The 114,328-nt window shown below is 66.4% G+C and carries 97 protein-coding genes, 1 tRNA gene and 2 pseudogenes (2 of these 100 only partly in view); 41 read left to right on the forward strand and 59 right to left on the reverse strand.

Features of this window, described 5'->3' with window-relative positions; all coding sequences use genetic code 11:
* Both ACS0OT_RS18585 and ACS0OT_RS18590 read right to left on the reverse strand, forming a co-directional pair.
* Positions 1-103: the 5' portion of a hypothetical protein gene (locus tag ACS0OT_RS18585; protein ID WP_329953579.1), read on the reverse strand. It extends 416 nt beyond the left edge of the window; only the first 103 of its 519 coding nucleotides appear in the window; it begins with the start codon at positions 101-103; its stop codon lies off the left edge, out of view.
* Between the two features lie 178 nt (positions 104-281).
* Positions 282-1,316 carry an RHS repeat domain-containing protein gene (locus tag ACS0OT_RS18590; RefSeq protein WP_065186543.1) on the reverse strand — a complete coding sequence of 345 codons (1,035 nt, stop codon included), beginning with the start codon at positions 1,314-1,316 and terminating at the stop codon, positions 282-284.
* A 406-nt stretch (positions 1,317-1,722) separates the two neighbouring features.
* Between ACS0OT_RS18590 and ACS0OT_RS18595 the strand changes: the two genes are divergently transcribed.
* Positions 1,723-3,222, forward strand: a complete 1,500-nt coding sequence (locus ACS0OT_RS18595; protein WP_235646040.1) for a YifB family Mg chelatase-like AAA ATPase — start codon at positions 1,723-1,725, stop codon at positions 3,220-3,222.
* Positions 3,223-3,346: 124 nt separating this feature from the next.
* Here the strand turns inward: ACS0OT_RS18595 and ACS0OT_RS18600 are convergent, their stop codons facing one another.
* Positions 3,347-3,733, reverse strand: a complete 387-nt coding sequence (locus ACS0OT_RS18600) for a hypothetical protein (protein WP_315973902.1) — start codon at positions 3,731-3,733, stop codon at positions 3,347-3,349.
* A 166-nt stretch (positions 3,734-3,899) separates the two neighbouring features.
* Positions 3,900-6,218, reverse strand: a complete 2,319-nt coding sequence (locus ACS0OT_RS18605; protein ID WP_139727885.1) for a TonB-dependent receptor — start codon at positions 6,216-6,218, stop codon at positions 3,900-3,902.
* Positions 6,219-6,518: 300 nt separating this feature from the next.
* Here ACS0OT_RS18605 and ACS0OT_RS18610 point away from each other — a divergent pair, with 300 nt between their 5' ends.
* The gene (locus tag ACS0OT_RS18610) at positions 6,519-7,052 is read left to right on the forward strand and encodes a hypothetical protein (protein WP_235646039.1); all 534 of its coding nucleotides are present in this window, start codon (positions 6,519-6,521) and stop codon (positions 7,050-7,052) included.
* A 15-nt stretch (positions 7,053-7,067) separates the two neighbouring features.
* Here ACS0OT_RS18610 and yidA read toward each other — a convergent pair whose 3' ends face one another.
* Positions 7,068-7,901, reverse strand: a complete 834-nt coding sequence (gene yidA, locus ACS0OT_RS18615) for a sugar-phosphatase (RefSeq protein WP_262220865.1) — start codon at positions 7,899-7,901, stop codon at positions 7,068-7,070.
* Between the two features lie 149 nt (positions 7,902-8,050).
* Here yidA and ACS0OT_RS18620 point away from each other — a divergent pair, with 149 nt between their 5' ends.
* On the forward strand, positions 8,051-8,713 hold the full coding sequence (locus ACS0OT_RS18620) for an exopolysaccharide biosynthesis protein (protein WP_005420011.1): 663 nt from the start codon (positions 8,051-8,053) through the stop codon (positions 8,711-8,713).
* 87 nt (positions 8,714-8,800) lie between these two features.
* Here the strand turns inward: ACS0OT_RS18620 and ACS0OT_RS18625 are convergent, their stop codons facing one another.
* The 3 genes from ACS0OT_RS18625 to ACS0OT_RS18635 form a co-directional block, all read right to left on the reverse strand.
* Positions 8,801-10,111: a PQQ-dependent sugar dehydrogenase gene (locus ACS0OT_RS18625; protein ID WP_442255927.1), complete on the reverse strand. Its 1,311-nt coding sequence runs from the start codon at positions 10,109-10,111 to the stop codon at positions 8,801-8,803.
* Positions 10,104-10,544 (reverse strand): DUF2231 domain-containing protein, encoded by a 441-nt coding sequence (locus ACS0OT_RS18630; protein WP_041863928.1) that lies wholly within the window; start codon positions 10,542-10,544, stop codon positions 10,104-10,106. The genes ACS0OT_RS18625 and ACS0OT_RS18630 overlap by 8 nt, the downstream gene beginning before the upstream one ends.
* A 108-nt stretch (positions 10,545-10,652) precedes the next feature.
* A complete protein-coding gene (locus tag ACS0OT_RS18635) occupies positions 10,653-11,063 on the reverse strand; it encodes a hypothetical protein (protein WP_231112026.1) in 411 nt (136 codons plus the stop codon).
* Positions 11,064-11,314: 251 nt separating this feature from the next.
* Between ACS0OT_RS18635 and ACS0OT_RS18640 the strand changes: the two genes are divergently transcribed.
* Both ACS0OT_RS18640 and ACS0OT_RS18645 read left to right on the forward strand, forming a co-directional pair.
* Positions 11,315-13,090 (forward strand): S8 family serine peptidase, encoded by a 1,776-nt coding sequence (locus tag ACS0OT_RS18640; RefSeq protein WP_442255928.1) that lies wholly within the window; start codon positions 11,315-11,317, stop codon positions 13,088-13,090.
* A complete protein-coding gene (locus tag ACS0OT_RS18645; RefSeq protein WP_329953574.1) occupies positions 13,090-13,674 on the forward strand; it encodes a DNA breaking-rejoining protein in 585 nt (194 codons plus the stop codon). Before ACS0OT_RS18640 ends, ACS0OT_RS18645 begins: the two co-directional genes overlap by 1 nt.
* Before the next feature lie 102 nt (positions 13,675-13,776).
* Here the strand turns inward: ACS0OT_RS18645 and ACS0OT_RS18650 are convergent, their stop codons facing one another.
* Complete coding sequence (locus ACS0OT_RS18650) at positions 13,777-15,078, reverse strand: aminotransferase class V-fold PLP-dependent enzyme (RefSeq protein WP_329953573.1); 1,302 nt, start codon at positions 15,076-15,078, stop codon at positions 13,777-13,779.
* On the reverse strand, positions 15,078-17,480 hold the full coding sequence (locus ACS0OT_RS18655) for a TonB-dependent receptor plug domain-containing protein (RefSeq protein ID WP_188248079.1): 2,403 nt from the start codon (positions 17,478-17,480) through the stop codon (positions 15,078-15,080). Before ACS0OT_RS18655 ends, ACS0OT_RS18650 begins: the two co-directional genes overlap by 1 nt.
* 200 nt (positions 17,481-17,680) lie before the next feature.
* Between ACS0OT_RS18655 and ACS0OT_RS18660 the strand changes: the two genes are divergently transcribed.
* The 3 genes from ACS0OT_RS18660 to ACS0OT_RS18670 are packed head-to-tail and all read left to right on the forward strand — an operon-like array spanning position 17,681 to position 20,327.
* Positions 17,681-18,508: an AraC family transcriptional regulator gene (locus ACS0OT_RS18660; RefSeq protein ID WP_262220861.1), complete on the forward strand. Its 828-nt coding sequence runs from the start codon at positions 17,681-17,683 to the stop codon at positions 18,506-18,508.
* 13 nt (positions 18,509-18,521) lie between these two features.
* Positions 18,522-19,601: an alpha/beta hydrolase family protein gene (locus tag ACS0OT_RS18665; protein ID WP_442255929.1), complete on the forward strand. Its 1,080-nt coding sequence runs from the start codon at positions 18,522-18,524 to the stop codon at positions 19,599-19,601.
* A gap of 54 nt (positions 19,602-19,655) precedes the next feature.
* Entirely contained in the window at positions 19,656-20,327 is a 672-nt protein-coding gene (locus tag ACS0OT_RS18670) for a VOC family protein (RefSeq protein ID WP_139727902.1), read from the forward strand.
* A 1-nt stretch (position 20,328) separates the two neighbouring features.
* Here ACS0OT_RS18670 and ACS0OT_RS18675 read toward each other — a convergent pair whose 3' ends face one another.
* From ACS0OT_RS18675 to ACS0OT_RS18690, 4 genes are all read right to left on the reverse strand, one after another.
* Positions 20,329-21,741: a TPM domain-containing protein gene (locus ACS0OT_RS18675; RefSeq protein ID WP_139728167.1), complete on the reverse strand. Its 1,413-nt coding sequence runs from the start codon at positions 21,739-21,741 to the stop codon at positions 20,329-20,331.
* Between the two features lie 139 nt (positions 21,742-21,880).
* Positions 21,881-23,605, reverse strand: coding sequence for a peptidoglycan-binding protein (locus ACS0OT_RS18680; RefSeq protein ID WP_442255930.1), 1,725 nt, complete (start codon positions 23,603-23,605; stop codon positions 21,881-21,883).
* Positions 23,606-23,727: 122 nt separating this feature from the next.
* Entirely contained in the window at positions 23,728-24,300 is a 573-nt protein-coding gene (locus tag ACS0OT_RS18685) for a hypothetical protein (protein ID WP_227836791.1), read from the reverse strand.
* A 52-nt stretch (positions 24,301-24,352) separates the two neighbouring features.
* Positions 24,353-24,877 carry a hypothetical protein gene (locus tag ACS0OT_RS18690; protein WP_139727904.1) on the reverse strand — a complete coding sequence of 175 codons (525 nt, stop codon included), beginning with the start codon at positions 24,875-24,877 and terminating at the stop codon, positions 24,353-24,355.
* 205 nt (positions 24,878-25,082) lie between these two features.
* On the opposite strand from ACS0OT_RS18690, the gene ACS0OT_RS18695 reads away from it, so the two are divergent.
* Positions 25,083-25,709 carry a YiiX/YebB-like N1pC/P60 family cysteine hydrolase gene (locus ACS0OT_RS18695; protein WP_053497353.1) on the forward strand — a complete coding sequence of 209 codons (627 nt, stop codon included), beginning with the start codon at positions 25,083-25,085 and terminating at the stop codon, positions 25,707-25,709.
* Between the two features lie 54 nt (positions 25,710-25,763).
* Here ACS0OT_RS18695 and ACS0OT_RS18700 read toward each other — a convergent pair whose 3' ends face one another.
* The 3 genes from ACS0OT_RS18700 to ubiA form a co-directional block, all read right to left on the reverse strand.
* Positions 25,764-25,928 carry a hypothetical protein gene (locus ACS0OT_RS18700; protein WP_005414774.1) on the reverse strand — a complete coding sequence of 55 codons (165 nt, stop codon included), beginning with the start codon at positions 25,926-25,928 and terminating at the stop codon, positions 25,764-25,766.
* Between the two features lie 272 nt (positions 25,929-26,200).
* Positions 26,201-27,625 (reverse strand): short-chain fatty acid transporter, encoded by a 1,425-nt coding sequence (locus ACS0OT_RS18705; protein ID WP_442255931.1) that lies wholly within the window; start codon positions 27,623-27,625, stop codon positions 26,201-26,203.
* A gap of 161 nt (positions 27,626-27,786) precedes the next feature.
* Positions 27,787-28,680, reverse strand: a complete 894-nt coding sequence (ubiA, locus tag ACS0OT_RS18710) for a 4-hydroxybenzoate octaprenyltransferase (protein ID WP_005411493.1) — start codon at positions 28,678-28,680, stop codon at positions 27,787-27,789.
* Between the two features lie 149 nt (positions 28,681-28,829).
* On the opposite strand from ubiA, the gene ACS0OT_RS18715 reads away from it, so the two are divergent.
* Positions 28,830-28,906 (forward strand) — tRNA-Arg (locus tag ACS0OT_RS18715).
* Between the two features lie 39 nt (positions 28,907-28,945).
* Here the strand turns inward: ACS0OT_RS18715 and ACS0OT_RS18720 are convergent.
* From ACS0OT_RS18720 to ACS0OT_RS18785, 14 genes and pseudogenes are all read right to left on the reverse strand, one after another.
* Positions 28,946-29,395 (reverse strand): adhesin, encoded by a 450-nt coding sequence (locus ACS0OT_RS18720; protein ID WP_235649006.1) that lies wholly within the window; start codon positions 29,393-29,395, stop codon positions 28,946-28,948.
* Positions 29,392-29,826, reverse strand: a complete 435-nt coding sequence (locus tag ACS0OT_RS18725; RefSeq protein ID WP_139727911.1) for a hypothetical protein — start codon at positions 29,824-29,826, stop codon at positions 29,392-29,394. Before ACS0OT_RS18725 ends, ACS0OT_RS18720 begins: the two co-directional genes overlap by 4 nt.
* An 88-nt stretch (positions 29,827-29,914) precedes the next feature.
* Positions 29,915-30,181: a hypothetical protein gene (locus tag ACS0OT_RS18730; RefSeq protein WP_139727913.1), complete on the reverse strand. Its 267-nt coding sequence runs from the start codon at positions 30,179-30,181 to the stop codon at positions 29,915-29,917.
* A 205-nt stretch (positions 30,182-30,386) separates the two neighbouring features.
* Positions 30,387-30,680, reverse strand: a complete 294-nt coding sequence (locus ACS0OT_RS18735) for a hypothetical protein (protein WP_262220246.1) — start codon at positions 30,678-30,680, stop codon at positions 30,387-30,389.
* A gap of 802 nt (positions 30,681-31,482) precedes the next feature.
* Positions 31,483-31,860 carry a hypothetical protein gene (locus ACS0OT_RS18740; RefSeq protein WP_139727915.1) on the reverse strand — a complete coding sequence of 126 codons (378 nt, stop codon included), beginning with the start codon at positions 31,858-31,860 and terminating at the stop codon, positions 31,483-31,485.
* Positions 31,861-32,407: 547 nt separating this feature from the next.
* Positions 32,408-32,686 carry a hypothetical protein gene (locus tag ACS0OT_RS18745; protein ID WP_139727919.1) on the reverse strand — a complete coding sequence of 93 codons (279 nt, stop codon included), beginning with the start codon at positions 32,684-32,686 and terminating at the stop codon, positions 32,408-32,410.
* A gap of 148 nt (positions 32,687-32,834) precedes the next feature.
* Positions 32,835-33,200 (reverse strand): hypothetical protein, encoded by a 366-nt coding sequence (locus ACS0OT_RS18750; protein WP_164092999.1) that lies wholly within the window; start codon positions 33,198-33,200, stop codon positions 32,835-32,837.
* A gap of 1,242 nt (positions 33,201-34,442) precedes the next feature.
* The gene (locus ACS0OT_RS18755) at positions 34,443-34,901 is read right to left on the reverse strand and encodes a hypothetical protein (protein ID WP_139727925.1); all 459 of its coding nucleotides are present in this window, start codon (positions 34,899-34,901) and stop codon (positions 34,443-34,445) included.
* 1,000 nt (positions 34,902-35,901) lie between these two features.
* Positions 35,902-36,261, reverse strand: a complete 360-nt coding sequence (locus ACS0OT_RS18760) for a DUF6869 domain-containing protein (protein ID WP_139727927.1) — start codon at positions 36,259-36,261, stop codon at positions 35,902-35,904.
* Positions 36,262-36,790: 529 nt separating this feature from the next.
* Positions 36,791-37,906 (reverse strand): annotated as a pseudogene (locus tag ACS0OT_RS18765) (RHS repeat-associated core domain-containing protein); the annotation flags it as partial.
* Between the two features lie 348 nt (positions 37,907-38,254).
* A complete protein-coding gene (locus tag ACS0OT_RS18770) occupies positions 38,255-42,892 on the reverse strand; it encodes an RHS repeat-associated core domain-containing protein (RefSeq protein WP_164092997.1) in 4,638 nt (1,545 codons plus the stop codon).
* Between the two features lie 315 nt (positions 42,893-43,207).
* Positions 43,208-44,563: a Gfo/Idh/MocA family protein gene (locus tag ACS0OT_RS18775; RefSeq protein WP_139727931.1), complete on the reverse strand. Its 1,356-nt coding sequence runs from the start codon at positions 44,561-44,563 to the stop codon at positions 43,208-43,210.
* Between the two features lie 65 nt (positions 44,564-44,628).
* Entirely contained in the window at positions 44,629-47,604 is a 2,976-nt protein-coding gene (locus ACS0OT_RS18780) for a TonB-dependent receptor domain-containing protein (RefSeq protein ID WP_262090172.1), read from the reverse strand.
* Positions 47,605-47,738: 134 nt separating this feature from the next.
* Positions 47,739-51,098, reverse strand: a complete 3,360-nt coding sequence (locus tag ACS0OT_RS18785) for a TIM-barrel domain-containing protein (protein ID WP_005420098.1) — start codon at positions 51,096-51,098, stop codon at positions 47,739-47,741.
* A gap of 322 nt (positions 51,099-51,420) precedes the next feature.
* Here ACS0OT_RS18785 and ACS0OT_RS18790 point away from each other — a divergent pair, with 322 nt between their 5' ends.
* From ACS0OT_RS18790 to ACS0OT_RS18815, 6 genes are all read left to right on the forward strand, one after another.
* The gene (locus tag ACS0OT_RS18790; protein WP_005420100.1) at positions 51,421-52,575 is read left to right on the forward strand and encodes an SIS domain-containing protein; all 1,155 of its coding nucleotides are present in this window, start codon (positions 51,421-51,423) and stop codon (positions 52,573-52,575) included.
* Positions 52,568-53,506 (forward strand): ROK family protein, encoded by a 939-nt coding sequence (locus ACS0OT_RS18795; RefSeq protein WP_065185864.1) that lies wholly within the window; start codon positions 52,568-52,570, stop codon positions 53,504-53,506. The genes ACS0OT_RS18790 and ACS0OT_RS18795 overlap by 8 nt, the downstream gene beginning before the upstream one ends.
* Positions 53,507-53,522: 16 nt before the next feature.
* Positions 53,523-54,857 (forward strand): D-tagatose-bisphosphate aldolase, class II, non-catalytic subunit, encoded by a 1,335-nt coding sequence (locus ACS0OT_RS18800; RefSeq protein WP_065185865.1) that lies wholly within the window; start codon positions 53,523-53,525, stop codon positions 54,855-54,857.
* 33 nt (positions 54,858-54,890) lie between these two features.
* On the forward strand, positions 54,891-55,667 hold the full coding sequence (locus tag ACS0OT_RS18805; protein WP_164092995.1) for a DeoR family transcriptional regulator: 777 nt from the start codon (positions 54,891-54,893) through the stop codon (positions 55,665-55,667).
* Positions 55,664-56,779 (forward strand): N-acetylglucosamine-6-phosphate deacetylase, encoded by a 1,116-nt coding sequence (gene nagA, locus ACS0OT_RS18810; RefSeq protein ID WP_442255932.1) that lies wholly within the window; start codon positions 55,664-55,666, stop codon positions 56,777-56,779. Before ACS0OT_RS18805 ends, nagA begins: the two co-directional genes overlap by 4 nt.
* 192 nt (positions 56,780-56,971) lie before the next feature.
* A complete protein-coding gene (locus tag ACS0OT_RS18815) occupies positions 56,972-58,750 on the forward strand; it encodes an MFS transporter (RefSeq protein ID WP_065185867.1) in 1,779 nt (592 codons plus the stop codon).
* 52 nt (positions 58,751-58,802) lie between these two features.
* Here the strand turns inward: ACS0OT_RS18815 and ACS0OT_RS18820 are convergent, their stop codons facing one another.
* The 6 genes and pseudogenes from ACS0OT_RS18820 to ACS0OT_RS18845 form a co-directional block, all read right to left on the reverse strand.
* Positions 58,803-59,273, reverse strand: coding sequence for a SecDF P1 head subdomain-containing protein (locus tag ACS0OT_RS18820; RefSeq protein WP_065185868.1), 471 nt, complete (start codon positions 59,271-59,273; stop codon positions 58,803-58,805).
* Positions 59,270-59,786: pseudogene (locus ACS0OT_RS18825) on the reverse strand (HdeD family acid-resistance protein). The gene ACS0OT_RS18820 and the pseudogene ACS0OT_RS18825 overlap by 4 nt, the downstream one beginning before the upstream one ends.
* A 58-nt stretch (positions 59,787-59,844) precedes the next feature.
* Positions 59,845-60,534, reverse strand: a complete 690-nt coding sequence (locus ACS0OT_RS18830) for a ComF family protein (protein WP_065185869.1) — start codon at positions 60,532-60,534, stop codon at positions 59,845-59,847.
* A gap of 89 nt (positions 60,535-60,623) precedes the next feature.
* On the reverse strand, positions 60,624-61,793 hold the full coding sequence (locus tag ACS0OT_RS18835; protein WP_065185937.1) for an L-dopachrome tautomerase-related protein: 1,170 nt from the start codon (positions 61,791-61,793) through the stop codon (positions 60,624-60,626).
* Between the two features lie 145 nt (positions 61,794-61,938).
* Complete coding sequence (locus ACS0OT_RS18840; RefSeq protein WP_442255933.1) at positions 61,939-63,264, reverse strand: chloride channel protein; 1,326 nt, start codon at positions 63,262-63,264, stop codon at positions 61,939-61,941.
* 368 nt (positions 63,265-63,632) lie between these two features.
* On the reverse strand, positions 63,633-63,941 hold the full coding sequence (locus ACS0OT_RS18845) for a hypothetical protein (protein ID WP_065197293.1): 309 nt from the start codon (positions 63,939-63,941) through the stop codon (positions 63,633-63,635).
* Positions 63,942-64,100: 159 nt separating this feature from the next.
* On the opposite strand from ACS0OT_RS18845, the gene bioB reads away from it, so the two are divergent.
* The 5 genes from bioB (at position 64,101) to bioC (ending at position 68,939) form a co-directional block, all read left to right on the forward strand.
* Positions 64,101-65,144 (forward strand): biotin synthase BioB, encoded by a 1,044-nt coding sequence (bioB, locus tag ACS0OT_RS18850; protein WP_065197294.1) that lies wholly within the window; start codon positions 64,101-64,103, stop codon positions 65,142-65,144.
* Between the two features lie 67 nt (positions 65,145-65,211).
* The gene (gene bioF / locus ACS0OT_RS18855) at positions 65,212-66,435 is read left to right on the forward strand and encodes an 8-amino-7-oxononanoate synthase (RefSeq protein ID WP_065185871.1); all 1,224 of its coding nucleotides are present in this window, start codon (positions 65,212-65,214) and stop codon (positions 66,433-66,435) included.
* An 18-nt stretch (positions 66,436-66,453) separates the two neighbouring features.
* Entirely contained in the window at positions 66,454-67,233 is a 780-nt protein-coding gene (gene bioH, locus ACS0OT_RS18860; RefSeq protein WP_262220239.1) for a pimeloyl-ACP methyl ester esterase BioH, read from the forward strand.
* A 29-nt stretch (positions 67,234-67,262) separates the two neighbouring features.
* Positions 67,263-68,042, forward strand: coding sequence for an SDR family oxidoreductase (locus ACS0OT_RS18865; protein WP_164092990.1), 780 nt, complete (start codon positions 67,263-67,265; stop codon positions 68,040-68,042).
* Positions 68,043-68,054: 12 nt separating this feature from the next.
* Complete coding sequence (gene bioC / locus ACS0OT_RS18870) at positions 68,055-68,939, forward strand: malonyl-ACP O-methyltransferase BioC (protein WP_005420131.1); 885 nt, start codon at positions 68,055-68,057, stop codon at positions 68,937-68,939.
* Between the two features lie 222 nt (positions 68,940-69,161).
* Here the strand turns inward: bioC and ACS0OT_RS18875 are convergent, their stop codons facing one another.
* The gene (locus ACS0OT_RS18875) at positions 69,162-69,806 is read right to left on the reverse strand and encodes a YdcF family protein (protein WP_425604235.1); all 645 of its coding nucleotides are present in this window, start codon (positions 69,804-69,806) and stop codon (positions 69,162-69,164) included.
* Entirely contained in the window at positions 69,791-70,753 is a 963-nt protein-coding gene (locus ACS0OT_RS18880) for a pyridoxal-phosphate dependent enzyme (RefSeq protein ID WP_262090177.1), read from the reverse strand. Before ACS0OT_RS18880 ends, ACS0OT_RS18875 begins: the two co-directional genes overlap by 16 nt.
* A 160-nt stretch (positions 70,754-70,913) precedes the next feature.
* Here ACS0OT_RS18880 and ACS0OT_RS18885 point away from each other — a divergent pair, with 160 nt between their 5' ends.
* Together ACS0OT_RS18885 and mnmG are read left to right on the forward strand one after the other, a co-directional pair.
* Entirely contained in the window at positions 70,914-71,405 is a 492-nt protein-coding gene (locus ACS0OT_RS18885; RefSeq protein ID WP_053496813.1) for a hypothetical protein, read from the forward strand.
* A 542-nt stretch (positions 71,406-71,947) separates the two neighbouring features.
* Entirely contained in the window at positions 71,948-73,837 is a 1,890-nt protein-coding gene (gene mnmG / locus ACS0OT_RS18890) for a tRNA uridine-5-carboxymethylaminomethyl(34) synthesis enzyme MnmG (protein WP_005420137.1), read from the forward strand.
* 207 nt (positions 73,838-74,044) lie between these two features.
* On the opposite strand, the gene smeC is transcribed toward mnmG, so the two are convergent.
* From smeC to smeA, 3 genes are read right to left on the reverse strand one after another with little or no spacing between them, the layout of a single operon-like run.
* A complete protein-coding gene (gene smeC / locus ACS0OT_RS18895) occupies positions 74,045-75,460 on the reverse strand; it encodes a multidrug efflux transporter outer membrane subunit SmeC (protein ID WP_188248106.1) in 1,416 nt (471 codons plus the stop codon).
* Entirely contained in the window at positions 75,457-78,606 is a 3,150-nt protein-coding gene (gene smeB, locus ACS0OT_RS18900) for a multidrug efflux RND transporter permease subunit SmeB (protein ID WP_164092986.1), read from the reverse strand. The genes smeC and smeB overlap by 4 nt, the downstream gene beginning before the upstream one ends.
* Positions 78,607-78,618: 12 nt before the next feature.
* Positions 78,619-79,815 (reverse strand): multidrug efflux RND transporter periplasmic adaptor subunit SmeA, encoded by a 1,197-nt coding sequence (gene smeA / locus ACS0OT_RS18905; RefSeq protein WP_065177884.1) that lies wholly within the window; start codon positions 79,813-79,815, stop codon positions 78,619-78,621.
* A gap of 128 nt (positions 79,816-79,943) precedes the next feature.
* On the opposite strand from smeA, the gene baeS reads away from it, so the two are divergent.
* From baeS to ACS0OT_RS18955, 10 genes are all read left to right on the forward strand, one after another.
* Positions 79,944-81,335 (forward strand): sensor histidine kinase efflux regulator BaeS, encoded by a 1,392-nt coding sequence (gene baeS, locus ACS0OT_RS18910; RefSeq protein ID WP_065185875.1) that lies wholly within the window; start codon positions 79,944-79,946, stop codon positions 81,333-81,335.
* The gene (locus tag ACS0OT_RS18915) at positions 81,332-82,021 is read left to right on the forward strand and encodes a response regulator (protein ID WP_065177883.1); all 690 of its coding nucleotides are present in this window, start codon (positions 81,332-81,334) and stop codon (positions 82,019-82,021) included. The genes baeS and ACS0OT_RS18915 overlap by 4 nt, the downstream gene beginning before the upstream one ends.
* A gap of 147 nt (positions 82,022-82,168) precedes the next feature.
* Positions 82,169-82,990, forward strand: a complete 822-nt coding sequence (locus ACS0OT_RS18920; protein ID WP_005420149.1) for a nucleotidyltransferase domain-containing protein — start codon at positions 82,169-82,171, stop codon at positions 82,988-82,990.
* Between the two features lie 164 nt (positions 82,991-83,154).
* Positions 83,155-83,685, forward strand: a complete 531-nt coding sequence (locus ACS0OT_RS18925; RefSeq protein WP_065185876.1) for a gamma carbonic anhydrase family protein — start codon at positions 83,155-83,157, stop codon at positions 83,683-83,685.
* 123 nt (positions 83,686-83,808) lie between these two features.
* Positions 83,809-84,498, forward strand: coding sequence for an RDD family protein (locus ACS0OT_RS18930; protein WP_005420157.1), 690 nt, complete (start codon positions 83,809-83,811; stop codon positions 84,496-84,498).
* Positions 84,495-85,487, forward strand: coding sequence for a stage II sporulation protein M (locus ACS0OT_RS18935; protein WP_065177881.1), 993 nt, complete (start codon positions 84,495-84,497; stop codon positions 85,485-85,487). Before ACS0OT_RS18930 ends, ACS0OT_RS18935 begins: the two co-directional genes overlap by 4 nt.
* Positions 85,477-87,093: a DUF4129 domain-containing protein gene (locus ACS0OT_RS18940; protein WP_164229303.1), complete on the forward strand. Its 1,617-nt coding sequence runs from the start codon at positions 85,477-85,479 to the stop codon at positions 87,091-87,093. The genes ACS0OT_RS18935 and ACS0OT_RS18940 overlap by 11 nt, the downstream gene beginning before the upstream one ends.
* On the forward strand, positions 87,090-88,274 hold the full coding sequence (locus ACS0OT_RS18945; protein ID WP_065177879.1) for a DUF4350 domain-containing protein: 1,185 nt from the start codon (positions 87,090-87,092) through the stop codon (positions 88,272-88,274). The genes ACS0OT_RS18940 and ACS0OT_RS18945 overlap by 4 nt, the downstream gene beginning before the upstream one ends.
* Positions 88,271-89,257 (forward strand): AAA family ATPase, encoded by a 987-nt coding sequence (locus tag ACS0OT_RS18950; protein WP_005411535.1) that lies wholly within the window; start codon positions 88,271-88,273, stop codon positions 89,255-89,257. Before ACS0OT_RS18945 ends, ACS0OT_RS18950 begins: the two co-directional genes overlap by 4 nt.
* The gene (locus ACS0OT_RS18955; protein WP_442255934.1) at positions 89,254-90,552 is read left to right on the forward strand and encodes a DUF58 domain-containing protein; all 1,299 of its coding nucleotides are present in this window, start codon (positions 89,254-89,256) and stop codon (positions 90,550-90,552) included. The genes ACS0OT_RS18950 and ACS0OT_RS18955 overlap by 4 nt, the downstream gene beginning before the upstream one ends.
* A 98-nt stretch (positions 90,553-90,650) precedes the next feature.
* Here ACS0OT_RS18955 and ACS0OT_RS18960 read toward each other — a convergent pair whose 3' ends face one another.
* Genes ACS0OT_RS18960 through ACS0OT_RS18970 form a run of 3 tightly spaced genes read right to left on the reverse strand, consistent with a single transcriptional unit; the run spans position 90,651 to position 93,056 of the window.
* Positions 90,651-91,298 carry a hypothetical protein gene (locus ACS0OT_RS18960; protein ID WP_005420170.1) on the reverse strand — a complete coding sequence of 216 codons (648 nt, stop codon included), beginning with the start codon at positions 91,296-91,298 and terminating at the stop codon, positions 90,651-90,653.
* Positions 91,298-92,476, reverse strand: coding sequence for a glutathionylspermidine synthase family protein (locus tag ACS0OT_RS18965; protein WP_065177878.1), 1,179 nt, complete (start codon positions 92,474-92,476; stop codon positions 91,298-91,300). Before ACS0OT_RS18965 ends, ACS0OT_RS18960 begins: the two co-directional genes overlap by 1 nt.
* 7 nt (positions 92,477-92,483) lie before the next feature.
* Positions 92,484-93,056: a DUF1190 domain-containing protein gene (locus tag ACS0OT_RS18970; protein WP_005420172.1), complete on the reverse strand. Its 573-nt coding sequence runs from the start codon at positions 93,054-93,056 to the stop codon at positions 92,484-92,486.
* 407 nt (positions 93,057-93,463) lie between these two features.
* On the opposite strand from ACS0OT_RS18970, the gene ilvD reads away from it, so the two are divergent.
* Positions 93,464-95,302 carry a dihydroxy-acid dehydratase gene (gene ilvD, locus ACS0OT_RS18975; RefSeq protein WP_065185880.1) on the forward strand — a complete coding sequence of 613 codons (1,839 nt, stop codon included), beginning with the start codon at positions 93,464-93,466 and terminating at the stop codon, positions 95,300-95,302.
* 139 nt (positions 95,303-95,441) lie between these two features.
* Positions 95,442-96,050, forward strand: coding sequence for a hypothetical protein (locus ACS0OT_RS18980; protein WP_058979311.1), 609 nt, complete (start codon positions 95,442-95,444; stop codon positions 96,048-96,050).
* A 57-nt stretch (positions 96,051-96,107) separates the two neighbouring features.
* Here ACS0OT_RS18980 and dinG read toward each other — a convergent pair whose 3' ends face one another.
* The 3 genes from dinG to aroE form a co-directional block, all read right to left on the reverse strand.
* On the reverse strand, positions 96,108-98,210 hold the full coding sequence (dinG, locus tag ACS0OT_RS18985; RefSeq protein ID WP_005420175.1) for an ATP-dependent DNA helicase DinG: 2,103 nt from the start codon (positions 98,208-98,210) through the stop codon (positions 96,108-96,110).
* Positions 98,211-98,365: 155 nt separating this feature from the next.
* Positions 98,366-98,719: a hypothetical protein gene (locus ACS0OT_RS18990; protein ID WP_005420176.1), complete on the reverse strand. Its 354-nt coding sequence runs from the start codon at positions 98,717-98,719 to the stop codon at positions 98,366-98,368.
* Between the two features lie 3 nt (positions 98,720-98,722).
* Positions 98,723-99,568, reverse strand: coding sequence for a shikimate dehydrogenase (aroE, locus tag ACS0OT_RS18995; protein WP_005420177.1), 846 nt, complete (start codon positions 99,566-99,568; stop codon positions 98,723-98,725).
* Between the two features lie 49 nt (positions 99,569-99,617).
* On the opposite strand from aroE, the gene ACS0OT_RS19000 reads away from it, so the two are divergent.
* Entirely contained in the window at positions 99,618-100,481 is an 864-nt protein-coding gene (locus ACS0OT_RS19000) for a TolB family protein (RefSeq protein WP_065196818.1), read from the forward strand.
* 97 nt (positions 100,482-100,578) lie between these two features.
* Here ACS0OT_RS19000 and ACS0OT_RS19005 read toward each other — a convergent pair whose 3' ends face one another.
* The 4 genes from ACS0OT_RS19005 to ACS0OT_RS19020 form a co-directional block, all read right to left on the reverse strand.
* Positions 100,579-100,848 (reverse strand): hypothetical protein, encoded by a 270-nt coding sequence (locus ACS0OT_RS19005; RefSeq protein ID WP_005420179.1) that lies wholly within the window; start codon positions 100,846-100,848, stop codon positions 100,579-100,581.
* A gap of 32 nt (positions 100,849-100,880) precedes the next feature.
* Complete coding sequence (hemB, locus tag ACS0OT_RS19010) at positions 100,881-101,870, reverse strand: porphobilinogen synthase (protein WP_005420181.1); 990 nt, start codon at positions 101,868-101,870, stop codon at positions 100,881-100,883.
* A gap of 19 nt (positions 101,871-101,889) precedes the next feature.
* Positions 101,890-102,807, reverse strand: coding sequence for a bestrophin family protein (locus ACS0OT_RS19015; protein WP_065177874.1), 918 nt, complete (start codon positions 102,805-102,807; stop codon positions 101,890-101,892).
* A 123-nt stretch (positions 102,808-102,930) separates the two neighbouring features.
* Positions 102,931-103,179: a hypothetical protein gene (locus ACS0OT_RS19020; protein ID WP_005420185.1), complete on the reverse strand. Its 249-nt coding sequence runs from the start codon at positions 103,177-103,179 to the stop codon at positions 102,931-102,933.
* A 186-nt stretch (positions 103,180-103,365) separates the two neighbouring features.
* Here ACS0OT_RS19020 and ACS0OT_RS19025 point away from each other — a divergent pair, with 186 nt between their 5' ends.
* The gene (locus ACS0OT_RS19025) at positions 103,366-103,824 is read left to right on the forward strand and encodes a hypothetical protein (protein WP_005420187.1); all 459 of its coding nucleotides are present in this window, start codon (positions 103,366-103,368) and stop codon (positions 103,822-103,824) included.
* A gap of 90 nt (positions 103,825-103,914) precedes the next feature.
* On the opposite strand, the gene ACS0OT_RS19030 is transcribed toward ACS0OT_RS19025, so the two are convergent.
* The 4 genes from ACS0OT_RS19030 to ACS0OT_RS19045 form a co-directional block, all read right to left on the reverse strand.
* Positions 103,915-105,711, reverse strand: a complete 1,797-nt coding sequence (locus ACS0OT_RS19030) for a DUF885 domain-containing protein (RefSeq protein ID WP_065185882.1) — start codon at positions 105,709-105,711, stop codon at positions 103,915-103,917.
* 67 nt (positions 105,712-105,778) lie between these two features.
* Positions 105,779-106,294 carry a cytochrome c oxidase assembly factor Coa1 family protein gene (locus ACS0OT_RS19035; protein WP_065185883.1) on the reverse strand — a complete coding sequence of 172 codons (516 nt, stop codon included), beginning with the start codon at positions 106,292-106,294 and terminating at the stop codon, positions 105,779-105,781.
* Positions 106,295-106,319: 25 nt separating this feature from the next.
* Positions 106,320-108,545: a S9 family peptidase gene (locus tag ACS0OT_RS19040; RefSeq protein WP_442255935.1), complete on the reverse strand. Its 2,226-nt coding sequence runs from the start codon at positions 108,543-108,545 to the stop codon at positions 106,320-106,322.
* Between the two features lie 161 nt (positions 108,546-108,706).
* Positions 108,707-109,396, reverse strand: coding sequence for a glutathione binding-like protein (locus tag ACS0OT_RS19045; RefSeq protein ID WP_442255936.1), 690 nt, complete (start codon positions 109,394-109,396; stop codon positions 108,707-108,709).
* Positions 109,397-109,508: 112 nt separating this feature from the next.
* On the opposite strand from ACS0OT_RS19045, the gene ACS0OT_RS19050 reads away from it, so the two are divergent.
* Together ACS0OT_RS19050 and ACS0OT_RS19055 are read left to right on the forward strand one after the other, a co-directional pair.
* Positions 109,509-110,129 (forward strand): TIGR00645 family protein, encoded by a 621-nt coding sequence (locus ACS0OT_RS19050; RefSeq protein ID WP_065177871.1) that lies wholly within the window; start codon positions 109,509-109,511, stop codon positions 110,127-110,129.
* 200 nt (positions 110,130-110,329) lie between these two features.
* Entirely contained in the window at positions 110,330-111,343 is a 1,014-nt protein-coding gene (locus ACS0OT_RS19055; RefSeq protein ID WP_065177870.1) for an energy transducer TonB, read from the forward strand.
* An 82-nt stretch (positions 111,344-111,425) separates the two neighbouring features.
* On the opposite strand, the gene ACS0OT_RS19060 is transcribed toward ACS0OT_RS19055, so the two are convergent.
* Positions 111,426-111,680: a hypothetical protein gene (locus tag ACS0OT_RS19060; protein WP_095378230.1), complete on the reverse strand. Its 255-nt coding sequence runs from the start codon at positions 111,678-111,680 to the stop codon at positions 111,426-111,428.
* Between the two features lie 78 nt (positions 111,681-111,758).
* Between ACS0OT_RS19060 and ACS0OT_RS19065 the strand changes: the two genes are divergently transcribed.
* Together ACS0OT_RS19065 and ACS0OT_RS19070 are read left to right on the forward strand one after the other, a co-directional pair.
* The gene (locus ACS0OT_RS19065; protein WP_139727974.1) at positions 111,759-112,544 is read left to right on the forward strand and encodes an AraC family transcriptional regulator; all 786 of its coding nucleotides are present in this window, start codon (positions 111,759-111,761) and stop codon (positions 112,542-112,544) included.
* A 67-nt stretch (positions 112,545-112,611) separates the two neighbouring features.
* A complete protein-coding gene (locus ACS0OT_RS19070; RefSeq protein WP_005420206.1) occupies positions 112,612-113,040 on the forward strand; it encodes a DUF7832 domain-containing protein in 429 nt (142 codons plus the stop codon).
* Between the two features lie 72 nt (positions 113,041-113,112).
* Here ACS0OT_RS19070 and ACS0OT_RS19075 read toward each other — a convergent pair whose 3' ends face one another.
* A complete protein-coding gene (locus ACS0OT_RS19075; RefSeq protein WP_053496786.1) occupies positions 113,113-114,297 on the reverse strand; it encodes an ABC transporter permease in 1,185 nt (394 codons plus the stop codon).
* Positions 114,294-114,328, reverse strand: the 3' portion of a protein-coding gene (locus tag ACS0OT_RS19080) for an ABC transporter ATP-binding protein (protein WP_065177866.1). 712 nt of this gene lie beyond the right edge of the window; 35 of the gene's 747 nt are visible here — the last part of the coding sequence; its start codon lies beyond the right edge, outside the window — the gene reads right to left on this strand; it ends in the stop codon at positions 114,294-114,296. Before ACS0OT_RS19080 ends, ACS0OT_RS19075 begins: the two co-directional genes overlap by 4 nt.

Consider the following 114,328-nt stretch of genomic DNA (forward strand, 5'->3'; position numbering starts at 1 on the left):
TCCCCGCAAAGAGCACAAGCCGCCCATTGGCCGACTTGTTCTTTGGTGCAAACGAAATCCCGGAACGGTGCACGCCTATCGCCTTCGACGCGAATTTTCCCACCACTGCTTCAGCGCAAGAAACAGTTGAAGGAATAGAAAGATCACCGCGAAGTAGCCCCAAATACGCAATCCCGTGTGCATAGCGTCCGGGTAATTGCGGTACGTGAGAACTGCGAAGTACGAAACGCCAAAGACCGCAGCGAGAAGCTGAGTGCCTATGAAGCCTTTCAACAAGGGACTCATTTCTTCTTCTCCAAGTCCTTCTGTACGATAGTCGCCCCTGCTCCCGCCAGGCCCTGGCCCGCTTGGGACGCCGCACCCTGGAGCGCCGATTGCCTGGGAATGGCAGTTCCGGTTGACGCAGTGGCAGTTGCCATGTTCGGTCCACCTGGGCCGCGGGATTGACTCAGCCGTTGGAGTGATCCCCGTGCAGCTGGCCCTGCGAAATCACCCATGGCAACGCCAACCCCGGAGGCTGCCAATCCACCCGCTGCACTGCCAATCGCGTTTGAAGCGACGCCCTCCGCCGTGATGGGCTGCCCTTTGATTGCGCTCTCTGCGGCGGAGCCGGCACCGCCTGCCACCGCATTGACCACGGTCTGTATAGCAACTGCACGCCCTACCGAAATCGTGCCAGATCCGACTGCCGCAACGGCTACTCCACCGGCGCCTCCGGAGACAGAGCCAACCGCAGCCGCAATGCCAGCCTCCACTTTGTCGATAGGCTTATCCGGATTCATGGCTTTCTGGACCGCGATGTCTGCGAGGCCGCCCAGGACGGCACCGTAGATGAATGGCATTACCGGGACCCTTCCGTCCGGATCGGTGAAGGAGTAGGGATTGCCGTAAGCGTAGCTGTAGCGATTGAAGTGTTTCGGACTTGAATGCGTGGAGATCGGATCCACCGAGAGGAAGAGTCCCAAGTGGGGATCATAGTAGCGCTGCTGCATGTAGCTCAGCCCAGTGGCAGCGTCGCTCACGTGTCCCGTATATCCAGGTCCATCCGCAACCTGCCCACCAACAACGGCTCCATAGGGTTCGTAGTCATAGCGCTTGACCACGTTGCCATTGGCGTCGGTCTCGGCAACCACCGAACCAAGCGCATCAGTATGAATGTAGGTGACCGTCTCGGCGCTTGCCGATGGCGCCAACGCCAAGCTCATCAGTGGTATGCAACTGAGCCAGGTCCCCATGGGGGCCCGTTTAGGAAAGCGCTTCGCCAAGCCCCAAGGAAAGAGGAAAACACGGTGATCGATCTCCTCGAACTTTTCCATCCTTCCAATCCCATTGAAAGAGCCTACAGCAAGATCCCGTCTTCATATCACAGCCCCTGATGGCTGGGGAAGCCACACTGAGACCCGTGCGTGTTGACGTGAATCAAGCGCTGGTTGTTGCCACGCTGATCTTTCAGAAGCATCCGCAGGTAGGGCACCTGGATTCCCCAAGTGAAATTGGCGTGGCGCTAGGAAGTGCGCGGCATGTGAAACCGACGCCCCTCATTGGAGTAGCACAGCGTTAGCGTCGATCCTTCACTTGATGGCAGAGACCCGTGTCCGCAGAGGAAGAAGACACGTTCCAACCATCGGCCGGAATCCCCCTAGTATCTGCACCAGCAATTCCCGATAGTCCCACGCAGATTACCTGCAGCACCATCGAGCGTCCCTCTGCAGGAATCCACACATGAGCCTGGCGCTGGTCCACAGCCGTGCCCGCGCCGGGGTCGATGCCCCGCTGGTGCGGGTGGAAGTGCATCTCTCCGGTGGCCTGCCTGCCACCCAGATTGTCGGCCTGGCCGAGACCAGCGTGCGTGAATCCCGTGAGCGCGTGCGTGCCGCCCTTCTTTGCGCGCGCTTCGACTTTCCGCAGCGACGCATCACGCTCAACCTCGCGCCCGCTGACCTGCCCAAGGAAGGCGGGCGTTACGACCTGGCCATCGCGTTGGGCATTCTGGCAGCCAGTGGCCAGATCGATCCGCAGTCGCTGCTGCAATACGAGTTCCTGGGTGAGCTTGGCCTGACCGGCGAGCTGCGGCCGGTGGCGGGCGCGCTGCCCGCTGCGATTGCAGCGGCTGACGCTGGGCGCATCCTGGTGGTGCCGCCGGGCAATGCCGCAGAGGCCGCGTTGGCCGAGCACGCCGATGTACGTGTGGCGCGCACGCTGCTGGAGTGCTGCGCCGGGTTGGGCAATCCGCGCCTGTTGCCGTCCGTGGAGCGCGTGGACACGACACCGTTGCCACTGCCCGATCTGGCCGACGTGCGCGGGCAAGCGCATGCGCGGCGCGCGTTGGAAGTGGCGGCCGCCGGTGGGCACCATCTATTGCTGATCGGTAGCCCTGGCTGCGGCAAGACACTGTTGGCCTCACGCCTGCCCAGCCTGTTGCCGGACACCGAGGAAGCCGAGGCGTTGCAGCTGGCCGCGATTGCCTCAGTGAGCGGTGAGGGGCTGGATCCGCGGCGCTGGCGACAGCGTCCGTTCCGGGCGCCGCACCACAGCGCGAGTGCGGCGGCGCTGGTGGGTGGGGGCAATCCGCCCTGCCCCGGCGAGATCTCGCTGGCCCATCACGGCGTGCTGTTCCTGGATGAGCTACCAGAGTGGAACCGCAGTGCGTTGGAAACCCTGCGAGAGCCGCTGGAATCCGGCCACATCCGCATCGCCCGCGCGGCACGCAGCGTGCAGTATCCGGCGCGATTCCAGCTGGTGGCGGCGATGAATCCCTGCCCCTGTGGCTGGGCCGGCGACCGCAGTAACCGCTGCCTGTGCAGTGATGAGCGCATCAACCGCTACCGTGCGCGGGTTTCTGGCCCGCTGCTGGACCGCATCGACCTGCATATCAGTGTGACGCGCATGGATGCCGTGGAGCTGCGGGAGAGCACGCCACTGGGTGAGCCCAGTGCTGCGGTACGTGCACGGGTGGAAGCCGCCCATGCCCGGCAGCAGGCGCGTGGCGGGCTCAATGCGCATCTGCCGCCAGCGGCGCTGCGAGCCTGTACCCGACTCAGCGAGGCAGATCAGGACATGCTGGAGCAGGCCATCGAGCGTCTGCAGCTTTCCGCACGTGCGATGCACCGGATTCTGCGCGTGGCGCGCACGATTGCGGATCTGGCGGGTTGTGAAACGATCCACACGGCGCATCTGGCTGAGGCGATTGGCTATCGGCAGTTGGATCGGGGAAAGCCTTAGAAATGACGGTCGGGTTGGCTATTGGTAGAGTCGACCGTTGGTCGACTCTCGCGCGAAGCGCGGCCTTCTGAGAGGTAGATGCGAAGAGCGGTCGACTAACAGTCGACCCCACCAAGGGCAGGCATCAGGCTGCCGAATGCAACCGTCCCCGCTTCGCGAGCAACGCCACCCGACGGCTGACCAGCGCGTGCAGCTCCGCCAGCTCCGACGCCCGGCCAGCCGTCATGTTGTCGCCGAACAGCACCCGTGACAGTCCCGCCGCGTCGCTGTCCTCCGGGTGCTGCCAGCGGTCGCGATATACCTTCTGGCACACCAGCCACGCCTGCGGCAGCCCTCCGCCGGGCAGCGGGCGGACCACGCGTTCGTAGACGTGCCAGAAGTGGTACTCGGCCTGCAGGTCGATCACAGGCGCCACGGACGGCGCCTGCCGGGGCCGTCCTGGGCCTCGGATGCCGAACAGCGGGGTTCGCGGGTTGTACTGTGCCATGCCAACAGGATGACCCAGCAACATTGTGGGAACCTTGCGTCGCTGCCAGAAAATCCCTGTTGATTGCGCAAGGCGGGTTTTGGGGGTCAGAGCCCTTTGCCGTGCAAAGGGATCTGACCCCCGATCACGGGGTGGCTGCGGGGTCGGATCCCTTTGCGCAGCAAAGGGCTCTGACCCCGCCCTCGTCGCCTCAGAACGCCATCGAGGTACTGAACATCAGCTGCCGTGGCGCGCTGCGCTGCAGGGTCTGGTAATCCCCCGAGAACGACGAGCCGGCGATGGTGGCGGTGCCGATGTTGTGGCGGTTGAACAGGTTGCTCACGTCCAGCCGCAGCTCCAGGCCGGGCACGGCGCTGTCCGCACCGAAGCGGTAAGCGGCGTAGGTGTTGACCTGCCAGAACGTGGGCACGCGGATGTCGTTCTCGTAGGTGAAGGGCTGGCGCAGGTACGAGGTGCTGGTTGCACCAAAGCGCCAGTCACCGAAGTGGGCGGACAGGTCGCTGACCAGCGAGATCTGCGGGTAGCCCGGCTGGGCGTTGCCCTTGATCGGGTACACCGTGTCATCCACCACGAAATCGCTGTCATAGTACGAACGGGCCACGGCCACGCCCTGGTAGAACTGCAGGTGGTCGGTCAGGTCGGCGGTGATGCCGAGGTCGGCACCGATCACGTGCATCTTCGGCATCAACCGCACGGTGTTGATCTGTGCGAACTGGGTGCCGATGGCAGCCGACAGCAGGCGGTTGCGGATGTCGTTGTAGAACACGTCGCCGGTGATCGTCAGCCGGTCGAAGCGGTGCGATGCACCCACGGTGAGGTTCCAGTTCTTTTCCGGACGCAGGGTACCCGCTACGCGGTCGAACTCTTCCTGGTCGGTGATGGTCCACGCCGAGGCGGTGTAACCGATGTTGCCGCGCTGAGCGACGCGATAGCCGTTCATGGTATTGGCCAGGTCGATGAAGGCATCGGTGGATTCGGTCGGGCTCCAGAACAGCGAGACATGCGGCAGGAAGTTGCTCTTCGCGCGCAGCGTGCCGTTCACCGGCCGGTCCTTGGCATCGCCGAGGCCGCCGCCGCGGGTGCGGAAGTCCACGGCCTTGAAACCAACGCCCAGCTTCAGCGTGTCGTTCAACACGATGTCGTCCTGCAGGTAGAACTGGCGCGAGCGGGTCACCCAGCTCGATGCGTTGTCGGTCTTGAACGCGGGACCATACACATCGAACGGGCCGGTGGCCTTCAGCGGCGGGCCCTCGCCCAGCAGTGGCTGCGGGTACCACTCGGTCTTGGCGGCGGCCTTGCTCTTCTCCTGCCAGAAGCCGGCGGTGAAGGTGTGCGCGCCGGTCTCGAACTGCAGGTTGACCATGCCACCCAGCCGGTTGAGGCGCGGTGTCTGCACCTGTTCGGAGAACGGCGCACCGTTGGGCGATGGCACGGTCGGGTCGGTCAGCGTGGCCTGGGTGTGGCTGTTGGCGTTGTACAGCTGCACGTTGCCACTCAGCGCCGGGGTGATCTGGAAGCGATGGTTGATCGATGACACGCGGTCGCGGGTGATCTGGCCGGTGTCGTACGGAATCAGTTCGGAAAGCTCGCCGCAGGTGTAGGCGCCGCAGGACTTGTCTGCATTCTCCGGCGAGGCCACGTACCACGCCCACGCATAATCGGGATAGAAGATGTCGGCCTTCCAGCCCAGTTTGCGGATCATGTCGAAGGAGATGTTGTTGTAGCCCCAGACCTTGGCCTTGCTGTCGGACAGGAACACGGTGACATCGCCCCAGGCGACGTCCTGCTGCAGCTTCAGGTCGCCGCGCAGGAAGTTCTGCGTGCCCTCGCCCTGGTACTTGTCGGCAGACACGCGCTGCAGGTCGACCAGTACTTTCGGGCCCTGCTCGCCGAGCTGGCCGCTCTGCCCGGATACGGTGGTGACCAACGTGCTGTTGCTGCCCACGCCCTGCTTCACGCGCAGGCTGGGCGTGTCCTGCAGGTCGCGCAGGCGGTATTCCAGGCTGCCGCCGTTGACGCTGCTGGAGAACACGCTGACCGGTGCGCCACCGGGGCTGACCGTGATCGCGCCGATGCCATCGGGCACGCCCACGTTCACCACGCTGGTGCCGGTAAGCGAGAGGAAGCCGTTGTCGTTCAGCGGCACGCCCTCGAAGGTGATGCCCATTTCATTCATGCGGAAGCCGCGCACGAACAGGCTGGTGGCCGAGATATCCAGGCCCAGCCCGTCGGTGGCGGTGTAGCTGGCGCCCGGCACCTGCTTGAGCATGGCCAAGCCGTTGTTGCCGGTGACCATCGCGTCGAGGTCTTCGGCCTTGATGATGTAGCGGTTGGGACCAACCACCTGGGTCGGTGCCACGGCCGCGCCACGCGGCGCGGCGATGACCTGCAGGGCATTGAGCGTGGTGGGCGTGTCGTGCGCGGCATCGTGCGTTTCTGCGGCGTACGCAGGGGCGGTGATGGCCGCGATGATCGCCAAGGCAAGGCGTGTCGTGGGTGGGGTGTTCATGGCAGCAGATCCAGGGTGCAGGGAGAGAGCGGCGCAGGCGCACGCCCAGCGCGTTGCAGCGCCGGTGTCGGCGCCCTGGCTGGCAGTGCGATTGCGTTGAGAGGGTGACGGCGCGGTGCGCGCCGGTCAGCAGACGAAGACGATCATCTGCCGCAGGATTCGATGGCGTGATTTCGACGTGCGAAATTCTTGCATCGCACTGGCGCATCCGCCATTGCGCCGTGGTACAGCGCGGCTATACGCAGGTATCGTCCTGTCCGGTATCTTCAGATACCCGATTCCGGATTGGCAGGAGCCTTGATGATCCGCTGGACCACCTGGAAAGTAATAGCCATCGTTTGCGTGACGCTGCTTTCGTGCATGGAAACTGCGCAATCGCACGACAGAGTTGAAGTGCGTTCCCCACAGCGTCTGGATGCCCTGATCGACGCGCTGGTCACCACGCCGTCGCCGATCAGCCCGGCCCAGTTGCATGAGCTGGGCATCATCGCGCCGTTTTCCTTTGAGAAGGATGCAGGACCGCGCATCTACCGGTCACAGCCGATGCTGACCGCCGATGGCTATGCCATCGACAATGTGGAGTATCGCGTGATACGCGGCAAGGACGATGACATCCGCCTCCTGTTCGTCACGTTCGTGGATACGCCATGCTTCCCACTGGAGCGGTTGGCTAAGCGTTACACCCTGCAGCCATTCATCTATCCACCCAGCCATGGTGCGCCATTGATCGCGCGGAACCACGAGCAGCACCATTCGCTCACCGTAGGAGCGCAGGAGATCATCGTCCGCAGCCAGCGCGATGCTCCGCACTGCGTGCTGGGCCTGAGGCGCTGAGCGCCGCTTGGCGCCTCAACGCAATACGTAGGTCTCAATGGCGCGCGCCACGCCGTCATCAGCATTGCTGCTGGTCTCGAACCGCGCCACCGCCTTCACCGCGTCGATGGCGTTACCCATCGCCACGCTGGTGCCGGCGTACTGCAGCATGGTCAGGTCGTTCTCCTGGTCACCGATGGCCATCACGTTGGCGCGGTCGATGCCCAGGTGCTCGGCCAGCTTCTGCAGGCTCGGTCCCTTGCCGGCGCGGTGGTCGAACACTTCCAGGAAGAACGGCGCGCTCTTCAGTACCGCGAAACGTTCGGTCAGCTCGCTGGGCAGGCGCGCGATGGCGGCATCCAGCACATCCGGCGCGTCGATCATCATCAACTTGATGAAGGACATCGACGGGTCCATGTCTTCCACGCGGCGATACGACAGCGGCATCCGCGAGAGATGCGAGTCGGCTACGGTGTAGTAGCTGATGTCCTGGTTGGGCGTGTACATGCGCTGGCTGTCCAGCGCCTGGAAGTGCACGCCGAGGTCGCGGGCCACCTGCTCGCAGAACAGGAAGTCGTCGAAGCTGAGCGGATATTCGACCACGGTTTCGCGCGTGCCGATCCGCTGCACCAGGCCGCCATTGCAGGCGATGCAGTAGTCGTCGTTGCCGGTGATGCCCAGCTCGTGCAGGTACGGCGCCAGGCCCGGAACCGGGCGGCCACTGGTCAGCACGATGTGCACGCCCAGCGCCCGCGCCTGCGCGATGGCCTTCCTGGCGCGGGAGGTGAGCTGGTGCGACGGGTCCAGCAGCGTGCCATCCATGTCGATGGCGACCAGTTCGATGGTCGATTGCCGGCGGCCCATGTCCATTGCGTTCAACTCGTGCGGGGCACGCCAGTTTACCCCCTCATGCCCGGTTCACCTCTTTGCCCACGTTGGCCGGGATACTGCGGGAGCCTGTGCGTCCCCCACCGCAGGACGGCCCCTTGACCGCCCTTCCCTGGAGAACCTTGCGACGCATGACCTACCGTGCCCCTGAAACCAATGACAGCGCGCCCCTGGCCCAGCAGATCGAGCAGATGATCGACGAACTGCCCGGCGACCAGGTGAGCGTCGGCACCCTGCTCAGCGCGCTGGGCGATGAGGGCCTGCTGCTGATCGTGATCCTGCTCTCGGCCATCTTCATCATTCCGGTGTCGATTCCCGGGCTGAGTACGGTGTTTGGCGCCTCGATCCTGCTGATCGGCCTGAGCCGGGTGCGCAACCGCCCGCTGTGGGTGCCACAGAAGCTGGCCCGCCGCGAGATCGCCACCGACAAGCTGAAGACCAACCTCGGCCGTGCGCTGAAATGGGTGCACCGCATGGAGCGGCTGTCGCGGCCGATGCGGCTGGCGGTGATGGTGCGCTCGAAGAAGATGATGCGCCTGAACAACCTGATGCTGGTGTTCGCGACCCTGCTGTTGATGGCGCCGGCCGGGCCGATACCCTTCAGCAACACGCTGCCGGCGCTGGCGCTGATGTCCTTCGCCATCGGTTTCATCCAGCGCGATGGCGCGGCGGTGGCGGCCGGTTATGGCTTCGTGGTGGCCACAGTGGTGTATTTCGGCGTGCTGCTGGGCGGCGTTGGGTTTGCTGCCGAGTCGGTGTTCAGCGGGTTCCGCAGCGGTACTGCGGAACTGTAGAGCCGAGCCCACGCTCGGCTGCTCTTCGACCTGTACGCGAAACCCCGCGCTGCGCGCGTAAGCCGAGCATGGTTCGGCTCTACAGAACTACCTGGCCGACACCCGCCACACCACGTCGCCCACGTCGTCGGCCACCAGCAGCGCGCCCTCGGCGTCCATGGCCATGCCCACCGGTGCGCCCATCAGGGTCTTCTCGTCCTTTGAGGCGAAGCCGCTCACCACGGTCTGCAGGCGCCCGGTCGGCTTGCCGTCCTTGAACGGTACATACACCACTTCGTAGCCGCTCAGCGGCGAGCGGTCCCAGCTGCCGTGCTCGCCGATGAAGGCGCCGCCGTGGTACTGCGCCGGCAGTGCCTGTCCGGTGTAGAACAACAGGCCCAGGGGTGCCACGTGCGAGCCGATGGCGTAGTCCGGCACGATTGCCTTGGCCACCAGGTCCGGTCGCTGCGGCTGCACGCGTTCGTCCACGTGCTGCCCGTAGTAGCTGTAAGGCCAGCCGTAGAAGCCATCTTCCTTCACCGAGGTGAGGTAGTCAGGCACCAGGTCGGCACCGATCTCGTCGCGTTCGTTTGCTACCGCCCACAGCTTCCCGGTACTCGGCTCCCAGTCCAGCCCGGTCGGGTTGCGGATGCCCGAGGCGTAGATGCGGCTGCCGCGGGTGGCCACGTCCACTTCCAGCACCACCGCACGGCGGTATTCGACGGCCAGGCCGTTCTCGGTGATGTTGCTGTTGGAGCCCACGCCCACATACAGCTTGCGGCCATCACGGCTGGCCAGCAGTTCCTTGGTCCAGTGGTGGTTGATGGTGCTGGGCAGGTCGGTGAACTCGCGGCCCTTGTCCGACATGCGAGTTTCGCCGGGCACGTAGTGGTACTGCATGATGTTGCCGGTGTTGGCCACGTACAGCGTGTCGCCGATCAGCTGGATGCCGAACGGCGAATGCAGGCCCTCGATGTAGACATGCTGGGTCCACGTGCTCGTTCCCGGCGTGCGGCGCAGCAGGGTGACCCGGTTCCCGCCCTTGCCGGCCTTGCCCGAGCGCGCTTTGATCTTGCCGGCAATCCACTGCTTGGGCGTGGTGACCGGTTCTTCGCCGGGGCCGTTGCCTTCCACCACCAGTACATCGCCATTGGGCAGGGTCAGCAGGCGCCGCGGATGCTGCAGGTTGGCGGCGATGCGCTCGATCTTCAGGCCCTCGGCCACCGTGGGGGTCTGCCCATCAGTCCAGCCGACGCCCTTGGGCACCTGCATCGGCGGCATCAGGAAGTTGGCCGGCTTGGGCAGCGGCGGCTGCGGGCCCGACTGGTCGGCGGGATGGTATTCAGCCTTGCCGGCGCAGGCCGACAGCATCACGGCCAGCGCCAGAGAGCCCACGGTGGGCAGGATGTGCTTAGCCATGACGACCTCCCTGCAGCACCGGCGGCTGCAGTGACAGCAGGATCAGGCCCAGGGCGATCAGGGCCACGGTCAACGCCGACAGGATCGTGCCCGGCACCGCAACGGCGTACGCATCGCGGCTGTGCACGAAGGCGTTCCAGATGGCCAGCACCACCGCGACCAGGTTGAGGAAGAAGTCGATGCGGTCGATGCGGGTGGCGGTGCCGTTGCGGCGCCAGACCGCGAAGAGGTTGATCAGGCGCGGCACGATGGCGATCAGCAGGCCGAAGGTGATCAGCCAGGCAGCGGCCTTGCCCCACATCACCTCGGCGCTGTTGAGATAGATCGCGTCGAAGATCAGTGCGCCGACGAAGAAGCCGAAAGGTATCGGGTTCAACAGGCTGAACAGCGTGGTGCCGAGGCCGCGATGGGCCTGGGCGAGCGGATTGACCATCATCGTGCTCCGTGCGGAAGGGTGCACGGGCTGTAGTAGCACAGCGCGATGTGAGGACGCGCGATGATGCCCCGGCGGGGCTGCCACACCCTCCGCGCAGGCACCGCGCTAAGTGGATTCGTCCTCGCGCACCTCGTGGAAGGGCAGCATCGTCTCGAAGCCGAATTCGTGTTCCATGCTGGTGCGGACCAGGCCGCCGATGGCGTAGCGGCTGGTGTTGGCGTGCACGTCTATGCCACCAGGCCGCCACTCGGTGCGCAGATGCAGCGTCTCTGCGCGTCGCATGACGATCCGTTCCTCCTGCAGCAGCGCGCGACGATGCTTCTTCATCAACAGGCGCAGCGGTTTCACCGTGGTGATGCCGAAGGCTGCCAGCTCGGGCAGCAACTCGCTGATATCGGCATCGTCGCCATAGTCGTGGCTGCGCGTATGCACGGACAGCACCACCTTGCGGATGACGGCAACCGAGAGCGGGGTCTGGTCCACGCGCGCACGGGCACGCTGGCGTGCCTTCTTCATGTGTGACTTCACCTGCATGCGATTACCCACGTTCCCCGTACCTCGAAGCAAGCACGCGATGATGGCGTGAAGGCATTCGAGTGCCCCGTCATAACTTGACGTACTAAGTGTTTGTGACGCAATTGGCACATTCGCACATTGCGGGTGTGAAGAGGTAGGGGGTTGTTCGTTGTGTCGCGTTTGGCTCGTTGCGATGGGGCAGTTCCGCCCCGCCGTCCTGCCATGCCGATTCACAACAGAAGGATTCGTGTATGAAGCGACACACGCAACGCACCGCGCCACCGCGCTCCGCGCGCCTGGCCCTCGCCACTGCCTTGGTACTGGGCAGCCTGGCCGTCACTGCCCAGGCCCAACAGGCCGATCCACTGGCGGCAATACAGTGGCACCTGCTCAACACCGGGCAGACGGTCCCGGCTGACACGCTGCCGGTGGCCGGCAACGATCTGAACGTAGACGGCCTGTTCCGCAATGGCATCCGTGGCCAGGGCGTCACCATCGGCATCGTCGATGATGGCCTGCAGATCGCGCATCCAGACCTGGCGGCCAACGTGGCGGCGGTGGCCGGCAAGAACTTCGCCAATGGTTCCAACAACCCGACGCCTTCCAATCCGGACGCCGACAACCACGGCACCATGGTCGGCGGCATCGCCGGTGCAGTGGGTGCCAACAACCTGGGTGTGCGCGGTGTGGCTCCGGCGGCAACGCTGAAAGGTTTCAACGTCCTGGCCTCCGACGCCCAGGGCAGCCAGCTGACCAACATCGAATACGCCTGGTGGGACGGTGCCGAGTCGGCCGACGTGCAGGTCTTCAACAACAGCTGGGGCGCAGGCCCGGGTAACCCGAACCTGCCGCTGGCCTTCAGCCAGAATGACGTCAGCTCCTACGAACAGGCGCTGTCGGGTACCCGTGGTGGCCGAGGCGGCATCTACGTGAAGTCGGCGGGCAACAACTTCAACAATGCCTCGATCAGCCGCACCCAGGATGTCTGCACCGCCGACACCAAGAACCGCGGCACTGGCTGCGTGCCGGCCGGCCGCGACCCGCGCAACAACCTGTTCAACGTGATCACGGTGGGCGCGGTGCGTGCCGATGGCGTGCGCTCGTCGTACTCGTCCACCGGCTCGGCGCTGTGGGTGTCGGCGTTTGGCGGCGAGTATGGCCTGCAGGCGCAGTATGCACCGGGACTGGTGGCACGCGCCTACGATCCGGCGATCGTCACCACTGACGTGACCGGTTGCGCACAGGGCAGCAATACCAATGCCAGCCGCGAGAACTCCCTGGACAGCAACCTGTCGACGATCGACAGCACCTGCAACTACACCGCCAAGATGAACGGAACGTCGGCTTCGGCGCCGATGGTTTCCGGCGTGGCGGCACTGGTGCTGGAAGCCAATCCGAACCTGTCCTATCGCGATGTGAAGTACATCCTGGCCACTACCGCCACGCGCAACCACCCGAACCAGCCGGCGGTGACGCTGCCTGATGGCCGCACCCTGGTGCCGGGCTGGACCGTCAACGCCGCCAACCGTGCTTTCAGCAACTGGTACGGCTTCGGCGTGGTCAACGCTGCACGCGCAGTGCAGGTGGCCGAGACCTTCCAGCCGCTGGGTGCGCTGGTGGATACCGGCTGGCGCAACACCACGCGCCGCGTAGCCATCGGCAATACCTCGGCCGCCGCTGCACGCCTGACCGTGCAGGTGGCCAACGGTGCGCGCAATGTCGAGTCGGTACAGCTCGGCTTCCGCGTCAGCCACACCAATACCCGCCAGCTGCAGTTCGTGCTGGTGTCGCCCAGTGGCACCCGCAGCGTGGTGCAGCCAGCGTTCACCTCGATCGGCTCGGGCCTGCAGGGCACGGTGGCGATCCAGCGCAACTTCACCAACTGGGACCTGCTGTCCAGCAATGCCTTCCTGGATGAAACCGGCAATGGCACATGGACACTGGAAGTGACCGACATGGGGCAGGCCGCGAACGCTGCATCGCGTGGCAACCTCGAATTCTTCAAGATCCGCGTTCTGGGGCACTGATGATGAAGACGACCATTCTGTTGAGCACCCTCGCCTTCGCGGCGATGACATTCCCCGCCTGGGCACAGAGTTCTGGCCCGGCCCCCGCGGCCAGGACCTTGTCGACCGTGGACGCACAGGAACTGAAAGCCGCCGCCACTGGCCGCGCGTTCGATGTAGGCGGCACGCGCTTCCAGCTGGCCCCGACGGCCACCGTGCAGCAGGTCAAGGGCGGCCGGTTCCGGATCACCCAGAGCACCGACGCCACCGGCACCCGCAGCAAGCGCTCCACCGATGCCAGCAGCACCGGCACCGCGGCGCGCCTGGACGCCGGCGCCAGCAAGTTCGCCGCCGCCGTATCCAACGACGGTGCACCGGTGGTGGCGACCTCGCGGGTCAAGGTGTTCTTCACCGACGCGGCCTCGGCCCAGCGCGCGGCCACCGCCACCGGTGGCACCGTGGTGAAGGTATCCAGGGCTTCGGGCCGTGCGATTGTCGAGTACCCCTCGGTGAACGCGGCCCTGGATGCGACCACCCGACTGCTGTCGACCGCCGGGATCCGGGCGGCCGAGCCGGATGTGGTGCAGTGGGAAGAAACCAAGTAAGGCGTTGAGTGGTGCCCCCGGCCGGCTGGCTCTCCTGGCCGGCCGGGGAATTGGTGTCTATCGCGTGTCGACCGAGGTCGGCCCGTACCAGATCGACAGAGGTCAGGCCAACGCCGCCAGCGCCTGCACCAGCGCATCCATCTGCTGCGGCCGGGTGAACACCGACGGCGTCACCCGCACGCAGGCGCCGGAGTCCAACCCGTCGCGATGCGTGGTGAACACGCGATACTCATCCAGCAGGCGCTTCTGCAGCGCGATGTTGTCAGCCACGCTGGTGCGCCCGCGTAGACGGAAGCTGGCCAATGCGCTGGCCAACGCCGGATCAGGCGACGACAGCACTTCGATATGCGCCATCTGCCGCGCAGGCACGGTCCAGCGCTCGCGCAGGTAGCGCAGGCGCGCCTGCTTGTTGGCTGCGCCGATGCGCTGGTGCAGCGCGATCGCTTCCGGCAGCGCCAGGTAAGCGGCGAAGTTGACCGTACCGGTGTGCACACGGCTGCCCACGCGGCCATCGTCGGTCTCGCCCATGTACGGGTCCAGGTCCGCAACGCGGCCCTTGCGCACATACATCGCGCCGACGCCGACCGGCGCACCGATCCACTTATGCAGGTTGATGCCGACGAAATCAGACTTCAGCTGCGGCACCGCGTAGTCGATCTGGCCAAACCCGTGTGCTGCATCAACGATCACGTCGATGCCGCGTGCGCGCGCACGTTCAGCGATTTCGGCCACCGGCAGCACCAGCCCATGGCGATGGCTGACCTGGGTCAGCAGCACCAGTTTCAGGCGTGGCAGCCGCGCGAACGCGGCCTCGTAGGCCTGCAGGATCTGCGCATGGTCGGGCACGGCCGGCAGCGCGATGCGCTCGACCTGCACGCCGCGGCGCTGCTGCAGCCAGCGCATCGCGCCGATCATGCTGTCGTAGTCGATGTCGGCGTACAGCACCTGGTCGCCAGGCTGCAGGCGGTTGTAGCCGCCGATCAGCGCCAGCATCGCCTCGGTGGCACCGCGGGTGAGTGCGATCTCGTCGGCGCCCACGCCCAGCAGTTCGGCCACCTGCCGCTGCACCGCCATGTACTGCGCCGGGAACTCACGGCGGCCATACCAGGCATTGCCTCGGTTCACTTCCGCGGTGTGGCGCTGGTAGCTGGCCAGCGTCTGGCGGCCCATCGCGCCCCAGTAGCCGTTCTCCAGATGGTTCACTTCGTCGGTGACATCGAAGTGGCTGGCCACGGCGGCCCAGTAGTTTTCATCGCGGGCCAGCACGTCCGGCGCCACGGTCGTTGCGGGAATCTGCATGGACGCAGCGTAACGCGTGGCAGCCATGGCCGGCAGTGAAGAAAGTGCGGCTGCGGCCGGCAGCAAGGTGCCGGCACGCAACAGGGAACGGCGGGCCGGGTCCATCAGAAGCTCAGCCGGTACTGCGCGTACAGATTGGCACCGTCGGTGTCATAGGGCGCGTTGCGCGAGTAGACCAGGCCGCGGCTGGCCTGGAAGGTGGCTTCGTCCGGATAGCGGTCGAATACGTTGTCGGCCCCCACACGCAGGCTGTGATGTTCGTTGATGCGATAGCCGACGGCCAGGTCGAGGAAGCTCATCGCGCCGAAGCGCTGGTAGATATCGCCCACTGCATTGCCGCTGGAATCGGTCCAGGCGCCGTAGTAGCGCATGCGTGCCATCAGCGACCAGGCGCCGATGTCCCAGCTTCCGGTCAGGCTGCCCTTGTGCTCGGGCAGGCGATCCTCGAACAGCACGCGCTGGGTCTCGTTGGTGGCCACCGAGGTGCTGCCATTGTCCACGCGGGTGCGGTTGTAGTTGTAGGCCAGGGTCAGCGTCATGCGGCCGGCGCCGAGGTCGCGCAGGTAGTTGCCGACCACGTCCACCCCGGTGGTGGTGGTATCGAAGTCGTTGGTGAAATAGTTCACCGAGGTATAGCCCAGCGGATTGGGCGTACCGGCCGGAATGGCGAAACTGGCCGACTGGCTGAAGCGGTCGCTGAGCTTGATCTGGTAGACATCCACCGAGCCGGACAGGCCCAGGTCGGTGCGCCAGGTCAGGCCCAGCGACGCGGTCCGCGATTCTTCCGGCTTCAGCGGCCTGGCGCCGAGCAGCTGCGCCAGCGGATCGTTCGGCGACAGGCGGCCACTGGTGAAGATCTGCAGCGTGCGCGTATCCAACCCCTGGGTGGTGCTGGTGGTGTTGAGCTGCGCCGGCGTCGGTGCACGGAAGCCGCTGGACACGGTGCCGCGCAGGGCCACGTCCGGGGTGATCGCGAAGCGCGCCGAGAGCTTGCCGTCCAGCGTGCTGCCGAAGCTGGAGAAGTCCTCGTAGCGGCTGGCCGCACCGATGCTCCAGCGCTCGCCCAGCGGCACTTCCATGTCCACGTAGGCGGCCCTGCTGCGCTGGCTCCACTGCCCGGCCTGGCTGGCCGAGAAGCCGGGCGCGCCATTGGAATTTGCCTCCAGGCCTGCAGCCGCGCCAGGACCCACGGCGTACGAGGCGGGGTCACCGGCACGCACCTGATAGGTCTCCTGGCGGAACTCGCCACCGAAGGCGACGTTGACCGGCTGGGACAGCGCGGCCACGTCCCACTCGTAGTTGAAGTCTGCGTTGGCGTTCTTCTCGGTCTGGGTCAGGCGGCCAAGATCGAACGCGGTCGGGCTGGCCGGGCCGAGCGAGGCATTGATCGAGTTCTTCAAGCTGTAGTCGATGGCGTTGCGGCCATACGAGGCGCTGACATCCCAGCGCAGCTTGGGCGTGATCTCGCCGCGCAGGCCACCGACCAGCTGCAGGTCGTTCTGGACGTTGCCGTACTGCGGGCTGAAGCCGACCGGATACAGCGAGCGCAGGTTCCAGCCCGGGAAGATGGCGGTGGTGCGGTACGCACCGGTGGTAGTGTCCGGATTGCGCCAGTTGAAATCACTGACGCCATCGCTGTGGCTGTACAGGCCGAAGGCATAGAACTCCAGCGTCTCGCTGGCATTGGCCTTCACGTTGAAGCCGACGCGGCGGCTTTCCAGCTCCGGCTGGCCCCAGCGCTGCACCGGATTGGGCACGTCCAGCTCCGGATGTGCAGCCTGGAAGGTGATCGCGTCCGGGCGCTGGCGCGTGCGCGAGGTAGCGTCGGAGTTGGACGATTCGGCGAACAGCACCAGGCTGCCATAGTCGCCCAGCGACCAGCCGGTGCGCGCACTGAAATCGCGCGAGGCACCGTCGCCCTGCGCGTACTGCGAATAGCCGGCGGTGATCTCGCTACCCGGGCCATCCTCGAGGATGATGTTGATGACACCGGCGATGGCATCCGAGCCGTACTGCGCCGACGCACCATCGCGCAGCACTTCGATGCGCTTGATCGCACTGGTGGGAATCTGTGCCAGATCAGCGGCCTGCGCACCGCGGTTGCCGAGCAGCGCGCTGCGATGGAAGCGGCGACCGTTGACCAGCACCAGGGTCTGGTCCGGCGACAGGCCACGCAGCGTGGCCGGACGCACGAACACCTGGCCGTCCGCCATCGGCAGGCGCTGCACCACGAACGACGGCACCAGCTGGGCCAGCACGTCCTTCAGGTCGGTGGATTCGACAGACGTGATGTCTTCCTTGCTGAACACGTCCACCGGCGCCAGCGTTTCGAACTGGGTGCGGTTGGACGCGCGGGTACCGGTGACCAGCATCGCGTCGAGCTGGGTGGGCGCGGCGCGGCTGCCGCCGGCGGCATCGACCGCATCGGCTTCCGCTGCGATCGCGCCTCCTGCGCTGGCCATGGAAAGGGCAAGGAGGATGGAACGCGAAAGCTTCGAACGATGCACGGCAGGGCTCCGGGAGGACGCGACAGGGCCAGCACCTGTGCGCACACAACAGGCCTGGACAAGGCGCGCAGTCTCGGCGCGATGTGTGAAGGAGGCATGACGTCAGTACGACAGCTTGAATCCGCACAGGCGCAAGAACTGCTAAACGCCGCGCCTGCCGATCCGCTACTGTGCCGGCATTGGATCCGGGGAACGGCAGGATGAGCGCGACAGGCAAGGCATTGTGGTACATCGAAACCCACGCGGACCGGCCACTGGCGCTGGCCGACATTGCCGCTGCGGCGGGCCTGTCGCCATTCCATCTGTCGCGCCTGTTCCAGGCCCGCACCGGCACCTCGGTGGTGCGCTACCTGCGCGGGCGCCGCCTGACCGCTGCCGCGCAGCAGTTGGCCAGCGGCGCCGGCGACATCCTGCAGGTGGCGCTGGGTGCCGGCTATACCACCCATGCCGCCTTCACGCGTGCCTTCAGCGAACAGTTCGGACAGACGCCGGAGCGCGTACGCGAACAGGGCACCGATGGGCTGGCGCTGGTGCAGGCGATCCGCATGGACGAGGCCCCGTCCGCCTGCATTGAAGCCCCCCGCCTGCTCGAGACGCCCGCGTTCCAGGTGGCCGGCATCGGCGTGCGGCATACCCGCGACAGTGGCGGCGCGATTCCCGGCCAGTGGGCGCAACTCAACCGCGAATGGCCGATGCCGGCGCCGATCAGCTTCGGCGTGTGCTGCAACAGTGATGACAAGGGTGGCTTCGATTACATCGCGGCACTGCCGGTAAGCACGGTGCCGAGCGTGCCTGCGCACTGGCAACGCGTGGACATCCCGGCGCGCCGCTACCTGGTGGCCTGGCACAGCGGGCACATCTCGGCCATCCGCTCGACCTGGTTCTGGTTGCTGGATCATTATCTTCCTGCTTCCAACCTGAGCCTTGCCGATGCGCCGGATCTGGAGCGGTACGACGCCCGGTTCGACGAGCACACCGGCCAGGGCGGCGTGGAAATCTGGCTGCCCGTCGACGACCGTCCCCACTGACAAGGAGTTGAAGATGCGCATGACCGCTGCTGTGCTGGGAGCGATGCTGATGGCGTTCACAAGCACCGGCGCCGCTCGCGAAAGCGGGGTGTCCGGCGAGCGCCACGGCACAACGACGCTGGCCAGCGCCGCCGTGCGCGACGCAGAGCGCCGCGACGCCTTGCGCTACACGGTCTGGTATCCGGCACCTGCAGGCAGCCGGGAGACCGTGCTGACCATCGGTCCACCCGACGCGCCGCTGTTCGAGGTCGGCCGGTCGTCCAGGGATGCGCCGGTCGCCGGTGATCGCCTGCCGACCTTGCTGTTCTCCCATGGCAACGGCGGCAGCGCGCGCATGATGGGCTGGCTGGGCACCGCGTTGGCGCAGGCAGGCTATCTGGTGATCGCAGTCGATCATCCGGGCAACAACGGCGTTGACAGCATGACCCTGCCCGGCAGCGTACTGACCTGGCTGCGCGCCGATGACCTGCGTGCCGCACTGGCGGCTGTGCAGGCCGATCCGGTGCTGGGCCCGCATGTCGATCCTGAGCGCCTGGGGGTCGCCGGATTCTCGGCCGGCGGCTACACCGCACTGGTGGCGGCCGGTGCGCGACCGGACCTGCAGCGACTGCTGGCCTTCTGCACGGCGCATCCGGATGACGGCGTCTGCCGGCCCCAGCAGGAAGCGGCCACGCACACGATGGAGGCGCGTGTTGCCGCTGCGGCGTCGCCCGAGCTGTCGCCGTGGATGTCCCACGCCAACGACGCGCGCGCCATTCCCGGCGTGCGCGCGGTGTTCCTGCTGGCACCGGCAATCGTGCAGGCCTTTGCGCCCGAGCAGCTCTCCTCGCTGAAACAGCCGGTGGCGATCGTGCTGGGCGAGGCTGACACGGTTGCGCCACCGCAGAGCAATGGCGAAGCTGCGCGTGCGGTGATTGCGGGCGCTGCACTGCAGGTACTGCCCGGCGTCGGCCATTACGATTTCCTCGCCGCATGCACCCCGACCGGACAGCGGCGGCTGCAGGACCTGTGCAGGACGTCGGTGCCGAAGGCGCAGACCCACGCGCAGGCAGTGGACGCCGCAATACGATTCTTCAACCAGTCACTGCGCTAGTGGCCGCCGGGCAGTCCCCAGCGCTACAGTGAGCGCGTCCATGGAGAATCGGTCATGCGCCTGCTTCACCTCACCCTGCCGGTGTCCGACGTCGCCACCGTCGCCGCGTATTTCCACGATGTGCTGCAGCAGCGCGTGGTCGGCAACCATGTGCACATCGGCTGGAGCACGATCGAACTGCAGGCGGCGGGTGATCACCCCATCGGTGGCGTGCACCTGGCCTTCAACGTACCGGACAACCGCTTCAGCGAGGCGATGGCCTGGTTGCGCGAACGTACCCCGCTGCAACGTAATCCTGAGGGCCTGGATTACTTTGCGCTGGAGAGCAGCTGGCAGTCGCAGTCGGTGTACTTCACCGGTCCCGACGGCCTGATCCTCGAGTTGATCGGCCGGCGCCGTCTGCCAGTCAGCACGCGCGCAGGCGCTTTCCATGGCAGCGAGCTGACCTGCCTGAGCGAGGTTGGCCTGCCCAGCCACGATGTCGATGCGGTGCGCGAACAGTCCAGCCAGCGCTTCGGCCTGCAGCCGATCAGCCCGCCTTCGCCGCAGTTCGCACCGGTGGGCGACGACGAGGGCCTGCTGATCATCGTCGCCGCCGACCGTCGTTGGTTCCCCGAGCAGAAAGACCTGCCCAATGCGCAGGGCGTGCAGCTGCAGATGGGTGATGTGAGCGGCAGCGGCGAGCTGCGCGATGCGACGCTGGGCTGGCGGGTGTGGGCGGCCTGAGCTACCAGCTGCCCGAAGCGCCGCCACCGCCGCTGCGACCACCGCCACCGGACCAGCCGCCGGAACTGCTCGAGGACGAACTCGACGACGAGGTGCTGGACGAGGAACGGTAGCCTTGGGACGACCTTTGTCCGCTGCGTGCTTTTTCGCCGGGCAGCAGGGTGAACACCCAGATGAAGTACAGGAACAGCGTGCTTGCGCAGGACACGATCGTCGCCAAAACGCGTGCGTTCTCGTCGCCGGCCCGGTCGATGGCCAGCAGCGCGCCCAGCGCATAGCCGCCGGTCAACAGCACCAGCACCACCAGGCGCACGGCGAAGCTGTTGCGGTTCTTCCGCCAGCGCGCGCGGCCGGCCTGCACCAGGAAGAACACCAGCATGGCGGCAATGGCGACCGCCAGGTTCAGCAACGTGTGCAGGGCAAGGCTGGGCGGCAACTGACCACGGACCAGCATCACCATGAAGAAACCGATACTGACGGCCAACATGCCGGACAGCACGATGCGCACACCACGGCTGCGACGCCAGCACCACCCCAGCAGCGCCGCCACCGGTACGGCCGGTAACAGCACGAAGAACAGCGCAGGCAGCACATGCCGCGGCAGCAGCAGCGTCGCCGAAACCAACCCAGCGGCCATCACCGCCGTTACCAGCAACGGCCTGCCCCAGGCAGGCAAGGTCGGCCAATTCGGCCTGGGCACTGCCGCATTGGCTGCCAGTGCCTTGCGCCGCCGCTCACGGCGTTTACCGCTGGACTCGGCCTCGGTCCTGATGGCCAGCAGGCGCGGCGGTGATCGCCACAGACCGGCCAGGAACCCCACCAGCAACGTCAGGGCAACGACCGAATCCCCTGTACGCCAATCCGCTGGCAACAGGTTGCGTGCGGATGAATCCTGCTCGGGCGGCAGCGGCTCGCCATCGATCAGCGCCACCAGCACCTTGCTGCCGTCCAGCATGCCCCGGTCCAGGTCTCCTTCGCGCAGGCGCGGCACGATCGCTTTGTCGATGATGCGCGCGGCATAGGCATCGGGAATGGTGCCTTCCAGGCCATAGCCGGTCTGGATGCGTACGCGCCTGTCCTGCACCGCCACCAGCAGCAACACCCCGTCATCGACACCGGCGCGGCCCAGCTGCCACTGGTCGAAGACACGCTGTGCATAGGCTTCGATGCCGTCATCGCCAACACTGGGCACCACCAGCACCTGCAGTTGCGCGCCTTTGCGTGCCTGCAGCTGCAATGCCTGCTCGCGCAGCGTGGCGCGGGTGCTGGCGGACAGTGCGTTGGCGGTGTCCACCACCGGGTCGTCCAGTGCCGGAATCGGGGCCGCCGCCAGCACTGGCAGCGGCAGCAGGCAGAGCAGCAGTGCCAGCCCTACCCACTGCCATGCGTTGCGCCACGGCAGCACCCGGCTCATGTGGACGCCGTGCCTTGCAATGGCGGTGCTGTGCATCATGCGAAACGGCATCCGTGTATGTCCTTGCCCCATGAACGGAAAAGCCGGCCGGATTACCCCGGCCGGCCTCCTATACCACACACTTCTTCACACGCAGCGGTCAACGGCCCATGGCCACCCGCTGCTGCTCGTCCTGCACGTGTTGCTGCGAAGGCTCATGCTTGGCCAGCATTGCAGCGCTGGTCTCCTGCAGGCTCGGTGCCGCCTGGGTCATGTCCACCGCAGTACGGAAGCCGGGAACGGTGCCCACGACGAAGGCCTTGCCATCCTGCACGGTGACGCCCTGCAGCTTTTCCGGCGAATCGATGCCGGCGGCCTTGGCCTGGGCGGTCACATGCGCGCTCATCTCGTTGGAGATCATGCCCGGCATGTGGCCACGGATCGCATTGTGCAGCGGCGTATCCGGATGCGCCTTGTCGCCCAGCTGCGGCCCCTTCGGCGCCGCCTCGGCATGGCTGCGGCCTTCGGCCAGCTTGCCCAGCGTCGCCGGACCCGCCACGCCGTCGGCGGAGAGCCCGTGCTGCTTCTGGTAGGCGATCAGTGCGTCCCTGGTATTGGCACCGAACTTGCCGTCCTCGCTCAGCGGATTGCCTTGGCCGTCGCGCACGCCCAGGCGGTTGAGTTCCTTCTGCAGCGCAGTCACTTCCTCGCCCTTGGCCCCCTGGCGCAGCACACCGTTGTGGTCGGCGTCATGCGAATGGCCACCCTTGCCGGTTTCCTTCAGCTTGCCGTGGTCCCAGAAGTCCTGCGGGCTGATCAGCTTGCCGTGCGGATCCTTCAACTGGTAATGCACGTGCTGGGCATACTGACCCGCACCGCCCGGGCCACGCCCGCCCATGGTACCGATCGGCTCACCCGCCTTGATCGGCTGGCCTTCCTTCACCTGGGTCGACTGCAGGTGCAGGATCTCGTGCGAGTTGCCCTGTGCATCCCTGATCTTCACCGTACCGTAGTCGCCACCGACGAACGTCACCGTTCCGGAGATCGGCGCGTTGACGGTCGGGTGCTGCAGATTACGGCCGTGCTGGCCGCCGACATAGTTGAAGTCGGTGCCACCGTGCGGCTTGTGCGCGCGGTGTTCGCCGAACTCACCGGTAATGTGCGGCTTGACCCCGTTCTGCGGGGGCAGCATCACCTGCATCGTCTGCTCGAAGTTGCGGGTCTGGCCTTCGGCATGCGCCGCTGCCGGCTTGGCCTGCGCGTGCGTGGCCGCAGCTACGGCGGGGGCCGCGTGGCTGCCCTGGGACTGGCCGTGGGTCAGTCCCAGGCGCTCCTCCACGAACCGCTCGTACTTGTCCACGTACGGCATCACCTTCTTTTCAGACAGGGTGAGGCCGCCGTAATCGCGGGTCGGGCCGTCGTGATGGTATTTGTAGATGTACTCCTCACCCTGGCCGCGCTTGTGCGCCAGCGTGCGGTTATCGATGTAATGGTCAACCAGTGCATCGGACTGTGCGCCGACGTCGAAGCGGTTGCGGTTGTTGAGGTGGTAGTGGTTGCCGGTCTTGTCGATGAACTGGCCCAGGCCCGAGGCCGAGGTGGTGCCAGCGGCGGCATCGGGGTTGAAGCCCGATTCAACGCGGGCGATGGCCAGTACGTGCGCCGTTTCGCGCGGGGTCAGGCCCTTCTCGCGCGCCGACTCGATGATCGTGTCGATCACCCGTGACTGTACTTCCGGGGTCGCATCGCCCCACCGGCGGGAGTTGCCATGCAGGCGGCCGTCGCTCTGGTCGATCGGCTCGCGGTAGTGGCTCCACGGTTTGATGCGGTCACTGCTGTAGGCCGCCCCGCGGGGCTGGACCATGTCCTGGTAGATGTCTGCCATGTGTGTGCTATCCATTCTATGAAAAGGGGGATTTCCTTAAGGGGTACTGCTCCTGGTACCTCTGGTACTGCGGTACTGCAGTGCTGCGTTCACAGCGCGCGTGCGACGTCCTGCCGCTGCGCTCAGTCTTCGATGTAGTTCACCTCCGGGTGCTTGATGCCGAGCGAGTCGATCAACTTCTCGTACTCGTCGTTGTTGGGCTCCTGCTCCTCGCCTTCCGCGCCGCGCAGCGGCGGTGTGCTGTGGGTCAACTGGCGGCCACTGGCGTCGTACAGGTAGTACCACTCGCAGAAGCTGCAGCCGAACGGCAGTTCACCGTACTGCACGACGAAGTACGGCGTACCGCTGCGGTCCTGCACGCAGGCCAGGCCAACGGCGGTATAGCCGTCCATCTCCTTGGGCGCAGCAATGGCCTGGCGTGCGCCGTCCTTTTCAATTTCCAGCGTGGTCAGCCGGGAAGCGTCCGTGTCTTGGGTGGGCTGGGCCGCCAGGTGCAGGCGGGTGCCTTGGCAATCGATATGCATGCCGGTCTCGTCGCGCGTAAGAGAGGTGGAATGGTCCGCAACGGCAGCCGCAGGTGCGGCCGGCGTCGCTGCCGGGTCAGTGGAAGCAGGGGCCGCCGGTGCAGCCGCCTCAGGGCCGCTGCAGGCAGCAAGCATCAGGGCCAGTACGGGGGCAACGGGAGACAGACGCATGCGGGGCTCCTTGGGTGAATCACACGACCGCTCGCAGGCGGTCGCTCAGGGGTCAGATCGATTCGTCCTCACGCTTGACCAGTTGCCAGCACGGCTTCTGGGCAAAGGTGTAGATCTGCTGGTCACTGGTATCGGGAGTGCGCATCTGCACCTGTACCTGGCCATCGGGCAGGCGGGTGACCTGCATCTCGCGGCCCTGGCGCTGCAGCGTGGCCGGGTCCGGCATCACCGGCCATTCGACCTTGGCAAGCGGCACCTTCTCCTCCACCTTGCGTGGCTCCGGCTCGGCTTCGCTGTCGATGTGGCTGTCCAGCAGCGGATCGGCAGTGGACGTTTCCTGCAGCGCGATCTCGTTGCCGAAATGCTTGAGGAAGTCGTCGAAGACCGGATGGGGGCAGCTGGCAGAAGCCTCTGCCGGGGCCGCGGCAACCGGCGTGGCCGGCGTCGTGGCAGTGGCCGTGCTGGTCGGAGCCGGTGCGGCGGCGTCAGCGGGGGCTGCCTGGGGCGCAGGCTTGCAGCCGGACAGCGCAAGCCCCAGGGCAAGCGCAAGCAGGGCAACGGGGCGGAGCTGGTTCACGGGATCCTCCTGATTCCGGGCGGTCGCGCGCGGTTCCGGCGCGGTAGGGAGGCAAGGATAGCCATGCCTCGGTCAATTCAGTTTCAACATCCGCTGTCAGGAATATCCCGACATGCCGAATTGTGACTAATATCACACTAATTCTGAAATCAACGTCATCGCAGCAGCCGTTAGACTACGCCGCACACGCTTCGACCCTGGCCCCATGCGCGCATTCCTGCTTGCCCTCTCCCTGCTGCTGCCAACGCTGTGGCCTGGTGGTGCGGCCGCGCTGGAGGTCCGGGAAGGCGATCTGCTGTTCGTCACCGCCGGCCATGCCGGCCTGAGCGCGGCCATCGACGATGCCACCGGCAAGCAGGGCGCACCCAGCTTCGATCACGTGGCCCTGGTCGCTGCGGCGCCAGACGGCTGGGAGGTACTGCATGCGGATGAGAAAGGCTCGCGCCGGCAGACGCTGGATCAGTTCCGCGAGGACGCCCGAGGCAAGCAGCGGCAGGTCGTGGTCTATCGGCTGCGCGCATCGCAGCAGGCTGCCATCAAGGATGCGATCGCGACCGCACGCATGATGCTGGGCAAGCCCTACAACACGTCGTATGTGTTGAATGAGGACAGCTACTACTGTTCGGATTTCATCGAACGTGCGTTCCGTGCGCACCATGTGTTCGCACTGCAGCCGATGAACTTCCGCAACCCGAAGACCGGGCAGATCGCACAGCACTGGGTCGATCTCTACCGCGCCATGGGCATGGAGGTGCCGCAGGATCAGCCAGGCACCAACCCGAACGACATGTCAGCAGCGCCGGTGCTGCAACGCATTGGCGTGCTGGAATAAGCGAAGCCCCGCACGGGGCGGGGCATCGCGCATCACAGGAAGTGGTTACCGAAGTCACTCCTCCTCGTCCTGCCCACCCTGTTGCTGGTTGCGCTGGTTGCGCTGCTGCTGTTCCTGCTGCTGTTGCTGCTGCTGGTCGCGGCCACGCCCCTGCTGCTGATCCTGCTGGTTCTGCTGGCCCTGCTGCTTCTGGTTCGGGTTCTGGTTCTGCTGTGCCATGTCCGATCTCCAAAGCCACACGCGGAATGCGGTGGACGGGCCCATCGTCTGCAGCGAAGAGTTAATCGCGCGTTGGTGGGCGGCTACATTGGTGTGTACGCGCGTGAATGAACGGGCAAAGCCCCTTGCGGCACAAGCCGATGAAGGATTCATATGGGTTCGGCATGTGCTCATGCCGTCAGCGCGACTGCGCGCATTCATGGCGTGCTCTGCTGGAAACACGCGCTGAACGGAGCTGGCGTCCTGCTCGCGCACGGACGCCAGCCCTGCACTCACGGCATCACCGGCGGCACATACGCCAGGGTCATGCCCAGCAGCCACAACAGGCCCAGCACCAGCGGGATGTGCACCAGCAACTGGATGAAGGTGAAGCCCACGATGTCGCGTGCCTTCAGCCCCAGCACGCCCAGCAATGGCAGCATCCAGAACGGGTTGATCAGGTTCGGCAGCGCTTCGGCCGCGTTGTAGACCTGCACTGCCCAGCCCAGGTGCGCCTTCAGCTCGTTGGCGGCCTGCATCACGTACGGCGCCTCGATGATCCACTTGCCGCCACCGGACGGCACGAAGAAGCCCAGCACCGCCGAGTAGATGCCCATCACCAGCGCGAAGCTATCGGTGCTGGCCACGTGCACGAACAGGCTCGACAGCCGGTGCGCCAGGGTCTGCCCGTCACCACCGGCGGCGTGGGTGAGGATCATCGCGATACCGCCGTACAGCGGAAACTGGATCAGCACGCCGGTGGTGCTCGGCACCGCCTTGGCCACAGCGTTGAGGAAGCTGCGCGGGCGCCAGTGCAGCAGCAGGCCCAGCGAAATGAAAAGGAAGTTGTAGGTGTTGAGGTTGGCGATGGCAGTCACCACCGGCTTGTTGGCGAACTCGTTGAACAGCCAGCCGAACGCCAGCAGCGAGAGCAGCACGGTCAGCAGCGGGCTGTATTCCAGCCATTCGCCCGGGCGCGTGCGTCGCTGCAGCGGTTCCGGCTCGGCCTGCGCAGCGCCGGGAAATTCCTCGGCGGTACGCGCACTGCCGGCCGCAGGCGCGGTCAGCCAGGCGATCAGCAGCGAGACAAGGATCAGCACTGCGGTCAGGGCGATCGACTGCCACAGAAAGATGGTTTCGGTGAACGGCAATACGCCGGTGATCTCCACCAGCCCCGGCGGCATGCTGGCCGGGTTGGCCTGCAACTGTGCGGCCGACGAGCTCAGCCCCATCGCCCACACTGCGCCCAGGCCGAGATAGGCCGACGCACCGGCGGCGCGGTAGTCCATGCGCAGTTCGGTGCGACGGGCCAGCGCGCGGACCAGCAGGCCACCGAACACCAGCGAGAAGCCCCAGCTGAGCAGCGAGGCGAGCATGCTGACCAGGCCCACGTACACCACCGCACCGCGACCGGTGCGCGGCACCCGGGCCAGGAAGTCGATGAAGCGTGCGACCACCGGCGCGGTCGCCACGGCGTAGCCGCCGATGACCACAAAGGCCATCTGCATGGTGAAGGGGATCAGGCTCCAGAAGCCGTCACCAAAGGCGCTGGCGGTGGCCGGAGGGGTCGAACCGAAGCCCATCGCGGCCAGCGCGACAATGACCACGCCCAGCACCGCGAACACATACGCATCGGGGAACCACTTTTCCGCCCAGGCGGCCGAGCGCAGCGCTGCGCGCGCCATCCAGCCGTCCTGTACTGCTGCCGTCGAGGCCATCGCCTACCCTCCCAGGTTCGATGGACCGATTCTGGGCGGTGGGGTGTGGGCTGTCTGCCACCTATTGGTCGTAGGTGGCGGTAGTGCCGGCCGCTGGCCGGCAAACTCGGGATCGCGCACGGGTGCAGCCGGCCAGCGGCCGGCTCTACCAACCCCTGGGGTCAGCGCAGCGCCAGGTCCACGGCGATACCGGCAAACAGCGCGGCGCCGACCCAGTTGTTGTGCAGGAACGCCTTGAAACACGGGCCGCGCTCGCGGTTGCGGCAGATCCAGAATTCGTACACCACCAGCGCGGTGGCCACGGCCACGCCGGCCAGGTAGTAGCCACCCAGCCCGCCGCGCACGCCAACCAGCGCCATGGTGGCCAGGAACAGCGCGTACAGCACGCCCTGGATGACCAGATCGAGATCACCGAACAGGATCGCGGTGGAGTGCGAGCCCATCTTCAGGTCGTCCTCGCGGTCGACCATGGCATACCAGGTGTCGTAGGCGGTCGACCACAGGATGTTGCCGGCATACAGCAGCCAGCCCAGCATCGGCACCTCGCCCTGCACGGCGGCGAACGCCATCGGGATGCCCCAGCCGAACGACATGCCCAGGTAGACCTGCGGCAGATGGGTGTAGCGCTTCAGGTACGGATAGCTGGCGGCCAGGAACACGCCGATGAAGCTCAGGCCGATGGTCAGCCCGTTCAGGGTCAGCACCAGGCCGAAGGCCACCAGCATCAGTACGGCGAACAGCGCCAGCGCGGCGCGACCGCTGATCGCGCCGGTGGCCAGCGGCCGCGCCTTGGTGCGCTCCACATGCGGGTCGAGCCAGCGGTCAGCGTAGTCGTTGATGACGCAACCGGCCGAGCGGGTCAGCCACACGCCGGCGGTGAACACGAACAGCGTCCACAGCGGCGGCAGGCCGCCGGCAGCCAGCCATAACGCCCACCACGTGGGCCACAGCAGCAGCAACGTGCCGATCGGGCGATCAGCGCGCATCAGACTCCAGTAATGCCGCCAACGCGGCGTCGCCGGCGACTGCGGCGAAGTGAGGGGGGTATCAGCCATGGCGATAGGATACTCCTGCCCCTCTGGCAGGGCTTTGCCGGTGGGGGGAGATTTGTTCGACGAAACTGGATAGAATGCCGGTCCCGCACCGCCTCATGGCGCTGCGATGCCCGCCCCGGCACTGGCCGACGGCGCGGCGGTTCTACAACGCGCCCGTAGCTCAGCCGGATAGAGTAGTGGCTTCCGAAGCCATTGGTCGGGGGTTCGAATCCCTCCGGGCGCGCCATTTTTCCTTCGTTGCCTGGCCGGCGCGCCGCCAGAAAGGTCAGGGAATGAACGTTGCCGAGCGATGCTCGCAACCGGCAGCGTCCTGTACCACGATGGAGTAATTCGCGCCCGCGCTGGATGCGCCGGGCAGGAACAGGCCATCACCATCGAACAGAACGGTCTGCTGTTCATCCTGCCCGATCGACAGCCCGATCGCTCCCGGTGTGATTTCCTCAAGGATCACGTTGTAAGGCCGCCAGGCATCCTCGCCTGTGCGCCTCATCTCTGCGCGAGCGGTCCTTGGGTTCAACCTGCGTCTCTCATCCACCCACAGCTGAAGCGGCTGATCAGCATTGTGGGTGACCTGGAAGCGCCCGTAGGTCAGCCCGTCGACGCTCTCGGTGCCGATGTAAGTGAATTGGGCCGGCTGACACTCTGTGGTGCGGTTCGGATGCGCTGCACAGGATGTCAGTGCAACCACGAGGCAGAAGGCGTTCAGGTGCTTCATGGCTTCGAGGCCTGACGTGGGTGGTTGTCGCGGCGGTGTTCGGCAGTGAGGGCAACCAGCACTGCGCCCCAGAGCGGCGTGAGCAGCACGACGCTCATCACCGTCAGCGAAACCGGTACCTGCCAGAGCAGCGATGGGCTTAATCCGCTGAATCTATAGGCTTCCAGTACAAGCACCACGACCTGGGCCAGAAGGCCCGCGAGCAGCCCCAAGCCAGCCCCCTTGGCAAGCCGCCTGATTGTAAGGCGGCCCGCGGCGGGAACCCGTGCGCAGATTCCCAGCAACAAAAGGCTGACGGCATACAGCCAGAAGAAAACCTGATGTGAGTCGAAGGCGTAAAGCGCCCTGCCCACAAAGTGCAGGAACAGCCAGAGTGCTCCACACGACACCGCGTAGGCCAGCCCGTACCGAAGAATCTGCCTGGCTTTCATCTTGTACCTCTCCGAGGGCGTGCAGCCCGATCGCGTTCTTTTGTGGAGGAGTGCGGGAGCTCATGCACCTTGCCTCCCGCTTGGCACTCTACTCGCGCAAGGCATCGCGCAGCGCTCGAGAGTACCTGCCTGCCTCCAGCGTTCGCAGCTGGGCCAGTGGAATCCGATACCTCCTGAACAATGCGGCCAGTTCCCAGACGTCCTCCTCCAGAACCGCATCTGGATCCAGGGATAGATAGATGACATCCCCTCTGCCGACCACATTACCGATGCAGCCGATTCGACCAATCCACTCGAAGAAGAACCGTTCATCCTGTTGAGAAAAGAAAATTACCTTTTTCGCTTCAAGCTCCATGGTAAATCACCGTCCATTCAACCAAGTCATTTGAATGACGCGCCCCATTCCAGCCTTTGCGCTGATTACTCTGGAGCGGCGACAACGAACAGAGCTGTCAGCGCGCTGCAGAACATCCTGCGAAGACACGGGTGGGCTTCTTCTTCAAGCTCAAAGCGATCACGCGGCGCATGGGATGCTCCGGCACGTGCACGCCTATCTGCAATCACACTTCTTCACTCATCCTCCCCCCTATCTCGTAAGGGAGGCAGGCCAACGCAGATAGATGATAGGCCAGTGGCTCCTGCTGCCCCGACGCTACTCTTTGAATATCAGAGTAGTCATCGAAAAGACTTCCAACTTCAAGCTCCACCCGCTCACCGCCCATGGAGTGGCGTTCCGACCATGGCACCACGCGGTAGAACACGTCCTCCACTTCAATCTCTTGCAAGCCCCTGGAGCGCAGCGCGTCGAACAATATTGATGAGACCTTTTCCAAGGTGTGCAAATTCATCTTCATACTAGACGCCAAATTCGAATTTCATAAGGCCAGGGTGGCACTGAAAAGAAGATTGCGACTGCCGGCCCAAAGCGGGTATCTGCGCCCCCACGCTAGAAGGATACGGAGAAGATATGGGAATCACCACCTGCATATTTCCCGCGCCCTGCCGAGAACGGCCGCACTTGCCCGTCCGACTTCGAGCTTCCGTATCAATCCAGCACATTCAGGCCGATCCCCGGTTTTCACTCCATAGATCACGGGCTCACCGTTCCTATCTACTCCATCCAAATAGAGCACTGCGCAGTCACCAGCGATTGTTCCAATGCGCACCGCACGAACCTTCTCGATACTGGCATCTGGACCGGCTGCACCCTCGCACATCCCACCGTAGTACGCACTACTCAGCTCAGCGTAGATGGGTTTCAGCTGCAGCTCCCCTAACCGGTCATTCTCGCATCCGCTCAGGGCGAGCACGCAGACGGACGCGAAAGACAAAGCGCGTAGGAAGAAGCCTTTGGCATCGAGAGAACTCCTGAGCAACCCCGATTTCATTTGACTGCTTTCCATTAGCTCCCCAGAACAATCTGCTCGAACGCATTGGTCGCGCTGCACCGATCTCCCTTGCGGTTGCCGAGCGCGCCATTGGTCGCACACTGGCGTCATCCGCCAGGCAGTAGGCGGAGCTCGGCGCTTCAGCGCACTATAGCGCCGCCGAGCATCGGCCGAATACGTTGGCGGGCTTCTCCCGAAGACTCACGGCAGCCACCCGTTGCTTCTGCTCACCGCAGCCCCCCATCACCCCGTACATGATGAGAAGTCCCTAGTCGTTGACGTAGCCGATGAACTTGCCCCTACCTTCATCCGAAGCGGCCCTGACGAGATAGACGCTCTCCCCGGGCGCTGGCTTCAGGTCACTCAACGGCATTGGACCGATCTTCCCTTCAACCTCTGATGCCGATACCACGACCAGCGAATGCTCCAACATCCACTTCGCAATGGCTGCTTCACTATCAGGATCAAGTATGGAAACGCGGTCAAGCGGCAGAGTCGTTGAATTGCCAGGGAAAATTGCACCGGACGAAACATCTACCCAGTCCGACTTCCATTCCGTATGTTGAAACTGGTGAATGCTGCAGCCCCCTAGCATTGGCAAGAGCAGCACCGCTGCACGCAAGATGCCAGCCTTCGGCATGGACATGAGAGCCCCAGAAAGGGCCGGCCAAATGTTAGTTACCATCTGCAACCCGTTCTGCAAAACGATTCAGGGACTGCACCTCGCGCCCAAGATGGTATGTCATTTCTTGACTTCCCTATCATGGGCTGGCACTTGGCGTGTCGCTACGCTGCTCCGGATTTGCGGCAGCGTGCGCAGTCGAAGCACCTGGCCTGCGCGCATTGTAATCGGCATCCCGGCAGGCGCGCACGATCGGACTTCGTGCGTGCCTGATCACGCCCGGGAACCAGCACAGCACCAGCACTACCAGACAGATCGTTCCCAGCCGTACCCATTCACCCGCGACACTGGCCCCGATCAGCGGCAATGCCGCCACCAGGATGACGACCTGTGTGTACAGAAGATAGAGCGTGTACGTGCCCAACCGCGGGTCTGAACGAAGCTCGACGCGACACCTCCGGCAGGACATCTTTGCTTGACGCCTCCCAGCAAATCTCAGGGGAAAGCGCTGCCCGCTAGCGCCACAAAGTGGACAGATGAAGGTCATCAGGCGCATCGGTAAAACCTCTTTTCAGAAGTTTCCATCAGCAGGTTCCATCTGCGGCGTCGACCATACGCACCACATCATCAAAGCTCTTGCCAGCGGCGTCAGATCAAGATCACCACGCGCATCGATGGTAGTCACGAAGGGCATCAATGCGCTGAGGAGGGCCACATCGTTGTAATAGGCCACCACATGCAGGGGCGTGTCCTCATAGGCCCCTTGGGTCTCCGGACAAGTCAGCACCGTATCGCCGAAGTCAGTGCCGACACCGAGCCGGGAAAGCAGTTCGCTGAGTACAGGATCCATGATGTTCATCGGGCTGCACGCACGGTAGAGCCCATTGCGTTGGCCCGATGATGGTCCGTCCCACAATCCATCTCTCCGTCAGATCCCTGTCGACCTACAAGCCAAGCGGTGCGTGCGTCTTGGAGCGATGCGCTCGACAGATCAGGAATCATGACTTGACAGGAATCAACCGGCTATCCCAAGTGCCCTCTACTAGAAGTGCAATCTCTGCGCCGACAGAGGCCTCAATGAAGACCAAGGTGTCACCATCGACAATTTCCCTGGCAGCCACTGGATCTAGGCCAAGGAGGAAGCAACACCGCTTGAATTCAAAGTAATCATCCTTTCGATTGAAGACCTTGAGATCGAGCACGACATTCTGGCTAGAGAAACCATCAACGCTTGCTCTCCTGACTTGGCCAAAGACAAAATCACAGGATGCCCGCGAAGATTCATCGAACAGAGAAACAGTCACACCTGACAGCGGATCAAGACGAATTCCAACCAGCTGGAAATCGTGAATAGTGATACCCATGCAATAACCTGTCGGAACCATACGTCGCGCGTGATGCTCCAGGCGCAGCCTACTGATCGGATTTCATTCCTTTAATCACAATCGCCATGAACATGCCGCAAATCAGGAGTGACCCCAGCGCCACAGGCAACATTACAAAATAATCACCCCTCTCAAGGTGACCAATAGCATACACCTTCAATACAAGATAGGACGAGGACCTCAAAAAAACTAGCGCAAATAACAACAAACCAAGCCAATTCATTATTTTCTTGCGCATATGCATATCACCTCCATTATATGCAACTGCACCCAGACCCACCCGAAACATCCTTCACCGCCTTCATGGCATCCAGCGCATCCTTGTCAGGGGCTACGAAGTGCAACAGTTCCGTGTGGCCTTAAGGTGACCGTTGAACGTCAAGCCGAATGACGACAGCTCTCCCGTCTTCGCGCCAACTGCCCCCCGCCACCTCGGTATAGATGGACTCTCTTTCCTTTGCATCCTGAGCGGTTTGTATCACTGACACTCCATCGTACGCCGTTGCTCCACCATTCACCATTACCAGGAATCCGGGGATTGCAACTTCGGGCTGCGGAGACAAAACACCGGCAATGGTGACTCCTTCGCCATTCACAGCTTCCAAGCCTCCAAAGGCGAGGTCTGCCACACCGAACGTCACGCCCAAGTAGTCGACGCACTCACACGGGCACAGACCAGGTGGATCTACCAAATACAACGGGACGCCACCTGCGTACGGCCGGCACTACCCCGGCAGTTGTTCAGAGCATCCCTGGAAAGATCTATGGTGCCCTCCTTTGCCGAAGACGGAGCAGGCCGACAGACCCGATTTTCCACATGGCAAACGCTGTGCAAAGAGAGAGCGCGACAAACGCCAAACCCGCAAATCCGTAGTCTCGTCCACCATCAGAAATATCAACCAGCACAAAGGCAAGGAGCACTGAATTTACGGCAACTCCAAGGCAAGCAACCAGCCTGAGCGCCCAGAAGAACATGATGTAGTAAGCCCCAAAAAAACGATTGTATTTTCTCATCTCAAGGACACCCGCATCCTTTTCCAGTCGGCGCAGCTATCTGACCAGGAACTGTGTAGCCAGATCCCGACATGACGCCAAACCCAGCTCCAAGCAGTGGAGGGACCGAAAGGGATCCACCACCGACCTTATCTCGCCTCATATCTTCAAGTGAGAAAAGGCGACGAAGCCACCCAATCTGCTCCACTCCAATCCACCCAGTGCCAACTATTCCTCCCTCAAGAATTTCCTCGGCCGAGCTCCAAGCCTGATGATTTTTCGCGCAGGACCAAGATAGATATCACCGAATACAAATGAGAATGCGACAGCTGTATAGAAAACAAGTAGTGCACCAGGAATGGGAATCGCGCGAACGAAGCTATCGCATTCGAGGTTGCGGGCGACGAGCAACCCAATCATCAGCATCTCGGCCAGGAGCGCTATTGCGAACGCGAAACGCACCTGCCCAACCTCAATCGACAGAATTCCCCTTCTCGCCAGTTCGAACTTGGAATATACGAGCAACATCAGCAACGCGAAAGAAAGAGCAAACATAACTTCCGGAGAGTACCTAGCTACTGGACAGCGCATACTCAACATGGACGCGATCAGCGCGCAACAGATCCCCAGCGCTCCCGCCGCAGCTGCACCCTTCATGAACCTTATGAAAATCACTTCGCCGGACATTGGCATTTATTGCAGTTTGACCTGTAATTCACGATTGCTCCAAGGGGCCCAAGTATCTTCGACCCACCCCGCAAGAGATTGGCGTTCCCCGGATGCGCTGCAGCCCGATTAAGTCGACCATTGGCAACCGAGTTGCGGTTGGCATCGTTGTAGGTGAACGTCTTGCTGCCGATGCTGGTGGTGTTGCCCGCTGCGTCATGGCTGCGCGCCTCGACATCCACCGCAGTCAGCTGATGGCTGGTTGCGGGATAGGGTGTAGCGGGGGCGCCGAGCCCCCGTGCATCCCTCAGCAGACGTCACCGCACCAAGGTGCCCTGCCATCACTGTGTCCTCCCAACCTTGCTGGGTACGCTCTGGCCCATATCCAACTAGGTAATTCACGCAGTGGCAGCTCCTGTTTCGCCACAGTCTCCAGCTTGGTGATCTCAGTTTCGCCTCGCTTAGTTAACTCTAGTCCGCGCTTCTCGCGGTTTCCGGGCAGGATGAGCTCCGGCCCACTGTTGATCTTAGCTCTCGTATTCCATCCCGCACATACCCTATGTGACCCAGATAGCAGACCTTCAGCACGTAACGAGTCTTATCCGGATAAACATATCCAACAATCGGAATCGGAGTAGTACTCGTACCAATTACGCCCCCGCCCTCTGCCGAATCATAAACTTCGATCACGCCCTCCGGCACAACTTCTCTACCCTTGTGTTCGCAAGAGGTGATAGTTAAGACTGAGCAGATAAGAAAAATTCCAGGAATAAATTTCATCACCTTTTCCCGCGTTGAATGGTTGAGTCATCAGACATCCACCAAAGCAGGGGGTTTATTGATTCCGGAAGAATCATGTTCACAGGCTGAAGCCCCTTGCCAATCTCCCGCATGCAATTCTGCAACGGCGTCCCGCAGTTATTATTTATTGCACTGTACTCCCCCTGCGGCCTCGCGGGACATGCCGATAGCGAAGCTGCCAAGCGTAGTCATAAGGCGTTCGAGCGTTACCCATGGCAGCCTAACCTGATGCAGCAGCAAGTTGTACCCGCCGCCATACCTCATCCGACATCGAGTTCTTCCACGTCTGAGCAAGGAGATCCCGAAGAGATGGGTCGTGCTTTGCCAAGCTTTCAACCCTCTCGATTTCGGTCTCGCCGTGGGCAACCAAGTAGTCCTCCAAAGGTCCGGCAGCAAGATTGGAAAGTAGATGCGCATCCACATCCATTCGCCTGACAGCCTCAATGAATTTCCAACCTTCGCCAGGATCTCGCTGGATGATGCCATCAACTTCATCCAGCACGCCTGTGAGCGGACCCCGCTCATTCGCATCGACTGCGAGCCGATTAAAGTTAACCCATGCTTCAGCGACTTTTTCCATGCACTCTTTATCAAGCATTGTCTAGATCTCAAATTGGTTGAGCCATAGTGGCCCATTGCCAAGCCTCATTGCTATAACCTGCACAGCGCTTTGCTGCAGATTCAGCAAGCAATCGCCTCAACTGTGCCTGCTTGTTTTGAAATTGCTGCACATGCCCATCTATTGACATACGACCGGTAGCCAGAAGCCCACGTCTATCCAGTTTAAGATCCCAGTATCGCTTTCTCAGCTCGACCACCAAAGAATCTATCTTTGCTATGAGACGATTACAGTCATCGTCGTCTTCTTTCTCGCACGCCTTGGATATGATGTTCCGCGTCAGAATTGACGCGGGACTTTGCGGATTTAAGACACTGCTTGAGTGAGTTAAGCTAAGGCTGTTCAGCGCATTTGTCGTTGCGGCAAGGCCAGAAGACACTTCCCCCCAAGAAGCGGGCGCAGCGAAGTTTGATTGATTGTCTCCTGTAGGAGCTTGGTTCGAATTCATCATAGCGCGAGAGCCTGCGTGCACGCCGCTGCGCATGACTTGCAGACCCTCTGCGTCACTATGTGAGCCCGGGGAACTTAGTGCGTAGCTGAAGGTACTTATTCCACCGGCCAACCCAATCGGATCACTCTGCGAATACCGCCCCACAGCCGGGTCGTACTCGCGTTGGTAGTTGTAGAACAACCCACTCGCATCCGTCTCCTGCTGGCCCGGGAAGCGCAGTGCCAGCTCGAACGCCACTCCATCGCCATCCGGGTCAGCACTCGGAATCTGGTTGCCGAACACCTCGCTCTTGTTGTTCCACTCCCAGATCGCCACATCGCGCACCGGATCGATCACCACGCGCGGTGTGCCCAGATGATCCGGCTGCACGTAGGCAAGTTCCGGCACGCCGGTGCCTGGCACATTGATCAGTGCTACCGGATAGTTGTCCAGCCAGATGGCCTGCTGCTGCGCCTGGCCCGTGGCCGAGTAGTTGCCTAGCCACCGCCCTGCCTCGTCGTACAGCGTGATCTGAGCCGCGCCACTGGCCGGGGTACGCAGCACGCGTTCACCGCGATGGTTGTAGCTGTAGCTTTCCAGTACAGCATCACCCTGCTTCACCGCGCTCATGCGGTTGGCATCGCTGTAGGTGAACGTCTTGCTGCCGATGCTGGTGGTGTTGCCCGCTGCGTCATGTTTGCGCGCTTCGCCGTCCACCGCAGTCAGGCGATGGCTGGTTGCGGGATACGTATAGCTGGCGGTGCCTGCCGAGGTGGTCAGCGCGGTGCGATTGCCGGTGGCGTCATAGGCATAGGTTTCGATCGGGGTGCCGGTCGTGCCGTCCTGGGTCTGAGTCAGGCGGCCCAGCGTGTCGTAGGCGTACTTGGCCAGCACCGTCGAGCCTGCGCCGTTCTTCAATTCGGTGATCGAACCGACCGGGTCGTAGCCATAGCCCAGCGAGAGGCCACCTGCGGCCGGGTCGTGCACCACTTGCGGGCGGTAGTCCAGATCCAGCGGACGCTGTAGCTGGCGGCCGTTGCCATAGGTCCAGCCGGTCGCCGGGCTGAAGGCCGCATGGGTCACGTTGTTCACCACGATCTGGCGCGCCTGGCCGGGCTGGGTCAGGCCGATCTGGCTGATGCGGCCCTGGGGTTCGCGCACGTAGCATGCTGTACTCGTCTTCCCACACGAAGTTCCGCCATTTCCTGCTCAGCAGCATGCGAAGAGAAGGAGCCTGCTCCGCCAGACTCTCCAACTCTGCAACTTCATTCTCGCCACACAAGATCAGCAATCCTCCAACTGTCCAGCCACACGATTGAAGAACGAAGATGCAGTTGCAGATGCATCCATCTGAGCCTTTGAAGCTGTCACTCTTCAGTGCTGCATTGGCTCGTCGAGTAGTTCCAACTCCCTCCATCATCTAAACAGGCATCGATAGCCATTTGCCCCCGAAACCAAAAAGCAAGAGCAATAATCACTACAATTGCACAGAGAAGTACAACGGTCTTTGACTGTTTTTTCATTTCAATAATTGTCCGGCAATCCATTCGGCCTGAATGGTGAACATACTTCAGAACATGACCCCTCGCCCGCGTTATTTCGGCCGAACAAATTGGCCCGTTGGTCTGCGGCCGACGCTGCAGATGAATCCCCCTTCACCCGCTGATCAAATATCTCCCGAGCATTGCTCATATTGCAAGCAGCCGCTTTGCCGCCTTGTCCGCGCTGAGCAGCCTCACAGTTTGCCTTGCAATGAAAGTACTTATCCTGGAGCTTCGTGTTAGCCAGCCTCATGTCGATGTAGTTTCTCACGAAATCCTGGACCCCCTGCCTGTACTCCGTTGGGTACCCGCTCGGAGGAGGGGGCGTTGCGCCGGAATACTTGTAGATGTACTCCAGATCTCTTGACTGAAGGCCAAGCGAATCCACGCTCATTAGCGGTCCACCGCCCGCATAGGTGAACGTGCTTATTCCCCCCATCAACCCAATCGGATCACTCTGCGAATACCGCCCCACCGCCGGGTCGTACTCGCGCTGGTAGTTGTAGAACAACCCACTCGAATCCGTCGCCTGCTGGCCGGGGAAGCGCAACGCCAGCTCGAACGCCACACCATCGCCATCGGGATCGGCACTCGGAATCTGGTTGCCGAACACCTCGCTCTTGTTGCTCCACTCCCAGATCGCGACATTCCGCACCGGATCGATCACCACGCGCGGCGTGCCCAGATGGTCCGGCTGGACATAGGCCAGCTCCGGCACGCCGGTGCCCGGCACGTTGATCAGCGCCACCGGGTAGTTGTCCAGCCAGATGGCCTGCTGCTGCGCCTGGCCCGTGGCCGAGTAGTTGCCCAGCCATTGCCCTGCTTCGTCGTACAGGGTGATCTGGGCAGCTCCACCGGACGGGCTGCGCAGCACGCGCTCGCCGCGATGGTTGTAACCGTAGCTTTCCAGCACGGCATCGCCCTGCTTCACCGCGTTCATGCGGTTGGCGTCGTTGTAGGTGAACGTCTTGCTGCCGATGCCGGTGGTGTTGCCCGCCACGTCATGGCTGCGTGCCTCGCCATCCACGGCAGTCAGCCGGTGGCTGGTTGCGGGATAGGTGTAGCTGGCGGTGCCTGCCGAGGTGGTCAGCGCGGTGCGATTGCCGGTGGCGTCATAGGCATAGGTTTCGATCGGCGTACCGGTCGCGCCGTCCTGGGTCTGGGTCAGGCGACCCAGCGCGTCGTAGGCGTACTTGGCGAGCACCGCCGAGCCTGCGCCGTTCTTCAGCTCGGTGATCGAGCCAACCGGGTCATAGCCATAGCCCAGTGACAGGCCACCTGCGGCCGGGTCGTGTACCGCCTGCGGGCGGTAATCCAGATCCAGCGGACGCTGCAGCTGGCGGCCGTTGCCGTAGGTCCAGCCGGTGGCCGGGCCGAAGGCCGCGTAGGTCACGTTGTTCACCACGATCTGGCGTGCCTGGCCGGGCCGGGTCAGGCCGATCTGGCTGATGCGGCCCTGGATATCGCGCACGTAGTCGGCCACGCTGCCGTCGGGGTAGGTCAACGCGGTCAAGCGACCCGACTTACTGTAGGCATAGCGCAGGGTGGTGGCCACACCATTGACGGTCTGCACCTTGCGGGTGACCTGGCCGAAACGGTCATGGCAGTACTGGGTGCTGCCATTGGCGTGCAGCACCTGCCCCAGGCGGCCCTCGGCGAAGCGCTCGTCGGCGGCACAGGCGGCCGGTGCCACGTCATAGCTGTAGCCCACGTCCAGATTGGGGTCCGGATAGGCGATACCGATCAGGCGGTTGAGTGCATCGTAGTGATAGGTGGCGGTGACGCCGCGTGCATCGGTGGCCGTCTTGCGATTGCCGGCCGCGTCCACGGTGTAGCTGCTGGCGCCACTGTCCGGGCTGACCTGCCCGGTCAGATCACCGAAACCGTTGTAGGCGTAGGTGGTATGCAGGCCCTTCGGGTCGGTGACCTGGGTGACCTGGTCCAGCGCGTTGTACTGGCTGCGGATCTCCGCCGCGACGCCGCCGACGTCCTGCAGGGTCTGCGCCAAGCGGTTCAACGGATCGTACTGCTGGCTGGTCACGCGCTGCAGGGCATCGGTCACCGTCTGTGGGTTGCCGTTGGCATCGTAGGCAAAGCCGGTGGCGTGGTTGCCCGCATCCTTCAGCGCGGTCAGCTGGCCAAGCGTGTTGAACGTCCGCGCCAGGGTACGGCGCAGGGTGCCGCCTGCATCCAGCGTGTCTTCCTTGAGGCGGTTGCCGGCGTTGTCCAATACGTAGTGGATCGTGTTGCCGCTGTTGTCCGCAATATCGGTCAAGCGCTGGGCGGCGTCATAGACATAGGTGACACTGCTGCCGTCCGGCTCGGTGACCTGCTGCACCTGGCCGGTCGGCCAGTAGCTGATCTGGGTCACCCGGTCCTCGGCTGTGGTGGCACCGCGCACGGTGACCGAGGTCGGCCAGCCGCGCGCATGGTAGGTGTAATCGGTGACCACGCCGTTGGCATCCTTGACCGACAACGGCCGCCCGAACGCGTCGTAGGCCAAGGTCTCGACCGTCTGGCCCAGCGCATTGGTCACGCTGCGCAGGTCGCCCTTGCGATAACTGCAGGCACCACTGGTCGCGCATCCCGCGTCGTCCGCGGTGTAGTAGGCATAGGTGGAGACATCCGCCACATCACTGCGTGGGCCATCCACGCTACGCAGCAGTCCCACCAGCGGGCACTCCGGCCCTTCGGCCTCACAGTAGGTCTGCGTGGTGATGCGGGTATCACCGGTCACCCTGTCGCGCACGGTGATGGTGGTTGGCTGGAGGCGCGCATTGCGTGCGATGCGGATCTCACGGTTACCGATGGTCTGCTGCACCAGCCGATTGCTGTCCATGGCCACGCGCATTTCGCTGATGCGCTGGTCCGGAGTACCGGCCGCTTCGGTGGTGGTGGTCACGCTGACGGCGCCTGCGGCAGCATCACTGGCCTCGGCATAGGCGTAGCTGGTGACGACACCACGGCGATCGGTCACCGACTGCAGCCGACGCCGGAAATCGGTGCCCTCGGGCAGATAGGCGCGAGTGATGCTGCCGTTGCTTTCGGTGATGCTATTGACCTTGCGCGGAAGGCCACTGGTGCCGCTGGCGGTCAAGGCGTAGGTGCTCTGCTTGCCCAGTGCGTCGGTGACGATGGTGGTGCCTGCCGGCGTGTACTCCAGGCGCACGCCATCAATGCCCACGTCGGCTTGGCTGCAATCGCCGGAATGGCGGCTGCAGGTGACTCGCCCTTGCGTGTCATAGCCGTACCAGCTGTAGCGCTGGTTGTCTTCGGCGGTTACGCCGGTCAGGTAGCCCGGGAAGCGGGCGTCCTCATAGTGATAGGTACGGCTGGCACCGTCGGCATAGGTCGCGGTGATCAGTTCCCCGGCCGGAGAATAGGCGTAGCTCACCACAGGCTGGCCGGCGATCACCAGGGCCGAGATCAGTGAATCGTCGCCCGGCGCGAGGTACTGGACGTCCACGCGCCGACCGGTTGAATGGGTGATGCTGAGCAGGCGGCCGCGGCTGTCGTGTGCATAGGTCAGCGAAGTACCGTCTTCGAGATCACGGCGCTGCATCAAGCCATCAGCATCAAAATAAATGCGCTCTCCGGCACGTGAAAGTTGCCAGTTGGTGCCCTGCTGGACCGCACGATCGCCGCTTCCGTCCATGGCTTCGTAGCTTGCCCCCACTTTCTGGAATGCGGTCTGCCCGCCATCGGCGCCGATCAGCCCAACTTTCAGTTCGGGGCTGGGAGGGAAGGTGGAATCGTCTACGCCTGCGGTAAGCCGCAGATTGTGGGAATGGGTCCAGCCCGTACCCAACGCGCCGCCCGCCGTGCTTGTCAGGGAGTGATAGTGGCGTTGGAAGCTCACCCATCCAAGGTTGAAATCCGGCTCAGGCTGGGATTTATCGCCAGTGGTCGGATCACACGGGTTACCAACAGGACACTGCTGCGGCGGCAGCGGCCCGCTTGTGTAGGAGAGCATGGGCGACATGTGCGGCTCGTCCTGCTGGACCAGGGAGCACATCTGCAGGGCCTCATTCCACGTCAGGGACGGTCGATTCGGACAAAGCGCCGTTCTGGCCCGGCGCACACGCTCCCACCCCACTATCGACGAGCATTCTTGAGTGCTCTGATGATAGAAGTTCAAGGTGTAATGGAAATCCTTCTCCTCGTTGGTGACGCTACCGTCGTCGCCCCTGCCAAGTCCAAGGAGCTCCACCCAAGGATCCTCCGTGAGTGAAGTCGCCGGGCACTGCGGGTCGCTGACGCGGGTAGCGAGGATCGCGCTACGAATCTGATCTTCGGATGAGTACTCCTGCCCTGAGTGGATGTAGACCCAGTCGGTAGTAACGATCTTCTCGGGTCTCACCCGGTAATCGTAGATGACCTTCTTTCCAAGGACGCGTTGGCGTTTGACATGCCAATCGAAGGGTTTGTCCTTTTCGTACTGGGAAAAGAGCGACTTGATGTCCTTCTGCACCGCCGCTTCGGTGGCTCGCGGCTGGCCCATCGACAGGTAGCTCTCCCACTTCTTCTGCACCTCCTGCGCCTGCGCAGCCCAAGGAGCCAAGCTCCCCAGCGCGATCATCGCCAGTGCGGCACACGAAATGGTCTTCAGTCGTTTCAACATCCCTGTTCTCCTTCCTGGACAAACACAGCACCGGCGGGAACGAGAACGTGGGGCGGTTGCCTCACCACGTCATGCTTCGGATCGTCCCTGGTCCGGAATGCGGTCTGACCGCATGGGGGACGTTATCTCCGATGTCGTTTACACATTCAAGTCATAAAGTGTGGAGTGGGTCGGATTTCAGAGTTTTCTGATAAAGCGAGCGGCCGACCGAACAAGCAGCCGAGCGTGGGCTCGGCTCTACAAGGCGAATGCCTCCAGAAACAGAAACGCCGGGCATCGCCCGGCATTTCCGTCACAGCATGGAAGGGATGAATCTCAGTATTTACCGTCGAACGCGAAGATCGGCTTGCGCGTCTTCCACGCACCAGCAGTAAAGTCCGGGAACTCCAGCGTCTGGAAACCGTTGGCGATCGACTGCTCGCTCAACGGGGTGATCGCACTCCAGGTCACCGCGTCGTAGATGTCGATCGGCATCGGTGCCTTGGCTTTGAGCGCTTCAACAAATGCATGGATGACGAACCAGTCCATGCCGCCGTGGCCGGCGCCGGCGGCGGTGTCGGCATTCTGTTTCCACAGCGGGTGCTCGTACGCGTCCTGGTACTTCTTGAACTCTTCCCACTGGTGCGGCGGGCTGCGGCCTTCGATGTGGATCGAATGGTTCACGTCCATCCACAGGCCCTTGGTGCCCTGCACACGGAAGCCCATTGAATACGGGCGCGGCAGCGAGGTGTCGTGCTGCAGCAGGATGGTCTCGCCGTTCTCGCAGGCCAGCGTGGTGGTGACGATATCGCCGAGCTTGAACTTCACCTGGGTGCTGGGGTGGGTGGTGCCACCACTCTTGGCCACGGTGTATTCGTGCAGGCCGCGTGCCTTGGTCGCGAAGGCGTTGATGTGGGTGAAGCGGTTGCCACGGTTGATGCCGGTGTACATCGCACAGGGGCCGATGCCGTGGCTGGGGTACAGCTCACCATTGCGTTCCACCGAATGCTCGGTGCGCCAGCGGGCTTCGCTCCAGCCCTTCGGACCGAACTCCACGCCGCTGTCGTAGGGCTGGTTGGGGTCGCCGGAATTGAACTTCACGCCGCGCAGGTCGTGCTGGTAGCCGGCCTGCAGATGCACCAGTTCGCCGAACAGGCCCTGGCGCACCATCTGCAACGCCGCCATCACGTCGCGGCGATAGCAGACGTTCTCCAGCAGCATGTACGGGGTGCCGGTGCTCAGCTGGGTCTTCAGCACGTCCCAGTGGTCCTGCAGCGTGATGCCGGCCACCACTTCACAGCCCACGGCCACGCCGGCCTGCATCGCGGCAATCGCCATCGGTGCGTGGTACTCCCACGGCGTGGCGATGATCACGCCATCGATGCCCTTCTGTTCCAGCAGGCGCTTCCAGGCGTTGGTATCGCGGTCCTGGCCGTAGGTCTTCGGGGCCGGCTTGCCGGCCTTGGCCACCATGTCCATGGCACGGCCGAGCATGATCGGTTCGATGTCGCACAGCGCGACCACCTCGACATCGTCGCGGCGCACCAGCTCCTTCAGCAGCACAAGGCCACGCATGCCGGTACCGATCATGGCCAGGCGCACTTTGCGCCCGCGTGCCCATGCCGGGGTCTGCGGCAGCAGGCTGCTGGCGGCGACAGCGGCACTGGCCGCGATGAATTCCCTACGCTTCATGGCAAACATCTCTCCTCTTGGCAGCGTGCCGGCCGCAGCCGGCACGCCAGGTCACGCAAACGGAATTACTTGAACCGGTAGCCGATGGTCACACTGTAACCACGGCCGAAGATGGTGGCGTAGTCACTGGAGTCACCCAGGAAGCTGTTCGGATCGTAGAACGGCAGGCGGTTGAACAGGTTCTTGACGGTGAAGCTCAGGTTCCACGCATCATCCGGGCGCCAGGTGACGCTCATGTTGGCGGTCCACCACGACGGAGCACCATCGCACTTGCTCTTCTGCAGGGCCAGGTAGCCGCCGGTGCAGGTTTCCTTGTTGTTGCTCTCTTCGTCGATCTGGTCGGTAGCCCACTTGGTGCCACCCACGTAGTTGACGAACATGCTGGTGGTCACCTGCTTGTAGGTCCAGTCTGCATTGAACGTGGCACGCAGGCGCGGATTGTTGTAGTAGCCCACCACGTCGCCGTAGTACCAGCCGTTCTCGGCGTCCATGTAGAAGCGGTTGCGGTTGGCGATGGTGGCGGCCAGGCCGATGTTCAGGTTGCCCCAGTCGCCCAGCGAGAAGCGGCTGCGCGCGTCGATGTCGAAGCCGTCGATCAGCGTCTTGCCGCGGTTCTTGTACTGGCCGACCACGCTGGCCACGTTACCGGCGGAGTAGCCCGGCAGGGTGGCCGGGCAGCTCACGCCGCTGGCCGGATCGGCGCACATTGCCGCCAACTGCGCCAGGTTGGCGCGGTCACTGTCGGTGATCGGCGAGCGCGACATCGAGATGATGTCTTCCATGCGGCGATAGTCCGGCGCGACGATTTCATTGTTGCGGTAGATGAACCAGTAGTCGGCCGACACCGACAGCCAGCTCGCCGGCTCGTAGACGAAGCCGAGGGTGGCGATCTTCGCCTTCTCCGGCTTCAGATCCTTGTTCGGCTGGGTCATGCGCGCGACGGTACGGCTGCAATCGACGTTCAGCAGGGTCTTGCCCAGATCGACGTCACCCGGCCGCTGCGACTTCAGCAGCAGGTTGGCGATGGCGTTGGTCTCGCCGCAGCGCAGTTCGTCACGGAAGCCACCGAGCTGTGCGAATACGCCGCCGTTGCCGGACTCGGCCAGGCTCGGTGCGCGGAAGCCGGTGGAATAGGTGCCGCGCAACATCAGCTGATCGAACGCCTGGTACTTGAAGCCGATCTTCGGCGCGATGTTGGCGCTGAAGTTCGGGTACTTGTCCACGCGCACCGCCGCATCCAGTTCCAGCTTGTCGGTGATCGGCGCCACGGTCTCGGCGAACAGCGCGTAGGTGTTGCGCTTGCCGTCGAACCACGAGCCGCCCTGCTGGGTGATCAGGCCATTGGCCGCATCGGCATTGCCCGGGGTGTAGAAGGTCTCACGGCTGGCGTTGAAGCCGAACGCGGCGCGCATCTCGCCCGCCGGCAGCTGGAACAGCGGTCCTTCGATCTTGCCGTCCAGGGTATGCAGGCGGGTCCACGACTGGATGTCGAAGGTCGGGAACGCTTCACGGATCAACGCGGCGTTGGCTTCGCTGATCTCGCCGAACTTGTACGCCGGGTGGTCGGAGATGATCACCCGACCGGTACCAGGATCGATCGTGTACGGCCCGAACGCCTTCTCGAAGCCCTTGGTGTTGACGTTGATCGTCTGGTAGGTGGTGGAGTGGGTACCAGCGCTGGCGAAGGCGGTTTCCCAGTTCCAGTCACCCACGTTGCCACGTGCGCCCGCCAGCACACGATAGCTCTTGTCGGTATTGCGCTGGCCGAAATAGTTCGGGCCGGCATCCTGCAGCAGGTAGTTCAGGCCGACCACGCCGCCCATCATGGCCTTCAACTGCGGGCTGGCGTGGTTGTACTCGTTGTTCGGGCCCAGGAACGGGTACAGGAACTGGTTGACGGTGTTGCCGGTGTTGCGCGAGAACCAGCTGGTCGGGTTGCCGGTCGTGGTGCCGTAGGTGCGCGGCGTGCCGCCGTTGGCGCGCAGGTCGATGTCGGTGTAGGTCGCCTCGGCGAATATCTCGGTGTTGTCACCGACCAGGAAGGTGCCGTTGAGGTAGGCGGTGTTGCGCTCGGACTTGGCACCGGCGTCGATCTCGTTGTTCATCCAGGTTTCCCAGACGCAACGCGGACCGGCCGCTTCACTGGTCAGCACGTTCTTGCAACCCGGCGCAGCTTCCTGCACGCGGCGGCCGGTGACCGGATCGAAGGCGAAGTAAGTGCCCGGATTGAACTCACCCGGCCTGCTGCCCACGCCCAGGCGCAGGTTGTTGAGGTAGTTCGGGTTGTTGACGTAGTACTGGTCCGGACGCTTGTCGTAGAAATCGCTCAGCGGAATCGCGTCGCGACGGTACATGTTGACCGCGCCGTAGATGTTGAAGCGGTTCTCGGCCAGGTCACCGAAGCCGGCGGTGATGCTGGCCTGGCGCTCACCGTAGGAATCGATGCGCGAGGAGGTGTCGTTGGTGAAGCTGATCTCGGCACCCTGGAAGTTGCGCTTGGTGATCACGTTGATCACGCCGGCCACCGCGTCGGTGCCGTACACCGCCGACGCGCCGTCGGTCAGTACTTCCATGCGCTCGATGGCCGCCGCCGGGATCGCGTCGATGTTGACGAACTGGGTTTGGAAGCCGGCCGGGGCACCGTAGTACGACAGGCGGCGACCATTCAGCAGCACCAGCGTGCCCTGCGCGCCCAAGCCACGCAGGTTGGCCTGCGAGGCACCGTCGGAACCGGTGAACAGCGAACGCGCATCCTGCTGCGCAGGGCGTGCGGCCGGCAGGTTGTCGAGCACCTGCAGCAGCGTGCGCGCACCCATGTTCTGGATGTCCTGCTTGCTGATCACCTGCACCGGCGAGGCGGTTTCAACGTCGGTGCGGCGGATGTTGGAGCCGGTGACCTCGATGCGGGCCAGGTCGGTGGCGTTGTCCTTGCTCTCCTGGGCGAAGGCAGGAGCGGCAAGCGAGAACAGCGCGCCGGCAATGGCCAGCGTCAGCGGAGCGATCGAGCGGCAGGGGGGGCGGTGGTGGCGGGCGGGCAACATCGGGGTTCTCTCCTGGCAGGGGTGCGGCGCAACTGAGTGAGCGCGTGGGCGTTCGGCGGGCAAAACGCTCCCGGGCCACGGCCATGAGGGCCGTAGTCGGGATGGGGCGGGGGAGGAGCGGTGTTACGTGGGGGTCATGGGGCGACGATGCTGGCGGAGTCGCCCTCCTGGCCGATCAGTACGGCGTTGGCCCAGTTGGCACAGACCTGGGCGGGTTGGCTGCCCTGCGCACCCAGCGTGCGCAGGCTCAGGGTGGAAAGGCCACGGATGTCCAGCTCCGGCTTGACCACGCCGGGCGCCTTCACCAGGCCGCTGTCGTACAGCAGGCGGTTGTCGCCCCATACCTGGAACTGCAGGCCGCCGGCGTTGCGGCAGGCGTCGTCGATGCCGAGGTCGGCACGCAGCAGGTGCCAGCCGCCCTGCAGGCGCAGGTCGATGCGGCTGTTGGCGCCGACTCCCAGGCCACGGCGGAACTGCAGGCCGTTCATGCGCATGCCGGCGTCGCCACGGAAGGACTGGTCGGTACGCAGCTGGCTGGCCAGCGCGGCCGGCACCGGCAGCTCGGAGAGATAGCGCTGCCGGGCCGGTCGCTCCGGTTCCTGGTGTTCGAGGATGTGGAAGGTGGACAGTGCGATCGGGCCGACGTCGCGCGGCTGCAGTGCATCGAACGCGCGGGCGCTGCCCTGGGCGGCGGTCACCATCGGGTCGGTGCTGCTGGCGCCGTCGCCTTCGGGGTTCTGCACGCTCAGTACGCGGAAGCGCAGCAGGCGGCCGGCATGGGCCGGGAAGTCGATGCGTTGCACGCCTTCCTTCAGCTGCAGGCGGCCACGGGCGATCGGCTCGCCCCACTCGCCATTGCTGTCGCCCAGGTACACCTCGTAATCGCGCACCTGGCCGTGCTTCCAGTTCTTGTCGTTGCGCGGCGCGATGTCGATGCCATCGATCATCCTGCGCTCGCCGAAGCCGATCACCCACTCGTGCGCGCCAGTGCGCACGGCCTGGTTGCGCACGCTGCGGAACCAGGTGTTGGGATCGTCATCGAAGGCGTTCTCCAGCGCATGGCCGGGCTCCTCGGCCGGGCGGTTGACCACCAGCAGGCTGTCTGCGGGCAGTTCGCGGCCGAGTACCGGCGCGGCCGGATAGGCATCGTCGGCGGCCGCAGCGGCCGCCGCGAAGTCCAGCTGCAGCTGCAGCGGCTGGCGGATGTCCTGGACAGCGGTACGCACGTGCAGCGTGCCACGGCGCTCCTTGGCATCGAAGTACCAGCCTTCAGCCGCACCGTTGAACGCCGCCGCATCGGCCAGCGCTGGCAACGCGCGGCCACCGGCCTGCACTGCACGTGGCGCCTGCCGGCTGAGCACGCGCAGGCCATAACGACGCTGCGCCAGCTGGCCGTTGTACTGGCCCTGCACCGCATCGATCTGCACCTGCACCGGGCCACTGCCCAGTGCAGGCGCCTGCACGCGGATTACCTGCGTGCTCGACTCGCCCTGCTGGTAGCGGCGCGTGTTGCCATCGTCTTCGTACAACGTGTACTGCGAGTCGCCCTGCGGGTACAGGTCGAAGGTCACTTCATCGAGCGGCTTTTCGCCGTCGAACAGCATCGACGGGTACATCGGCAGGATCGCACCGGCGCGCACGAACACCGGCAGCGTGGCCAGGTCCACCTGGCGGTCCAGCTGGCGGCCGTCGGCACCGGCCTGCACGCGGCGGCCGTCCCAGTAGTCGATCCAGCCGCCGGCCGGCAGGTGGATGTCGCGGCGCCAGCCACGGCTGGCGGCCTGGCTGCGGTACACCGGCGCCACCAGCAGGTCGCGGCCGAGCAGGAACTGGTACTTGTAGGTCTCATCCTGTGCATGCGGGTCGCGCGGGTAGTCCCACATCAGCCCCCGCACCGGCGGTGCGCCGGTCTGCGCGGCCTCGTGCACCAGCCCGTACATGTACGGGGTCAGGCGCATCTTCAACTTCAGGTAGTCGCGGTTGATGCTGCGGTACGGCTCGTCGTACCACCACGGGTGCTTGCGCGCGTTCGACGACCAGCCGCTCATGCCCATCAGCACCGGCGTGAACGCCTTCCACTGCAGGTCGCGGGTGAAGGTCTCGGCGCTGCCGCCGAAGATTGCATCGACGTCGCCACTGGCGTAGGCCATGCCGGACAGGCCCGAACCGACCAGGGTCGGCACGTGCCAGCGGATGTAATCCCAGCTGCTGCTCTGGTCGCCGGTCCACGCTACGGCGTAGCGCTGGATACCGGCCCAGCCCATCACCGTCCACAGGAACGGGCGCGAATCGGAGTTGTCGAGGATGCCGTTGAACGCCTGGCGGTTGGCATCCATCGCGAACTGGTAGCCCTTGCCGGTCCAGGCCACGTCCAGCTTCTGCACGCGGCTGCCGGCCTTGCCGACTTCCCAGGCGATCTTGTCGACGCCGTTCTCGGTCCACAGGCCGGTGCGGAAGCCGTAGCCGGCGAGCCCCTTCACCGTTTCCGGCAACTGCTTGTAGCCGCAGCCGTAGCCATCATTGGGCAGGATCCAGCCACCGGGCATGTCGTGGGCGCGGTACTGCTTGGCCACGCTGTCGATCACATCCGGCGTGGTGCCGGTCGGGCCGTCGCTCCAGCCTTCGGGCACGGTGCCGGGCTTCTTGCTGTTGTCGCCGTCGTTGTAGCAGTCGGCATCGCCATAGGACAGCGCCCAGCGCGCCACCATGTTCGGGCGGCCGGTCAGCTGGGTGTAACGCTCGATCAGCTTGGGCAGGTCCGCGCCGACGAAGTAGTAGGCATCGAAACGGTCTTCGCGATGCAGCAGCGTGGCCTGGTCGGGCTGGCGCAGGTCGTAGCTGCCATCGCTCCAGGTATTGCGCAGCATGCCCCAGCCACGGCTGCTCAGCAGCATGGGTGCCGGGCTGGGGCGGTCGCCCTCTTCCCAGCCGCCGGAATAGGACACCTCCAGCTCGCGGCCCTTGAACTGATAGCGGCCGTTCTGCTGGCCGCCACCGAAGTAGCCCTCATCGGCCTGCGACGACAGCACCTGCACGCTCTGCGTGGCCTCCAGGTCCAGCGGCTGCAGTTCCTGCCACAGCGCGGTGGGCTGGCCGTTGTCCAGGCGTTCCAGGCGCAGGCGCAGCGGTTGCCGCTGCACATGCAGGACCAGTGCGTCGGTACGCACGCGGATTTCCTGCGCGTCTTCTTCCAGCTGCGCCTGCACGTTCGCCTTGGGCTGCGGCAGCACGATCGGTGCGGCCTTGTCGCCGGCGCCGGTCAACGTGCCGTTGCGGCCGGCCTGCACGCGGATGATGTCGGTCGCCGGCAGTTCAATGCGGATGCGCGCGCCCTTGTCGGTCTGCAGGTCCCAGCCCTGCACGCCATCGCGGCTGGCGCTGGCGCTGACCGATCGCAGGTTTCCGACCGGCTCGGCCCGGGCCGTCATGGACGCCAGCATCAAGGCCGGCAACAGGGCCAGCATCAGCGGCGAGCGACGTACGCAGTTTTCCACGCGGACTCCCAACCCGTTCACCGGGCGTTTCGAAAGCGATTGGGCCGACTCTAGGGCAGCGATTCGAAAGATGTCAACAAATTGAAAGGAAAAAGGAAGATATATTCCATTGAAACGAAAGTTGTTGCGTCGCAATACTTTGTGTAAGCGCTTGCAGTCGCCTGTTAAGCATTGTGCGATACGGCATTTGACCCGTCCTTTCGTTTTCATGGTCATTCCGCGACTGGGAAAGCCACTCGGCCATTTTCTTTCTTTTTACTTTCGATGTTTGACATTTCGAAAGAAAACACAGATGGTGCGCTGGCCCAACTGGAACCTCCGAATGGACGTCACCCTGCTTTCCGATGTGTCCGCCTGGCAGCGCCTTGGCGGAGCCGATACCGCAATCGAAATCGCCCAGCAGCCTGCGCTGTGGGAAGCACTCGCACAGGACCTGTCGCGTGCCCGCGACCGCCTGCAGGCCTTCCTCGGCGACAGCCTCAACGATCCCAACCAGCGCGTGCTGTTCACCGGCGCCGGCAGTTCCGGCTTCATCGCCGAGATGGTGGCCGACGCGATCAACGCACAGTGGGCGGCCGAGGTGCGCGTGGTGCACACCACCAGCCTGCTGACCCACCCGGCGCTGTACCTGCAGCGTGACCGCCCGACCCTGCTGGTGTCGTTCGGCCGCAGTGGCTCCAGCCCGGAAAGCGTGGCAGCGGTGGATCGCGTGCGCAGCGACGTGGACGACGCGCGCTTCCTCGACATCACCTGCAACGCCGATGGCGAACTGGCCCGCCGTGGCGCCGGCCGTGGCGATACGTGCACCCTGCTGATGCCGTCGGCCAGCTGCGACCGTGCCTTCGCCATGACCAGCAGCCTGACCTGCATGCTGCTGGCGGCACTGACGGTGTTTGATCGCTCGCCGTGGGATGCGCGCGTGGCGCGCCTGAAGCAGATCGCCGCGCTGGCCCGCGAAGGGCAGGCGCAGTGGGACGCACCAGTGGCAACACTTGCGCAGCGCCCGTTCAACCGCGTGATCTACCTTGGCAGCGGCCCGCTGGAAGCGCTGGCCCGCGAGTGTGCACTGAAGGTGCTGGAGCTGACCGCTGGCCGCGTTCTGGCGCTGGCCAACACGCCGCTGGGCTTCCGTCACGGTCCCAAGTCGACGCTGGATGGCAACACCCTGGTGGTGGTGCTGCGCAGCGTGCAGCCGCTCGCGCGCCGCTACGAGCAGGACCTGCTGGACGAACTGCGCCGCGATGGCGTGGCCGGGCAGGTGCTGGCGATCGGTCCACATTCGGACATCGGCGCCGATGACGATTACACCCTCACCGTACCGGCGCTGGACGATCCGTGGCTGGCACCGGTGTGGCTGGGCTTCGCGCAGCTGTTCGCGCTGCAGCGCTCGGCCGCGCTGGGACTGACCCCGGACAACCCGTTCCCGGACGGCACCGTCAACCGCGTCGTCAAGGGCGTCACCATCCACCATGGCTGAGCTGATCGCCCACGCCTGCTATGGCATCGACATCGGCGGCACCAAGATCGAGCTGGTGGCGTGCGATGCGGCGATGCAGGTCACCTGGCGCCGCCGCGTGGCCACGCCGCAGGGCGACTACGATGGTTTCCTGCAGGCCGTGGTGACGCTGGTGGCCGAGGCCGACGCCGCGCTGGGCCGGAATGATGCGGCCATCGGCATTGCCCTGCCCGGCGTGCGTGACCGCCGCAGTGGCCGCCAGCTCAGCGCGAACGTGCCCGCACTGACCGGCCAATGCGTGGCGCAGGATCTGCAGGCGCGGCTGCAACGCTCGCTGCATTTCGGCAACGACCTGCAGTGCTTTGCCCTGTCGGAAGCGCACGGCGGCGCCGCCGACGGCTTCCCCAGCATGTTCGGCGCCATCCTCGGCACCGGTGCCGGCGGTGGCTTCTGCCTGCAGGGCCGGCTGCTGTCCGGCTTCAACGGTCTGGCCGGCGAATGGGGCCACTGGAGCGTGCCCGGCCATCTGCTGCAGCGCCATGGCCTGCCGCTGCTGGACTGCGGCTGCGGCCTGCAGGGCTGCGTGGAGCGCTATGTGTCCGGCAGCGGATTGGCCATGATCGAGCGCCACCTCGGAGGCAGCGCCGTCGATGCCAGTGCGGTGATCACGCTGGCAGAAGCCGGCGATGCCCGCGCGCGCAAGGCGCTGGACATTCATCGTGATCTGCTCGGCCACAGCCTGGCCGCGCTGGTGCTGGCGCTGGACCCGCACGTGATCGTGCTCGGCGGTGGCCTCTCGCAGTACGCGCCGCTGTACCGGCAGCTGCCGGCCGCCCTCGCCACCCATCTGTTCAATGGCGTGCAGGTCCCGCCGATCGTGCCGCCACGGTTCGGCGATGCCGGTGGCGCACGTGGTGCCGCCCTGCTCGCCTGCCAACCCTCGTTTTCCTGATCTCCGGAGCCTGACCATGTCCCCGTTGCAGACCCTGCTTGCTTCCCACCGCGCCGGCGCCAACGTCGGCCTGTACAGCGTCTGCTGCAGCAACGAGCAGGTGCTGCGCGCGGCCATGCACGTCGCCCTGGCGCATGGCACCGTGCTGCTGGTCGAGGCCACCTCCAACCAGGTCGACCAGTTCGGCGGCTATACCGGCATGACCCCGCCGCAGTACCGCGACTACGTCGGTACCCTGGCCGATGAAGAAGGCTTCCCGCGCGAGCGGCTGATCCTGGGCGGCGACCACCTCGGCCCGAATGCCTGGCAGAAGCGCCCGGCGGCCGAAGCGATGACCCACGCGCGCGTGCTGATCGAAGCCTACGTCGCCGCCGGTTTCCACAAGATCCATCTGGATTGCAGCATGTCCTGCGCCGATGATCCGGTGCCACTGCCCGATGCCATCGTCGCTGCGCGCTCGGCCGAGCTGGCCGAAATCGCCGAACGCACCGCCGCCGAACATGGCCTGCCGCCGCCGGTCTACGTGATCGGTACCGAAGTGCCGATTCCCGGTGGAGAAGCCTCGCTTGCCGAGGGCCTGCAGGTGACCACGCCGGCCGCCGCCGCGCAGACCCTGGCCATCCACCGGCAGGCCTTCGATACCCCGCAGCTGCGCGATGCGTGGCAGCGTGTGATCGCGATGGTGGTGCAGCCGGGCGTGGACTTCGATCACAGCAGCGTGCACGAGTACGACGCCGCCGCTGCCAGTACGCTGGCCGATTTCCTCGAACAGCAGCCACGCATCGTGTTCGAAGCGCACTCCACCGACTACCAGCGCGAGAGCGGCCTGCACGCGCTGGTGCGCGACCACTTCGCCATCCTCAAGGTCGGGCCCGCGGCCACCTTCGCCTACCGCGAAGCGCTGTTCGCGCTGGCCGCGATCGAGGCCGAACTGCTGCCGGCGGCACAGTGCTCGCGCCTGCCGCAGGTGCTGGACGAGGTGATGGTGGCGCAGCCGAAGTACTGGCAGTCCTACTACCAGGGCGATGACACTGCGCTGCGCCTGCTGCGCAGCTACTCCTTCAGTGACCGCTGCCGTTACTACTGGGGCGAGCCCGCGCTGGTGCAGGCGGTGCAGACCCTGTTCGCCAACCTGGAACAGCACGCGCCGCCACTGGTGCTGCTCAGCCAGTACCTGCCGGAGCAGTACCGCGCCGTGCGTGAGGGCACGCTGGCCAACACCCCCACCGCGCTGGTGCAGCACCGCATCGGCCTGTGCCTGGGCGAGTACGCGCGCGCCTGCAGCGCCAACCAGGCCGGAACCCGCACGCAGAACGCACGTTCGGCTGCCGCAGTTGCTGCGAACGGCTAATCTCTACCTTTCCCCGCGAAACCGAGAATGGCCATGCGCAACACCCGCTCCCGCCGGCAACAGATCCTGCAGCTGCTGATCGAGCACGGCTCGGTGCAGGTGGCCGATCTGGTCGAGCGTTTCGGCGTGTCGGCGGTGACCATCCGTGCCGACCTGACCCACTTCGAGTCGCAGGGCCTGGCCAACCGCACCCACGGCGGCGCCACCCTGGTGCGCACGCCGCCGCAGGAACAGGACATCCACGAAAAGGACGCACTGAACCTGCCGCTAAAGGAATCGATCGGCGCGTGTGCCGCGCGCCTGGTACGGCCTGGTGACAACATCATCATCGACTCCGGCTCGACCACGATGACGCTGGCTCGCCACCTGCGCGCGCATCGCGACGTGACGGTGATGACCAATGGCCTGAACATCGCCTGGGAACTGGCCAATGCCGCAGGCATCACCGTGCTGCTGACCGGTGGCCTGCTGCGCCAGCAGTCGCTGTCGCTGCAGGGCAGCCAGGCCGAGGCCAGCCTCAACTCGTACAGCTTCGACACCCTGTTCCTTGGCGTGGATGGCCTGGACCTGCAGTTCGGCCTGACCACCCACGACGAGGCCGAAGCCCGCCTCAACCACCGCATGGTCGAGCGCGCGCGCCGCATCGTGGTGCTGACCGACGCCTCCAAGTTCGGCCGTGTCAGCCTGCACCGCATCGCCCGCCTCGACCAGATCCACGCCATCATCACCGACGCCGGCATCGACGAGGCAACCCGCGAAGGGCTGCAGCGGCTGGGTATCGAAGTGATCATTGCCGAGCCTCCCGCATGACCGACATCCGTTCCCTGCATGGCCGCATCCTCACCCCGCTGGGCTGGCGGCGTGGCCAGGTCCACTTCGATTCACACGTGCGCCAGCTGCAGGTGGATGACCACAGTGGTGCTGACGACCTGCAGCTGCCGGTGATCCTGCCCGGCTTCATCGACCTGCATGTGCACGGCGCGGCCGGGGTGGATCTGATGCAGGGCGGCGACGTGGCGCGCACCATCGCGCGCACGCATCTGCGCTTCGGCACCACCACGCTGCTGGCAACCACCATGACCGCCGGCCTGGATGAGATCGAGCACGCGCTGCAGGGGGTGGCTGCGACGATGGCGGCGCCCGATGCCGACGCCGCCCGCATCGTCGGCGTGCATCTGGAAGGACCGTTCATCAGCCCGCAGCGGCTCGGTGCACAGCCCAACCGCACGATCGAGGCGACGCTGGCGCTGGTGCAGCAACTGCACGCACTGGCGCCGATCCGAGTGATAACGCTGGCACCGGAAATCGGCGAGCACACCGCACTGATTCCCGCGCTTTCGGCGATGGGCATCCGCGTGCAGCTCGGTCACAGCGCCGGCACCTATGAAGAGGGCGTGGCTGCGCTGCAGGCCGGCGCCTCCGGCTTCACCCATCTGTTCAATGGCATGACCGGTGTCGACCATTACCGACCCGGCATCGCCGCGGCGGCGCTGGCGCATGCACAGTACGCCGAGATCATTCCCGACCTGCAGCACATCCATCCCGGCGTGATCCGCCTGGCCGCGCGCGCGATCCCGCGCCTGTATGCGGTGACCGACGCGACGGCCGCCACCGGCATGCCCGACGGCGAGTACGCGCTGGGCGAGCAGCGCGTGCACAAGTGCGGCGGCTGCGTGCGCCTGGCGACCGGTTCACTGGCCGGCAGCGCGCTGACCATGGACCAGGCGCTGCGCAACCTGGTGCGCGTGGGCCTGGAGCTGGCCGATGCCTCGCAGCGCGTTTCCACCTTCCCGGCCGACTATCTGGGCCTGGGCGATCGCGGCCGCATCGCGCCCGACGCCCGTGCCGACCTGGTGGTGCTGGACGCCGAACTGCGCCTGCAGCAGGTGGTCATTGGTGGGCGCGTGATCGATCTGACCTGACGCAAGCGATGCGGCCCGGATGCCGCGCGGGCTCCCTGTAGAGCCGAGCCATGCTCGGCTCACCGCACGAAGCGCGGCATGGGGAACCTCGATATCGGAACGGAAAGCAGCCGAGCATGGCTCGGCTCTACAGAATGCACTCTGCGACGAACCGCCGCCTGGCCTGGCCCGGCGCTACCACAGGAACTGCCGATGACTGCAAGCACCGCTCCGCGCTGGCCCGTACGTTACCTGCTCTTCATCGGCGGCCTCGGTGGCCTGCTGTACGGCATCGACATCGGCATCATCGCCGGCGCCCTGCCCTATCTTGAAGCCACCGCCAGCCACGCCTGGCAGCTCAGCAGCCAGCAGCTTGGCTTCGTGGTGGCCGCGGTACTGCTGGGCAGCGTGCTGTCCTCGCTGTTCGCCGGCATGATCGCCGACCTGATCGGCCGCCGCGGCGCGATGCTGCTGGCCGGCCTGCTGTTCACCGCCTCGATTCCGATCATGGCGCTGGCCTCCGGTTACACGCCGCTGCTGCTGGGCCGCCTGCTGCAGGGCATCAGTGGCGGTTTGATCGGTGTAGTGATTCCGCTGTACCTGGCCGAAGTGCTCAGCCCCGAGCGACGCGGGCGCGGCGCCGCGATGTTCCAGCTGCTGCTGACCGTTGGCCTGGTGCTGGCAGCCCTGATCGGCCTGTACCACGCCCACGCCGTGGATGCCGCCGCCGAAACCGTGCGCTCGCTGCCGCTGGCACAGCAGGCGCAGGAGCTGTTCACGGTGAAGGACCACGCCTGGCGCACCATCTTCTGGACCTGCCTGGCGCCGGGCCTGCTGTTCTGCGCGGGCATCTTCTGGCTGTCCGAATCGCCACGCTGGCTGGTACGCCGGGGCCGCATTGATGAAGCCCGCCGCAGCCTGCAGCGCGTACTGCCCGCTGCCGATGTGGAGCCCACCCTTGCGCAGATCCAGGCGCCGGAATCGAGCAGCAGCCACAGCAAGCGCGATCCACTGCTCAGCCGCCGCTACGTGGTGCCGTTCCTGCTCGCCTGCGTCGTGCTGGCCTGCACCCAGGCCACCGGCATCAACTCGGTACTGGCCTACGCGGTGAACATCCTCAATCAGGCCGGCCTGTCCGGTTCAGTGGCCAACGGCGCCGACGTGGCGATCAAGCTGCTGAATGCGGTGATGACCGTGGTCGCGTTGCTGCTGGTCGACCGCAAGGGCCGCAAGTTCCTGCTGATGCTCGGCAGCGGTGGTATCTGCGTGGCCCTGCTGGCCGCGGCCACGCTGTTCTTCCAGGCCGAGCGCGGTCGCGCTGATGTGCAGCCGCAGTTGCAGGCGGCGGTCAACGGCGATGGCCTGCAGCTGGTGCTGGATGAAGCCCAGTGGCAGCGCCTCGGTGCTGGCATCGACAGCGAGGGCCGGCCGCTGCAGCTGACCGTGTCGTACGCCTACGGCGACTTCACCAATGTGCGCGCCGTGCGCAGCGACAACCTGATTGATCGCGAACTGCGTATCGACCGCACCGGCACCGTACAGCCGGACAGCGTGATCGGCGCATTCTTCCGCAACTTGCATCTGAACCCGTTCGCCGACCCCGCCAGTGCCGCGCAGGCGCCGCTGCGCGTCGAACAGGCCCGCATCGGCCCGGTGCCGCCACCGGCACACGGCTGGGCCGTGGCCGCCTGCATCCTGGTGTTCGTCGCGTTCTTCGCGGTCGGCCCCGGCGTGTGCGTGTGGCTGGCACTGTCGGAGCTGATGCCGAACCGCATCCGTTCCAATGGCATGAGCATCGCGCTGCTGATCAACCAGTTCGTGTCGACCACCATCGCCGCCATCTTCCTGCCCACGGTGGGCCACTACGGCTACGCCAGCATGTTCGTGTTCTGGGCGGCGTGCACCTTCGTATTTTTCCTGGTAGCCGCGTTCTGGCTGCCGGAGACCAAGGGCAAGTCGCTGGAGGAGATCGAGGCACGGTTCGCCCGGTAGCGGTCGACCTTGGTCGACCTCCGCGCGTAACGCGGTGGTGTTGGCGCGCCCGTCACTGACCGGTGATGTGCTTCGCCAACGCCTGTGCCTCGGCAATGCTCGGCAGCCCGCTCAGCATCATCGATTCACCGAACGGGCCTTTCACCGTCGCCACCATCAGCACGCGGCCGTCCACGCTGAGCGCCGCGCGCTGGCCCACCAGTGCTGCCGTGCCATCGTGGATGCGCTGGTGCGCTTCGGGTCGATAGCGGATCTGCAGGCCAGGTTGCTTGGCTTCATCCAGCACGTAGCGCACGTCGGCAATGTCGGTGCTGCCGGCAATCGGCGGCTCGCGCAGGGCCAGGGTTTCGCCTTGCCATTGCGCCGGCTTGCCTTTGCCGGAGGCGTCCACCGCGCTCAGGCGCACATCCACGCCAGGGCGCGGCACGTGATCCTTCCCTGCCAAGCCACCGGGCGTGGCGCCCGGCATGCAGCCGGCCAGGGTCAAGGCCACGCCCAGCAACAGCGGAAGCGCAGCCCTCACTTCAGCTTCCGCAGCTTGAATGCCACCAGCACCTGCAGCAGGCCGTACAGCAGGCTGCCGATGCCGATCCACAGCGTAGTTACCGCCACGCCGGCATATGGATTCGCCGCAAACAGCAGGCCCAGCACCACCGCCAGCACGCCGCTGAGGATCAGCAACCATTCGCCCTGGATCTGCTTGCGCACGCGGATCGCGAACACGATGCGATAGATGCCGGCCACCAGCAGCCACGCCGCCAGGAACAGCACCAGCACGCTGGCGGTGGCCAGCGGATTGATCACCGCCAGGATGCCGAAACCCAGCGAGGCGATGGCATACAGTGCCAGCCAGCCACGCGACGCGCCGCTGCCGCCGCTGACCAGTGCGAACAGGCTGATGACGCCTTCAACGATGGCCATCACGCCCAGCGTCCACGCCAATGCCATGGCGGCGGACAGCGGCCAGCCCATACAGCAGCAGGATCCACCAGCTGCGACCCACCGCCGACAACAAGGGAGACAAGGGGGAATTCATGGCCACTCCTTCGATCCGGAACCGGCCACATCCTAGCCCCCGGCGATGAAGACAGCGATCACGGCACCCGCGCGCACACCCATACCCGCACCTCTTCAGCACCCACGCAGCGCAGCGTTTCGGCAATCTCCATCACCGTACTGCCGGTGGTCATCACGTCGTCAACCACGGTCAATCGGGGTGGCACCGGACCGCGTACATCGAACGCATCGAACAGGTTTTCCCTGCGTTGCTCGGCCGTTCGTTCGGACTGCGGTGCGGTATGCCGCCGCCGGTACAGCCCATGCCAGACCGGCAACGGCAGCAGCCGGCACAGCTCGGCGGCCTGGTTGTAGCCGCGTTGGCGCAGGCGGCGGCGGTGCAGGGGTACCGGCGCCAGTGGTGGGCATGACCAGGCGGGCGGTGCCCGCTGCATCAACTGCGCCAGCAGGCGGCCAGCCGCCAGGTCCTGATGGAACTTGTAGCGCAGCAGCAGCTGGTCCACTGGCGGCAGGTACAACAGGCTGGCATGGGTGGCCGTCTGCGGTGGCGCTTCCTCGCGGCAGCTGCCGCAGACGATCAGGGCGGCGTCCGGCAGCGGCAGCGCGCAACGCAGGCAGGCGCGGCCGGCCCAGGGTAGTTCGGCGAGGCAGGCGCGGCATAGGTCAAGGCCATCATGGCCTGGGTCGTCACAGACCAGGCAGCGCAATGGCAGCAGCAGGCGAAGCACGGCCTGCAGGCTCCAGGCGGCGGGGGTAAAGGCAGGCATACGTTGCAGCGTGAGCACCTCGATGGCGCGATGCCATCGGCTGTGTTCCCAGTGGGCCGTAGGAACTTTCACCGCTCTACCGGATCACTTCACCTCGTGGGCGCCGGCGCGGCATCCACCCGCGTGCGGTACACCATGTACGGCGCCTGCCGCCGATCAACGCCGCCATTGAATCCGGCTTGGCGGTGCAGCTGGTTGGCGGTGAAGTACAGATAGCCGTCCGGCCCCATCGACAACGTATCCGGCCACAGGATGCGCGGGTCGTGAACCACGGTCGTCCATCGCCCCTGCGCGTCGCGGGCATGGATCGCGTTGTGCTCGTAGTCGCTGGCATACAACCGCCCGTCGGCGTCCATCTCCATGCCATCGGAGGCGCCCTTGTCGTCGTGGTCGACCACTGCGGCCGCCAGTTCCGCTTCACTCACCTTCGGATCGCGCAGCAGCGCGGTCGGCACGCTGTACAGATGACGGCTGGACAAGGGCGTGTAGAACAGCGTGGCGCCATCGGGCGACAGGGCGATGCCATCGGCGGCCACGGTGAACGGCTGGGTCGAACCATCCGCGTTGCGCAGCCGCATCTGCTGCCCTTCCACGATCGGTACGAAGGTCGGGTCGGCTGACGTGGACACATGCCCGATCAGGCGCTTGGTGGCGCTACCGGTAGCGAGGTCGATCACGATGATGCCGCCGATACCGCTCAGCGACGAGTCGGTCACGTAGGCCACGCCCTCGCGGCCGACCCGGAAGTCGAAGCGCACATCGTTGACGTAGGTGCGCGCGTCGATGACGTTGGCCGGGAACACCAGTGTCCTGGCCACGGTATTGGTAGCCAGATCGATCGCCACCAGCTTGGCGCCACCGGCCTGCGGTGCGGAGAATGCGGGCGCTGCAGTGTCCAACACCCACAGCCGGCCCTGGCCATCGGCCACCACGCTCTGCACGCTGATGAAGTGTGCAGCCGGGTCGGCTCCGTCCGCGCTGTTGATGCGCGCATCCGGATAGGGTACGGCGCGGCCGTCGCGCCATTCGGCCACGCTGCAGCTCACGTCATCGCCCCAGCGCGGGAAGTTGACGAAGATGCGCCCGGTTTCAGATACCGCCACGCTGGTGGGCATGGCACCCTCGAAACGCGCCACCGGTTCGAGGGTACCGATGCTGCGCTCGCTGGGCAGCATGGGCGCGCCGGACATCGCCAGCGCGGGGGAACTGGCCAGGGCCAGGACGGCAGCCGCCAGGCTGCGGATACGACAGTTGATCATGTTGCTCTCGATGCGGGTCCGGGTGCAGCCCCGGCGTGGACGCATCTTCTGCGGCGCACGCGGCATCGGGTAGACGGTGCAGCGCGGAATCAGCTTCACTACAGGAGTGAAGATTCGAGATGATTGGTCCTGTTGATCAAGGCAATCAGTGAGGCCTGTCAGCTGGCTCTGCTTTCGGCACCATCAACAGCTCCGCCAACCCACGGTAGATCGGCACGCGGCACACCATCCCGGACACGCCGCGCGCGATCAGCACCGTGGCCAGGATCGGCAGGAGCAGATCACCACTGTCGGTCAGCTCCAGCGAGATCACCGCCGAGGTCAGCGGGGCCTGGGTGACGCCGGTCAGGTAGGCACACATGCCCAGCAGCACGAACGCACGCGGATCCACGCCCGGCATCAACATCGCCAGGTTATGCCCAAGACCGGCACCGACCGCCAGCGCCGGCGAGAACAGGCCGCCGGGGATGCCCGCCACGTAGGACGCCAGGTTCGCCAGCAGCTTCACCAGACCGAACTCGTGGCCCACCATCGCCTGCCCCTGCACCAGGCTGCGCGCCTGTTCGTAGCCGGTGCCGAATGCGCCTTCTCCGAACGCCAGGGCCAGCAGCACCACCACCAGCCCGCAGCCTGCGGCCAGCAACACGGGATGCCGCTGCCGCAGTTGCCCGAGCCAACGGGGGCGGCCCGCCGCACTGGCCAACACCGCGCGCGCGAACAATCCGCCCAGCAATCCGGCCACTGCGCCGCACAGCAGGATCGCCAGCCAGCCCTGGCCGAGCGGCAGGCGCGCACTCACATGGCCGAAGTAGGTGTAGTTGCCGAGCAGGCCCAGCGAGACCACGCCACCGACGATCACTGCGGTCAGCAGGGTGCCGGAGAAGCGATGCTCGAAGCGGCCGCTGAGCTCCTCGATGGCGAAGACGATGCCGGCCAGCGGTGTGTTGAACGCCGCCGCGATGCCGGCCGCGCCCCCGGCCAGCAGGAAGTGCGAGAGTTCGCGCGGGTCCTTGAAGCCGAACCAGCGGCCGAACAGGTACATCAGGCTCGCGCCCACATGCACGGTCGGGCCCTCGCGACCAACGGACGCGCCACCGAGCAGGGACAGCGAGGTCAGCAGCAGCTTGCCCGCCGAGACCGCGGGCGACAGGTTGGTCTTGCGGAAGGACTCGTCCGGCCTGTCCAGTGCGGCAATGACCTGCGGAATGCCACTGCCGCGGGTGGGTTTGAGCGCACCCGCGGTCAGCCAGGCCAGCAACGCGAAGATGCCGGGCGTGAGCAGCAGGGCCCACCACGGCGAGTGCGCGGTGATGCGCTGGAACAGATGGAAGGCCGCGTCGCTGGCCTTGGCAAACAGGATGGCCACCAGCGCTACGGCCACAGCACCGCCCCAGAGCGCGGCACGGCGGCGCCAGGCCTCACTGAGAACCAGCGCGGTGATGCGGCCGCGGAGGCGATTGAGATCGGTCATGCAGGACAGTCTGGATGCGGCGGGTGCGAGCGGACAGCGGCTACTGTGGCTGAAGGCCTTGCAGGATGCGGTGAAATGCCCCGATACGGGTCGTCCCGACTGCCTGCCCCGTGCGTACATCGCTGGACGCGCAGGCGCTCCCGCCACCGGCGCTTTTTCACCCCGCGCTTCCAGTACACCGCGCGCAACCCGTTCGCGCACACGCTGGGCGTAGAAGACATCGGCAATGCCGGGGTGGCGCTGCGGGTCCAGCGACATCGCGTTCCCCACGATGCAGGCGATGTTCGGAACTGTCCATCGCAGTGGAAACGCAGTTGCGCATCGATCCGGGCGATGCCTCCATCGGTCAGCGCGGCGGTGCTTTGCCGCTACTGGTCGGTGAGAGGGACATCGCTGTCAGGACCTTCGTCCGTATCACGCAGGCAACCGTTTATCGCCAACAAGCGAACCAAGACATAGTGACCGAATGCTTCAAGTTCCTCCTTCGGCAGCATCGCCGGATCGAGCTCCCCCGCCGCGTAGTCCTTGAAGGTCACGAAGGTGTGATTCTTCCACTGCCCCGGCGCATCGGCCTGACGCAGATCATCCAGCACCACGCGCAGGCCGCCGTCAGGAAGTGCGGCCAGGCTGCACAGCACCGCGTCGCGGCGGATCGGGTAGGGCTGGTAGCTGTCCATGGCACGTGCTCGCGAGTCCGTATGCGGCAATGAACTTACACCGTAGCGCGCATTTCTGGCAGTCGATTTCTGTAAACCGAATTAATTACCAATTAGTTGACAGCATTCACCAACCCACCCACACTGCCGCCCTCGCTCCACTCGTACCCAAGGTCCGCCATGGCTGCTGCCATCCGCCACGACTGGCAACACGACGAACTGCAGGCCCTGTTCGACCTGCCGTTGCCCGAGCTGCTGTTCCGCGCCGCGGCGGTCCACCGTGAGCACTTCGACCCGGCGCAGGTGCAGGTCTCCACGCTGCTGTCGGTGAAGACCGGAGGCTGCCCGGAAGACTGCGCGTACTGCCCTCAGGCGCAGCGCTACAGCACCGGGGTGAACGCTCAGAAGCTGATGGACACCGATGCGGTGCTGGCCAAGGCCCGCCAGGCCAAGGCCGCCGGTGCGTCGCGTTTCTGCATGGGTGCCGCGTGGCGATCACCGAAGGACCGCGACATCCCGAAGGTAGCGACGATGATTGCCGGGGTGAAGGCGCTGGGCCTGGAGACCTGCGCCACGCTGGGCATGCTCAGTGGCGAACAGGCACGCGCGCTGAAGGACGCCGGCCTGGACTACTACAACCACAACCTCGACACCGCACCGGACTACTACGATTCGATCATCCACACGCGCCAGTACCAGGACCGCCTGGACACGCTGGAGCACGTGCGCGAGGCCGGCCTGAAGACCTGCTGCGGCGGCATTGTCGGCATGGGCGAGACGCGCGCGCAGCGCGTCGGCCTGCTGCTGGCGCTGGCCACGCTGCCGGCGCATCCCGATTCGGTGCCGATCAACAGGCTGGTGCAGGTGGCGGGCACCCCGCTGCATGGCAGCGCGGAGCTGGACCCGTTCGAATTCGTGCGCATGATCGCGGTGGCACGCATCGCCATGCCGCGCTCGATGGTGCGGCTGTCGGCCGGGCGCGAAGCCATGAGTGACGAACTGCAGGCGCTGTGCTTCCTGGCCGGTGCCAATTCGATCTTCTACGGCGACAAGCTGCTGACCACCGGCAACCCGGAGAGTGAGCGCGACCTGGCCCTGTTCGCCCGGCTGGGACTGCAACCGATGGCGGTGCAGGTGGATGCCGAGGGCCACGATCACGGCGGTACAGTGCACGCCGACATCAGCGCCGATGCGCCCGGCTGCGGCTGCGCTCACGCGGCCTGAGACGGGGTACAAGCAGGCGTCGCGGCAACGCGCTACCCTAGCCGCCCCGTCGCCGCATTCAGCCGCCATGGCCCGCCCCGACCTGACCGCCCGCCTCCACGCCCAGCGCGCCCTGCGCGATGCCCAAGGCCGTCGCCGCACGCGGCGCACGGTCAACCGTCGTGATGGCGTCCGCCTGGAAGTGGACGGCCAGTGGCTGACCGGCTTCTGCAGCAATGATTACCTGGGCCTGGCCCAGCAGTTCAGCGTGGTCAACGCGCTGCAAGATGCCGCTGCACGCGAAGGCGCCGGCGCCGGTGCATCGCATCTGGTCTGCGGCCACCACGCCCTGCATGACGCGCTGGAGCGCGAAGTGGCGGAGTGGCTGGGCTACCCGAGCGCGCTGCTGTTCGGTAGTGGCTTCGCCGCCAACCTGGCCGTGCAGCAGGCACTGCTGAGCGAAGAGAGTGATGTCTGCGTGCAGGACAAGCTCAACCACGCCAGCCTCTTGGATGCGACGCGGCTGGCCGGTGCGCGCCTGCGCCGTTATCCGCACCTTGATGCCGAAGGCGCGATGCGCCAGCTCAAGCACGCGCCCGACGGCGCGGCGATGCTGGCCACCGATGGTGTCTTCAGCATGGATGGCGACATCGCACCGCTGCGTGCATTGTCGCTTGTGGCACGCCTGCAGCAGGCGCTGTTCTATGTGGACGATGCGCACGGCGTAGGCGTGGTCGGTGACGGCCGTGGTGCCGTGGCCGCCGCCGGGCTGGGCGTGGACGATGTGCCGCTTCAGCTGGTCACGCTGGGCAAGGCACTGGGCGGTTCCGGCGCGCTGGTGCTGGGCCGCGACGATCTGGTCGAGCACCTGGCTGAAACCGCACGCCCCTACATCTACACCACGGCGATGCCGCCACCGCTGGCCGCCGCTGCACTGGAAGCGGTGCGCCTGGCACGCCGTGACAACTGGCGCCGCTCGAAACTGACCGACCTGATCGCGCTGTTCCGCAGCGAGGCACGCCGCCATGGCCTGGACCTGATGGCTTCGGAAACGCCGATCCAACCGCTGCTGTGTGGTGACGATCACCGCGCCGTGGCGATGTCCAAGGCACTGGAGCAGGCTGGGTGGCTGGTCGGCGCGATCCGTCCGCCCACGGTGCCCGAAGGCAAGGCGCGCCTGCGTGTGACCCTGTCCGCCCTGCACACGCCGGAACAGGTGCGTGGCCTGGTGGACGCGATCGCCAGCGCGCGCGATCGCGTGGATCTGGCGGTGCGTGACGCCGCGCCACCGCCATTGCCTGTCTTTGCCTGAGCCTGCTGTCGTTTTCCCATGCATATCGACGTCACCGGCCAGGGGCCGGACCTGGTACTGATCCATGGCTGGGCCCTGCAGGGCGGTGTGTTCGCACCCTTGGTGCAGCGCCTGGCCGACCGGTTCACCCTGCATCTGGTTGATCTGCCGGGCCATGGCCACAGCCGCGAAGACACCACGCCGTTGCGCCTGCCGTTCGTGGTGAACGTCATTGCCGCGGCCACGCCGCCGGCGGTGTGGTGCGGCTGGTCACTGGGCGGCCTGTTCGCACTGCACGCCGCCGCAACGCTTCCGAAAGTGCGCGGGCTGGCGATGATCGCGGCCACGCCGCGCTTCGTGCGCGGCCACGACTGGCCGCATGCGGTGGAGCCGGCGGTCTTCGAGCAGTTCGGGCGCGAGCTGGCGACCGATTTCGGTGGCACCCTGGAACGCTTCCTGGCGCTGGATGTGATGGGCTCGGCGCACGCCCGCGAGGAGCTGCGCACGCTGCGCCAACGCCTGGTTGAGCGCGGCGCGCCCACCGAACGGGCCCTGCTGGAAGGCCTGCGCCTGCTGGAAAGCACCGACCTGCGCGGCGCATTGCCAACACTGGGCAAACCCAGCCTGTGGATCGCCGGCCAGCGCGACCGGCTGGTGTCTCCGGCGGCGATGCAGGCCGCTGCGGCATTGGCCCCGGGTGCGCAGGCGCTGACCATCGCCCATGGCGGCCACGCGCCCTTCCTCGGCCATGCCGACGAGGTGGCCAGCGCCCTGCAACACTTCGTTGCCGGCCTGTCACCGGCCGATGGCGGACAATGAGCGCCTTCCTCATTCCACGGGATTGACGCATGGATCTGGGTATCAACGGCCGCTGGGCACTGGTCTGCGGCGCAAGCAAGGGCTTGGGCCTGGGCTGCGCGCGTGCGCTGGCGCGCGAGGGCGTCAACGTGGTGATCGTGGCCCGTGGCGAGGCTGCACTGCAGGTCGCTGCCGAAGAGCTGCGTGCACTGCCCGGTGCCGCTGAGGTGCGCGCGGTCGCCGCCGACATCACCACCGACGCCGGTCTTGCCGCGGCGCTGGCCGCGTGCCCGCAGGTGGACATCCTGGTCACCAATGCCGGTGGCCCGCCGCCAGGCGACTTCCGCACTTTCGAGCGCGACGACTGGATCGCCGCGCTCGACGCCAACATGCTGGCGCCGATCGCGCTGATCCGCGCCACCGTGGACGCGATGATTGCGCGTGGCTTCGGCCGCATCGTCAACATCACCTCGTCGGCGGTGAAAGCGCCGATCGACATCCTGGCGCTGTCCAACGGTGCACGCAGCGGCCTGACCGGTTTCGTCGCCGGCCTGTCGCGCCGCACCGTCGCGCACAACGTCACGATCAACAACCTGCTGCCCGGCCAGTTCGACACCGACCGCCTGCGCGCCAACTTCGCCCACACTGCGGGCAAGGACGGCGATGCCGGCGAAGTGGCCGAACGCCGCCGCCAGCAGATTCCCGCCGGCCGCTTCGGCACGGCGGACGAGTTCGGCGCCGCCTGCGCCTTCCTGTGCAGCGCACACACCGGTTACCTCACCGGGCAGAACCTGCTGATCGACGGCGGCGCCTACCCCGGTACGTTCTAAGAGACTTTCGCAATGCCGTCCCACTTCGATGCCCGCCATGTCCGCCGCGCATTCGCGCGTGCCGCCACCAGTTACGACGCTGCCGCCGCCCTGCAGCGCGAGGTGCAGTCGCGGCTGATCGAATCGTTGGACTACCTGGAGGCACGCAAGCCCGAGGTGGTGCTGGACATCGGCGCGGGTACCGGCCACGCCAGCGCGTTGATGAAGAAGCGTTGGCCGAAGGCGCAGGTGATCGCGCTGGATGTGGCACTGCCGATGCTGGACCAGGCCAAGCGCCAGGCCGGCTGGTGGAAGCCGTTCCAGCGCCTGTGCGGCGACGCCGCCGCGCTGCCGCTGGCCGACAACAGCGTGGACGTGATCTTCAGCAACCTGTGCCTGCAGTGGGTGGACGACCTGCCGGCGGTGTTCGCAGGCTTCCGTCGCGTGCTCAAGCCCGGTGGCCTGCTGCTGTGTTCCACCTTCGGCCCGGAAACCCTGATCGAACTCAACGAGGCCTTCGCGGCCGCCGATGACCGCCCGCACGTGAGCCGCTTCGCGCAGATCGCCCAGTTCGGCGATGCGCTGATGATGGCCGGCTTCCGCGACCCGGTGCTGGACCGCGATCTGTTCACCCTGACCTACGACGACCTGCCCTCGTTGATGCGCGAGCTGCGCGCGATGGGCGCGACCAATGCACGGGTGGATCGCCGCCACACGCTGACCGGGCGTGGCCGTTTCGCTGCGGCGGCAGCGGCGTATGAACCGATGCGGCGCGCCGACGGCAAGCTGCCCAGCAGCTGGGAAGTGATCTATGCCCATGCCTGGGCACCGGACCCGGGCGCACCGATCCGCGAAGGCGGGCATGACGTGGCCTCAGTGCCGGTTTCGGCGATTCCGATCCGGCGCAAGCAGACCTGATCGTCTGGTAGTGCCGGCCGCTGGCCGGCAACCTCACGATTCCATGGTGGGCATCTGCCGGCCAGCGGCCGGCACTACCAGATGCGACGCCATACGCGAATCGCTCTGGTGGGTGCCGACCTTGGTCGGCACAGTGCCGGCAACCTCACGATTCCATGGTGGGCGTCTGCCGGCCAGCGGCCGGCACTACCGCATGGCACCCGCCCAAATCAGGTTTCCGCCTCAGTTGTTGGCCGGCGAACTCAGCGGCGGCCGCACCAGGTCGCGGTGGAAGAAATAGATTTCCTGCACCAGGAAGCGCCAGCTGGTGTGGAAGCTGCGGAAGCGCGTGCTGGGCGTGGACGAGGCAAGTGCATCGATGCCCAGCGCCCTGCTCAGGCGCAGCGCGCGCGCCATGTGCAGCGGATCGCTGACGATGATCACCCGGTGCAGGTTGCGCTGGTCCATCAGCCGCTTGGCTTCCACCAGGTTCTGCACGGTGTTGCGCGAGGCAGTCTCGATCAGGATCGCATCGTCCGGCACGCCGTGCTTGAGCGCATAGCGCCGCGCCACCTGTGACTCGGAAAAGCGCGCGCCGGTACCACCATAGCCGCCGGTGAAGATCAGCAGTGGCGCGAACTGGGCCTCATAGAGATCCAGCCCGTGACGGATGCGTTCTTCGAATACCGGCGACGGCTTGGCGTCATAGGCCGCCGCACCGAGCACGATGATGGCGTCGGCCTTGGCCGCCTGGTCACGCTCGCCGACCCAGACGATCCAGGCAGTCACGCCCAGCAGCCAGATCACCAGCAGGACAAACAACCGCCACAGCCAGCCCAGCAGGCCAGTGCGATGCCGGTGCCGGTCGCGGCTCACGGCGCGCCCCAGCGCAGTGCGGGCAGGTCGACGTTGCCGCCGGACAGCACCAGGCCCACGCGCAGGCCGGCAAAACGCTGAGGCTGCGCCAGCACCGCGGCGAGCACGGTCGCCGATGACGGCTCGACCACCTGCTTGAGGACCTCCCACAGCAAGCGCATCGCCGCCATCGTCGCCGCGTCATCGACCACGATCACCTCGGCGTTGGCCGCACGCAGCAGCTCGAAGTTGGGCGCGCCGATCAGGGTGCGCAGACCGTCGCAGATCGTGTCTGGGGTGAACGCCGCCTGGCGCTCGCCAGCGGCCAACGAGCGCGCGGTGTCGTCCGCGCCGGCCGGCTCGGCCAGCACCAGCCGGGTCTGCGGGCTGGCGAGCTGCAGGGCCCGCGCGGTGCCGCTGGCCAGGCCACCGCCGCCCACCGGCACCACCAGCACGTCGAACGGGCCGTCGCTGTTCAGCAGCTCCAGTGCTGCGGTGCCCTGCCCGGCCATCACCGCCGGGTCCGCATAGGGATGGACCAAGGTCGCGCCGGTATCAGCCTGCACTTTGGCGCAGGAGGCCTCGCGGTCGGCGATGGTTGGCGGGCAGCGCCAGAGCGTGGCGCCATGGCGGGCGATGTTGGCCAGCTTGGCCGCCACTGCACCTTCGGGCACCACCACGTGGCAGGGAATGCCACGGGTGCGCGCGGCCAGGGCCAGGGCGGCGCCGTGGTTGCCGGAGGAATGGGTGACCACGCCGGCGCCGGCGCGATCGGCATCCAGCGACCACACCGCATTGCAGGCGCCGCGGAACTTGAATGCGCCACCGCGCTGCAGATGCTCGGCCTTGAACGCCAGCTGCGCGCCGGCCAGCGCATCCAGCGTGCGCGAGCGCAGCACCGGGGTCACGCTGGCGTGCGGCGCGATCCGCGCAGCGGCAGCCAGGACATCATCGGCACGGGGCAACAGTGAATCGCTCATGACGCAAGATTAACGTATGGCTCCCTGCTGGCGACCCCGGCACAGGTCATGCCAGCATGGCAGCCTTCACCTCCATTCATCCTGGACAGTGAAGTTAAGGGCCGATTCAACGCCTGCGCATGAAGCTCACTGTACAACCCGTCCTCTGGGGGGACCCACCATGAAAACGCGCCTGATGCTTGCCGGTGGCCTGATGCTGGCCCTGGCCGGCTGCACCACCTACGACTATGTCGGCGGTGGCCGCAGCGGCAGCTACTACCACGGTGCGCCGTCGGTGGAGTACCGCTACCCCGCCGGCTATCCCTACAACTACGGCTACCCGTACTACGGCGGCTATGGCGGCTACTACGGCGGCTATGGCAATCCATATTACTCGCGCCCGATCTACCGCCCGCCGCACAACCACCGCCCGCCACCGCGCCCACCCGGCAACGGCGGCGAGAACCGCCCGCCGCCGCCGTCGCGGCCGTCGTACAACGGCGGTTCGCCGTGGCGGAACATGGACTCGATGCGCCGACCGCCGCAATCGAACATCCAGCCCTCTGCGCCTCCGCCGCCGGCCCGTCCGGCTCCGGCGCCGAGTGCGCCAAGAATGAACGGTTCCCCCTGGCGCAACATGGATCGTGGGACGCAGCGCACAGTTGAGCGCTGAACCGTCTTGCATTTCACACGGTCCAAGCCGCACTCTACGGGGCCAGTGACGGCCCGCGTCACAAAGTGACAAAAACGACACGGGCCGCCGCAAAAAGCTCTACGTCGATATCCGACAGGAACATCTGGATCCCCCCTGTTCCGGCCCTGTCGGATGTCGGCACCTCTGAAAGCAGACGGCCCCGCAGTGCGGGGCCGTTTGTTTTGCGGGGTCGTCAACCGGCGGCCGCAGCTTCCGTAGATCCACGCCATGCGTGGATGGCGGCCTCCCGATAGCGCCAAAAAACAGGGCCGGGCAGTCCCCCGACTGCCGGCCCCCTGCTCCCCCACCGTGCGCCTGTACCGGCCCCTGTTCCAATTCCGGTCACGGGCGCCTGCGGCGCCAGCCACGGTGGGTGCTATTGGGTTATCTGCAAAAATCCTGCCAACTTTAGGGCTGATTTCGACGGGAGCCGGCCGGCGCCGACGTCGCGGCCCCGAATGGCGCTAAAATCGCCACCCCGGTGCCGCCCCGGCCGCGCCCGCCCCCAGCTGAACAGCCCCATGAACCCGTCCTTCCATCGTTACGACGTCATCGTCATCGGCGGTGGCCACGCCGGCACCGAAGCCGCGCTGGCCGCGGCCCGTACCGGCGTGCGCACCCTGCTGCTGACCCACAACATCGAAACAGTGGGCGCGATGAGCTGCAACCCGGCCATCGGCGGCATCGGCAAGGGCCACCTGGTCAAGGAAATCGACGCCCTGGGCGGTGCGATGGCGCATGCCGCCGACCGCGCCGGCATCCAGTGGCGCACGCTCAACGCCTCCAAGGGCCCGGCCGTGCGCGCCACCCGCTGCCAGGCCGACCGCAACCTGTATCGCATGGCGATCCGCGCCATCGTCGAAGGCCAGGCCAACCTGACCGTGTTCCAGGCCGCCGTCGATGACCTGGTCATTGAAGGCGACGCCGTGCGCGGGGTCATGACCCAGACCGGCCTGCGCTTCGACGCCGGTGCCGTGGTGCTGACCGCCGGCACCTTCCTGGCCGGCAAGATCCATGTCGGCCCGACCCAGTACGCCGCCGGCCGCATGGGCGACCCGCCGGCCACCACGCTGGCGGCGCGCCTGCGCGAGCGTCCTTTCCAGGTGGACCGCCTGAAGACCGGCACGCCGCCGCGCATCGATGGCCGCTCGCTGGACTACAGCGTGATGGACGAGCAGCCGGGCGATTCGCCGCGGCCGGTGATGTCCTTCCTCGGCTCGGTGGACGAGCATCCGCAGCAGGTCAGCTGCTGGATCACCCACACCACCGAGCAGACCCACCAGATCATCCGCGACGCGCTGCACCGCTCGCCGCTGTACAGCGGCCAGATCGAAGGCATCGGCCCGCGCTACTGCCCGTCCATCGAGGACAAGGTGGTGCGCTTCGCCGAAAAGGCCAGCCACCAGATCTTCGTCGAACCCGAAGGCTTGGGCATCGTCGAGATCTACCCCAACGGCATTTCCACCTCGCTGCCCTTCGACGTGCAGCTGGAGATGGTGCGCAGCATCCGTGGCTTCGAGAACGCGCACATCACCCGCCCGGGCTACGCCATCGAGTACGACTTCTTCGATCCGCGCGGGCTGAAGGCGTCGCTGGAAACCAAGCTGGTCAACGGCCTGTTCTTCGCTGGCCAGATCAACGGCACCACCGGCTATGAAGAAGCCGCCGCGCAGGGCCTGCTGGCCGGCCTCAACGCCGCACGCCAGGTGCGTGGGCTGGACGGTTGGTGCCCGCGCCGCGACGAGGCCTACCTGGGCGTGCTCGTGGATGACCTGATCACCCACGGCACCAACGAGCCGTACCGCATGTTCACCAGCCGCGCCGAGTACCGCCTGCAGCTGCGCGAGGACAATGCGGACCAGCGCCTGACCCCGACCGGCCGCGAGATGGGCCTGGTGGATGACCGTCGCTGGGGTGCGTTCGAGACCAAGCAGGCCGCTGTTGCTGCCGAGCGCGCACGCCTGGGCGCGCTGTGGGCGACCCCGGCCAATGCGCTGGGCCGCGAAGTGCAGGACACGCTGGGCGTGGCGGTCAGCCGCGAGACCAACGTGCTGGACCTGATCAAGCGCCCCGAGCTGGATTACGCGCAGCTGATGCAGGTGCCATCGCTGGGGCCGGCCGTGGCCGACGCCAAGGTGGCCGAGCAGGTGGAGATCGGCGTGAAGTACGCCGGCTACCTGGACCGCCAGCGCGAGGAGATCGAGCGCCAGCAGCGGCATGAGGCCACGCCGATCGCCGAGGCGTTCGACTATGCGACCGTGCGCGGGCTGTCGGCCGAAGCACTGCAGAAACTGGAGCGGGTGCGCCCGCAGACCATCGGCCAGGCGCAGCGTATTCCGGGCATGACCCCCGCAGCGATCTCACTGCTGCTGGTGCACCTGGAGCGCGCGCGCCGCGGCCGCGTGGCGTAACGCGGGACCGTCCGCTTCTGGTGGGTGCCGGCCTCGGCCGGCACGAATCATCCGATAGCGATACTCCGTGCATGTGTGCCGACCAAGGTCGGCACCTACCAAGGCCTCCCGCTCCGGTAGATCCACGCCATGCGTGGATGAAGGCCTCCGTGCCGACCAAGGTCGGCACCCACCGGAGCGGAAGACGCACCCACATTGGCGAACGCGCTAGCGTGCGTCGGCGCCGCCGCCCAGCACCTTGAACAACGTCACCCGGTTGCCCGCCTCCTGCTGCTGCAGCGCGATCAGGTCCTGCTGCGCGGCAAACAGGCTGCGTTGCGCATCCAGTGCCTGCAGATAGCCGTCCAGCCCGGTGCGGTAACGCGCATCGGCCAGCGTGTAGCTGCGCTGGTTGGCGGCCACCCGCGCGCGCTGTGCGTCCATCTGCACGGTCAAGTGATCGCGCGTGGCCAGCGCATCGGCTACTTCACTGAAGGCCTGCTGGATCGCCTTCTCGTACTGCCCGATGCCGATGTCCTTGCCGATCTTCGAGGCATCCAGCGATGCCTTCAGCGCGCCGGCGTGGAAGATCGGCGCGGTGATGCTGGGCGCGAACGACCAGCCACGGGTGCCGGCCGAGAACAGCGTCGACAACGCGGTGGAGCTGTGGCCGTAATTGGCGGTCAATGTCAGCGTCGGGAAGAATGCAGCGCGCGCGGCACCGATATCGGCATTGGCCGCCTGTAGTGCGTGTTCGGCGGACAACACGTCCGGGCGCTGCAGCAGCACGCTGGACGGCAGGTTGGCCGGCAGCGGCGCCAGTGCCACGCTGCCATCCAGCGCCTGCGCGGTTGGCAGCAAGGCCGGATCCAGCGGCGCCCCTACCAGCAACTGCAATGCATCGCGATCCTGCGCCTGCTGCGTCTGCAGCTTGGCGAGCGCACCGCGCGCGGCTTCGACGCTGGTCTGTACCTGCGACAGGTCCAGGCCCGAGGCCAGGCCTTGGGCGTGGCGGGCCTCGGTGCGCTGCAGGGTCTGCTGCTGGCTGTCCAGGGTCTGCCGGGTGAACGCCAGTGACTGCTCGTCCGCTGCCAACGCCAGCCACGCCGTGGCCACTTCGGCCACCAGGCTGGTGCGCGCGGCGCGCTGGTTCTCGGCGCTGGCCAGCCAGTTCTGCAGGGCCTCGTTCTTCAGGCTGCGGATGCGTCCGAACAGATCCAGTTCCCAACTGCTGATACCCACCTGCACGGCATCAGATTCGGTTACCTGGGTGGCACCGGTCTCGCTGTTGGCATCACTTACCCGCGAGCGGGTGACACTGCCGCTGGCATCCACCGACGGCAGCAGCGCCGCGCGCTGAATGCGGTACTGCGCGCGTTCCTTCTCCACCTGCAGCATGGCCACGCGCAGGTCGCGGTTGTTCTGCAGCGCCAGCGCGATCACCTGCTGCAGGTGCGGCTCGAGGAAGACTTCGCGCCAGGCTGGCACCGCCAGTGCTGGCTCGGCCTCGGCCGTGGCGGCATTGCCGAATTGTGCCGGCACCGGCGCCTCGGGCCTCTGGTAATGCGGCGCCATGCTCACGCAGCCGCCCAGCACGGTGGTCATCGTTGCGGCCGCAATGGCGCGCAGCAGCGTCGCCTTCATGGGCTTGCCTCCGGGGCAGTGGCTTCGGCAGGCGCGCGGCCCGGGAACAGGCGGCGCACGAGCAGGTAGAACAACGGCACGAAGAACATGCCCAGCACCATCGAGGCGACCGTGCCGCCGGCCACGCCGGTACCCAGCGAGCGGCGCGCGGCCGAGCCAGCGCCGGTGGCAAACATCAGCGGCAGCACACCCATCAGGAACGCCAGCGAGGTCATCACGATCGGCCGCAGGCGCAGATAGACGGCCTGCAGGATCGCCTCGCGGGTGCTCCTGCCCTGCTGTTCAAGGATGCGCGCGAACTCGACGATCAGGATGCCGTTCTTGGCCGCCAGGCCAATCGTGGTCAGCAGGCCGACCTGGAAGTACACGTCGTTGTTGAGGCCACGCAGGTTCATCATCAGCACCGCACCAAACACGCCCACCGGCACCGCCAGCATCACCGCGAACGGCACCGCCCAGCTTTCATACAGCGCGGCCAGGCACAGGAACACGAACAGCAGCGAGATGGCGTACAGCATCGGCGCCTGATTGCCCGACAGCTGTTCCTGGTAGGCCATGTCCGACCAGGCATGGCTGAAGCCTTCCGGCAGCGCGTCGGCCAGGCGCGCGATCTCGGCCATCGCCTCGCCGGAACTGACGCCCGGCGCGGGCTGGCCGGTGATCTCCATCGCCGACACGCCGTTGTAGCGCTGCAGCGCGGCCGGCGCGCTGGTCCAGTGCGCGCTGACCAGCGACGACAGCGGCACCATCTGGCCGGCCTGGTTGCGCACGCTCCAGCGCTCGATGTCCTGCGGCTGCATGCGCGCTTCGGCGGTGCCCTGGATGAACACCTTCTTGATGCGGCCCTTGTAGATGAAGTTGTTGACGAAGTCGCCGCCCAAGGCCGCATTCAAGGTGTCATTGATGTCCTGCGGATTCACGCCCATGGCCTGCGCCTTGGCGTCGTCCACCTTCACCGCATACACCGGCGCGTCTTCCAGGCTGGCGTAGCGCACGTTGACCAGCTTCGGATCCCTGGCGGCCTCCTTCAGCAGCGTGTTGCGCGCGGCCACGGCGGCGGCATGGCCGGCGCCGCCTTCGTCCTGCAGTTCCAGGGTGAAACCGCCCGCATCGCCCAGGCCAAGGATGGCCGGTGGCGAGGTGATGAACACCTGCGCATCGGGCACGCTGGCCATGGCCGCGGTCAACCGTGCGGCAATGGTGTCGGCGTCATCCTTGCGGTCATCCCAGTCCTTCAGGCGGATGAAGGCCTGGCCGACGTTCTGGCCGCTGCCGGTGACACTGAAACCGGCGGTGGCCTGGATCGACAGCACGCCGTCGTCCTTCACCGCAGCGGCACTCAGGCGATCCATCACCGCGCGGGTCTGCTCCAGGGTGGCACCGGCCGGCAGCTTCACCAGCGCGTTGAGCATGCCCTGGTCCTCGTCGGGCAGGAACGCGCCGGGCAGGTGCCACAGCAGCAGGCCGGTGGCCACGCTCAGCGCCAGGTAGAACAGTACGCCCAGCGTGCGCCGGCCAAGGAAGCCATCCACCCGGCGACGCAGGCCGTTGGAGGTGCGCTCGAAACGGTGGTTGAACCAGATGAAGCACTTGCCCAGCAGGCTCGGCTCGCCGCCGTGGTCGCCATGCGGATGGCCGCCTTTGGGAATCTGGTGCAGGATGCTGCCGCACAGGGCCGGGGTGATGGTCATCGCCACCAGCACCGACAGGATCATCGCAGCGGCAATCGTCACCGAGAACTGGCGATAGATCACGCCGGTGACACCGCTGAAGAACGCCATCGGCAGGAACACGGCGGTCAGCACCAGCACGATGCCCACCAGCGCGCCGGTGATCTGGCCCATCGCCTTCAGCGTGGCCGGCTTCGGCGCCAGCCCTTCGAAGGTCATCACCCGCTCCACGTTCTCCACCACCACGATGGCATCGTCCACCAGCAGGCCGATGGCCAGCACCAGTGCGAACATGGTCAGGGTATTGATCGAATAGCCAAATGCCGCCAGCACGCCGAAGGTGCCCAGCAGCACCACCGGCACCGCGATGGTCGGGATCAGGGTGGCGCGCCAGTTCTGCAGGAACAGGTACATCACCAGCACCACCAGGATGATCGCCTCGATCAGGGTGATCACCACTTCCTTCAGCGAGATGGTCACGAACGGCGTGGTGGTGAACGCCACGTGGTAGGTGTAGCCGTGCGGCCAGTACTTCTGCAACTGCTGCAGGCGGGTCTCGATGGCCTTGGACACGGCGATGGCATTGGCGCCGGCATTGAGCTCGATGCCCAGCGACGCCGACGGCTTGCCGTTGAAGGTGCTGATGCTGTCGTAGCTCTCCGGCCCCAGGCCGATCGTCGCCACGTCGCCCAGGTGCACTACGCTGCCGTTGGCATCGGCCTTCAGCACCACCCGCGCGAACTGTTCGGGCGTGTGCAGGCGGCTGCGCGCGGTGACCGTGGCGTCCAGCTGCTGGCCCTTCAGTGCCGGCTGGCCACCCAGCTCACCGGCCGAGACGTCGGTGTTCTGCGCCTGCAGTGCGGTCTCGATGTCCGACGGCATCAGCGCGTACTGGCGCATCTTCTCCGGGTCCAGCCAGATGCGCATGGCGTATTCCTGGCCGATCGGCTGGATGTTGCCGACACCACTGACGCGGCTGATCTGGTCGTCGATGCGCGCTTCCATGAAGTTGGCGACATCGAAGTTGTCCATGCTGCCGTCTTCGCTGGTGAACGACAGCACCTCGAAGATCGAACCACTGGACTTGGTGATGGTCAGGCCGTTCTGCTGCACCGCCTGCGGCAGCGTCGCCATCGCCGCCTGCAGCTGGTTCTGCACCTGCACCTGCGCGGTGTCCGGATTGGTGCCGGTGGCAAACACCAGGTTGACCTGCGCCGAGCCATCGGAGGCGCTGGTGGAGGTCATGTACATCAGGTGGTCCAGGCTCTGCTGGGACTGCTCGATGACCTGGGTGACCGCGTTTTCCACGGTCTGCGACGAGGCGCCGGTGTAGGTGGCGCGGATGGTGATGGTGGGTGGGGCGATCTGCGGGTAGCGGTCCACCGGCAGGATCAGGATCGCGAGCAGGCCGAGCAGGCTGACCGCGATGGCGATCACCCAGGCGAAGATCGGCCGGTCGATGAAGAAACGAACCATGCGCGGCAGGCCTCAGTGCGACGTTTCGTCGGTATTGCCGGTCGGGTCGATCGCCGGCATTGCGGCCAGCTGCGCGGTGGTGGCCGCCACCGCCTGCACCTGCTGGCCAAGCGCTACCGCGCTGCCGTTGCTGACGATCACCCGATCGCCAGCCTTCAGCCCCTGCGTGATCTGCCACTGGTTGCCCACTACCTGGCCGGTGCTGACCCGGCGCTCGACCACGCGGTCCTTTGCGTCGAGCAGGCGCAGCAGCGGCTCGCCACGTTCATTGCGCAGCACCGCCTTCTGCGGCACCAGCAGGGCGCGCGCATCGGTGGCCATCGGCAGCACCGCCCTCAGGTACATGCCTGGCAGCAGCAGGCCCTCCGGGTTCGGAATGACCGCGCGCAGCACCACGTTGCCGGTGCCCGGGTCGACTGCGCTGCCGACAAACTCCAGGGTGCCTTCATGCGCGTACGTGCTGCCGTCCTCCAGCAGCACCTTCACCTGTGCCTTGCCGTCGATGGCTTTCACCCGGCCGGCATCGAGCTGCTTGCGCAGCGCCAGCATCTGCGTGCTGGACTGGGTGACATCCAGATAGACCGGGTCCAACCGCTGGATGGTTGCCAGCGCCGCGTCCTGGCCGGCGGCGACCAGCGCGCCAGCGGTGACACTGGACGTGCCGATGCGGCCATCGATCGGTGCAGTAACCCGGGTGTAGTCGAGGTTGATGCGGGCCGCCTGCAGCGCAGCGCGCGCGGCGATCACATTGGCCTGGGCCTGCTTCAGTGCCGAGGTGGCATCGTCGGCGTCCTGCTTGCTGGCCGCATCCATGCCCAGCAGCGTGCGGGTGCGCTCGGCCTTCGGCTGCGCCGACAACACAGTGGCCTCGGCCTGCGCCAGCTGGCCACGCGCGGTATCGAAGGCGGCCTGGTACGGCGCCGGATCGATCTGGTAAAGCAGCTGGCCGGCCTTGACCTGCTGGCCTTCGGTGAACAACCGCTGGCGGATCAGCCCACCGACCTGCGGGCGCACCTCGGACACCTCGAACGGTACGGCGCGACCGGGCAGGGTCTGTTGCAGGGCCAGCGGCTGCACGCTGGCAGTGATGACGCCCACTTCAGGGGTGGCCGGGGCCTCGGGCCTGCCCGCCGAGCAGGCCGCCAGGGCCAGCAGCAGGGGCAGCAACAGCGGACGGGGGGAGCGGGACAGCGGGCGCAGGAGTGACATGGGGGGCGTGGGGGCCTTTCGTTGACCCGTGCACGCTGCCGTGGAACTGTGCAGAGAATATGGAGATTGTGCGACCGGCTCAGCGGGCGCTTGCTTTCGGCGCCGCATGCGCCGCTAATGGCCCCGCGATGGCGAAGATTCGACTCAAATTCGGCCTGACCGCGAAGACCTTCCTCGCGATCTTCACCGCCTGCCTGCTGGTGCTGGCAGTGAACGGTATTGCCAGCCGCGTGGCGTTCCAGACCGGCTTCCTGGACTACCTCAATGACCAGGGCGACCTGCGCATGCAGCGCGTGATGCCGCACCTGCAGCGCGAGTACAGTGCGCACGGCGGCTGGGAGCACCTGCGCGGCGACAGTGACCGCTGGGCGCGGCTGCTGCGCCCGGATCTGGCCCATGGGCACGAGGGGCCCGTGCCACCGCTGTCCGACCAGACCGGCGTTCCCTCCCGCCTGGGCCTGTTCGATGCACAGCATCGGTTCGTAGCCGGCAACCCGGACGCCACCAGCGACGACGAGCCGCACGCCGTGCAGGTGGACGGGCACACGGTCGGCTGGCTGGGCATGGTGCCGTTCCAGACCGTCATCGCCACCAACGACCTGAACTTCTACAACACCCAGATGCGTGCGTGGTGGGTGATCGGCATCGCGCTGCTGCTGGTGACGGTGCTGCTGGCCTGGCTGGTATCGCGCGCGCTGCGCCAGCGCCTTGCCAAACTGGCGGCGGCCACCCACCGGCTCGCCGCTGGCGACTACGCCACCCGCATCGAGCGCACCAGCGATGACGAGCTGGATGCACTGGTCAACGACTTCAACCGGATGGCGCAGGCGCTGGACGACACCGAGCGCAACCGCCGTGCCTTCATCGCCGATATCTCGCACGAACTGCGCACGCCGCTGGCGGTGGTTCGTGCCGAACTGGAAGCCATCGAGGACGGCATCCGCCCGCTGGACCGCGCCAACCTCGGTGCCCTGCAGGGCGAGATCCGCCAACTGGGCAAGTTGATCGACGACCTGCACGACCTGTCGATGACCCAGTCCGGCGGCCTGGCCTACCGCTTCGCACCGCTGGACCTGGCGGCGCTGCTGAGCAGCGAGCTCAATGGCATGCGCGTGCGCTTCTCCACGGCGGGGCTGGCACTGGAGGAGAACCTGCCCGCCACACCGCTGCAGGTATCCGGTGACGAACGACGCCTGCAGCAGGTGCTGGCCAATCTGCTGGAAAACGCATTGCGCTACACCCACGCCGGGGGCCGCGTACGCGTGCAGGCAGCGCGCGTGCCTGCCGGCGTGCAGCTGATCGTGGAAGACACCGCGCCAGGCGTGCCGGCCGACAAATGCGCGCTGCTGTTCGAGCGCTTCTACCGGGTGGAGAGTTCGCGCAACCGGGCCAGCGGCGGCAGCGGGCTGGGCCTGGCCATCAGCCACAACATCATCCTCGCCCACCACGGCCTCATCCACGCCGAGCCATCGCCGCTGGGCGGGCTGCGCGTGGTCATTACCCTGCCGGAGCCTGCATGAGCCCGTCCCCCGCCGCGTCCGCGAAGATCCTGATCGTCGAGGATGAGCCACGCCTGGCCTCGGTGCTGCGCGACTACCTGGCCGCCGCCGGGATGACCAGCGAATGGGTGGACGATGGCGGCCAGGTGATCGACGCATTCGCGCGCTACCAGCCCGACCTGGTGCTGCTGGACCTGATGCTGCCGCAGCGCGATGGCGTGGACCTGTGCCGCGAACTGCGCGCCAGCAGCGATGTACCGGTGATCATGGTCACCGCACGGGTGGAAGAGATCGACCGCCTGCTGGGCCTGGACATCGGTGCCGACGACTACATCTGCAAGCCGTTCAGTCCGCGCGAAGTGGTCGCACGGGTGATGGCTGTGCTGCGCCGCTACCGCCCGGACCCCGTTGCGCGGGCCAACAGCGGGCTGCATATCGACGAACCGGCAGCCCGCGCTACCTGGAACGGCAAGGGCCTGGACCTGACCCCGGTCGAATACCGCCTGCTGCGCACGCTGCTGGCCACGCCGGGCCGGATCTGGGCGCGCGACGAGCTGCTCGACCGCCTCTATCTGGACCACCGCGTGGTGGTCGACCGCACCGTCGACAGCCACGTGCGCAACCTGCGCCGCAAGCTGGCTGACGCCGGCATGGAAGGCGAACCGATCCGTTCGGTGTATGGCATGGGCTACAGCTACGAGCCGTGATCGCGTTCGCCGGGCTTGGCCCGGCGCTACCCCGTCATGCCTCGTCGACGAACGTCACCCTCTGGTAGCGCCGGGCCATGCCCGGCGAGCGCAGCGATGCAGACCTGCGCTACAGTCGAGAACGCTCGACATTAAGAACACAACTGCATGGACGACATCCACCCGATCGCGCCGGACAAGCGCGCCGCCATTCTTTCCAGCCTCGCCGACATCGAACAGCGCCACAATGTGCGTGTGCTGCTGGCCTGCGAATCCGGCAGCCGTGGCTGGGGCTTCTCTTCGCCGGACAGCGACTACGATGCACGCTTCATCTACGTGCATCGCCAGCCGTGGTATCTCAGCGTCAACGAGAGCACCGGCCCGGGCGATGCGCAGCGCGATGTGATCGAGCTGCCGATCGACGATGAGCTCGATGTCAGCGGCTGGGACCTGCGCAAGGCACTGCGGCTGGTCTCAAAATCCAATCCGACACTGATCGAATGGCTGCGTTCGCCGATCGTGTACCGGCAGGATGACGCTGCGGTGGCACTGCTGTGGGAAGCGGCCCAACGCTTCTACTCACCCTTGGGCAGCTGGTGGCACTACATGAGCATGGCCAGGACCACACACAGCCGCCACCTGGGTGAGCCCACCATCAGCACCAAGAAGTACCTGTATGTGCTGCGCGCCCTGCTTGCCTGCCAGTGGATCGAGAGCGAGCCCACGCCGCCGCCGATGGCCTTCGAGGATCTGCTGGACCGGTTGCTGCCGGACGGCCCGGTGCGCCACGCCATCGACGCATTGCTGGTGGTCAAGCGCGCCAGCGCCGAGGTCAGCGCTCGTCCGCGCATCGCGCTCATCAGCGAGTACATTGACCATGCGATGGCCGTTCGCGCGGCGCAGGCCCCGCAGCTGCCGGCCGGACAGGGCGACAGCGCCTGGCTGGACGTGCTGTTCCGGCGGATGCTGGCCGAGCACGCGCCGTCCTGAGCGGTTGCACCCGTTTCTGGTAGCTGCCGACCTTGGTCGGCACCGAGATCACCATCCACGCATGGCGTGGATCTACTGTGTATCCGCGCGGCCCCAAGGCGGTACCTTCCCCAGCGGACGCACGCGTATCATCGTCGCGAACGCCCTGATTTCCGGAGACACCGATGAACCCGCTGCGCCCCTTCCGCGACAAGATGCCCATCCTCGGCGAGCGCGTGTACATCGACCCGGCCTGCACCGTCATCGGTGACGTGGAGCTGGCCGAGGACGTATCAGTGTGGCCGGGCACGGTCATCCGCGGCGACGTCAACTACGTGCGCATCGGGGCGCGCACCAATGTGCAGGACGGCACGATCATCCACGTCAGCCACCACAGCCCCTACAACAAGGCCGGCTACCCGACCCTGATCGGCGAAGGCGTGACCGTCGGCCACGGCTGCATCATCCATGCCTGCACGATCGGCGACTACAGCCTGATCGGCATGGGCGCCTGCATCCTCGACGGTGCGTGCGTCGAGCGCCATGGCTTCGTCGGCGCCGGTGCGGTGGTCGGCCCGGGCAAGGTGGTTGGCGAAGGCGAGCTGTGGGTGGGCAATCCGGCCCGCCCGGCGCGCACGCTGAGCGACAAGGAGATCGAGTCGCTGCACTACTCGGCCGACCACTACGTGCGGCTGAAGGACGAATACCTGGGCTGAGCAGCCAACGCCGCCATGCGGCTCTGCTAAAGTCTGGGCCCGACCAGGACCTGTCGAGACCCCCATGCCTGTGGCTGCCTGCCGGAGAGGACTCCGGCGCCCACAACGAAGGCCATCGCACTGATGGCCGCACCGATGCTCGATACCTACCGCGAGGTGGTGACGCCGGAGGGTGTGCCGCTGCAGCTGCCGGCAGCCGGCCCGGTGCCACGGGCGATGGCGTGGCTGGTGGATCTGGGCGTGCGCATCGCGGTACTGGTGGTGATGTCGATTCCACTGGCACTGCTGGATTCGTTCGGCTCCGGGCTCGGCCTGGTGCTGATGTTCCTGGTGTACTGGGCCTACCCGATCGTCTGCGAAGCGCTGTGGGGCCGTACCCTCGGCAAGCGCGCGCTGGGCCTGCGCGTGCTTGCGCGCGATGGCGCGCCGGTAGGCTGGATGCCTGCCATCACCCGCAACCTGCTGCGCACCGTGGACATGCTGCCGTTCGGCTATGCACTGGGCCTGATCAGCAGCCTGTTCGATCCCCATGGCCGTCGCCTGGGCGATCTGGTGGCCGGCACCGTGGTGGTGCATGCGCCCGTGCTGTACCTGCCGCCTCCGCCCACCATCGACAGCGTGCTGGCCCCGCCGCAGCCGCTGCGACCGGAAGAGCAGGCCGCGCTGATGGCCTTCGCCGAGCGCGCGCCACGGCTGTCGGCGGCCCGCCAGCAGGAACTGGCCGGCATCGCCGAACCGCTGACCGGCACCCACGGCCAGGTCGGCGTACTGCGCTTGTATGCCATGGCCAACTGGCTGTTGGGGCGGCGATGAAGCAGGAGCAGTTCGTCGCCCGCTACCAGCAGGAATGGCAGGACCTGGAACACTGGCTGCTGCTGCGTGCTGGTGCTGCGCGCCGCACGCGGCGCAAGGCCAGCGCGCTGGCAGTGGACGACGCCGCCTTCCCGCAGCGCTACCGGCGCCTGTGCCAGCAGCTGGCACTGGCCCGCGAGCGCGGCTACAGCCCGCAGCTGGTGCAGCGCCTGCAGCAGTTGATGCAGCAGGGCCACAGCGTGCTGTACCGCACGCCGCCGACGCGCTGGCGCGGTGCACTTGAATTCCTGGTGGCCGACTTCCCGCTGCTGGTGCGCAGCCAGGCGCGCAGCATGTGGGTGGCACTGGCGATGTTCGCGCTGCCGGCGGTGGCCTGCTTCGTGCTGGCGCAGCTCTACCCGGACCTGATCCACATGGTGATGGACAACCGCCAGATCGCCGAGATGGAGCGCATGTACGATCCAGCGGCCGAGCGCCTCGGGCGTGACAGCGGCACGGACTGGATGATGTTCGGCCACTACATCCTGAACAACATCAGCATCGCCCTGCGTACCTTCGCCAGTGGTCTGCTGGCCGGCCTGGGCACGCTGCTGGTGCTGCTGTTCAACGGCGTGATCATCGGTTCGGTGGCCGGCCACCTGCAGCACATCGGCCATGGCGATCCGTTCTGGCGCTTCGTCGCGGGCCATGGTGCGTTCGAGCTGACCGCGATCGTGATCGCCGGCGGTGCCGGCCTGCAGTTGGGCATGAAACTGCTGGCCCCCGGTCGGCGCAGCCGCCTGGATGCCCTGGTCGAAGGCGGCCGCATCGGGGCCCGGCTGTGCCTGGGCGTGGCGTTCATGCTGCTGGTGGCCGCGTTCATCGAAGCGTTCTGGTCGTCGATTGCCGAAGTGCCGGCGTGGGGCAAGTTCAGCGTGGCCGGCGTGCTGTGGGCCGGCGTGCTGCTGTGGCTGTGGCGCGGCGGGCGCGGAGGCGGCAATGCGCATTGACCGCCTGGACGTGGCGCTGCGCGCGCGCAGTGGCTGGGAAGCAATGGAGCTGGGCAGCGCCCTGTCGCGCCGCCACGCGCGTGCGGTATGGGGCAGCTGGCTGCTGGCCAGTGCACCGCTGTTCGTGATCTTCAACGCGCTGGGCTGGTGGCTGGATGCGTTCGGCTGGGCCTGGCTGGCGATGTGGTGGTGCAAGCCACTGTTCGAGCGAGCGCCGCTGTACGTCCTGTCGCGCGGCATCTTCGGTGAGCCGGTGGGCGCGCTGGCAGCGCTGCGCGCGCAGCGCAGCTGGGGCAATGCAGGCTTCTGGGGCTACCTGGGCTGGCGCCGCTTCAGCGTGCTGCGCAGCCTGTGCCTGCCGGTGAACCTGCTGGAAGGCAACGCGCCGGCCCAGCGCGGTGCACGCCGCCGCGCCGTGGCGGCCGGTGCTGCGGGCGCCGCCGTCGTGCTGACCGTGGCCTGCATGGCCTTTGAAGGGGTGCTGGTGTCCGGTGCGATCGGCGCGGTGTTCATGTTCATGCCACTGGAGCTGATGTCCGAATCATGGCGTGCCGCATGGGACATGATCGGCCAGGACACGCCTGCCTGGGCGCAACTGGGCTTCAACCTGGCGTGCTGGCTGGCATCGGTGCTGATCGGACCGTTCTATGTCGGCGCCGGCTTCGGCCTGTACTTGAACCGGCGTACGCAGATGGAAGCGTGGGACGTGGAGATCGCGCTGCGCCGCCTGCGCGAGCGGCTGCTGCCGGCAGCATCGACGCTGGCGCTGCTGCTGTGCCTTGCCCTGCCGCTGGCCTTCGCGCCAGTGCATGCGCAGGACGCGCAGACGGTCGCTGGGCAGGCCGGCGATGCCGAAGGGGACGAGGACAGCGCGGAAGAACCCGCCACTGCGGCCAACGACCCGGCCAATACGCCGGAGGTGATCTTCGGTGCGGCGCCGGTGGACACCGCCGGTTTCCGCCAGGCGGTGAACCGCGCCTATGAAGATCCGCTGCAGCGCCCGACCCGCCAGGTCACGCGCTGGAAGCCGATCGAACAGGCCGAGGAAAAAAAGAAGGAAGACAAGGCGCTGCAGAGCGACGGCAGCAGCAAGGGCGAGCGCAGCAACCGCAAGGCCGGCATTGCCTGGCTGGCGCGCCTGGCCGAGTGGGGCCTGTGGGCCCTGCTGGGCGTCCTGCTGCTGGTGCTGCTGCTGACCGCACGGCTGTGGCTGCCGTGGCTGCGCGGCAGTGGCCGGCGCAAGGCCGACGCTGTACCGCAGGTGGTGGAGGAACAGGTGGAGCTGCCGGTCGTGCTGCCGCCGGACGTGGCCACCCAGGCCGGCCTGCTGTGGGACCAGGGCCGGCCGCGTCAGGCGCTGGCCCTGCTGTACCGCGCCAGCGTGCGCACGGTGGGCGAGCGCAGCGGCATCGCGCTTCCGCCCGGTGCCACCGAAGCGCAATGCCTTCGCGCCTCGCGGCGCATGCCCGATGCCACCGACCGTGACCTGTTCGCGCGCATCGTGCGCATGTGGCAGTACGCCGCCTACGGTGGCCGCCTGCCCAGCCGCGCCGATTTCGATGCACTGGCCGACACTCTGCGCCAGCAGTACCGGTGGCTGGCATGAGCCCGCGCCTGTTCTGGTCGCTGTTGCTGGGCGGGCTGGTGCTGCTCGGCGTACCGCTGACGATCCTCTACCTGCGCACGCATGAGCGGGTGACCGAGACCGTGCAGCTGCCGCCGCAGGGCGAAGCTGGCTACAACCCGCTGTACGTGCTTGGACAGGCCCTGCGTGCCGATGGCATCGACGTGCACTCGCGGCCGCGGCTGGACCTGCAGCAGATGGCGCTGGGTCCGCGCGACACGGTGGTGCTGCTGCAGGACAGCAGCGAACTGCCGGCACCGGCGGCCAGGGCCCTGCTGGCCTGGGTCGATGGTGGTGGCCATCTGCTGGTGCGCACGCCGCCACCCGCAGAGGACGACGCCAGCAGTACGCAGGGACCGCTGCTGGACCAGCTGGGCGTGGACAGCCTGTACCAGCAGAGCGACTGCCAGCCGTTCCACGTCATCGACGATCCCAGCCATGTGGAGTTCTGCGGTGGTCGTCGCTTCACGCTGGGCTTTGCCGCCCGTACACACACCGAACGGCGTTGGGGCAACGAGCGCAACCTGGTGTTCGCGCGACTGCGCCACGGGCAGGGCAAGGTGAGCGTGCTGGCCGACATGGCGTTCATGCGCGGCGAGGTGGATTCGCCGGCAGCACGCCTGGCGTCGGCTGCGGGCAAGGCCAGCGACGGCCTGCACGATCTCTCGCACCGCGACCTGACCCGCTATCTGCTCGATCCGAACTACGGCAAGGGCACTTTCTGGCTGGTCTACGCCAGCCGCCCGCCGTCGCTGTGGGCGCGCCTGTTCTACCAGGGCTGGCCGGTGTGGGCGCCGCTGCTGCTGGCCCTGCTGGGCTGGCTGTGGGGCCGTTCGCAACGCTTCGGCAGCCGCCTGCCGTCGCCGGTGCTGGAACGCCGCTCGCTGCTGGAACACGTGCGTGCCAGCGGCGAGCTGCTGCTGCGCTTCGGCCAAGGCGCGCGCCTGTATGACGCCGTGCTCGCCCTGTTCCTGCATCGCCTGCGCCTGCGCGCACCGGTGGCCGCCGCACTGGACGGCGCGCCGCGCGAACAGGCCATCGCCGAACTGCTGTCCTGGCCGCAAGGCCGCGTTGCCAGCGCGCTCACGCCCCCTCCGCCGCACGATTCCTCCGCCCTGCGCGAGCGCATCCGCTTGCTGCTCCAGATGAGATCCCTGCTATGACCGAAGTCCCCGAGCTGCCGGCGGCCGCCAACGCCCGCCTGATCGAACGCGTCGATGCCATCCGCGATGCCGTCGGCCACGCCTTCATTGGCCAGGCCGATGTACTGGACCAGATCCTGGTGGCGCTGCTGGCCGGTGGCCACGTGCTGATCGAGGGCGTGCCCGGGCTGGGCAAGACCCTGCTGGTGCGCGCACTGGCACAGGCCCTGGAACTGGATTACGGCCGCGTGCAGTTCACCCCCGACCTGATGCCCAGCGACGTCAGTGGCCACGCGGTGTACGACCCGAAGAGCGAGAGCTTCAAGATCCGCCGTGGCCCGGTGTTCACCAACCTGCTGTTGGCCGACGAGATCAACCGTGCGCCGGCCAAGACCCAGTCGGCACTGCTGGAAGTGATGCAGGAAGGTCAGGTGACCATCGAAGGCAAGGCGTTCACCCTGGCGCCGCCGTTCATGGCGCTGGCCACGCAGAACCCGCTGGAGCAGGAAGGCACCTACCCGCTGCCGGAGGCACAGCTGGACCGCTTCCTGCTGAAGGTGCTGATCGACTACCCGCAGCTGGAGGACGAGAAGCGCATGGTGACCGCGATCACCAGTGGCCGCGCCGCCAGCGATTTCGACCTGAGCCAGGTGCCACGCGTACTCGGTGCCGGCGAACTGCTGGAACTGCAGCGCGCCACCGCGGCGATCACCGTCGATGACGAAGTGATCGACTACGCAGTACGCATCGTCGCGGCGACCCGGCAGTGGCCGGGCATCGCGGTCGGCGCCGGCCCACGCGGCAGCATCGCGCTGGTGCGTGCCTCGCGTGCGCAGGCGGTGCTGGCCGGCCGCGACTTCGTCACGCCGGACGACGTGCGCGACATTGCTCGCCCGGCACTGCGCCACCGCATTGCACTGGCCCCGGAGCTGCAGATCGAAGGCCAGGACGCCGACGACGTGCTGGGCGCACTGCTGGCCAAGGTGGAAGCACCGCGCCGATGAGGCCTGCCCCGCTGCTGCTGGCGCTGCTGCTGGCCTGGGCCGCCCTGGGCGGCCTGGTGCTGGGCGGGTTGCTGCCGCGCTGGAGCTGGGCGCTGGCCGCCGTGGCCATCGCGCTGCCTGCGCTGTTCGACCTGTGGCGCCAGTCGCAGCGCCCGTCGCCGCAGGTACAGCGCGAACTGCCCGAAGCGCTGGCGCTGGGCGTGCGCCGCGAGGCGGCGCTGCGGCTGCAGGCCGAGCAATCGATGACGGTGCAGGTGTTCGACCTGGTCCCCGGCGGCTGGCCGCTGGAATCGCTGCCACAGCGCGTGCGCCTGCGGGCCGGTAGCGCCTCCACGCTGCACTACCACCTGCAGCCGCTGCAGCGTGGGCACTTCCGCTTCGAAGGCGTGCACCTGCGCATGCGCTCGCCTTGGCGCCTGTGGTGGCAGCAACGCACGCTGCCGCCCGCACTGGACGTGCGGGTCTATCCGAATTTCGTGCCGCTCACGCGCTTTGCGTTGTTCAGTGCCGACCAGGCCTCGCGGCTGGTCGGTGCACACGTGAAGCGCCGTCGTGGTGAAGGCACCGACTTCCACCAGATGCGCGAGTACCGCGTCGGCGACAGCCTGCGCCAGCTGGACTGGAAGGCCACCGCGCGTGCGCGCAAGCTGATCTCGCGCGAGTACCAGGACGAGAAGAACCAGCAGTTGCTGCTGATGCTCGACAGTGGCCGGCGCATGCTGGCCAGCGAAGGCGGTCTCTCGCACTTCGACCATGCCTTGAATGCCTCGCTGGTGGTGGCCTACCTGGCGCTGCGCCAGGGCGATGCCGCCGGCCTGTTCGCTGCCGGTGGCGAACGCCGCTGGGTCGCGCCGCAGCGCGGCATGGGCACGGTCGAGCACCTGCTGCGCGCCAGCTACGACCTGCAGCCACGCGCGGTGGCCACCGATTACCTGGCCGCTGCCACCGAGGTGTCGCTGCGCCAGCGCCGGCGAGCACTGGTGATGCTGGTCAGCAACGTGCGCGATGAAGACATCGAAGACCTGCTGGCGGCGGTGCGCCTGCTGCAACGGCGCCACCTGGTGTGCGTGGCCAGCCTGCGCGAGCGCGAGCTGGACGGCGTACTGGAGGGGGACGTGCAGACGCTGGAGGACGCCACCCAGGCCGGTGCCGCGGCGCTGTACCTGCAGCAGCGCGCGAAGGCGCACGAAGCGCTGCGCAGCGAGAAGGTGATGGTGCTGGACGTCACCGCCGACGCCCTGCCGGGCGCGCTGGTGGAGCGCTACCTGGCGGTGAAGCGCGAAGGGTTGCTGTAGCCCTGCGATTGACCGGCGCCGAGCATGGGCTCGGCTCTACAGACGGCCTGATTCCTGTAGCGCCGAGCCCATGCTCGGCTGTCGGCCAGCGGCCGGCACTACCCTTGCAGCAAGCGACGCTGCAACCGCTCCACCGCACGCTGCAGCAGCGCCCGGTTGCGGGCCAGCTTCATCCACTGCGGCAGGCGCGAGAACATGGATCGATGATGGCCGCGGCCCTCGCGCAGCGTCGCGCCCGCGTATTCGTGCAGTGCCTGCAGATGTTCGGCGTTGTAGGCCCACAGCAGGCCCGCGCGGGTCGATTCGACCAGGCGCAGCGGCAGACCGAAATGCGGATCGGCAGGCTCGGCGTCACGCAGGGGACGCGTCAACACCGTGACCTCGGTGCTGCGACCGCACTGTGCGCATCGGGCGGGGAAGGATGCAGGCGCGGGGATGCCGGCGGGAATCGGCCGACACACATGCAGCCACTGATGCCCGCAGAATCCACAGGGCTGGCGGCCCAGAATGCGGACCGCACCCACCCAGTCGCCGCTGTCCAATGCAGCGCTGCAAGCGGTGCAGCGGAAACGCGCGGTCCATCGATAGGGTTCCCAGCGGGCGATCACCCAACCGGGGGCATCGCAGCGGTGGCAACGCACCGCGACGCGGTCCGCGAAGGCCTGCAGGCTGCGCCCGTCATCGAAATGCCGGCCCGGCGCGGGCGTGGCACGCCCATGCCGGCCAGGCCAACGCCGCACCGTCATCAGACGTAGATCCGCGTCGGCGCCTCGTCGACGATCGCGTGCGGCACGAACCGCGCACTGTCGCGGGTGATCGCGCTGTCGTCCTCGCGGATGCCGATGCCGCAGGCGTGGTCACCCACCACCCAGCTGCCGATCAGCGGGTAGCCACCTTCGAAGCGGGTCAGCGGATGGGCGCGCTGGATGATCGCCGGGCCGTCATAGGGACCGTCGCTGCGCTGGGTGCTGCCGTCGGCCAGGTGCATCTCGATGTTGGCACCTTCGCGCGAGAACAGCGGCTTGCGCACCCAGCCCGGGGCCAGCGTGCTGCCGTCATCGAAGTGCGCCTCCAGCAGGTTCGGATGGCCTACGTTGCGCTGCCACAGCAACGGCAGGATGCCCTTGTTGCTCAGCACTGCCTTCCACGCCGGTTCCAGCAACTGCACGCCCGAACCGGGCAGCGCGCGGCCGAACTCTTCGGCCATCAGGTCTTCCAGCGGGTACAGCTTGAACAGCGTGCCGATCACCGAATCATCCAGCGCGGTGAAGCGGCCGTCCTCGGACAGGCCGATGTCCTCGATCGCGATGGCCTGGCCATGCAGGCCGGCCTGCGACGCGCAGTCGCGCAGGTAATCGACAGTGCCACGGTCTTCTTCCGAGCTTCCCACCGCGCTGAAGTACAACGGCGGCGGCAGCTGCGTGGCCAGTTCGCCGAAGCGCTCGACCAGCGCCTCATGGATCGCATTGAACTGGTCGGCATGCTGCGGCAGGCGGCCGGCGTTGCGCTGGTCTTCCAGCCACTGCCACTGGAAGAAGCTGGCCTCGAACAGCGAGGTCGGCGTGTCGTAGTTCAGCTCGTACAGCTTGGCCGGGCCGGTGCCGTCGTAGGCCAGGTCCAGGCGGCCGTAAAGGTGCGGCTGGCGCTGGCGCCAGCTGTCGGCGATCCAGTCGCGGTAATGCGACGGAATCGCCAGCTGGTCCATCAACCGCTCGCTGCCGATGACATCACCGACCAGGTCCAGCGCCATCTGGTGCAGCTCGGCACTGGGGTCTTCGATGTCCTGTTCGATCTGGCGCAGGGTGAACGCGTAGTACGCGCTTTCATCCCAGTAGGGCTGGCCATCGATGGTATGGAAACGGAAACCCGCTTCCTCCGCGCGTGCCCGCCACTGGGCACGCTCGGCAATCCGGATGCGCTGCATGGGTCGATCAGCCGCCGTAGCTGCCGCTGGTGCTGCGGCGTGCGCTGGTGTTGCCGAAGCCACCACGGCTGGCAGTGACCGCACGGTTCGGTTCGCTGGTGACCGGTGCCAGACCGGCCTTGCCGGCGCCGATGCCGCTGGCGGTGTTCAGGCCACCGGTGCCGCCCGGTGCCGGGCGCGCCCAGCCAGCGTTCTTGTCCTGGTATGCCGGTGCCGACGCCGGCGCCTGCGGGGCGAGGCCGCCGCGGTTGCTCAGCATCTGCGACATGAAGAAGCCCATCATCATCGGGCCGATGAACGAGGTGCCGGCCGAGGTGTGCTGCTGCACGCACTGCTCCGGCTTGTAATCCTTCTCGCAGGCTTCCTTGCTGGCGTACTTCGGCGCCGCATCGGCGGCCTGCTTCTGCGCTTCGGCAAAGGCATTGCGGCACGACGACGGATCACCGGTGGCCTCGGTGCAGGCCTCGACCGAGGTGTACAGGCCTTCCTGCACCTTCACCTCCGGCTCCTTCTGGCAGGCGGTGAACAGCAGCGGCGCAGCGCTCATCAGCAGCAGCGCGGTGGTGCGGGAACGTTTCATGGCCTCATGCCCTGTATACGGATCAATGCCCAATGATGCCAAATCCTCACCAACAACCGGAATCGGCAAAGCGGGAAAGATGAACGGCCTTTCATTTTCGTCGGCATTGGGGTCAGAGCCCATCGCGCTGCGATGGGATCCGACCCCGGGCGGCACACCGCACTGGTAGGTGCCAACCTTGGTTGGCACACGCCCCGCGGCGCCGCGCTATGCCCGGCGCGCGCAGCCAAGTCTCCGGCGAGAAGCCCCCTTGTTGTTCAAGGGGGCGCGCCGCAGGCGCGGGGATAAGGGGAAATGCGCGGACCACCAAGCCGCCGCAAGCGGTGAAGGTGGTTGCAGCAGCAACCGAAAAAATTGGCCATGATCGGCTGACCCCCACGTCGTACGGCCCGCCCGTTCCGCCAGCCATGCCCGAATACCGTTCCCGCACCTCCACCGCCGGCCGCAACATGGCCGGCGCCCGCGCCCTGTGGCGTGCCACCGGCATGAAGGACGGCGACTTCCACAAGCCGATCATTGCCATCGCCAACTCCTTCACCCAGTTCGTGCCCGGCCACGTGCACCTGAAGGACCTCGGCCAGCTGGTCGCGCGCGAAATCGAACAGGTCGGTGGCGTCGCCAAGGAATTCAACACCATCGCCGTGGACGACGGCATCGCGATGGGCCACGACGGGATGCTGTATTCGCTGCCCAGCCGCGAGATCATCGCCGACGCCGTGGAGTACATGGTCAACGCGCACTGCGCCGACGCGCTGGTGTGCATCAGCAACTGCGACAAGATCACCCCCGGCATGCTGATGGCTGCGCTGCGCCTGGACATCCCGGTGGTGTTCGTCTCCGGCGGGCCGATGGAAGCGGGGAAGACAAAGCTGTCCGAGCACAAGCTGGACCTGGTCGACGCGATGGTGGTGGCCGCCGATGACAGCGCCTCCGACGAGAAGGTCGCGGCCTTTGAACGCAGCGCCTGCCCCACCTGCGGCTCCTGCTCGGGCATGTTCACCGCCAACTCGATGAACTGCCTGACCGAAGCGCTGGGCCTGTCGCTGCCCGGCAACGGCACTACGCTGGCCACCCATGCCGACCGCGAGGCGCTGTTCCGCCGCGCCGGCCGCCTGATCGTCGAGCTCTGCCATCGCTGGTACGGCGGCGAAGACCCGAGCGCGCTGCCGCGCGGGATCGCCACCCAGGCCGCGTTCGCCAACGCGATGACCCTGGACATCGCCATGGGCGGCTCCACCAACACCATCCTGCATCTGCTGGCCGCAGCGCAGGAAGCGGAGGTCGACTTCGACCTGACCCACATCGACGCGCTGTCGCGACGCGTCCCGCAGCTGTGCAAGGTGGCGCCGAACACACCGAAGTACCACATCGAGGACGTGCACCGCGCCGGCGGCGTGTTCGGCATCCTCGGTGAACTGGATCGCGCCGGCCTGCTCGATACCACAGTGCCGACCGTGCACAGCGCCAGCCTGGCCGAAGCGCTGGAACGCTGGGACGTGGCGCGCAGCGACAACGACACCCTGCATACCTTCTTCAAGGCCGGCCCGGCCGGCATCCCCACCCAGGAGGCCTTCAGCCAGGCCACGCGCTGGCCCGCGCTGGACCTGGACCGCGCCGAGGGCTGCATCCGCTCGCTGCAGCATGCGTATTCGCTGGAAGGTGGCCTGGCTGTGCTGCGCGGCAATCTGGCCGTCGATGGCTGCGTGGTGAAAACCGCCGGCGTGGACGAATCGATCCATGTGTTCGAAGGCCCCGCACGCGTCTACGAAAGCCAGGACGCCGCCGTCGCCGGCATCCTCGCCGACGAGGTGCAGCCGGGCGAGGTGGTGGTGATCCGCTACGAAGGGCCGAAGGGCGGCCCGGGCATGCAGGAGATGCTGTACCCGACCAGCTACCTGAAGTCGAAGGGACTGGGCAAGCAGTGCGCGCTGCTCACCGATGGCCGCTTCTCCGGTGGCACCTCGGGGTTGTCGATCGGCCACGTTTCGCCGGAAGCGGCCAGTGGCGGCGCGATCGGGCTTGTGGAAGACGGTGACCGCATCCGCATCGACATCCCGGCCCGCCGCATCGACCTGTTGCTGGATGAGGCCACGCTGGTCCAGCGCCGCAGCGAGGCCGATGCACGCGGCTGGAAACCGCGTGCGCCGCGCCCGCGCAAGGTCACCAGCGCGTTGAAGGCCTACGCTCTGCTCGCCACCAGCGCCGACAAGGGCGCCGTACGCAACACCGCCCTGCTCGGCGATTGATCCCTGCGCGGTAGTGCCGGCCGCTGGCCGGCATCTGCACGCCGCGTCCCACATCATTGAGGTTGCCGGCCAGCGGCCGGCACTACCCGTCGTGATCCGTTATGGTGGCCAGGAGGTCATCAACACGGAGGTTGAGAGGATGTTGCTTTTCTTTGCACTGGCCGCTGCCATGGGCACGTCAGCAGAACCACCCAAAGCACCCGACTGCAGCTACGACCGTGCAGCGATGCTGGCGATGGAACCGGATGCGTTCGATCAGGACCTGGAAGGTGGCTGGCGCACGCTGGCCGACCGTGGCTGCCACCGTGAAGCCGCTGATCTGCTCGCCGCCTATGCTGTGCTGCCCAAGGCTGCGGGCAACACCATGATTCTGTGGCATGAAAGCCAGATGCGTGCGGAGGCGGGCCAGTACCCGGAGGCGGTGGCGCTGATGCAGCGCACCTACAAGCCCACCGCCACCGACCCCGGTTACTGGAACGCCTACGTGGACGGCACGATCGCCTTCCTGCAGCGTGATCGTGCGGCGCTGGAGAAAGCGCGAGCAAGGTTGATTGCGATTCCTGCGCCGGAGCAGATTGCCAAGGCGCTGAAGGATGGGCGTTATCATTTCACGACCGCCGGCGGGCAGAAGGTGGATGTGCCGTGGCCGCCCAACCTGGACGTGCTCGATGGCTTCCTGCGCTGCTTTGATCGCGATTACCACAATGCGATGGGCAACCAGGCCTGCCGGAATCCGGAGGGCGATTGAGCGACAGAGGGCGTGGTCGGGTCAGAGCCCTTCCTTCGGAAGGGATCCGACCCCGTCTCAGCCGATCACGCGCTTGAACGGCGGCAGCGCGTCGATGATGCGCTTGCCGTAGCGGCGGGTCAGCAGCCGCGAATCGAGGATGATCACGCGGCCGGTGTCGGTGGAGGTGCGGATCAGGCGGCCGGCGAACTGGGTCAACGTGCGCAGCGCGTGCGGAATGGCGATCAGGTTGAACGCATTGAGCCCGCGGCCTTCGAACCATTCGCTGAGCGTGGCGGTCTGCGGATCGGTCGGCACCGCGAACGGTACCTGGGTGATCACCACCGTGGTGCAGGCTTCGCCGGGCAGGTCGAGGCCTTCGCCGAACGAGTTCAGGCCGAACAGTACCGAGCCTTCGCCGGCAGCGACGCGGCGCAGGTGCTCTTCGATCAGCCGGGTCTTGGACATCTCGCCCTGTACCAGCACCTGCTTGCGCCGCGCGGCCGGCATCAGCCCGGCCACCTTTTCCATCTTCCAGCGCGAGGTGAACAGCACCATCGAGCCCTTGGCCCAATCCAACTCGGTGTCGAGGTAGCGCGCCACTTCGCGGGGATGGCCTTCGCGGTCGTCGGGGGTGACCGGGAACCTGGGCACGATCAGCTCGGCCTGGTTGGGCAGGTCGAACGGCGACGACAGCGAGACCATCTCGGCCTCTTCCGGAATGCCGTTGTCGATCGCCAGCGACTGGAAATCGCCACCGCCGGTCAGCGTCGCCGAGGTCATCACCACCGAGTCCACCTCATCCCACAGCAGCTTGCGCAGCACGTGCGCGGCCGATACCGGCGAGCCGTGCAGCACCAGGTCGCCGTCGCGGGTGGCGGTGACCCAGCGCGCCATCGGCGGCGCGCCGTCCTTGTCCTCGCGGCGCCAGGCCTGCCACAGGTTGTACTGTTGCTCGATCATTTCCAGCGCCATGCCCAGGTTGCGCTGCAGGCGCTCGCGCGCGGCGTCGTCCGGCTTGCCCTTGGCCACCTGCGCGGTAGCGGCATGCGCCCAGTTGTAGAGGCTGCGGGTCTCGTCGGCCAGTGCCTCGATCGGCTCGCGCCAGGCCTCCGGCAAACGGCCGTTGGCCGCGCGCCACATCGGCTCCTCGTCCGCTGGCGCCGGCATCCACACCCGCTCGATGTGATCGCGGAACGCGCGCAGCTGCTTGGCGACGTTGCTGGCGACCTCGATCGCTTCGTTCGGCAGCAGGTTGCCGAGGCGGTCCTTGTCGACCGCGCGGTAGGCACCGGCAATCAGGATCTGCAGGCGCCCGGTGCGCTTGGCCATTTCATCCAGCGCCAGGCTGGCCGCGCCCTGGTCGATCGCCACGTTGCCGATGTGATGGCCTTCGTCCAGCACCAGCAGCATGTCCGACGGCGGCGCGATCAACGGCTGGCCGTTGTCGCTGTCGCCGATCGACAGCGCCGACAGCAGCAGCGCGTGGTTGGTGACCACGATCTGCGCATCGCGCACGGTGTTGCGTGAACGCAGCACCGCGCACTGCGCCGAATACGCACAACGGCGCCCGGCGCAGCCCGAGGCCGGCGTGGTGATGCGGCTGCGCAGGCCGGGACTGATGGTCTCCGGCGCATTGTCGATATCGCCGTCCCAGCTGCCGCCGGTGAAGGCATCGGTCAGGCGCTTGGCGATGTCCATCTCGATCGGCGCCAGCGGCCGGTCGAACAGTGGTGCATCATCCTCGAACATGCCGCCCTGCGAGCCCTCGCCCTGTGCTTCGGCGGCGTTACGCGTGCACAGGTAGCGGGTACGGCCCTTGGCCAGCGCCACGGTTGCTTCCAGGCCGGTGGCCTTGAGGAAATTCGGGATATCGCGCTCGACCAGCTGCGACTGCAGCGCCACGGTGCCGGTGCTGATCACCAGCTTCTTCTTGCTGGCCAGCGCAATCGGTACGCCCGCAGTGAGGTAACCCAGGCTCTTGCCGACGCCGGTCGGCGCCTCGACCACGCCAACGCCGCCGCTCTTCGACAGCGCGCGTGACACCACGCCGATCATCTGGCTCTGCGAGCGGCGGGTGGAGAAGCCGGGAGTATTGGCCTGCAGCGTCGTGTACGCCTTGCGGATCGCGTCCTTCAAGGGGTCATCGAGCGTGCGCGGAGCGGCGACGGTTTCGGTCACGCCGGGAATTACCGTGGCTGGATCGGGCCGGTCATTGTCGCATGGCCGGCCATGTCCGCCGCCGCTGGCTGCCTGAACGGGGCAGCGGCGACGCCCGGCGGCTGGATGAACACGCCGGACGCTGCTGGCGACGGCCCTGGGCCGTCACCGCGGTGTCACTGCACCGCGTTGCCGCGCAGCCGCAGCAGGCGCACCAGCGCCCACACCAGCAGCACCACGCCGATGGCCTCGACCATTGCCAGCGCGAAATGCAGCACGCCGAGGATGGCGCTCAGGCTCGACACGGCACTGAAATCACCACTGCGGACCATCCACATCGGCAGGATGCCCGCCGCCATCCCACCGAGGCTGGTCAACAGCAACAGCAGCAGGCCGACCAGGGCGCCGGTGCGGGTCGCATCGCGCGGCGCACCGACCACCCAGACCAGGCCGACGCACAGCGCGATCAGCACCGGCAGGCGCACACCGACCATGCTCAGCACGGTCACCATCAAGGTCGTGCCGTCCATCGATCAGTCCTCGCCGGCCAACACAGCCGGGCCCTGGCGCAGCGCCTGGTAGACCTCGTCGGTCTGCGGGCGTACGCCGTGCCACTGCAGGAAGCTCTCGGCGGCCTGTTCGACCAGCATGCCCAGGCCATCCACGGTGTTGCGGCAGTTCGCCGCGCGTGCCCATGCCAGGAAGGCGATCGCCGCCTCGCCGTAGTTCAGGTCGACGGCGGTGGTCATCGAGTTGACCAGCGACAGCGGCAGCTTGAACTCGACATCGCGGTCGCGGCCCGCCGAGGTGGCGTTGACGATCAGTTCAAAGTCGCCCAGGTCGCGCAGGTCCTCCCAGTAGCGGCTGATCGCGCGGCCCGGTTCGCCCATGGCATCGATCAGCTCGTCGGCACGTTCCGGCGTGCGGTTGACCACCACCAGTTCGGTGATGCCGGCATCGAGCAGCGCCGGGGCGACGCTGCGCGCCGAGCCACCGGCACCGATCATCAGCACGCGACGGCCGCGCAGGTCCAGGCCGTGGCGGTCGGTCAGGTCGCGCACCAGGCCGATGCCATCGGTGGTGTCGCCGTGCCAACGGTCGCCCTTGCGCAGCAGCGTGTTGACCGATCCGGCGCGGCGCGCCCGTGCGGTCAGCGTGGTGCACACCGAGAACGCGGTTTCCTTGTGCGGCAGGGTGACGTTCGCACCGACACCGCCCTCGGCAGCGAAGGCCTCCAGGCCGGCCAGGAACGCCTCCGGGGCCAGGTCGATCGCGCGATAGTCGATGGCGATGCCTTCCTGGCGACCGAACGACGCATGGATCTGCGGCGACTTCGAATGGGCGACGGGGTGTCCGAAGACGGCGTAACGGTCGGTCATGGAATCCTCAAGCTGGCTAGACTGATGCTCTGTTCGTGCATGGAACCGGATGATGCGCATCACCCCGCCCCTGCTGGTGCTTGCCGCCAGTCTACTCTCTGCCCCCGTGGCGATGGCGTTGAACGAGTACGGCATCGAAGGCATGGGCGTGGTCTCGACCCGCGCAGACGAGGGTCGCGCCACGATCAGCGCCGATGGCCAGCGCATCGTTTTCGCCCGCCGCGACGAAGCCGGCTGGGGCCTCTGGGAGGCACGCGTGGTCGACGGTCGTTGGCAGCAGGCACAGGCACTGCCGGTCGGCGTGGCCGGTGAAGCCCGTGATCCCTACTTCAGCCGTGATGGCCGCTGGCTGCTGTTCGCGGCCGGCCGCGAGGGCGCGCTGGCGCTGTACCGCGCTGCGCTGGCCACCGATGGCCGGCTGGGCCCAGCGCAGCCGCTGGGCGGTGACGGCGGGCGCCGGGAAGAGCGCGGACCGGCCCTGAGCGCGGATGGCAAGCAGCTGTTGTTTGCCCGCCAGCAGGGCCATGGCGCCGGCTGGGACCTGTTCGTAGCGACGCTGGATGCGCAGGGCCTGCGTGGCCCGGCCACCGCACTGAGCGCGCTGAACAGCGCCGACGACGAGACCGACGGCGACTGGCTGGGCCATGACGGCGCCGTGGTGTTCAGCCGCGGCCACGGCAGTACCGCGCAGGTCTGGAGCAGCGGCTGTGCGTGGAGCGGTGTGGCGCTGCAGCCGCTGGGACTATCGTTCAACCAGGCCGGCGGCTGGACCGGCACGCCGGTGATCGACAACGCCAGGCCCGGCGAGATGATGGTGGCCAGCAGCGCGGCAAAGGCGCCGCGCGCCGGTGGCGTGGACGTGTACCGGTTGGCGGTGCCCAGGGTGGCGGCGGTGGCCGGGTGCGTGCGGTAGATCCACGCCATGCGTGGATGGCGCCCGCGAAGGGGTCGCCCGCGAAGGGGTCAGAGCCCTTTCCTGCGGAAAGGGATCCGACCCCGGGGATTGCCCGTCAGCGCGACAGCACCTTGGCGCGCAACTGCTCGTACTCCATCTCGCTCAGCTGGCCGTTGTCCTTGCGCTGGTTCAACGCAGCCAGCTCGGCCTGCACGCTGTCCGGCAGGGCCTGCTCACGGGCTACGTGGCGGGCGGCGGAAAGCTGCTCCGGCGGGCGCTTGCCAGCCCGCCAGGCGGCGATGAAGACACCGACGATGATGGCACCGAACACCAGGACACCGGTGCCCCAGATCAGCCATTGCATCCATCCCAGTTCGGGTCCCATCGCGCAGTCCTCCGTCTATCGTGGCGCTATTGTCAGCGCTCGCGCAGCCATCGCGCCACCTGCGGCGCGAAATAGGTCAGCACGCCATCGGCACCGGCCCGCTTGAAGCCCAGCAGCGACTCCAGCACGCAGGCACGCTCGTCCAGCCAGCCGTTGGCGAAGGCGGCCTTCATCATCGCGTACTCGCCACTGACCTGGTAGGCGAAGGTCGGCACGCCGAACGTGTCCTTCACCCGGCGCACCAGGTCCAGGTACGGCATGCCCGGCTTGACCATCACCATGTCGGCGCCCTCTTCCAGGTCCAGCGCGATCTCGCGCAGGGCCTCGTCGCCGTTGGCCGGGTCCATCTGGTAGGTCTTCTTGTCGGCCTTGCCGAGGCTGGCCGCGCTGCCCACCGCATCACGGAACGGGCCGTAGAACGCCGAGGCGTACTTGGCCGAGTAGGCCATGATGCGCACGTTGATGTGGTTGTCGGCATCCAGCGCACGGCGGATCGCGCCAATGCGGCCGTCCATCATGTCCGACGGCGAGACGATGTCCACACCGGCCTCGGCGTGCGACACCGACTGCTTGACCAGCGCTTCGACCGTGATGTCGTTCAGCACATAGCCCTTGTCGTCGATGATGCCGTCCTGGCCGTGGGTGGTGTACGGGTCCAGCGCCACGTCGGTCATCACGCCCAGTTCCGGGAAGCGCGACTTCAGCGCGCGGATCGCACGCTGCGCCAGGCCGTCCTCGGCCCACGCCGCCGACGCGTCCAGCGACTTCAGCGACGGGTCGATCACCGGGAACAGGTCGATCACCGGAATGCCAAGTTCCAGCGCTTCTTCGGCCACCTTCAGCAGCTCTTCGATCGACAGCCGCTCCACGCCCGGCATCGACGGCACTGCGGTGCGGCCCGCCAGTTCGTGCACGAACACCGGGTAGATCAGGTCGTCGGTGGTCAGCGTGTTCTCGCGCATCAGGCGGCGCGAAAACTCGTCGTGGCGCATGCGGCGCGGGCGGTAAAGCGGATGGGACATGGCAGGCTCCGAGGAGTGGCTATTGCAACAGATAACCCTGCGGCAGCAGGGGTTCGGGCAAGGGGCGTTCGCCGAGCGCGTCGAGCTGGTCGATCTCGATCGTGCGCACCAGCGCGTCCAGCGGCAGGTCGTTCGGCTCCAGGCCGAACGGGTCTTCCATTTCTTCGCCCAGCTGGTCCAGGCCGAAGAAGGCATAGGCCAGCACCGCCGACAGCACCGGCGTGCCCCAGCCCAGCGAACTGGCCAGGCCGAACGGCAGCAGCACGCAGAACATCCATGCGCAGCGATGCAGCAGCAGGGTGTAGGCGAACGGCAGCGGCGTGGTGAGGATGCGCTCGCAGCCGGCCTGGATCGACGACATCGCGTGCAGGCGCTCCTCCAGCTGGGTGTAGAGAATCGGATCGAGCTCGCCGGCGCGCAGCGCCTGGGCCAGCTCGGCAGCGATCATCGACAGCAATGCATCCGGCACGTTCTCGCGCTGGCCCAGCTGCTCGCGTTGCGGCTTGTCCAGCCATGGCAAGGCGGCCAGGGCCACGATGCGTCCACGCAGGCGCGCGGCCAGCGCATGGGCGAACGCGGTGGTGAGGTACGCGATGCGGCGACGGCGGCCGCTGTCATCGGCCAGCAGCAGGTGCACCTGGCGGGCCAGCGAACGTGATTCGTAGACCAGCTGGCCCCACAGCTTGCGGCCTTCCCACCAGCGGTCATAGCAGGCGCTGTTGCGGAAGCTGAGGAAGATCGACAGGACCAGGCCGAGCAGGGTGAACGGCGTGACCGACACGCGTTCGATGCCGGTCGGCGGGGCCAGTTCCACCACGGCCGCCACGGCAATGGACAGGATCAGGATGGCCAGCACCTTCGGCGCGATCGCTTTGACGATCGAGCCGCGCAGGATGTACAGCAGTTGCCAGCCGTGGGGACGGGGTCGGATGATCATCGGGCAGCCGCGCCAGGCGCGGAATCACAGGCACGCGGGGGGCTCGCGCAGCCGCTCATTGTACGCCCCTGCCCGGCCAGCAGCCGTGTACCTGCGACGCCCGGTCGCACCGGGTGCCGGGATTCAGATCACGCCGCCGCCCAGGCCCAGGCGCAGGATGCCGACCACCACCACGATGCCGTTCAGCACCAGCCCGGCCCAGGCCCGACCGCGCTTGGTCGGGTGGGTAAACAGGATGCCCAGCGCGGCGATCACCGCGCCGACGGCGGCGAACGGGATCAGGAACCAGTTGCCCCAGCCAAGCAGCGGAATCAGCGCCAGGATCATCCACAACAGCGCCAGTACGCCCCACAACAGACTGATCACGCCCATTCCGCTCTCCCGCAGTTGGTTCCTGTCTGTCCACCATAGTCGTTCACGCGGTCGCCGCCTACTGCCGTTGGCGGGGCTGTCACCCGACGCGTGCTAGCGTGCTGCCGTGGGTGCCCGGGCCCGGGTGTTGGCGCCGATTCAGAGTGGCCCACCGAAGATCGCAACCAGTCCTACAGGGGTCGTGCCATGAACATCCGTTGGGCCGCGCTGGCGGCCATCCTGCTGGTCGCCGCCGGTTGTGCCAGCACCTCCAAGGTCATGCTGGGGCGCGCCCGCGCGCCGATCGATCCGGCACTGGTGCAGATCTATTCCACGCCACCGGCCGGCTCGCAGGAAATCGCGCAGCTGGAATCGGCATCTGCCGTGGGCTTCGGCACGCAGGGCCAGACCGATGCTGCGGTGGCACGCCTGAAGCGTGAAGCGGCGGCACTGGGCGCCAATGGCGTGGTGCTGATGGGCGTGGGCAGCAGCGGCTCACCGGTGGGCATGTCGGTGGGCGCCGGCACCTTCGGCTCGCATGTGGGCGGTGGCGTCGGCATCGGCATTCCGACCACGCAGAAGCGCGCCGCCGGCGTGGCGATCTGGGTACCCAATCCGGAACCGCCGGCACGGTTGCCGACCCAAGTGATCACGCCGCAGCGGTGATGCAGTAGATCCACGCCATGCGTGGATGGACATTGACGCACGGGGTCAGAGCCCTTTCCTGCGGAAAGGGATCCGACCCCGGCGCGGGCATCACTTGTACTTCGGCACGAACACCTTGTTCACCGCGTCGGCCAGCTGGTCCGGCGGCAGCAGGCCCTGGTCGAGCAGGAAGTTGTTGAACGCCAGGCGGTCGAACTTCGCGCCCAGTGCCAGCTCGGTCTGCATGCGCAGTTCGAGGATGCGGGTGTAGCCATAGAAGTAGCTGCCCGCCTGGCCCGGCATGCGCACCATGTAACGGTCCAGTTCCTGGGTGGCCATCGCCTTGGACAGGCCGACCTGCTCCATCAGCACACGTTCGCCGTTGGCGCGGTCGGTCAGGCCGAGGTTGAGCATCGGGTCAAGCATTGCGCGTGCGGCCCGCAGCAGGCGGAACTGCAGGGCGATCATCTGCCCGTCCAGCGGCTCGTACGGCACCATCTCGGCCTCGGCATACAGGGCCCAGCCTTCAACATTCACCGAATTGAACGCGAACATGGTGCGTGCCAGCGAGACACCACGCTCGACCATCGCGGTGAACTGCAGCTCGTGGCCGGGGCGGCCTTCATGCGCGCTCAGCGTCCATGCCGCCGCACCGAAGTTGAAATCGTCGTATTGTGCGCCCGGGCCCGCCGCCGGGTTGCCCAGCGGCAGCACGAAGGTGCCCTGCTGCCCGGTGTTGTTGACCAGCGGCGCCGGCAGGAAATGCGGGGCCGGGCTGGCCGCGCTCTCGGCGGCCGAACCCAGGCGCATCTGCATGGCGCGCTTGGGCACGTCGACGATGGCATGCTCGCGGATCAGCGGATCGATCGCATCGATCACCTTGCGGTAGTGGCCTTCCAGCTGGTCGTCGGCGATCTTGTCGGCCTTCAGCGCGCGGATCACCGCCACCGGGTCGCTCGGGTCGGCCACCTTCAGGCCCTTGTCCTTCACCACAAGCGGCGCCAGCTGCTGCATCGCCGAGCGGGTTTCCATGAACTCCAGCTGCGCGCGCTGCATCAGCAGCTTCGGGTCGATATCGATGCCGACCTGCTTGAGCTGGTAGGCGTACAGCGGCGCCGGCAGGCGCGCGTCGGTGCGTGCCTTCGGCAGCACGTCCTTGCGGGTCCAGGCGGCGTAGTCCTTCATCTGCCCGGCCAGGGCCTTCATCGCCTCATCGGCGCCGGCGATCTGGTACTTCTTCAGCAGCGACTCGATGCCGGTGATGTACGTCTCGACATTGTCCAGCGATTGCTGCACTTCGATCTTCGTCGGCTGCAGCAGGCTGCCGTCCTTCAAGCGCTCTTCGTAACGCTGGCGGGCCAGCGTGGTAAACGCGGTGCCACCCGGCTGCAGCCCGGCGTAGGCCTTGAGGCGGTCGATCGCCTTGGCCCGGCGCTCGGCCGGCACCTGGTCGGACAGCAGCAGGTTGAGGCCGCTGAAGATGGTCTGCGGCGCGTCACTCCATGGCAGCAGGTACTTCTCGTTGAGCTCGCTGCCTTCGATGTTCTGGTTGGCGGCGTGGATCATGATCTCCAGGTCCTGGCGGACGTTGGGATCCTGCTCGGTGGCCAGCTTGGCTTTCAGTTCATCGCGGGCCTTGGCCATCGCGGCGCGGTAGCGCTTGCCATTGTCCGCACCGAGGTCGGCCACCTTGTCGTCATAGCCGGGCACGCCGAAGAAGCCGGTTTCTTCCGGCTGGAACGGGCCCTGCGCATCAAGCAGGATCTGCGCCAGTGCGTTGCTGCGGGCCACCCAGGCCGGGCTGGCCGGAGTAGCGGCCTTGGCGGCGGGTGCCGCCAGCGCCGGCGGTGCGGACATCAGCGGGGCGGCAGTCAGGGCCAGGGCAACGGCCAACGCGATCGGCTTCATGGTGCACTCCAGGACAGGGTTGCCCGCACCCTACGCGCTCAGCGCTGTGGCGACAATCGGCCGGAGGTCACAACGCCCCGGCCAGCGGGCATTCGCCGCGTTCGCGGCAGGCCTGCAGCTCGCATTCCTGCGCGGCCTCGTCATCATCCAGCGCGGTCAGGTCGAACGTCTGCTTGTTCTCGCCCAGCACATACATCACCGGATAGTCCCAGACGTCGTCGCTGCGGGTGCCCTTCACGAACAGCCGGCCGTGCGCGCGCGGGCCTTCCAGGGCCACGGTCAGGCCGACGTCGCGCTGGCCGTTGATCGCGGTCTGCATGCTGCCCAGCGGCATCGACTCGGCACGCAGCGGCTCGCCGAAGGCTTCCACCAGTTCGATGCTGCATCCAGCGCGGCGCATCGCCTCGCGCATCGGCGGGCTCTCGCGTGCGGCCTCGCTCCAGCGCAGCACGCTCCAGGCCACCACGCCACCGGCACCGGCCAACACCAGCAGCACGGCCAGCGGCATCGCCCAGCGCCAGTGACGGGACCACCAGCCGGCAGGCTTCGGGCCATGGGTGGGAATCGGCGGCGGCAGTGTCATCGGCGGGCTCCTTCCCGTTTGTGCATCAGGGCTTCAGGCAGCGTCCCAGGAAGGCTTCGGCCACACGGTAGCGATGCAGGGCATCGGCGCCGGACAGGCCATGCTTGGCACCCGGATAGGTCATCAGCTCGAACGGCTGGCCGCGCTTCTGCAGCGCGCTCATCAGGCTGGTCGAGTTGGTGAACAGCACGTTGTCATCGGCCATGCCGTGGATCAGCAGCAACGGCGAACGCAGGCCTTCGATATGGGTCAGCACGCGCGCTTCGCGGTACCCCGCTTCGTTGCGCGCCGGCAGGTCCATGTAGCGTTCGGTGTAGTGGCTGTCATACAGGCCCCAATCGGTGACCGGTGCGCCGGCCACGCCACAGGCGTACTGGTTCGATGCCTTGGCCAGCAGCATCAGAGTCATGTAACCGCCGTTGGACCAGCCCTGCACGCCGATGCGCGCCGGGTCCACCCACGGCTGCTGCTTCAGCCAGGCCACGCCGCGCAGCTGGTCGGTCACTTCCACCGTGCCCTGCTTCCCGTACAGCGCACCACCGAAGTCGCGGCCACGGCGCGGAGTACCGCGGTTGTCCAGCGAGAACACCACGTAGCCCTGTTGGGCCAGGTACTGGTTGAACAGATGGTCGCCGCGGCCGGGCCAGCTGTCGGTGACGGTCTGGCTGGCCGGGCCGCCGTAGACGTACACCGCCACCGGGTAGCGCTTGGACGGATCGAAGCCGGCCGGCTTGATCAGGCTGTAGTTCAACGGGGTCTTGCCGTCGGCAGCCATCAACGTGCCGAACTCGACCGGGCGCTGCGCATCGCGGTAGCGCGCATACGGGTGCTTGGGATCGGTCAGGTCGTTCTCGACCAGCGTGGCGATCTTCTCGCCGTTGGCGCGGAACAGTTCGATCTGCGGCGGCGTGGTGCTGTTGGACCAGCTGTCCACGTAGACGCTGGCATTGCGGGCGAAGCTGGCGCTGTGCATGCCCGGCGCCTTCGACAGGCGCTGCGGCTCACCGCCCTGCAGCGACACCGCGTAGATCTGGCTTTCGCGCGAGGTCTCGATGCCAGCACGGAAGTAGGCCTTGCCGGCCTTCTCATCGACCGCCAGCAGTTCGTCCACCGGCCAGTTGCCATGGGTCAGCGCAGTGGCCTTGCCCTTGTCATCGATGCGGTACAGGTGCTGGAAGCCGGTGCGCTCGGACGACCACAGCACGCTGCCATCTTCAAGGAAGCGCAGGCTGTTGTGCAGCGGCACCCAGGTCGGGCTGGTCTCGTGGGCGAGCACGCGCTGGCGGTTGGAGTCGAGCGCCACTTCGACCAGGTCCAGCTGCTTCTGGTCACGCGACTGGCGCTGGAAACTCAGGTGCTGCGCATCGCGCCAATCGACGCGGGCCAGGTAGATGTCCTGTTCCTTGCCCAGGTCGATCCAGCGCGGCTGCGCATCGGCGGCCGGTGCGATCACGCCCAGCTGCACGCGCACGTTGGCGTCGCCGGCGGCCGGGTAACGCTGTTCGATCACGTCGGTGCGGTCGGCATAGACCTCGTAGCGCTTCTGCACCGGCACCGGCGCCTCGTCGATGCGGGCGAAGGCGATGGCCGAATCATCCGGCGCCCACCAGTAACCGGTGTGGCGATCCATTTCCTCATCGGCGACGAACTCGGCCACGCCGTTGCCGATGGTGGTGCTGCCGTCGCGGGTCAGCTGCAGCTGCTTGCCACTGGCCAGGTCGATCACCCACAGGTTGCGGCCGCGGATGAAGCTGACGAAGCCGCCCTGGGGCGACAGCTTGGCGTCGGTGGCGAAGCCTTCACCGTGGGTCAGCTGGCGCACGGCCGCCTGGCCCTGCTGCTTGAGGTCGTACAGGTAGAGTTCGCCGCCCAACGGGAACAGCAGGCGCTGCGCGTCCGGCGACCACTGGTAATCGACGATGCCGGTCATCGCGGCGATGCGCTGGCGCTCGCGTCGGGCCTTTTCCTCATCGCTGAGGGTCTCGGTGCCGGGCAGCACGACCTTGGAATCAACCAGCAGGCGGGTCTGGCCGCTGCCGATGTCGTAGGTCCACAGGTCCAGCTGGTTGCGGTCGCTGTCCTTGCCGCGCAGGAAGCTGACCTGCGAACCGTCCGGCGCCACCTTGGGCTTCATCAGGGTCGGGCCGGACAACGGCAGGGGGCCGGTGATGGCTTCCAGGGTCAGCTTTTCGGCGTGGGCGGCGGTACTGGTGGCGAGCATGAGGGCAAGCGAAGCGAACAGGTGGCGCATGGAGGATCCCGGCAAACGGCAGGTCCGCCTCCACGCGGGGCGCGGGACGGTCGTGCCCCCATCCTAACCAAGCCCGTGCGGGAAGGCAGCATGACCTTCTGCCCATAAGCAGTGCGGACGAGTGCCGACCAACGGTCGGCACCCACCTTCAGATGCCGGGGTCAGCGCTGGCCGAACAGATGCTTGCGCTCTTCGTCGCTGAGCGGCTTGCCGGCGTTCGGGTTCACCTGCTGGCGCAGCGCATAGGCGCGCTGGGTGGCCGGGCGCGCGGCGATGGTCTCGTGCCAGCGCTTGAGGTTCGGGAACGCGGCGAAGTCCACCGGCAGCGTGTCGTAGGCGCCGATCCACGGGTAGCTGGCCATGTCGGCGATGGTGTACGCGTCGCCGGCCAGGAAGGCGTGCTGGGCCAGGCGCTTGTCCATCACCCCGTGCAGGCGGCGCACCTCGTTGTCATAGCGCTCGATCGCATACGGGATCTTTTCCGGGGCATACACATTGAAATGCCCCATCTGGCCACTCATCGGACCCAGGCCCGCCATCTGCCAGAACAGCCACTCCAGGGTGGTGATGCGGCCGCGCGGGTCGCTGGGCAGGAAGCGGCCGGTCTTCTCGGCCAGGTACAGCAGGATCGCGCCGGACTCGAACACGCTCTGCGGGGCGCCGCCATCGACCGGGGCGTGGTCGACGATGGCCGGCATCTTGTTGTTGGGCGAAATGGCCAGGAACTCTGGCTTGAACTGGTCACCCGAGCCGATGTTGACCGGGTGGATGCGGTACTCCAGGCCGGCTTCCTCCAGCAGCAGGGTCACTTTATGGCCGTTCGGGGTGGGCCAGTAATACAGGTCGATCATGGCGTCGGCTCGGGGTGCGGAAAGGAACCTGAAGTCTAGTGCGTGAGTTGGGTTGGCACCGTCATGGCGGGCCGGTAACCTCGCCTCTCCCCCGAAACGCAGCATCCCCCGCATGAGTGCAAACCGCCCGCCGCTCTCCCCGTTGTCCACGCTGATCTTCGCCTCGCGCTGGCTGCAGCTGCCGCTGTACCTGGGCCTGATCGTGGCGCAGTGCGTCTACGTGTTCCTGTTCGGCAAGGAACTGTGGCACCTGATCTCGCATTCGGTGTCGATGGGCGAGCAGCAGATCATGCTGATCGTGCTGGGCCTGATCGACGTGGTGATGATCTCCAACCTGCTGGTGATGGTGATCGTCGGCGGCTATGAGACCTTCGTCTCGCGCCTGCGCCTGGAAGGCCACCCGGACCAGCCGGAATGGCTGAGCCACGTCAATGCCAGCGTGCTGAAGGTGAAGCTGGCGATGGCGATCATCGGCATCTCCTCGATCCACCTGCTGAAGACCTTCATCGCCAGTGGCGCACTGAATGGCATCCCGCTGTGCACGCCGGAGCAGATGAGCGTGGCCGCCGCCAACATCGGTGTCGCCCGCTGCTCGATGCTGACTCAGGAAGGCGTGCTGTGGCAGACCATCATCCACTGCGTGTTCATCCTGTCGGCGATCGGCATCGCCTGGACCGACAAGCTGATGTCCAACGGCCACAGCAAGTCGCACGACAAGGCGCACGACCACTGAGGTCGGCGCCGGCAACGGCACGGCCGCCGTTGCCCATCCCGGCCACTGCTCTTGTACGCGGCGGCGGCCGGGATGCTAGATTGCACCCTCGCCGTTGCCGGCGGTGGCGTCGGGAAACGTCACCCTGCCGCGCCCGGACCGCTGGTCCCGGCCATGCATATCAATGATTTACGTCACGTCGTCTTCTAGAGGGGAGCAGGATGTCGCACGTCTCAACGATCACCGCCGCGCGCCGGTGGCTGCCGGTTGCCCTGGCACTGGCACTGGCTGCCTGCTCGGGCAAGGAGGAAACCGCCGCACCGGCCCCGGCCGCCGCACCCACCGCCGCTGCACCGGCCGCACCGGTGGTCGCCGCCAAGGTGCAGTCGATGGGCACCGAGCAGCTGCGTGAGTCGGCCAGCCAGGCCCTGCGCGAGAACCGCATGTACGCGCCGGCTGGCGACAACGCCATCGAGTACTACCTCGCCCTGCGCGACAAGACGCCGGACGACGCCTCGGTGAAGAGCGCGCTGACCGACCTGCTGCCCTACACCCTGATCGCCGCCGAACAGCACCTGGGCCGCGAGGACTACACCGAAGCGCAGCGCCTGGTGGCGCTGATCGAGAAGGTGGATGCGTCCGCGCCGGCCCTGCCACGCCTGAAGGACGGCCTGGCCAAGGGCGTGCAGAACGCGGCCAAGCGCACCGAGGCCGAAGCCGAGAAGGCGAAGAAGGACGCCGAGGACCGCAGCAAGCAGCAGACCGAACAGCAGCGCCTGGCCGAGCAGCGTGCCAGGGAAGCCGACGCGGCCAAGCAGATCGCTGCCCAGCAGGACGCCGCCCGCCGCGACAATGAGCGCCAGGAAGCCGAGCGCCAGGCTGCGGCCCGCCGCGAAGCCGAGCAGAAGCAGCAGCAGGCTGCCGCCCAGCAGGCCAGCGCCGCACGCCAGGCTGCAGCTCCGGCGGCCGCTGCGGCGCCGAACCTGCGCCCGGTCAGCACCCCGGCGCCGCGCTATCCGTCCGAGGCGCTGCGCGCAGGCACCTCCGGCGAAGTGCTGGTGGAAATCACCGTCGGCACCGACGGTTCGGTGACCAACGCCCGTGTGCTGCGCGCAACGCCATCGCGCGTCTTCGATCGCGAGGCCATGAACGCGGTCAAGCGTTGGCGCTTCGAGCCGGTCAGCGCACCGGTCACCACCCGCCGCACCCTGGTGTTCGCCCCGGGCGGCAGCTGACCACGAAAAGGGGACGGAGGGGATTAAGTCGTTTCCGACCCGCAATGACCACACGGCCCGGCATGTCCGGGCCGTGTTCGTTTCAGGCGAGGCTGTCGATCAGGCGCTGCAGTTCCGGATCGCGCGCGTCCAGCACCTGGAACAGGCCCAGCGCATGCAGGCCCGGCAGCAGCGCACGCAGGTCGGCTTCGGCGGTGGCGCGGGTGGCGTCATCGCCGGCGGGGTCCTGCCAGTCACGGACGCTGGCGAGGAAGGCGCCGACGCTGCCCTTGCGCACGGTGAGGCCGTTCATCTGCACCTCGTTCTGATGGTCGGGAAGGATGTCCTGCGGCTGCATGGGTGATGCTCCTGTGGGATCGGGAGTCCAGTGTGCCGCCCAGCCATTGGCACTTCTGCCGTATAACTGCCATTGGATATGGCAGATCAGACATCACCCACGTTGATTGACCCCGCTTTGGCGAACGCCGAAGGCGGTCCACTCGTCCTGGCCTCGCAGCTGCGGGTGCCCGGACGGCGCCGCACCGCGCGCCACCAGCACGTGCGCGGCCAAGTGCTGGGTGCCCACCACGGCCTGCTGCGGATCGAGGCCGGCGATCTGCACTGGTTGCTGCCGGCGGGGCATGTTGCCTGGATACCGCCCTTGCTGCCTCACGCCCTGGTAGGGGCAGAGGCATTCGATGGCTGGAGCCTGTACTTCAACGCAGAAGCCTGTCTGGAGCTGCCCGCCGTGCCGCGCATTCTCCAGCCGAACGTGCTGTTGCAGGCGGCGATGATGCGCGCACTGAGTTGGCCACATCAGGCGCTGGACGCCGCGCAGGCACGCCTGGCCGGCGTGATCACCGATGAGATCGCCGCCAGCACGCCTTTGCCGCTTGCCTTGCCACAACCGCAGGATCGACGGTTGCGGCGGATCGCGGCGGCGCTGGCACGGTCGCCGGACGACCTTCGCAGCGTCGAAGCGTGGGCCGCCGCCAACGGACTGTCCGGCCGCAGCCTCGCCCGCCGGTGGCGGGCCGAAACAGGCATGACCCTGGGCCATTGGCGGCAGCGCCTGCGCGTGCTGCTGTCGCTGCCACGCCTGCTGGCGGGCGAGCCGGTGATCAGCGTTGCGCTGTCGATGGGCTACGACACCCCGAGCGCGTTCATCACCGTGTTCAAGCGCGAGATGGGGGTGACGCCTGCGCGGTATACCAGCGGCTGACGCATTCGACGCTCCCGCTGTCTACCCTCGCGACCTAAGCTATTTTCTAGAATCAGGAGGAGAACAGATGAAGTACGACGACGCCAGCTGGCATTCCGGGGGTGACTTCCCTTCGGATCTTCCGGCTGAGGCCGGCGCCACTCACATCGGCATGTACCTGGCATGGCTGCTGCTACAGGGCATGGCAAGCGAAGAGCTCGCCGAGGACGCAGAAGAAGACCTGCAGGCGCTGCGGGAACGTAGAACGACGCCGGGCCTGTTCCTGCTTCAATGCAGCGACGGCAAATTCGTCGATGACCTGGTCAGTGATGAAGCCAACACGTTCACTGCTTCGTACTACGACCTCGAGAATGGCCAGTATCTCGAAGACTATGAGGAACAGTTGGGGGCCGAGGTCCTTTCGCTGTACCACGTCGCCGATACCTGGGAAAACTTCGACCGACTGGCACCGGTGATCGCCCAGCGCTTCGCCGCTTGGCAGGCAACGCGAACCTGAGAACAACGAGGCCCGGAATGACCGGGCCTCGTTCCCCATCCGCCAGGCATGGCCTGGCGCTACCAGCTGCAGTCAGCCAGAGATCGCCAGGCGCTCGTTGTGGTAGCGGCGCACGGCGGCGAACCACAGCACGGCGGCGAGGCCGAGGCTGGCGCCGAGGTAGATCGCCCAGACCGCCGGGGTGATGATCTCGTGGCGGATCACCTTCAGCAGCATCTGGTTCTGCGACAGGAACGGCACGGCGTACTGCCACAGCTCGCTCTTCAGCGGATAGGCTACCAGTGCATAGCCAGGCAGCATCGGCAGCAGCATCAGCCAGGTCATGTGGCTTTGCGCTTCCTTCATGCTCTTGGCTGCGGCCGACAGGAAGGTCAGCAGCGAGGTACCGATCAGCAGCATCGGCAACATCACCAGCAGCATCTGCAGCATCGAGCCGACGTTCATGTTGAACTGGCGGCCAATGTTGCCGGGTGCGATCTGCGCGCTCACCTTGAACGCGACCAGGGTCAGCAGCAGCGACACGAAACCGACCACGCAGGCGGCGGCGATCTTGCCACTGACGATCGCGCTGCGCGAGCCCGGCGTGGCCAGCAGGGGTTCCAGCGACTGCCGCTCGCGCTCGCCGGCGGTGGCGTCCATCACCAGGTATGCACCACCGATGAACGAGGTCAGCGTCAGCAATACCGGCAGCAGCATCGACAGGATCATGCCGCGCTTGGCCTCGGCACTGGCCAGGTCCTGGCGCGCCACGTCCAGCGGGCGTGCCACCTGTGCGTCGATGCCACGCGCCATCAGGCGCAGTGCACCGACCTGGCCGTTGTAGGTGGCCAGCGCCGCCTCCAGGCGCGCACTGGGTACTTCAGCCGCGCGACGCGTGCTGTCCTTGATCACCTCCACCAGCGCCGGCTTGCCCTCGGCCCAGTCCTTGCCGAAATCATCGCTGATGCGCAGCGCCACATCGATGTCCTGGGTGCGGATGGCCTCGGCCAGGTCCTTCGGTGCCGGTGCGGCATTAAGGCCCTGTGCGGCGAGGAAGCGCACCAGGTTCGGCGCGTTTTCGGCGCCGATGGTCGGGATCTGCAACGGCTCTTCGATCTGGGTGCGTACCCGGCTCTCGGCCAGCTTGCCCATGCCCAGCAGCAGCACCGGGTACAGCAGCGGCCCGAACAGCAGGGTCAGCAGCAGCGTGCGGCGGTCACGCGACAGGTCGCGCAGTTCCTTGCGCATCACCGTCATCAGGGTCGACATCATGCTCATGCGTGCAGGCCCTCTTCGCTGCCGATCAGTT

It is taken from the genome of Stenotrophomonas maltophilia group sp. RY12688 (assembly GCF_052149045.1).
Lineage (GTDB): Bacteria > Pseudomonadota > Gammaproteobacteria > Xanthomonadales > Xanthomonadaceae > Stenotrophomonas > Stenotrophomonas sepilia.

Bases quoted from the DNA above. Each gene is read 5' to 3' on its own strand.
- ACS0OT_RS18590 (WP_065186543.1), bottom strand. From the start codon at position 1,316: ATGGAAAAGTTCGAGGAGATCGATCACCGTGTTTTCCTCTTTCCTTGG.
- ACS0OT_RS18595 (WP_235646040.1), top strand. From the start codon at position 1,723: ATGAGCCTGGCGCTGGTCCACAGCCGTGCCCGCGCCGGGGTCGATGCC.
- ACS0OT_RS18600 (WP_315973902.1), bottom strand. From the start codon at position 3,733: ATGTTGCTGGGTCATCCTGTTGGCATGGCACAGTACAACCCGCGAACC.
- ACS0OT_RS18605 (WP_139727885.1), bottom strand. From the start codon at position 6,218: ATGAACACCCCACCCACGACACGCCTTGCCTTGGCGATCATCGCGGCC.
- ACS0OT_RS18610 (WP_235646039.1), top strand. From the start codon at position 6,519: ATGATCCGCTGGACCACCTGGAAAGTAATAGCCATCGTTTGCGTGACG.
- yidA (WP_262220865.1), bottom strand. From the start codon at position 7,901: ATGGACATGGGCCGCCGGCAATCGACCATCGAACTGGTCGCCATCGAC.
- ACS0OT_RS18620 (WP_005420011.1), top strand. From the start codon at position 8,051: ATGACCTACCGTGCCCCTGAAACCAATGACAGCGCGCCCCTGGCCCAG.
- ACS0OT_RS18625 (WP_442255927.1), bottom strand. From the start codon at position 10,111: ATGGCTAAGCACATCCTGCCCACCGTGGGCTCTCTGGCGCTGGCCGTG.
- ACS0OT_RS18630 (WP_041863928.1), bottom strand. From the start codon at position 10,544: ATGGTCAATCCGCTCGCCCAGGCCCATCGCGGCCTCGGCACCACGCTG.
- ACS0OT_RS18635 (WP_231112026.1), bottom strand. From the start codon at position 11,063: ATGAAGAAGGCACGCCAGCGTGCCCGTGCGCGCGTGGACCAGACCCCG.
- ACS0OT_RS18640 (WP_442255928.1), top strand. From the start codon at position 11,315: ATGAAGCGACACACGCAACGCACCGCGCCACCGCGCTCCGCGCGCCTG.
- ACS0OT_RS18645 (WP_329953574.1), top strand. From the start codon at position 13,090: ATGATGAAGACGACCATTCTGTTGAGCACCCTCGCCTTCGCGGCGATG.
- ACS0OT_RS18650 (WP_329953573.1), bottom strand. From the start codon at position 15,078: ATGGACCCGGCCCGCCGTTCCCTGTTGCGTGCCGGCACCTTGCTGCCG.
- ACS0OT_RS18660 (WP_262220861.1), top strand. From the start codon at position 17,681: ATGAGCGCGACAGGCAAGGCATTGTGGTACATCGAAACCCACGCGGAC.
- ACS0OT_RS18665 (WP_442255929.1), top strand. From the start codon at position 18,522: ATGCGCATGACCGCTGCTGTGCTGGGAGCGATGCTGATGGCGTTCACA.
- ACS0OT_RS18670 (WP_139727902.1), top strand. From the start codon at position 19,656: ATGCGCCTGCTTCACCTCACCCTGCCGGTGTCCGACGTCGCCACCGTC.
- ACS0OT_RS18675 (WP_139728167.1), bottom strand. From the start codon at position 21,741: ATGAGCCGGGTGCTGCCGTGGCGCAACGCATGGCAGTGGGTAGGGCTG.
- ACS0OT_RS18680 (WP_442255930.1), bottom strand. From the start codon at position 23,605: ATGGCAGACATCTACCAGGACATGGTCCAGCCCCGCGGGGCGGCCTAC.
- ACS0OT_RS18685 (WP_227836791.1), bottom strand. From the start codon at position 24,300: ATGCGTCTGTCTCCCGTTGCCCCCGTACTGGCCCTGATGCTTGCTGCC.
- ACS0OT_RS18695 (WP_053497353.1), top strand. From the start codon at position 25,083: ATGCGCGCATTCCTGCTTGCCCTCTCCCTGCTGCTGCCAACGCTGTGG.
- ACS0OT_RS18700 (WP_005414774.1), bottom strand. From the start codon at position 25,928: ATGGCACAGCAGAACCAGAACCCGAACCAGAAGCAGCAGGGCCAGCAG.
- ACS0OT_RS18705 (WP_442255931.1), bottom strand. From the start codon at position 27,625: ATGGCCTCGACGGCAGCAGTACAGGACGGCTGGATGGCGCGCGCAGCG.
- ubiA (WP_005411493.1), bottom strand. From the start codon at position 28,680: ATGGCTGATACCCCCCTCACTTCGCCGCAGTCGCCGGCGACGCCGCGT.
- ACS0OT_RS18720 (WP_235649006.1), bottom strand. From the start codon at position 29,395: ATGAAGCACCTGAACGCCTTCTGCCTCGTGGTTGCACTGACATCCTGT.
- ACS0OT_RS18725 (WP_139727911.1), bottom strand. From the start codon at position 29,826: ATGAAAGCCAGGCAGATTCTTCGGTACGGGCTGGCCTACGCGGTGTCG.
- ACS0OT_RS18730 (WP_139727913.1), bottom strand. From the start codon at position 30,181: ATGGAGCTTGAAGCGAAAAAGGTAATTTTCTTTTCTCAACAGGATGAA.
- ACS0OT_RS18735 (WP_262220246.1), bottom strand. From the start codon at position 30,680: ATGAAGATGAATTTGCACACCTTGGAAAAGGTCTCATCAATATTGTTC.
- ACS0OT_RS18740 (WP_139727915.1), bottom strand. From the start codon at position 31,860: ATGTCCATGCCGAAGGCTGGCATCTTGCGTGCAGCGGTGCTGCTCTTG.
- ACS0OT_RS18745 (WP_139727919.1), bottom strand. From the start codon at position 32,686: ATGGATCCTGTACTCAGCGAACTGCTTTCCCGGCTCGGTGTCGGCACT.
- ACS0OT_RS18750 (WP_164092999.1), bottom strand. From the start codon at position 33,200: ATGGGTATCACTATTCACGATTTCCAGCTGGTTGGAATTCGTCTTGAT.
- ACS0OT_RS18755 (WP_139727925.1), bottom strand. From the start codon at position 34,901: ATGTCCGGCGAAGTGATTTTCATAAGGTTCATGAAGGGTGCAGCTGCG.
- ACS0OT_RS18760 (WP_139727927.1), bottom strand. From the start codon at position 36,261: ATGGAAAAAGTCGCTGAAGCATGGGTTAACTTTAATCGGCTCGCAGTC.
- ACS0OT_RS18770 (WP_164092997.1), bottom strand. From the start codon at position 42,892: ATGTTGAAACGACTGAAGACCATTTCGTGTGCCGCACTGGCGATGATC.
- ACS0OT_RS18775 (WP_139727931.1), bottom strand. From the start codon at position 44,563: ATGAAGCGTAGGGAATTCATCGCGGCCAGTGCCGCTGTCGCCGCCAGC.
- ACS0OT_RS18780 (WP_262090172.1), bottom strand. From the start codon at position 47,604: ATGTTGCCCGCCCGCCACCACCGCCCCCCCTGCCGCTCGATCGCTCCG.
- ACS0OT_RS18790 (WP_005420100.1), top strand. From the start codon at position 51,421: ATGGACGTCACCCTGCTTTCCGATGTGTCCGCCTGGCAGCGCCTTGGC.
- ACS0OT_RS18795 (WP_065185864.1), top strand. From the start codon at position 52,568: ATGGCTGAGCTGATCGCCCACGCCTGCTATGGCATCGACATCGGCGGC.
- ACS0OT_RS18800 (WP_065185865.1), top strand. From the start codon at position 53,523: ATGTCCCCGTTGCAGACCCTGCTTGCTTCCCACCGCGCCGGCGCCAAC.
- ACS0OT_RS18805 (WP_164092995.1), top strand. From the start codon at position 54,891: ATGCGCAACACCCGCTCCCGCCGGCAACAGATCCTGCAGCTGCTGATC.
- nagA (WP_442255932.1), top strand. From the start codon at position 55,664: ATGACCGACATCCGTTCCCTGCATGGCCGCATCCTCACCCCGCTGGGC.
- ACS0OT_RS18815 (WP_065185867.1), top strand. From the start codon at position 56,972: ATGACTGCAAGCACCGCTCCGCGCTGGCCCGTACGTTACCTGCTCTTC.
- ACS0OT_RS18830 (WP_065185869.1), bottom strand. From the start codon at position 60,534: ATGCCTGCCTTTACCCCCGCCGCCTGGAGCCTGCAGGCCGTGCTTCGC.
- ACS0OT_RS18835 (WP_065185937.1), bottom strand. From the start codon at position 61,793: ATGATCAACTGTCGTATCCGCAGCCTGGCGGCTGCCGTCCTGGCCCTG.
- ACS0OT_RS18840 (WP_442255933.1), bottom strand. From the start codon at position 63,264: ATGACCGATCTCAATCGCCTCCGCGGCCGCATCACCGCGCTGGTTCTC.
- ACS0OT_RS18845 (WP_065197293.1), bottom strand. From the start codon at position 63,941: ATGGACAGCTACCAGCCCTACCCGATCCGCCGCGACGCGGTGCTGTGC.
- bioB (WP_065197294.1), top strand. From the start codon at position 64,101: ATGGCTGCTGCCATCCGCCACGACTGGCAACACGACGAACTGCAGGCC.
- bioF (WP_065185871.1), top strand. From the start codon at position 65,212: ATGGCCCGCCCCGACCTGACCGCCCGCCTCCACGCCCAGCGCGCCCTG.
- bioH (WP_262220239.1), top strand. From the start codon at position 66,454: ATGCATATCGACGTCACCGGCCAGGGGCCGGACCTGGTACTGATCCAT.
- ACS0OT_RS18865 (WP_164092990.1), top strand. From the start codon at position 67,263: ATGGATCTGGGTATCAACGGCCGCTGGGCACTGGTCTGCGGCGCAAGC.
- bioC (WP_005420131.1), top strand. From the start codon at position 68,055: ATGCCGTCCCACTTCGATGCCCGCCATGTCCGCCGCGCATTCGCGCGT.
- ACS0OT_RS18880 (WP_262090177.1), bottom strand. From the start codon at position 70,753: ATGAGCGATTCACTGTTGCCCCGTGCCGATGATGTCCTGGCTGCCGCT.
- ACS0OT_RS18885 (WP_053496813.1), top strand. From the start codon at position 70,914: ATGAAAACGCGCCTGATGCTTGCCGGTGGCCTGATGCTGGCCCTGGCC.
- mnmG (WP_005420137.1), top strand. From the start codon at position 71,948: ATGAACCCGTCCTTCCATCGTTACGACGTCATCGTCATCGGCGGTGGC.
- smeC (WP_188248106.1), bottom strand. From the start codon at position 75,460: ATGAAGGCGACGCTGCTGCGCGCCATTGCGGCCGCAACGATGACCACC.
- smeB (WP_164092986.1), bottom strand. From the start codon at position 78,606: ATGGTTCGTTTCTTCATCGACCGGCCGATCTTCGCCTGGGTGATCGCC.
- smeA (WP_065177884.1), bottom strand. From the start codon at position 79,815: ATGTCACTCCTGCGCCCGCTGTCCCGCTCCCCCCGTCCGCTGTTGCTG.
- baeS (WP_065185875.1), top strand. From the start codon at position 79,944: ATGGCGAAGATTCGACTCAAATTCGGCCTGACCGCGAAGACCTTCCTC.
- ACS0OT_RS18915 (WP_065177883.1), top strand. From the start codon at position 81,332: ATGAGCCCGTCCCCCGCCGCGTCCGCGAAGATCCTGATCGTCGAGGAT.
- ACS0OT_RS18920 (WP_005420149.1), top strand. From the start codon at position 82,169: ATGGACGACATCCACCCGATCGCGCCGGACAAGCGCGCCGCCATTCTT.
- ACS0OT_RS18925 (WP_065185876.1), top strand. From the start codon at position 83,155: ATGAACCCGCTGCGCCCCTTCCGCGACAAGATGCCCATCCTCGGCGAG.
- ACS0OT_RS18930 (WP_005420157.1), top strand. From the start codon at position 83,809: ATGGCCGCACCGATGCTCGATACCTACCGCGAGGTGGTGACGCCGGAG.
- ACS0OT_RS18935 (WP_065177881.1), top strand. From the start codon at position 84,495: ATGAAGCAGGAGCAGTTCGTCGCCCGCTACCAGCAGGAATGGCAGGAC.
- ACS0OT_RS18940 (WP_164229303.1), top strand. From the start codon at position 85,477: ATGCGCATTGACCGCCTGGACGTGGCGCTGCGCGCGCGCAGTGGCTGG.
- ACS0OT_RS18945 (WP_065177879.1), top strand. From the start codon at position 87,090: ATGAGCCCGCGCCTGTTCTGGTCGCTGTTGCTGGGCGGGCTGGTGCTG.
- ACS0OT_RS18950 (WP_005411535.1), top strand. From the start codon at position 88,271: ATGACCGAAGTCCCCGAGCTGCCGGCGGCCGCCAACGCCCGCCTGATC.
- ACS0OT_RS18955 (WP_442255934.1), top strand. From the start codon at position 89,254: ATGAGGCCTGCCCCGCTGCTGCTGGCGCTGCTGCTGGCCTGGGCCGCC.
- ACS0OT_RS18960 (WP_005420170.1), bottom strand. From the start codon at position 91,298: ATGACGGTGCGGCGTTGGCCTGGCCGGCATGGGCGTGCCACGCCCGCG.
- ACS0OT_RS18965 (WP_065177878.1), bottom strand. From the start codon at position 92,476: ATGCAGCGCATCCGGATTGCCGAGCGTGCCCAGTGGCGGGCACGCGCG.
- ACS0OT_RS18970 (WP_005420172.1), bottom strand. From the start codon at position 93,056: ATGAAACGTTCCCGCACCACCGCGCTGCTGCTGATGAGCGCTGCGCCG.
- ilvD (WP_065185880.1), top strand. From the start codon at position 93,464: ATGCCCGAATACCGTTCCCGCACCTCCACCGCCGGCCGCAACATGGCC.
- ACS0OT_RS18980 (WP_058979311.1), top strand. From the start codon at position 95,442: ATGTTGCTTTTCTTTGCACTGGCCGCTGCCATGGGCACGTCAGCAGAA.
- ACS0OT_RS18990 (WP_005420176.1), bottom strand. From the start codon at position 98,719: ATGGACGGCACGACCTTGATGGTGACCGTGCTGAGCATGGTCGGTGTG.
- aroE (WP_005420177.1), bottom strand. From the start codon at position 99,568: ATGACCGACCGTTACGCCGTCTTCGGACACCCCGTCGCCCATTCGAAG.
- ACS0OT_RS19000 (WP_065196818.1), top strand. From the start codon at position 99,618: ATGATGCGCATCACCCCGCCCCTGCTGGTGCTTGCCGCCAGTCTACTC.
- ACS0OT_RS19005 (WP_005420179.1), bottom strand. From the start codon at position 100,848: ATGGGACCCGAACTGGGATGGATGCAATGGCTGATCTGGGGCACCGGT.
- hemB (WP_005420181.1), bottom strand. From the start codon at position 101,870: ATGTCCCATCCGCTTTACCGCCCGCGCCGCATGCGCCACGACGAGTTT.
- ACS0OT_RS19015 (WP_065177874.1), bottom strand. From the start codon at position 102,807: ATGATCATCCGACCCCGTCCCCACGGCTGGCAACTGCTGTACATCCTG.
- ACS0OT_RS19020 (WP_005420185.1), bottom strand. From the start codon at position 103,179: ATGGGCGTGATCAGTCTGTTGTGGGGCGTACTGGCGCTGTTGTGGATG.
- ACS0OT_RS19025 (WP_005420187.1), top strand. From the start codon at position 103,366: ATGAACATCCGTTGGGCCGCGCTGGCGGCCATCCTGCTGGTCGCCGCC.
- ACS0OT_RS19030 (WP_065185882.1), bottom strand. From the start codon at position 105,711: ATGAAGCCGATCGCGTTGGCCGTTGCCCTGGCCCTGACTGCCGCCCCG.
- ACS0OT_RS19035 (WP_065185883.1), bottom strand. From the start codon at position 106,294: ATGACACTGCCGCCGCCGATTCCCACCCATGGCCCGAAGCCTGCCGGC.
- ACS0OT_RS19040 (WP_442255935.1), bottom strand. From the start codon at position 108,545: ATGCGCCACCTGTTCGCTTCGCTTGCCCTCATGCTCGCCACCAGTACC.
- ACS0OT_RS19045 (WP_442255936.1), bottom strand. From the start codon at position 109,396: ATGATCGACCTGTATTACTGGCCCACCCCGAACGGCCATAAAGTGACC.
- ACS0OT_RS19050 (WP_065177871.1), top strand. From the start codon at position 109,509: ATGAGTGCAAACCGCCCGCCGCTCTCCCCGTTGTCCACGCTGATCTTC.
- ACS0OT_RS19055 (WP_065177870.1), top strand. From the start codon at position 110,330: ATGTCGCACGTCTCAACGATCACCGCCGCGCGCCGGTGGCTGCCGGTT.
- ACS0OT_RS19060 (WP_095378230.1), bottom strand. From the start codon at position 111,680: ATGCAGCCGCAGGACATCCTTCCCGACCATCAGAACGAGGTGCAGATG.
- ACS0OT_RS19065 (WP_139727974.1), top strand. From the start codon at position 111,759: ATGGCAGATCAGACATCACCCACGTTGATTGACCCCGCTTTGGCGAAC.
- ACS0OT_RS19070 (WP_005420206.1), top strand. From the start codon at position 112,612: ATGAAGTACGACGACGCCAGCTGGCATTCCGGGGGTGACTTCCCTTCG.
- ACS0OT_RS19075 (WP_053496786.1), bottom strand. From the start codon at position 114,297: ATGAGCATGATGTCGACCCTGATGACGGTGATGCGCAAGGAACTGCGC.